Raw genomic sequence first — 105,024 nt, 5'->3', positions numbered from 1 at the left:
GCTGGCCGCGCCTCTCCATTTCCCCAACCTCAACGGGGACCACGTTCTGGGCGGAGCACTCGCCGGGCTCCCTCGCGAGTATTATCTCCTCCGGCCGTAGGGAGAGGGTAACCTCCCCCTTCGCTTCGTCCGAGGTGTAGAGGATTACGTCGCCGACCCTAACCGCGGTGAGACCATCGCGCTTCCTCCCGGCGGTTCCGCGGAGCAGGTTCGTTCCGACGAAACCGGCTATGAACTCATCTCCGGGCCTTGAAAAGACTTCCTCAGGTGTTCCGAACTGGACGATTCTGCCGTCCCTCATCACGGCGACGTGTTTTGCCAGGGCAAAGACGTCCTCGAAGTCGTGGGTGACGTGGATCACCGTCGTGCCGTACTCCTCTATGACCCCTTTCACCAGCGAGCGAAGCCTCTCCCTCGTCTTCGAATCCAGGGCGGAGAAGGGTTCATCCATAAGGAGGATCCTCGGTCTAATCACAAGGGCCCTCGCGAGCGCGACCCTCTGCTGCTCCCCACCGCTCAGTGTCCCGGGCTTCCTATGGAGAATATGCGCAATGTGGAGCTCCCCTGCTATGGTTTTGACCTCGCGCTCTATCTCTTCCATGGAGAGGCCCCTCTTCCTGAGGCCAAAGGCTATGTTGTCGAAAACGCTCAGGTGGGGGAAGAGCATGTAGTCCTGATAGACTATGCTTATTCCTCTCCGTTCCGGCGGTTCTTTCGTCACGTCCCGGCCGTCGAGGAGTACCCTGCCGGAAAGGAGGGGGTAAAAGCCCGCTATGGCCTCAAGGAGGACGGACTTTCCCGCCCCCGTTGGCCCGATGACCGTCAGGTAATCCCCCTCCTCAACCGAGAGCGAGACGTCTCTGAGATGGAAGTCCCCAAGGTCTATGCCCAGGTTTTCAACCTCTAACAGGGCCATGCTCACCACCCTCCAGCCTCTCGAAGATGAGTATCGCGAGGAACGAGACAACGACGAGGACTATTCCGCTCGTTATTGCCATGCCGATGTTGCCGTAGGAGATATTGAGGTAGAGCGTCACAGGCAGTATCTCAGTGTTCATGTAGCTCCCGCCGGCGAGTATCAGGACGGCACCGAAGGCGCCCATCGAGCGCGCGAACGAGATTATCGTCGAGGCGAAAAGGCCATCCTTGGCCATAGGCAGGGTCACCTTCCTAAAGGTCTCGAACTCGGAGTAGCCGAGGCTCCTCGCGACGAGCTCGTAGCGCGGACTTATCCCCTCGAAGGTCGTGTAGATCACCCTGACAGCATAGGGCAGAGCAGTGAAGAACTGGGCCACAACTATGCCGAGTTTCGTGAAGACCACATTTATCCCGAGGGCGCTCAGGGCATCCCCAAACGCGGTCCTTCCGAAGAGGAGGAGCAGAGCGAGACCGAGGACGAGCTCGGGGAAGGCCATCGGAAGGTCGAGGATTGATTTAACGGCGCTCTTCCCTCGGAAATCAAAGCGCGAGAGGGCGTAGCCTATGGGGATCCCGATGAGGATGACGAGGAGGGTTGAGATTGATGCCGTTATAAGCGAGAGCTTGAGGGAGTAAACCATCTCCTCAGATTTCAGCGCCTCAAGGATTTCGTGGGGCCTTGGGACGAAGAAGAGGGTGGCTATCGCCATGAAGAGGAAAAAGGTGAATAGAAATGCCACAAAAATCGTTAAAGTTCTGAATCTCAACCTTTCCATGGCCTGAACCCCCACTTCTCCCAGATTTCAGTGTGGTTCGCCACAAACTCGTTGAAGGCCCTCGCGACTTCAACGTGGCCGTCCTTCTCCGCACAGGTCGTTACCGCGGTTGGAATCGTCTTAATCGAGTTCTGCTCCCGTGGTATCTGGACAACCTCAATTTTGCCCTTCGCCTGAGCCCATGTTACCATGTCCTCCCAGATTATCGCAGCATCGGCCTGTCTGGTGGATATATAGATGAGGAGCTGATTGACGGTCGGCGTGAAAACCACGACGTTGGGCTTCACTTCATCCCAGAGGCCGTTCTTTTCGAGGATTTTCTTCGAGACCTTGCCGATTGCAGCAGCCTTCGGGTCGCCGAGGACGACTCTAACGCCCGGCTTCGCGAGGTCTTCGAGGGAGTGAATCCCCTTCGGGTTGCCCTTTGGAACCGCTATAACTGGGATGTGCTCCGTGACGTTTCTGACGGTGCCGTTGAGGATGTAGCCCTTCTTCATCGCCTGCTCCGTGTAGTACCAGGCCCCGGGGATGAAGACGTCGCAGCCGCAGGTCGTCTGCAGGACGCCGAAGATTTCACTGCTCCCGCCGTAGTGCACCTCGACCTTCACCCCCGTTTCGTTTTCAAACATTCCTATCAGCTCGTTTATAGGCTTCATGAGGCCTGCGCCGGAGCAGACGGTAATGGTCTGACCCTCAAAGGGCTTCCTATCTTCCGAGGCGTTTGTAGAGCCTATACAGCCGGCCGCAAGAACCGCCCCGGCGAGTACCAGGATGAAAAACAGCGCCTTGACACCCCTCATTAGACCACCCGAAAAGAAGTTTGAAGTTCGAATTTAAACGTTTGCGTAAACAAAAGAGCTTAAAGTAAAACAAGATAGCTTAACCAACGCCGCGTACTTCCGGGGAGAGAGTGGCTGATCAATAGTGCAAAAGGATTTAAGGTCGCCTTCAAATGGGAACTGGGGGATAGAATTGAGAGAGATCTCATACAGACCCATTGGAGTCATCCACAGCCCGTTCAATGAGCCAAAGGGCGTTCCAATACAGCCCTCGGCGGCGAAAGGGGTCAGAGGAACCGTTGAGGTCTTCCCCGAGTACGCACCCGGATTGGAAGACATCGAGGGGTTCTCACACATCATCTTAATCTACCACTTCCACCTCGCGAAGCCTGGAAAGCTCCTCGTTAGGCCATACATGGACGACGAGGAACACGGAGTCTTCGCCACCCGTGCCCCCAGCAGGCCGAATCCAATCGGCCTCTCGATAGTGAGGCTCATCGGCGTCGATGGGAACGTGCTCCACATCGAAGACGTTGACATCGTTGACGGGACGCCGCTGCTTGACATAAAACCGTACGTGCCCGAGTTTGACATCAGAACCGTAGAGAGAAAGGGCTGGCTGGAGCGAAACGTTCACAAGCTTCCCGAGGCCAGGGATGATGGCAGGTTCGTGAAGAGGTAGCAGATTAAAGAGCAACGTGAGGCAGCCCCCAGGCACTGCCCCTGCATCATGACTTTTCTTATGACCACCACAGCACCATACTCAACGGGAAAGGATCATCGGGGCTCGGTGGGATTAGGGTAACCGAAAACTTTAAATGCTGTGCATATGCACAAAATAATAGAATGAAAGTGAGGTGGTTGAGATGAGAATCGCGATACCCACCAATGGAGGGGGACTCGAGGACACCGTTGCCCCGGTCTTTGCCAGGGCGCCCGCGTTCCTCATAGCGGACGTTGACGAAAACGGCAACGTCACCAACAGCAGGGTCATCCAGAACGGTGCCGCCATGGCGGGAGGCGGAGCCGGACCAATGGCCGCCCAGACCCTCATCAACGAGGGTGTCGAAGCGGTGATAGCACCGCAGGTCGGCCCCAACGCCCTTGGAGCCATACAGGCCGCAGGAATAAGGCCTCTACCAGGTCGCTCCGGGAACCCCGGTTGAGGAGGCGGTAAAGGCCGTCGTCAGCGGAAGCGTTGGCCAGTTCACGGCCCCAGTGCCGCCTGCCCCGGCGACATCGACAACGCCGGCTCCCGCATATGGCCCGTACCCGGCGACGCCCACATACCCGGCCTACCCCGCTTACGGCTACGGCTTTGGCCCGGGCAGAGGCTGGGGCCGCGGTGGTGGCTGGGGAAGAGGCAGAGGCTTCGGCCGTGGATGGGGCAGAGGAGGAAGAGGCTGGGGAGCCAGACTCGGCTACTGCCCCTGGACCGGCCAACCCAGCAGGAGGACCCTTCGCTGGCTCTACGGCTGGTGGTGAACCCTCTCTTTTTACATTATGGGCATGAGCCTTGATAACGTATCGGAGGAACGGAGAATGCCAAGAGGGATGGGAAGGGGATACGGCAGGCCAGGGTACGGATTTTATCCATTCGGCGGCGCGTACGGTCTAATCGACCTGCTCTTCCTTGTGGGGATCCTGTATTTCATGTTCAAGCTATTCGTTGTGGCGTTTCCATACGCTCTGGGTCTCGCGGCCCTTCTAGTCCTCAGGTCATTCCTGAGATCCCATTTCTGGGGATGGGGGAGGCCATTTTGAGCGTATGCAAACTTTTTTAAGTTCGGTTTTCCTAATTCTCCAGGAGGTGATGTGAATGAGGATCATAGTCTCAACCGTAAACGGAGGACTCGATGACAGGGTGAACCCGGCATTCGGAAGAACCCCCACTTTCACGATAGTTGACGTCGAGAACGGGGGAATAACCAACGCCCAGGTCGTCCAGAACCCCGGCTACAGCCAGCCGAGGGGAGCCGGAGTTACCGCGGCGCAGTTCTGCATAGACCAGGGGGCCAACGTTGTCATTGCGGGAAGCTTTGGGCCCAACTCATCGGGAGTACTCCAGGCTGCAGGCATAAGGATGGTCTCGGCCCCGGCCACGATGACCGTCAGAGAAGCCGTCGAAGCCTTCCTGAGGGGTGAGCTCACCCAGGCCGTTTTTGGCCCCGAGGGAGGTGGAGCCGGCGGAGGAATGGGAAGAGGTATGGGACGCGGCATGGGAAGAGGCAGAGGTATGGGCCGTGGAATGGGCGGCGGCCGCGGTGGTGGTTGGTGAACTTGAGCACCTTCTTCCAACATTTTTCGTGAGTACACTCCCGTCAAAAGTTAAAGTTCTAACATAGAGCCCGCAAAATGTTAAAATATCTCCAGAGCGGAGAAAATAATGGTGAGTCCATGCGCGGTCCGTTCCCAGACCAAGTCACCATTAAGAGGTCCAACCCCCTTGCCCGCGAAAGGACTGAAAGGTTCCAACGCGAGAGGGGAGCACTCCGAGAGTATTCAACCCTTGAAACCGTGATAGTCATCATTCTTGGAATACTCACTCTGGGGTTCGCCGTGTTCATACTGAGAAACTACCTGTAAGATTGATAGTTGGTGAACCATGCGCCCGATAAACACCTACATGGGACACACAACGGGCGGGCTGGGGATGCAGGGGTACTTCTTCTGGTTTCTCCTCGCCTCGCTGTCAGTCTTCTTTGCCGAGGTGACGGTGGCTTCATACCTCTATCCGTATTTTACACCCTGGGGAATAATTTCCCTCCTTCCTCTCTACGGCCTCCACACCCTGGTTCTAGCGGGAATCGTCTACCACTTTGGGAAGCCCCGGTTCGAGACCCTCTACCTCGCGGGAATCCTCTTTGGCCTCTACGAGGCGTACATAACCAAAGTGGTGTGGAACCCTGAGTGGGACTCCGTCCTCAAGATCGGTGGCGTCGGAATCTTTGAGGTTCTCGTCGTGGTGCTCTTCTGGCACCCGTTCATGTCGTTCATCATCCCCCTTGGAGTCGCGGAGCTCCTGACTTCGGGGAGGAGGATCCTTCCCGGTATCGTGCTCAGACATCCGTACCTTACTGCTACACTCCTCGGCATCGTCGAATCCTCAAACGCCCCATCACCGCTCCATTCATTCCTCTCCACTTTCTCCTCCTCGGCGTTCCTGATCCTCCTCGTACACATCTGGCTGGGGCGTTTTAAAGGCGGACGCTATGACATGGAAGGGCTCCTTCCAACGTCAAAGGAGCTAAAACCCCTGTTTCTGGCTCTCCTCGCGTATTACATCATCTTCGGCTCCCTGCTGAGAAGGGAAGCCCTCCCTGGCCTCTCCGCCCAGGCCCCAATCTGGCTGCTCTACGCGGCCACGTTCTTCCTGCTGTACCGCGCCCTAAAGAAGTCCCGAGAGCACGGAGAGGTTGGGCTCACGGAATGTAGGCTCGAACTTAGAAGGCCCTGCAGACTGGCAGGGGTTTTCGTAATCTCCGCGACCATATTCACCTCAATCAAAACGCTCGCGCTGCCAGAGCTCGGAGTTGCCCTTATCATGGCCCTCTGGGCCTTTGCGAGCGTTGTTGCTGTCGTGAGTCTTGTAAAGAGCGCCAGGTGGGCGCTTACCCAGTAACCCCGGGAGGTTTTTTATATGATGCGGCCGAGAATAATGCTGGGTGATTTCAGTGGCCGTTATGAGGCTCTGGCACGGGAGGGTGCCGATCGAAAAGGCGGACGAATACGAAAAGTTCCTTATCGAAAGGGCGGTTCCGGACTACGGTTCCGTTGATGGCCTTTTAAAGCTCTACTTCATGAGGAAAGACGAAGAAGGCGTTGCCCACTTCCTTCTCGTCACGATATGGGACTCAATGGAGTCCATCAAGAAGTTTGCCGGCGAGAACCCGGAGATAGCGAAGTACTATCCTGAGGACGACGACTTCCTGCTGGAAAAGGAGAAGTACGTTCAGCACTACCGAATTTTCTACGAAGGGTGACCGAGAATGAAAAAGAGCCAGCTGTGGGCTGGCATTCTTTCTCCCCCAATCGCCCTCGGCGGGATAGGGGCGGCGATCCTCATAAACCGCTCCTGGTGGAGACTCACGAACAACGCGATAAGCGACCTGGGAAAGGTCGGCCTGCCCCACAGCTGGGTAATGAACGTTCCCCTGTTCATATCCGCGGTTCTCGCCATCTACTACGTGATGGGTCTTTTCAAGGAGGTTAAAAATCCCGTCTCCAAGCTTGGAATCGGCGTTTTCATTCTTGGACTGGCCTTTCTGGCGGGAATAGCGGTCTTTCCGGAAGGAACTGAACCGCACTACCACGTCAGCTGGGGCTTCTTTCTGGCCGGGAGCGTCGGATTCCTGATAGCCGGAGCCAGCCTCTGGCTCGAAGGTCGGGGAAGATTCGGAGCCTTCACCGTTCTGCTCTTTACCGCAGAAGTTCTCCTCGCGAGGTGGGCGTTTAAGACCTTCAGCGGCGTCGCCATTGCCGAGTTCACCGGAATCTTCGCCATGATAATCTGGCACTACGCGCTGCTGTGGGGGAAATTTCTCAAAAAATGAGACTCCAACTAAAGCTCGTCCTCATCGAAGATGAAGAGCTCCTCCACCGTCGTGTTCAGAGCCCTCGCTATCTTGTACGCCAGTTTGAGTGAGGGATTGTATTTCCCCTTCTCAAGGAAAACTATCGTCTCCCTTCGTACTCCCACCATCTTTGCCAGCTCAGCCTGCGTGAGGTTGTACCGTGCGCGAAATTCCTTAATTCGCGTCTTCATCACCCTCACCCGAGGTTCCCTGTCCTGCCGAATTTCCACTTAAGCCCGAGGAAGAGAAGCGCCATGAAGAGCGCGGACATTGTGATGGCCTCGGGGGCACTGGGTTCCGGCAGTGACAGTCCAAAGACGTGAATGCCCCACATGTACCAGAGCAACGCCAGCATGAACCAGAGACCGGCGTTCATGGCATAATAGGCGGCCCTACCCTCCACGTACAGCGTCACCTCATCCCTGGACGAAAAGCCCTCCCCCCTTTCCTTCTTGGCTTCCCAAGCCTTCCATCCGAGGAGGAAGAGGTTCGCAACGATCAGGGCAAATATCGCCGCAAGCAAAGCGCCACTTCCCTCCCATCCTGTTCTCCACCAGAGCACGAGAAACGCCGCCAAACATGCGACTGCCACGGACACCCATTTTTCGGTCAGTTCCATCGGGATCCCTCCGAATGTTAAATATTTCTAACACAATGTGAGGTATAGTTAACATGTATATAAACCTTTCCCAGAACTCGTGGAATCTTGCTCAAAGAAGGATAAAAATCAAAGTTCCATCGCATCCCACAGCGCCAATCCGTTCTCCTGCGGCTTTCTTTCAAGCAGCTCACCGAGGAGTTCCTGCATGAAAACCTCGGCCACGAAGACCTCGCCCTCAACAAGATGACCGCCGTAGAGCATGCCGTCGGAGTCGCCCAGGGCAACGTGGATGTGGGCGAACGGCTCACCGTCCTTAACACTTATGTTGCCCGCGAGGGAGACCAGCTCATAGGTGCCGGTCAGCTCAATGACCTTGTACTCACCCGCATCCTCATCGAAGTAACCTATTTTCGGATTCTTCAGACTCCCGATGGCGCTGACCGTCCCAATCAGGACGTTGTTCTTCTTTGCAAATTCGTTTATGAACTTCAGGAGCTCCTCCCCCTCGGGAACCCTGAACAGGAAGTTCCTGCCCCTCGAGAACCTCACGGTACTCACCTCAAAGCTAATAAGCCTCCCCCGATTTAACGGTTTTGGGTGGAAGGAATGGACACCAAAGGGGCGATAATGCGTATCTTTCCAGAGATTCCGGAATTCGGCGAGGTTGACTTCTCCCAGTACTCAACACCCTACGCGGCCATGCTGATGGCCTTTCTCGAGAGCGGGAAAGCCGGCTTAAGGGAATTCGAGGAGTTCATTGAGGAAAACGGCGGAACGAAAGCCGACGTTGGAAAGTTTCTCATCTCAGTCTTCCAGTATCTTCTCATCAGATACCGCCGCTACGGGGACGAAAACGTCGAGGTGCCGGCATTCAAAGTCTTCCTTACCCTCAAGGGTTGGCTCAACGAGCATGGCTTTGAGAACGACTACAGACGGCTCCTCCATTCGTTCGTCGGCTATCTCGTGGACATAGCGGGGAAGATTGCAGAAAGGTCCGACTGCGAGATAGGTCCGGCCTACATGAAAACCGCCTACCTGCTGACAATCGAGGCGGAGGAAACCTGCGGGAAGGCGTATTTCAGCGAGCTCAGAAAGAAGGCCGGAGAGATGCTTGCGAAGGTTTACAAGGACTGCGGAATCGAAGAGGTACTCCCCGAAAAAAGGGAGAATGGCTGCTAAGCCTTTCCCTCTTCAATCTGCTTCCTGACCTCCTCCCGGCCGTGAACGGCGGGGGTTCCAGCGAGTTAACCCTTTGCCAGTGGCGGGAAGGTTTTCGGGCACTCATCTCCTACTCCCGTCACCGGTTTCTAAAAGGGTTTCGACTAATTAAAGGCTGAACTGCCGATTACCCATCCGCCTCAAAGGACAAAGCTTGAAAAAGAAAAAAGTAAAACTCCTTCTCGAGGGTTTAGGGTTTCGTAGTAATCCTTGCATATCCTCCTGTACCGTTCTGGTTATCCGCTACTTTTGAAATTTTTGAAGTAATCGTAGCGGATGACCTTCCAGCCTCCCGTCTTCATTGGCTGGCTTTCGGGGGGAACGGTGACTCCCCACATCTTCAGAGCTTTCAACAGCCCCCATTCGGGCTTACAAACCCCACATATCAGGGACTGTTAAGCCAATCAAAAATCAAACTAAAACTATTTAAAAATTACGAAAAACAAAAGAACTCAAATGTTCCGTTTGTCTCACCTATAAAACAGCCCTCGCGAGTATATCGAGGGCAACCGCCAGAGGCTGGGGGTTCTTTCAGAACGGCCGGTCGGTTATGTTGTACTTCTCAACGAAAGCGTCAAAGGAGCATTTCCCATCGTGATGACCGAGCTCAACCCCCTTAAAATCAAAGGGTATTCCCTCGGTGATGGTCGCCGGGCCGGTATCGCGGGGCATGAAGATAAACTCCGCCTCCGGGTCGATAAAACGCTTATAAGCCAGGGGCACGCCACGCGGTCAACGTGGACGTCTTTCTATCTACAGGTTTCGAAAATAGAGACAAACACAAAAAGGGAGTTAAGAGTCATCTCTCCAGGGTTACCTCCGCGTAGCTCCTCGGGTCTTCCCATATCTTGACCCGGATTTTTCTCACGTTTTCCCCCGCCTTCTCCGTTATCCTCTCCGCGAACCACTCGGCTATGTACTCGGCGGTGACGTTGGGCTTATCCAAGATCACCGCCTCATCCGCAGGCAACTCCAGACGTTTTCCATTCTTTTCAATGACAATAAGACCTTCCTTCCTCTCCACAATCCAGCTCTCGCTCACGATGATCCTGTGGTCGAGGAGCTTGATAAGCCTGCTGAGGTGGTTGAAGTCAAATATCATGCCGTTCTCATTAACGTCACCCCATATCTCAACGTCCACGTTGTATGTGTGCCCATGTATCCGGAGGCACTTGCTCTCGTAGGGCAGGGCAAGGAAATGCGAGCTGTCAAAGTCCTTGTGCCATCCTATCTTCCTCTCAGTCACGTGAAACTCCATATCTCTCACCACCCAGGAGTTAGTGGGAAGAGTTATAACCCTTACTGGGCGGGGGAAAGCCTATAAACCCCAAAGCTCAAAGGTCTTTGATAGCCATGCCGATGGGAATGGGACCCGGCTGGGGCCGCGGAAGGGGAAGGAGAAGGAAACTGAGGATGATAGGATTCGTTCCGGAGGTTAGACATTTCTATCCCGCGTTACCCCCGATGGGTCAGCCTAAACCGCCGATTTTCATGACCTACGAGGAATTCGAAGCCCTTAGGCTGGTGGATCACGAAGGGCTGACGCAGGAAGAAGCTGGAAAGAGAATGGGAGTTTCCCGCGGCACCGTGTGGAGGGCGCTGAGCTCGGCCAGGAAAAAAGTTGCCCAGATGCTGGTCGAGGGGCGGGAACTCGTGATACTGCCCCAGGGGAATGAGGTTCCAAAGAACATCGTTGAAGAGGAATAACTGTCCTCTTTTCTAACCTCCGAATGATATTATGGTCCGTTTTTGCCAGACGGGGTTTCCCGGCCGTTTATTCTTTTTAGGGTTGCCTAATTTTTGTGCGGGGGTTTATCTCTCAAATTTTGGGTGAATTCTTACTTTTTAAGAAAGTCATTAAAAGTACTTGTTTTTATTCTTCAATAAATACTTTATGATTTATTATTGAAATTAAGATAATATCAAATAAGAATATCAAAATTTTCAAAAATCGTGATATTACAATTTTAAAAAATTGGTAAACTCAAAAAATCTACCATCTAAAAAAGTAAAATCCCAAAAGATGAACACATTCATACAGCCCAAACGGGTTCGACCCCGTTCATGCAACGTTTGCTAAAAATATGTGGGAGCAAGCTCCCGCACGGTACAGTCAGACTATGTGAGCCCCACTGACGATCACATCCGCCGATACGCGGATAGTATTGCCTCCGCTAGCTCGGGAGACGTAGCCTCAACCGCCCGCACATCGATAACGAAGGCCTTAGCTAGTCCCACATTCTCGTCTCCCCGTACAAGCCTCTCGGGATATCCCGCCTCCTTCAGGACATGCTTCTCCATACTGGTGAGGGCTTTAAACGGTATGACAAATTCAAGGTGCTTGGTTCTGTAGTTCTCTCGGAAGAACGGGCTGATTGAATTACGTGCGGTGGAGACCCTCTCAAGCTTCTTGAGGATTATCTCCTCGGCCAGCGGCCTCAGGTACCTGTACCCAGAGGCTCCATATTTGGGAGTACTGGTATTGTTCATCCGCCGAACACCTCCAGTGTGAATTGGGATACCTGAAAGCAACGTCGTATTCAATACACGAAGGTGTGTATTCACCGGCCCTTTATATGGATATCTCCCCACTCAGAAAAGCCCACAGGGGCCTACAAAGGACTTGGCGCACCTGCACTGGCGCCGACAGTAGATGCCCGCGACCCTCACTGTCGCCCCTTGTTGGTATTTACCACTTTATTTAATTTTCCTATAATGTGTCTTATATCCAAAATCCATGGACATACCTGAACATTAAAAAGAGCAGAAACAGAGTGGCCGAGGGGTGGAATCGCATGGGGCATCACTTACATGCTCAAAGCTCTATGTTCCAGCTAACTGCTACCCGTGCCATCGACAAATGCCACGGTGGATTGAAGTGATCCCCACGGAGGTAGTGCCGGAGACGTCAAGAACTCTTAATTTGCATCTGATTCGGGAGACAGAGCTACAGCTGCAGGAACTGCAAATAAATTATCATGATGTACTGAGCAGGATTGAACAACACAAGCTGAGCACATATAGACAACCCGCAACCAGATTATCCCCCTCAACTGGATATTGAGGGTACAACTATGGACACCCTTTCTGAATTGGGGGATTTTATCGACAAGGTCCGGCTTCTACAGACCAAAAATTGATTACAATTAAAGGTAGTATCGGTTCCAGTCGTGGATGCTACTGCCAGTGGACTCAAAGACAGCAGCAGGGACAAAGTCACTCGTCGGTATATGCCAGCCACACATCTTGCCCTACCTAAGACGATTGTGGAAATTACGCTAAGAAAAAGTTAAAAATCCAAATTTTTTAATATTTTAACGAGTAATTTTTAAGTCGAATAAACAGGAATCAAACACACAACATGAGTTAGGTATGAATAAGAATCAAATAAAAAACATAAAAATTACTACAATTAAATGTAATAATTCGCCCAAAAATTTGAGAGACAACTTCAACAATGATGGCGGAGCAACAAAGATGATGCATAAGATAAAAGGCAAGAAATCAAAGCCTCACCGCCCTTCTTTTCGCTCTTTTTCCTCTATCCACGCGATTACGTTGTCGACTATCTGCGGGGCCATCCCTATGTAGTTCCCTGGCTTCAGGCTCTCAAAATCATCCTGGCTTAAGAACTTTCTAACATCTTCGTTTTCCCTGGCAACCTCAATCAGGTCTCTATTCTCCCCAAATGCCTTCATCGCGAGCTGTCTGACGAGTTCATGTGCCTCCTGCCTCCCCATGCCCTTCTCAGTTAGCTTCAGCATCAACGGCTCGGCCATGATGAGGTTGTTGGTCATGTAGAGGTTCCTTTCAATGTTCTCGGAGAAAAACTCCAGGCCGGCAAGAACTTTCTTAATGCTCTTCAGCATTTCATCAAGGAGGACAAAGCTCTCGGGGAGGATAACGCGCTCAACGGAGGAATTTGTGAGGTCTCTCTCGTGCCAGAGGGGATTGTTGAGCAGGGCCGGGAAGACGTTCGAGTAGAGAACCCTCGCCAGGCCGCTCACCTTCTCGCTCCTGATGGGGTTCCTCTTGTGGGGCATAGTAGAAGAGCCCACCTGCTTCTTCCCAAAGGGCTCACTGATTTCGAGTATCTCCGTCCTCTGAAGGTTTCTTATCTCCAGGGCAATCTTGTCGAGGGTTGAGGCAATGAGAGCGAGAACCATCATGAGTTCCGCATAAACGTCGCGCTGGATTATCTGGTTGCTTATCTTGGCCGGCTTCAGGCCGAGGTCTTTCATGACGAGACGCTGTATCTCGAGGCCCTTCTCCCCGAAGCTGGCCATGGTTCCAACGGCGCCGCTCATCTGGCCAACCAAAATCCTCTCCTTCAGCTCTTCTATCCTGTCTATGTGCCTCTGTATCTCGTCGAGCCATATCGCAAACTTCATGCCGTAGGTGGTCGGCACCGCGTGCTGGCCGTGAGTCCTGCCTATGCAGACGGTGTATTTGTGCTCCCTGGCGAGGTTCTTGAGGATCGAGCGCAGCTCCTTGAGGTCGTTCTCCACTATGACGAGGCTTTCCTTTATGAGGAGCGCGTTGGCCGTGTCTATTATATCGTTGGAGGTCGCCCCTAGGTGGACGTACTTACCGTGTTCTCCGCAGACTTCGCTCAGGACCTTGACGACGGCCATTATATCGTGGTGTATCTCGGCCTCTATCTCCTTGACACGCTCCACTTTGACACACTTCGTGTTGGCCCTCTCGGAGATGACGTGGGCACTATCCTCGGGTATGTTTCCAACCTTTGCATGGGCCCTTGCCAGAGCCGCCTCCACATCGAGGAGTTTTTGAAGCTTGTTCTCCTCGTCCCAGATGCGCCTCATTTCCTCGCTTCCGTAGCGGTAATCTATCGGATGAACGGCCATCTTATCACCAACCATATGGCAATTTCTAGACCTTAAAACCTTTCGCTTAACATAAATTTGCAGGAACATGGTTGGTCATTTGATTCGCTCATCGGAGCCACAGGAGTGTTCAATAACGCTATTAAACGACCGAAAAGTATTTAACCGGAACCCAACGATAGCCTAACGACAAAACTTCCGGAGGTGCCAGAAATGGCTGAGGAGCACGTCGTCTACATTGGAAAGAAGCCGGTTATGAACTACGTCCTCGCTGTGATAACCCAGTTCAACGAGGGCGCCAAGGAGGTCAGCGTCAAGGCTCGCGGTAGGGCCATCAGCAGGGCCGTCGATGTCGCCGAGATCGTCAGGAACAGGTTCCTCCCAGAGGTCAGGGTCAAGGAGATCAGGATCGGCACCGAGGAGCTCCCGACCGCCGACGGCAGGACCGCCAACACCTCGACCATCGAGATCGTTATGGAGAAGCCGTGAATTCGACTCCCTTTCCTTTTCCTTCGGGGCTCTTCTGACGCTTCAAACTGGCTTGAAGCTGTGAAAAGATTTAATACGTCCTCACCGTATTCTCCCCAGGTGGCGCCGTTTGGACTATGAGACAATAGACATACACGACGAAAGGGCCAAGGAGCTCGCGCAGATTCTGATGAACGACAAAGCGATAGCCATCCTGCATCTCGTGGAAGATCAGGCGCTGTCAATAAGCGAGATATCCCGCGAGCTGAGCCTCCCCATCTCCACGGTCTCATACCACATAGACAAAATGCTCAAGGTCGGCCTCATCGAGGTGGCGGGGAAGAAGTACGGGAAGAGGCTCCAGGAGGTTAAGCTCTATCGCGCCTCCAACAGGCCCATACTTCTCGTACCTCGCCGGAACGTTGCAAAGGTGAGGAAGAAAGCTGTTATGAGCTTTGAGAAGCTGCACGTTATAAGCCTGGGCCTCGCCGGGCTGGTGGCGGCCGGTGTGTACGCCGCGGCGCGGAATGTACTGCCCCTCGTAAGTTCCGGCGGTGCACCCGAGTCAATCACGCAGTCGGCGGTGGACAACGTCTCGATGATGGTGGCATCTGAAAGGGCCACCGTTCCATCGGCAACGAACACGAGTACCGAATCCGTGCTCTATGCGCTTCACTCCACGGTGCCCCGTTCCGGCCTTGAAGCCCATGCAACGGCCGTTTCGGTGGGCTTGGCCATTGCTGCGTTCATCTTAACGTTTCTCCTGATTTCGTACATTCTGAAGCGCAGGGGTTGAAGAAAAGGTTTTTAAGTTTCTTCTCCAACCCCCGTTGGCGAGGTGATAAAATGGCACCTAGGATAGCCGTGGGACAAGTGGTTAAAAGGAAGGCAGTCATCGTCAAGCCGGACGACACCGTCCACAGGATCGCCAAGATTCTCTCAAAGAACAAGGTGGGAAGCGCGGTTGTTGTTAAAGGCGACGAAATCGTTGGAATAATCACCGACCGCGACATACTCGACAAGGTCGTCGCGAAGGGAAGGGACCCCAAGACCGTCAAGGTCGAGGAGGTCATGACAAAGAACCCGATAACCATCGAGGACGACTACGAGGTTCAGGACGCGATCGACAAGATGATGGACAAGGGCATCAGGAGGCTCCTCGTTACTAGGCTTGGAAGGCCGATAGGCTTCGTCACCGCCGCTGATCTCCTCGCTGCACTCAACGCGTACAACAGTGAGAGTGAGGAGGAAACCAGCGAGGAGACTGAGGTCTACGGAATCTGCGAGCTCTGCGGACAGTACGGCCCACTCTACAAGGTCTACATCGAGGGCGGCGAGAAGTGGATATGCGAGAGCTGCAAGGACAGCCTCAACCTCTGACTCCCTTCAGTTCTTTCATAACTTCGTCCATTACCTCAGCGAAGGCTCTGTTTCTGTTCTCGACGCTCAGCGTGTAGAGCTTTCCAAGGGGGCGGAACTTATCGGCCATCTTTCTGTGCACAACGGCCAGAAGGGACTTTTCCGACTTCAGAACCTCGCCAACAACACGGATGAACTCGTCGCTCTTGTACTCCATCGGGCCGATTTCGTCTATGACTATCAGGTCGGCCTCAACCAGGGCGCGTTTTATCGCCGAAACGCCGACACGGTTTATTTCGTCAACGTGGACGACGTACTTCCCGAAAGGAACGCCCGGGAGGTGCGAGGTCCTCCTAACGCTGGCCAGGGTTCCCTCCTCTCCGGTGTCGAGGGCCGTGATCCTGAAACCCACGCGCCTTCCGTTCCTCCGTACTTCCTTCGTTATCATCCCACCGACGAGGTAGCCCCAGCGGTCGGCTTCCCTCGCAACCCTCTCCACCAGCGTTGTCTTCCCGACTCCCGCCGGACCGGTAACGAATATCCTCAACGTCATTTCAACCACCGAAGGAGATTTAAGTTCCTTCCTTAAACCCTTTGGGGTGGTGGCTATGGAGGTAAGATACAGGCCAGAGGAGTTGACGAGGCTCCCAAGGAGCGTACGATATGAAAGTGGGAAGGTCATCATGATAGACCAAACACTTTTGCCGGGAGAGTTCAAGACGATAGAGCTGGGAACCGTTGATGAGGTCGCCGAAGCAATAATCACGATGAAGGTCCGCGGTGCGCCGGCAATAGGTGCGGCGGCAGCCTTCGGTCTGGCCCTCTACGCCGACACAAGCAAAGCTAAAACCCGGGACGAGTTCATGGACGGCTTTTACAGCGCATACGACAGGCTTAAGAACACCCGGCCAACCGCTGTGAACCTCTTCTGGGCGCTCAACAGGATTAAGAAACTGGTAGAGGAGAACCTTGAGAGTCCGCTCGACGAGATTAAGCACATGATCGTCGCCGAGGCACAGAGGATAGCGGACGAGGACGTCGAGGCCAACCTCAGGATGGGCCACTACGGTGCCGAGGCTCTCCCGGAGGGGAACATTCTAACGCACTGCAACGCTGGCAGCTTGGCAACCGTTCAGCTCGGGACAGTTGGGGCAGTTCTGAGGGTCATGCATCGCGATGGGAACCTCAAGCTCCTTTGGGTGGACGAGACGAGGCCCGTCCTTCAGGGCGCAAGGCTTTCCGTGTGGGAGTACCACTACGATGGAATACCTCTCAAACTCATAAGTGACAACATGGCCGGCTTTGTCATGCAGCAGGGGAAGGTTGATGCTATCATCGTCGGCGCGGATAGGATAGTGGCCAACGGCGACTTCGCCAACAAGATAGGAACCTATACTTTGGCCGTTCTCGCCAAGGAGCATGGGATACCGTTCTTCACGGTCGCACCGCTCTCGACAATAGACATGAGCCTCAAGAGCGGGAAGGAGATACCCATCGAGGAAAGGAAGCCCGAGGAAGTTCTCACCTGCGGTGGCTGCAGGATTGCCCCCGATGTGGACGTCTACAACCCGGCCTTTGATGTCACACCGCACAGGTACCTGACGGGCATAATAACCGACAGAGGCGTCGTTTACCCGCCCTTCGAGAGGAATTTGAAGAGGCTGTTCAGGGAAGAACCGTGAAGCCTTCTTTTTCTGCGGCATTTTTCAACTTTTCATCAAAGGTAACGAAGACTTTAGCCTCATCTTTTATCCTGAGTGCGGAGGCCAGCTGAAGGGAGTCGAGAGTTTTGAGACCGTGCTTTATCACAAGGGAAGTCGCAAGGCTTATCGTCTCGCTGGAGATTGGAACGACGACGTAATCTTCAAGGTCTGAGTAAAACCTCTCCAATGCCCATTCAAGGGTGCTCTTTTTGAGTTCACCGCTGAGATGCCGTCTCATCAACGCAGACGTCATTTCAACGATAGCGAGCTCCGAGATAGCCACGATGTACGTTTCCATCAGCTCATTAACAATAGAACTTCCCCGCTCAACGTGGTAATGCTTCACAAGGGCGCTTGTGTCGAAGAAGGCTACCTCCATTCTTCAGCCCTCTCCCTTAGGATGTCATCACTCAACTCGCCCTTAACGGATTTCAAAAGCTCCCTGACCTCCTCTAGAGGAGGAGCTTTCTTCAAGAACTTCTTTAGATGAGGATACGTTATCATCAGCTGAACGCGCCTCGCCGAGAGACTCATGCAACCACCGTATTAGCTTGGAAAAGAGAATACTAAAACGTTTTCCTCAACAATCCCCTAACCCTCTCAAAAACCGACCTCTTCTCCTCCACATCCTCGACGAAAACTCCCTTTATCTCCCCGATTTCCTCCTCTATGGCCGGCAGGAGGAGGCCGAGAAGCTCAAGGGGTTCGAGGCAGTGGCAGTCCGTCGAGTACTCAAAGGGCTCACCCGGGAGTTCGACCCTGAGGGAAATGCCGTCCCCGGTCTTTAGAATCTCAAAGGGTGCGGTAAATTTCTCGCCGACGATTTTGCCCCTCACCAGCATCGAATGTAGACTAAAAGGCGAGAATTAAAGAATTTCTCTACCGAAAGGTTTCGAACTTGAGGTTAACCCGGCCGAGAACGTTAAAAGCCCACCCGCCCAATCTTAACCGGTGATGGAGATGTTCTGGCTGAAGACAAAACTCATTGAGGGCGAGGGCTCCCTTGGGAAGCTCTCCAAGGAAGTAAGGGGGCACGAGCGCGTTCTTATCCTGGCCTCCCGTTCGATGAAGAGGCACGGCTTCCTGAGCGAGGCCGAGGACTACGTGAAGGAGGCCGGCGCGGAGGTCTTCTCGATAGCCGGCCTTCCGGCGGAGCCGAGCGTTGAGGTCATAGAGGAGTTCCTGCCCAAGGTGCGGGAGTTCGAGCCTGACCTTCTCGTGTCCATGGGAGGGGGCAGTGTCATCGACACGACTAAGGCTTTGAAGGTCTTCTACGATGCCCCGGAGCTGAACTTCGAGGAGATAGCCTTCATAGACAGGTTTTCGAGACCAAAGCCGGTTCCGAAGCTGAGGACGAGGTTAATAGCGATACCATCAACCAGCGGTGCCGGGAGCGAAGTTTCCGGGGCGAGCGTGCTGAAGAAGGGCGGAGTCAAATACAACATAGTCACTCCGGAGATAGCGCCCGATGTAGCCATCCTCGACCCCCGGCTGCCGAGGACGATGCCCGCTGAGGTGGCGCGGAACTCGGGCCTTGACGTCCTCGTTCATGGAATAGAGGCGCACACGACGAAAGTCGCTTCTCCCTTCAGCGACGCCATGGCGATTAAGGCGATAAAGACCGTTTACAGGTGGCTCCCGCTCTCGGTTAAGGGCGACGGGGACGCGAGGGCGAGGGTTCACTACGCGGCAACGATGGCGGGGATAGCGTTCCTCAACGCGCGCCTCGGCCTATGCCACGCGATGAGCCACAAAGCAGCGTGGATTGGTCCACATGGACTCCTCAACGCGATATTCCTTCCCTACGTGATGGAGTTCAACGCCGAGAGGAGCGACTACGCGAGGAAGCGCTACGCAGAGATAGCGAGGGAGCTGGGCTTCCAGACGGCGAAGGACCTCATCGAGGTTGCGGGGGAGCTCAACGAGATGCTCGGCGTTCCGAGGCTGAGCGAACTGGTCGATGAGGAGACCTTCGTCGAGAGGGTCGAAGAGATGGCCGAAAAAGCCTACCGCGACGGGCTTATAGCTTTTAACCCGGTCGAACCGAAGCCCGAGGAAATAAGGAAGCTGTATCTGAGGGCATACCGGGGAGAATGAGGAATAAAAGAGAAATCAGCCGACTGTTATTTCCCTTTCTCCCTCGTTCTCCACCTCGTGTATCTTTCCGCCCTTCATGACCTCGACGATGGCCAGGCTGAGCAGGGCGAGGAATAGGTAGACGAGGGCCGAAGTGCCAAAGAGCACCTCGTAGGCCTTCTCCGTCGGTATCTTGATGGGCACCGGCACCTGGGGGATGTGCACGAGTATGTAGTAGGTGCTCATGACGGTTCCCGCTATGGCAGGTCCCCAGGTCGAGCCGAAGTTTCTGAACAGGCTGTTCGCTCCGGTCGCCACTCCCATGACCCTCGGGGGAACTGAGAACACCAGCACGTTGATGAAGGAGACGTTCATCAGGGTTATTCCGGCCCCGACGACCGTTATGAGGGCCACGAACTGGGTGAGGGAGAGCTGGGTGGCGTACTGGGAGAGCAGAGCCAGGCCTGCACTTGCTGTCAGGGCACCGGTTATGGCCAAAGGCTTCGCACCTATCCTGGGCATCAGTTTGCCGGCCAGGGGAGCTACGACCAGCATCGCAAGGGCCATAGGGGTCATGAGCAGGCCGCTTTCGAGTATCGTCTTGCCGAAGCCGTAGGGCGGCTTCATCTGGAAGATGTAGGTGTTCGCCTGGCTCATCATGGATATTCCGAAGGCCGCGAACATTATGCCGAGGTTCACTATGGCGGGATTTCTGGAGGATATTATGTCGAGCGGAATCAGCGGGTTGTCGGCCCTCTTCTCCCAGAGGCAGAGCGCGATGACTCCAACGATGGACACTCCGAAGAGCACGAGCGTCTGCTCCGCCCTCCAGCCGACGTTGGGGGCCCTCGTTACGGCGACGAGAGCTGGCACGACCGCCCAGACCAGGAAGAGCGCCCCCGGCCAGTCGAGCTTTCCGGGGTTCACGTAGCGGCTCTCGCGGAGAACCCTCCAGGCGAGTATAAACATCAGAACCGCAAACGGTGCCGCCGAGTGGTACGTCCAGCGCCAGCCGAAGTTCTGGGTTACATACGCGCCAAGGGGGAGCGCGATAACCATACCGACGCCAAACATGGCACTTGTCATTCCCTGAACCTGAGGCACCATCTCGGGCGGGAACTCCTCACGGACGAGGCTGAAGGCGAGGGGGAATATGGCCATTCCGAGGCCCTGGATTCCGCGGGAAACGAGAAGCCAGTGAAAGCTCGGCGCGAAGCCGTTGAGGATGACGCCGAGCGTGTAGAAGCCTAAAGCCACCAGAAACATCCTCTTCTTGCCGTACATATCCCCGAGCTTGCCGAGTATGGCGGCACTCACCGTTCCGACGAGGAGGTAGATGGTCAGCACCCAGCTGACGTCGTTGGGGTTTATCCCAAACTCCTTCTGTATCGTCGGCAGTGCTGGAGTGAGCATCGCCTCGGTGTACATGACGAGGAGCGGCAGGATGACCACCACCAGCATCGCCCTCTTGGCGTAGGCCATGTCATAGGCTCCGTTCTTCCTCGCGGCTTCCATTGCTATCACCGATGTATCGGACGATATATCGCTTATAAATCTAACGGTGGTTGGGCTTATAAACCACCGCGCTCATTTTTCATCATGCACACTCTCCTGAGAAAGGCCATCAGGGAGCGCTTCGGAAGGCTCAACGAGGTCCAGATGGGGGCATTCCGCGAGGTTAGTTCGAGGAAGAGCGTTCTGGTCATCGCTCCAACCGGCTCGGGGAAAACTGAAGCGGCCGTTCTGCCCGTCTTCAATGAAATCCTTGAAGAGGGACTTAAACCGATTTCCGCCCTCTACATCGCACCGCTCAAGGCCCTCAACAGGGATCTGCTTGAGAGGCTGGAATGGTGGGGAAAGAAACTTGGAATAACCGTCGAGGTCAGACACGGCGACACCTCAGCCTACAGGAAGGCGAAGCAGACGAGGAATCCCCCTCAGATGCTCATCATAACCCCCGAAACCCTCGGCGTGATTCTGACGGTTAAATCCCTCAGAAAGCACCTCGAAAACGTGAGGTTCGTCATCGTCGATGAGATAGCCGAGCTGGTCGATAACAAGCGCGGTGCGCAACTGCTCCTCGGCCTTGAGCGTTTGGCCGAGATTGCGGACTTCAGAAGAATAGGCATGACCGCAACGGTCGGCAACGAGGAGGAAGTGAGGGAATGGTTAGGGGCAGACGTCATAGTGAAGCCGAGCTGGAGGAAGAACTACCGCTTCCATGTTCTCTATCCGAGGCCCGGCGAGAAGGACATGAAGCTCGCCAGGGAGCTGAGCCTTTCCCCCGAGATAGCGGCGAGGCTGAGGCTCCTCTGGAGGATAGTTGAGGAGCACGGAAGGGCGCTCATATTCACCAACACGCGCCAGTTCGCGGAGATCTTGGCCCACCGCCTCAAGGCCTGGGGGAAGCCGGTCGAGGTTCACCACGGCTCGCTTTCGAGGGAGGCACGCATTAAAGCGGAGAGGGCCCTTAAGGAGGGCAGGATCAAGACCCTAATCTGCACGTCCTCGATGGAGCTGGGCATAGACATAGGCGACGTTGATGTTGTTATTCAGTACATGAGCCCCCGCCAGGTGAACAGGCTCGTCCAGCGCGTCGGAAGGGCTAAGCACAGGATAGGCGAGGTGAGCGAGGGCTACGTCATAACTTCCAACGTCGAGGACTACCTCCAGAGCCTCGTCATAGCGAAGCACGCCCTCGAAGGCCGTTTTGAGGCGGTCGAGCCGATGGGCGGCCTTGATGTTCTGGCCCACTTCGTTGTCGGCCTGCTCGTCGAGTATAGGAGACTCCCGCGCGAGAGGCCCTACGAGATAGCGAAAAGAGCCTACGTTTACCGGGATTTGAGCTGGGAGGACTACCTCGATGTTCTGGCGGTTCTCGAAGATGCTCGGCTGATAGGCTACGACGAAGAAAGCGGCCTGCTCTACCTGAGGAGGGGAGCCTTCCAGTACTACTACGAGAACCTCTCGACGATTCCCGATGAGGTTTCGTGGAGGGCTTTCGACGCCGGAAGCGGGCACGTCATAGGCAGACTCGACGAGAGGTTCGTGATGGACCTGGAGGAGGGCATGGACTTCGTCATGAACGGGCGGAGCTGGATTGTGCTTAAAATCGATGACGAGGCGAGGCTTTTGAAGGTCCGTGAGAGCAAGAGCCTTGAGAGCGCCATACCGAGCTGGGAGGGTGAGATGATTCCGGTTCCATTCAGCGTTGCCCTTGACGTAGGCAGGCTGAAGAGGGAGTTGGCTTTTGACTTCGAGAAGGCGAAGGGGCTTTTGGAGGGGGTTGAGTTCAGCGAGGAGGAGCTGAGGAGGGCTTTCGACGAGATCAAAGATGAGTCCTTCTCAACCGACCGCGATATCATCGTCGAGAGCACACCCAAGGCACTTGTCATACACGCCGATTTTGGAAACCGGGCCAACGAGGCTCTCGGAAGGCTGGTTCACTCGTTCCTGATTCTGCGCTACGGAAGGGTTTTTTCGGTTCGCTCACAGGCCCACGCGATAGTCTTCAAAACGCCCTTCCAGCTGAACCCGGAGGAGGTGAAGGGCTACCTCTACGGGGAGCCGGAGAGTTTGGAGTTCGTCCTCGCGAGAGCGCTGAGGGATTCACACGCCTACCGGTGGAGGATGCTTAACGTGGCGAAGCGGTTCGGGGCTTTGAGGAGGGACGCCAAGATAAGGAGAATCGAGAGGCTCTTCGAGGGTACGGTGGTGGAGAGGGAAACCCTGAGCGAGCTGTACCACGACAAGGTGGACGTAAGAAAGGGAGAGCTCGTCCTTGAGATGCTCAAGAGGGGTACGATAAGGGTGAAGACCGAGCTTAGGAGGGAACCCTCGACTTTGGCCAAGCTCAACATGACCGTCGGCGGCGAGTTCCTGCTCTCCGGCGTTCTGGAGAGGGACGAGATACTGGAGCTGTTCAGGAAGAGACTGCTCGACCACAAGGTCGTTCTGGTCTGCACCAACTGCGGCTGGCACTCGAAGACGAGGGTGATTAGACTGCAGAACGTGGAGCTGAGGCAGTGCCCGCGCTGCGGCTCGAAGATGCTCGCCGTTGCTCACCCAATAGATGCGGAGGAGTTTCTCCCGGTCTTGGAGAAAGTTCGCCATGGAAAGCCGCTGGAGCGGAAGGAGGAGAGAACCTACAGGAAGCTGCTGAAGGCCGCCGACCTCGTGGATTCCTACGGGTTCGAGGCGGTCTTGGCTCTGGCCAGCTACGGAACGGGGCCGGACACGGCGGCAAGAATTTTAGCCCAGTACAAAGGAGATGGCCTGCTCGTCGCCCTAATGGAACGGGAGCGGCAGTTCATAAGGACGAGAAGGTTCTGGGTGGATAAGAAGGAGGAGAAGGGGAGCGAGAAATAGCCCCCAACCACTGACCTCCTCCCGGCCGTGAACGGCGGGGGTTCCAACGAGGAACCCCCTAACCCAAAGGCGGGGAAGTTTGAGGGGTAATCCGCATCGCCCCCTTTGAAGGGGTTCGGAGAACCCCTCTGGCCGGGTCTTCCCCCAATTACCCCTCCCTCCCGTTAAAGCCGAGAGGCTCGGGGTTATCGTTTTCACAGCCTTCTTCAAAATATTAAACGCTCCAACGATGTCTGAATTCATGACAACGCCCTCTTCACGGCACTTAAACAAACCCCTGAAAATCCTACCATTCGAATGGCGTTGGCCGCAAAGAGGGCAAAGCTGGGAAGTGAAAGCCTCACCAACAACCTCGACGGAGATACCGAACTCTTCCGCAACTTCCATCAAACGTTTAATGACGTAATTGAACCGCCAGACGTGGGAGAGAATGAAATTCTGCCTTTTACCCTTGTTAGAATTCCTACCGATGCCCTTGGGATAGCCAACAACAATCTCGCTAACACCCAATTCGTAGAGTTTTTCAACAGTCTGCCTAACTGCCGTGTTAATGTAGTGTTTGGCTTGTAGTTTAGCCTTTCGGCGGAGCATTTTAAGCTTCCTACTCGTTTTTGCTCCCGACTTGTTGAGTTTGGACTGATAGTCAGCAATGATTTTTCTAAAATAGAAGTCAATAGCTTTTAATGGCCTTCCATTAACGAGAAAGCTTTCACCGTTCTCGACGTAAACGGCCATTAAATTGTTCACTCCAAGGTCTATTCCAGCGGAAAGGTTTCCCTTTGGAGTTCTTGGAAGGTTCACCCAACCGTTTTTGGTGAGTTTTTGATTGACCCTAAAGCTTATTTTCGCATACCACTTCCGCTTTACCTCGTCATAGACTATTTCTAACCTCCCTTGCTTGCATTTGAAGTGTATTCCGCCCTTAAACTGGAGTTTTAGTTTCCCAAATTTTCCGAGGCGTCTGATTTCGATAACGTTGTCATAAATTCTATACTGGTCGTTTCTGATTGGGATAACAAACAGTTTCCTACCGTCCTTCTCTCTAATAAAACCGGGTGGTTTGGGTTTGAACCATTCCGGCAGTCCTCCAGTTTTCTCCTTTTTGTTGAGTACGAAGAATGAACGCCAGCTTTCAGCGTTCTTTCTCGCCAAAGTTTGGACTGTTGAGCCTCCAATCCAGTTTTTGAATTGATAATAGGCCTCTTGCTGTGTTCCCCGGAAGTCTATTTTTCCGAATTCTTTGAATTGTTTTAGTCTTTGGTAGTTCAGCTTGTTCCAGATTACTGCGGTAGCGTTAGCTGACTCAAAGAGGATTTTCTCTTGTTCCTTGCTTGGCTGGAGTTGGACTGTTACTGTTCTCTTCATTAGTGGTTAGTTTACCGTTTTTGGCTTAAAATGGTTTGCTTTTTCTCTTGGTTGCTTGTTGAGTAGTTGTTTGTCCCCGCCCTGAAGAGCGAGGTTTGGTTCAAGAGAAAAATCACTGGAGGTTCCGCATCGCCGGCTTTCTGAAGAGCTCATCCAGCTCCGCCCGTCTGGCCCGCACCCGCTCGTGGAGCCTCGCCACGCGCTCGTCACCAGGATATTTCATCATCAGGGTTGTGGTTATGCCCTCCAGGAAGCCGAGTATCGAGACTTTTATGAAGTCCTCGCCCTTCTTGCTCTCCAGCCCCTCGTTGAGGGCCACGAACGAATCGAGCCTCGCTATTAGCGCCCCCTCCCCAAGCTCTTCCAGCAGGCTTCTGACCTCCGCCACCTCGGGTATATCGATCGTCATACCATCACCTCACAGCTTCAAATTGAAGAACCTCACCGCGTTCCTCTCGGTGACCCTCTCGACTTCCTCGAACCCCAGCCCCTTAAGCTTTGCCACCTCTTCAATGGCAACGCGGACGTTGCACGGCCTGTTTCTCTCCCCCTTGATGGGACTCATGTAGGGAGCGTCCGTTTCCACCAGCATGTTTTCGACTTTAACTGCCTTCGCCGCCGCCATTACCTCTGGGATGAAAACTATCCCCGTGTTTATCCCGATTACGTGGCCGTTCTCTACTATCTCCCCCGCCAGCTCAACGCTCCCGGCGAAGGAGTGGAAGTACGCCCTAACGCCCGCGCGCTGAACCATCTCAAAGGCCTCCCTTTCGGCCTCGCGGGCGTGTATCACCACGGGAAGCCCCAGTTCGAGGGCCAGCTCAAGGAAGTGCTTGAATATCGCCCTCTGGTTCTCCCGTTGCCTTTCGTTTTCCGCGTAGTGGTAGTCGAGCCCTATCTCCCCTATCGCCACTATCTCGTCCCTGTGGTCCAGTATGAACTCCTCAACCCGCTTCACCTTCTCCCAATTGCCACGCCGCGCCTCGTTCGGATGGTACCCCAGGGTGGGAACGATGAAACCAAAGTACGGTTTCAGCATCTCCCAGCTCTTCCAGACGTGGGCTTTCCTGTACTCGGTGATTGAGTCCACCACAGCGGCGAGATCCTTCCGGCACTCCTCTATGATCCTCGGTGCGTCCTTTTTGTAAAACTCGAAGTGGGCGTGGGCATCAATCACTCTCTCCCCTCCTGTCCTTTCTGGTCTCCCATATTACCTTCCCATCTTTTCTAACGACCCTCAGGATGCGGTGGTACGGTATCTGGGCGTCCCCGACAAAGAAGTAGCCGTGACCGAGCTCTATCATCTCGACGGGGATTTTCTTGACATCGCCGTAGGCACCGCGGTGCTCTATGATGACGTAGTAATCACCCTCGTCCTCCCTGGGGTCGTACTTGAGCTTCGCCAGAACCTCCTTCACGGAGCCCTTCCGCATCAGAGCCACCCCAGGATTTCGTCGATGTTCTCTCCCCAGTCCTTTATGACCCAGCCGTGTCCTGGAAGGCCGAAGTCAACATCGTAATCCCTGAGCCTTTCGAGGCTCTCCCTCAGAGCCCATCCGTCTCCCGTGGGCAGGTCTGTCCTGCCAACCGTGCCGTTGAAGACTGTATCCCCGGTGAACATTATTCTCGTCTCTCCATCATCCAGGTAGAGGCACGAGCTTCCCGCCGTGTGGCCGGGCGTGTGGATCAGCTCAAGCTCCAGGGAGCCGACTTTGAGCGCATCACCCTCTATCCTGTGGAGGTCAACCTTCTGCGGTTCGAACCTCCTCCCGTATGAATAGGCCAGAATCACGTAGTCGTCTCCCTTCTCCAGCGTTTTCGCCGTGGTTTCGTGGGCGGCGAAGAGAACCGCTATGCCCTTTCCCTTCAGCCAGTCCGCCAGGGCCATATTTCCGCCCACGTGGTCGAAGTGCTCGTGGGTGTTGAATATCGTGACCCTATCAACGCCGTTGAGGAGGCCTTCCCTCTCCCAGATTTCGGCGTAGACGTGCCAGTTAACGCCGGTGCCGGTGTCCACTACGAGGGCCTCCCTTCCGGCCCTCACCAGGTAGACGTTCGAGTCCCAGCCTATGCCCCTCAGCATCGTGGTGTGGGGAGGAATCTCAACAGGCACCAGCTCCCTCGGGAACTCCTCGATGGAGCTTATCCTCACGCTTTCACCTCCAAAAGGGGCTCGAGGAGGACCGTCTCCTCATACGGAGGGCAAACCCCGTCGGGAGGGGTCAAACTCTTCATCGCCCTATCGACTTACGCGGGGGATGTTTATAAACTCAACCGCGGAGGTTGAATTAGGTGACCCAAATGAAAACCGAGCGCGCGAAGGAGATACTCCTTCAGCTTTTGAAGATACCCTCCCCCTCTGGAGAGGAAGACAGGATAATGCTCCACATAATGGAGTTCCTCCACAAACTGGACTACGACGTCCATATCGAGAGCGACGGGCAGATCATCGACCTCGTCGTCAACCCCGAGGCCGAGCTCTTCTACGAGGTTCACATCGACACGATACCGATTCGCGCGGAGCCCTTCGTGAGGGGCAACATCGTCTACGGAACCGGTGCGAGCGACATCAAGGGCGGAGCGGCAGCTATACTCCTCATGCTCGAGAACCTCCGCAGGGAAGGGAAGGAACTCAACGTCGGCATCGTCTTCGTCAGCGACGAGGAGCACGGCGGCCGCGGAAGTGCCCTCTTCATGGAGCGCTACAAGCCCAAGATGGCCGTCGTTCTGGAGCCGACTGATTTGGAAGTCCACATCGCGCACGCCGGCAACATCGAGGCCTACTTTGAAGTTGACGGCAAGGAGGCCCACGGAGCGTGCCCCGAGAGCGGAGTGAATGCGATAGAGGAGACCTACAAGATGCTCGAGGAGATGAAGAAGCTCGAGCCCTTCAATGCCAAGGGCAAGTACTTTGACCCCCACATCGGCATCCAGGAGCTCGTCTGCGAGAACCCGGTCTACCTCATCCCTGCCCTCTGCCGCGGCCGGCTTGAGGCGAGGCTCCTGCCGGACCAGGAAGTCGAGGACATACTCGACCTCCTCGACCCAATATTCGACGAGTACACGCTGAAGTACGAATATACGGAGATATGGGACGGCTACAAGCTTGAACCCGACGAGGAGATTGTCCAGCTAGCGAAGAAAGCGATGGACGTTACCGACATAGACGAGTTCGGAGGAATGAGAAGCTGGACGGATGCCATAAACTTCATGTACAACGGTACCAGAACCATAGTCTTCGGCCCGGGCAACCTCGACATATCGCACACCAAGAACGAGCACATCGATGTTAGGGACGTCGTTACCGCCAGCGAGTTTCTGAAGGCACTGAACGAGATTTACGGGAAGGGCGAGTGAGCTTTTCTTTTTCTCGCCAACCTTTTTAGGAGGACCCCCACCAGTCACTTTTTCTCCTGAAAGTCTCGCTTTTGGGGGTGGGGATGCAATAAACTGCCCAACAGCCCTTAAACGCCGAAACCCTTTTGAACTTTGGGGTGTAGTAAGGCCTCGGAGGGGCCACTCAAAGACAACCCGATGGGACGAGGGGTTTCAGCGTGTCCTCCCGCCATTGGGGGGAAGACGCCGTAAGGCGTCCTTTCAAAAACCGCTTTCGAGCGGTTTGAAACTCTGTGGGGTGGCCTTAGGTGATAACCCCAATCCGCTTTGGCGGTAGGGGTAACGGGCGCGAGACCGTGCCTTCGGGCCGAGCCGAAACCGGCGACGGGAGTAGGAGATGAGTGCCCGTAAACCTTCCCGCCACTGGCGAGGGGTTAGGCAAACCCTCGCACTTCACGGCGGAGAGGAGGTCAGCCTTTAGAAGGAACAATCTACAGTTGCGACGTCAGGGAGTCGTCGATAAACGTCAAGGGAGGGGAAGCAAAGGGAAGGCTAAGCGACCCACTCGAGCTCGTAGCCCCTCGCGCGAAGCTTTTCCATGTCTTCCCTCGCTATCCTTTCCGCCTTCTTTATGTCGTTGGTGACGACTATCCTCTCTTTGGGGAGGGTGTTGTTCATGTAGTAGACAATTCTCACGAGCATGCCATCACCCCAGTATATCACTGCGAGTGATAGAAAAATCGGGAGGATTTAAAAACATTGTTGCACCGATTTTAACATCAAAGTACACAACAGTCCAGACCAAAATATGCATCGATGTACAATATTGTCACGATAGTCACAAGTGTCGCTCCGCCGCGGAGAATGCCAAAAAGAATAATTTGGGGAAGAAGAATCACTCGATCTTCTCCAGCTCGAAGACCCTTGCGTCCTTCCGCTTCATTTCCTTTACCGCCATCCTCCTGGCTTCATCGGCGCTGTCGGCGTGAAGGATTATTGTTTCGCCGTGGTTTTCCCCACCGTGGAGGGTAAGGGCCCATTTCATCGTATCACCGGCAGAACTTCGTCACATCTCCAAGCTTTATAAGTCTAACGGGGGAGTTTTAATCATGAGGTTGGTAATTCGACAAGATGATTTAAAGGAGATCATCAAAATGACAGAAAGGAGTGCTGTTGAGGTATGTGGCTTCCTCTTCGGGAGGCGAGAAGGGAATGACTTCATCGTCGAAGAAATTCGCTTCATCCCCAACAGGTTGAACTCGCCCACCGCCTTCGAGATGGAGCCGCTCGAGATGGTGAAGGCCATAGACCGGGCCGAGGAACGGGGCCTTGAGGTTGCCGGCATCTTCCATTCCCACCCGAAGTGCCCGCCGAGACCGAGTGACAGGGACTTGAAGGGCATGAGGCTCTGGCCAGTCGTCTGGCTGATAGTTACGTCGAAGGGCGAGGTTAGAGCGTGGATTCTGGAGGAGGGGAAGGTTGAAGCGGTGGAGGTTGAGGACGAAGTTGATTCTGTTAGGGGGATATAGAGGAACTCGCCAAGAGCGTGAGGAGGGGATGTTCAACGGAGGAGGAACAGAGAAAGAACTTGAAGAATTGAGAAATCGAAGCCCACGCACAGAGGGAACTTGATTAGTCCTCCCTAATCACGATCTCTATCTTTCTCCCCTCGCGGTAGCCCTTCATCGCCGAGAGCATGCCCTTGATGGTCTTCTCCACCAGCTCCTGCACCCAGTCCTTCATCGGCAGGACCTGGCCGTCTATTCTAACGGTCACCTTCGGTTTCTGACTCAGAACCACACAATCCTTGGTCGTCTTCTCGCCCCTCACTATCATCCTCGCCATCTCGGCGCACTCAAAGCCGCAGAGGCCGCAGTCTATGTTGGGGAGCATGAAGGCTCCCGTCTCCACCAAATCCGCGAGCTTCTCCGGCTCTTTGGTAGCGTCTATGACAGGAAGGCCCTCAACTCCATCCGCACCCGCCGAGGCTATAACTCCGCTCACCGCTACGGCAAGGCCGTCGTTGAGCTCCCTCACGTCCTCCTCGTTCCTCGCGCATATTATCCTGGGAACGTGCTGAACCGATTTAAATCCCTCGAGAAGGAGGAAATCGGCGGAAACCATTGAGAACAGCGCGTTGATGTCCTTGGCGTTGAAGAGGAAGGCATCGGTATCGTTCGCCCTGACAAGGACGGCATCGGCGACCTTTGAGAAGCGCCACGTATCGCTCCCCTCCCTGTCGAAGTCGACGTGCATGCTCTTAGCTATGGCAACGCGGTAACCTCTCTCCTTGAGGACCCTCGCGACGGCCTCAATCGTCGTCGTTTTCCCGCTCTTCTTGAAGCCAACGAAGGCGATGCCCCTCATCCCAATCCCTCACAGGAGCATTATCCAGTTGAGGTCGTCTATCTTCACCACGAGGGCCTTGGCCTTGTTTCCGGCTATGTCCACCACGTCCCTCAGGAGTATGACCTCCTCATCGAAGTCATCCAGGATTCCGGTGAAGGAGTGCTCGTTGCTAACAGCCAGGGCAACCCTCTTTCCCTTCCAGGCCTCCAGGGTTCTGTCGAGCAGGTACTGCTTCTCGCCCATGCGCTCACCTCCAGAAACCAAAAACCTATAAGGCTTTTAACCGTTTCCGGTTCGGTGATAGAATGAGGTTCGTCACGAAGAGTGAATCCGTAAAGAAATCGTTTTTGGAAGACCTGAGAAGGGAAGGCATCAAGTTCGAACTTCATGAGAGACTCGGATACGAGGCGTTCGTTGGATACCTGCTCGAGGGAACTCTTGAGGAGATAAGTGCGCAGATAGACATCATAGAGGGGGCCGACAGGGAGGCCCTCAGGGAGGGATTCGTCTCCTTCAGGGAGAGCCTCAACCACATACTGGAGCACATCAAGGTCGGCGAGAGGTTCGAGACCCTCCTCCAGGAGGGCCCCTGGGTTGCCGAGCTCCTCGACCAGCTCACGAGGAACGGCGCCATAGACTACAGCGACGGCGTCATCAAGCTGAGGAAAGGCATTGACGTCACGAAGCTCCGCTTCGAGTTCAAGTTCCCCTTCAACCTCGTCCACAGCCCGGAGAGCGCCGAGAGGATAGCCAAGCAGTTCGCCTTCACCGACCTCACCATGGAGTACGAGTTCGAGATACTCGAGCTGAACATAGCCAAGATAAACACCCTCGGAAAGATCGCATCACACTACTTCCCGGAGGACTACCTCCTGAGGGTCTACTTCGCGCTGATAGGCCGCTCGATCCTCTCAGGGGAGATACTCAAGTCCCTCGGCAACGAGAAGGTTCCGGAGGAAGACCTGATCAAGGGATTCGTGAGGGCCTCGCCCATCTCGATACCCACTGAGAAGGGAACCCTCGTTATCAACTACTCCCCGAGGGCCGTCGAGGAGGTTCTCCGCTTCCTCAAGAGGGCTGGCTACGTCGAGATAAAGGCAGGGAAGGTCAAGAAGCTCAGGGACCTGGTCTAATCAACCTTTCTCATCTCCTATTTTAGATTCTCGATAATCACCCCACCTCACGGGAACAAACGTTTATAAGTTGGTTCAACATAATGACCAAATCGGTGGTGTTATGGTTCAACCAGATGACCTAATTGTGGAGCACCTAACGAGCACCCCCACCCTGCTCGCCCCTTACAACAAGCCCCACAAGAGACACCTCTACAGCTGGCTGTCCTCGAAGGCTGAGATGTACTTGGAAGGTGGAAACTCCGACACAATCCTTCTGCTCGGAATCAGGGGAGTTGGAAAAACGACCCTGCTCGCCCAGATATACTTTGAAGTCCTGAAAGAGGTTGGTCCCAACGGGGTTCTCTACCTCTCCCTCGACCGGCTGAGGGCCCTCGGCCTAGAGCTGCGGGAGGTGGTTGAGGCGTACAAGCGACTGGTAAGGCCCGAGAAGGCGGTAATCCTCCTCGACGAGGTTCAGTACGAGAAGGATTGGGACTTGAAGATCAAGCTCCTCCACGACGAACGGAGGTTCTTCATAATAGCAACAGGTTCTTCAGCGATAAAGCTCAGGGAAAGCCCGGATCTCGCGAGGAGGGCCCTTCACAGGGAGCTCTTCCCGATGACCTTCCGGGAGTACCACCACCTCAAAACGGGCCGGGAACTGCCGGAACTCATGGGGAGAATCATGAGAGGGGAAGAAATCTCGATGCCCCCTGTGATGGAGGACGTCGAGATGTACGTCAGGGCCGGCGCGATGCCGCTCGCCCTCGAAATGGAAGAATGGGAGGTTTACGAACGATTGACGGCGATGCTCGACCGCGTTGTCTACCGCGACCTGCGGGAGGTTCACGAGTTCGACGCCGAAACGCTCGACCGGGCCTTCGACCTGCTCCACCTTCTCGCGACCCCGAAGGGCGAGCGCTTCAGCTACGAGAGGCTGTCAAAAACCCTCGGGCTAGCCAAGGGGACCGTTATGAAGCTGGTCGATGCTTTGGAGAAGGCCGGCCTCGTGCAGAGGATTCCACCCTGCGGTTCTCCCGCGAAGGCCATCCGAAAAAGCCCCAAAATCAAGTTCCTCGCAGTTCCGATCAAGTCGGCCCTGCTCTTCAGCTCGGGCTTCAACCTCAACAGAAAGGAGGTCTTCGCTTCTCTGCTCGAAGACGTCGTGGCGTTCTACCTGTTCCTCCTCTCAAAATCGGGAAACGGCCGGCTGTGCTACGAGCCCGGCAGGGGCGGAGCGGACTTCGCCCTTGAGCTGAACGGGGAAAGGGTTGTCGTCGAGGTCGGTCTCGGCAAGGTTCGGAAGAGCCAGGTAGAGAGGAGCATGGAACGCTTAGGGGCAGAGAGGGGAATCGTGCTAGGTGAGAGATACGAGATAAGCGAGAGGGTGGCGTTTTACCCCTGGAAGGTCTTTGTGGCCGGGTTCTGACTGAGGACTACCTCATTTCAAAGGATGACCTCCTCCCCGTCCTGAAGGGCGAGGGTTCGGCTTAACCCCTCGCTAATGGCGGGGAGGTTCGAGGGGTAATCCGCATCACCCCTTTTGAAGGGGGTTCGGAGAACCCCTCCGGGAGGGCCTTCCCCCAATTACCCCTACCCCCCGCTAAAGCAGGACGGCTCGGGGTTATCGTTCTCACCACCCTCTTCAAAATATTAAACGCTCCAACGAGGTCGGCGTTCATGACAACACCCTTCCCACGGCACTTAAATAAACCCCTAACAAAGCGGGCATTAGAATGGCGTTGGCCGCAGAGAGGGCAAAGCTGGGAAGTGAAAGCCTCATCAACAACCACAACCAGAATACCATACTCCTCAGCCACTTCCTTCAAGCGTTTGATAACGTAATTAAACCTCCACACGTGGGAGAAGAGAAAATTCTGTCTCCCGCCTTTCTCAGAGTTTCTGGCTATCCCCTTCGGGTAACCAACGAGGATTCTCGAAACTCCGAGGTGATAAAGCCTCTCGACGGTTTGTCTCACGGCAGTGTTAATGTAATGCCTCGCCTGAAGTCTCGCCTTCTCATGCATTCTTTTGAGTTTTCTACTCGTTTTTGCTCCAGACTTGTTGAGTTTTGACTGGTATTCTGAAATCCTCTCCTGCCAGTAAAAGGCGATACTCTTTAAGGGCCTTCCATTCACGAGGAAGCTTTCGCCGTTCTCAACGTAAACGGCCATCAAATTGTTCACTCCTAAATCAATGCCGGCAGAGAGGTTTCTCAATGGTTCTCTTGGAACTTCAACCCACTCACCGTTGATTGTTTTTCTTCCACCGTGATGGTGATGTGAGCGTACCATTTTCTTTTAACGGCATCATACTGTATCTCAAGCCGTCCCTGTTTTCCCTTAAGGTAAATTTTCCCCTTGAATTGAATCCTCAGTCTTCCGAACTTCCCGAGGCGCCTCAACTCAATAACGTTCCCGGTAATCCTGTATTGGTCGTTTCTGATGGGGATTATGAAAATTTTCTTACCGTTTTCTTCTCTAACAAAGCCGGGAGGTTTTGGTCTGAACCACTCCGGCAATTCCCCGTTTTTCTTCTTCTTGTTGAGTTGGAAGAATGAGCGCCAGCTTTCGGCGTTCTTTCTGGCTAATTGTTGGACTGTCGAACCACCAATCCAGTTTTTGAACTCGTGGTAAGCTTCCTTTTCAGTTCCGTTAAAATCAATCCTGCCGAATTCTTTGAATTGTTTTAAACGCTGGTAGTTCAGCTTGTTCCAGATTACTGCCGAAGCGTGAGCTAACTCGAAGAGTGCTTTCTCCTGCTCCTTGCTCGGCTGGAGTTTGACCGTTACCGAGCGCTTCATTTCAGAGTAGGGTATTGTTATTAGGCCTTAAAAGAGTATCACTTTCCCGCTCAAGGGCCAGTTGGGCGGTTGTCAGATAATCAATCCTCGCCTTCCCATTCTTCTCCAGCCATTTCAGCAGTTCCTCTGCAAACTCGAACTTCTTCCTTTTGCTCTCCCATATCGGGGCGTGCTCCCTCAACCCGGGCTTGCTCCACCTCCCCACGGTCTCGCCGAAGTCGAAGCCGACCAGAACTATCTCCCTCGCGCCCAGCTCCTCGGCCAGAAAAGCGGCCCTGTCGCCGTCGGTAAAGCCACCGAAGTTGTAGACGATGTCCAGCGGTTCCGTCTGGGTCGTCCCCAGAACCCTTGAGAAGAGCGGCACGTAGGCGGTCAGTTTATCCACGTTGTCCCCGTGGGCATGAACGGCCATGAATGCTCCCCGGTCGTTCGCCAGCTTCAGGTCGGGAATCCTGCCGTCAAGGTCAGAGACGATGATGTCGGGCACCATATCGTGCTCTAGGAGTGCAGAAGTTGCCCCATCGGCGACTATCAACGTCCCATCGGAGAAATCAAACTCCTGGAGAGCATCCTCCAGGCTGGGCCCGCAGCCGAAGACGTAGGCCTTTCTCCCGACGACGGCCGCCAGCTCGTCCCACAGGATGTATTCATCTCCCTCGAGGAGGAGCGCCCTGAGGATTCGAGCGGCCCTTCTGTCCCCCTCAATCGAGTACCCCATCTCCCGAACGATGCGGAGGTAGAGGGGCTTCCAGTCTTCCCAGTCCATGGAAGGGGATGGGGGGGAGCATATATCAACTTTGCCCTTGGTTCATGTATGGACTTCGTCGGTCCGATAATGGGCACTGCGAAAGATTTAAATGCATGGATGTCCGTAAATATCCACCTGTGACACATTATGAGGCGACAGTACGCGACATTGGCTCTGGTGGTTTTGGTGGTTTTTTCTGCAGTGGCCAGCGGCTGTATAAGCGGCGGTGGCGGAGAGGAAGAGACAGCGACGATAGTGATGGGCGTTACGGACAAGGTGACTGACCTTGACCCCTCGAACGCCTACGACTTCTATACCTGGGAGGTTCTCAACAACGTCATGGAGGGCCTGCTGACCTCCTCCCCGCCGTGAGGGGCGGGGGTTCCAACGAGCTAACCCCTCGCCAAGTGCGGGAAGGTTTGAGGGGTCTCATTTAGGCCCACTAAAAAGCGGGTCTTCGACCCCTCCGGCCCGGTCTTAGGCCAATTACCCCTCCCTTGGGCATACAAACCGCCCAAGTTCAGGGTTATGGTTTTGATAGCCTTCTTCAAAATGTTAAAGGCTCCAACCAAGTCAGCGTTGAAGATAAGCCCCGTTGCGGGACACTTAAATAAACCCCGAACAAACCTCGCTCCCTCGTGGGGCTTCCCGCAGACGGGACAGGTTTTCGAAGTGAAAGCCTCATTCACGACCAAAACCCGAATACCATACTCTTCTGCAACCTCTTTCAAGCGTTTTATCACCGTGTTAAACCTCCAAACGTGAGAAAGCAGATAATTCTGCCTCCTGCCCTTTTCAGGCTTCCTCGCTATGCCCTTTGGATAGCCGACTACAATCCTCGAAACGCCAAGACGATAGAGCCTTTCAACGGTTCTCCTAACGGCAGTGTTAATGTAGTGTTTGGCTTGAAGTTTAGCCTTCTGATACATTCTGGAGAGTTTCCTACTCTTCTTGGCTCCAGACTTGTTGATTAAAGACTGATAATCGGCTATCCGTTTTTGCCAATAGAAAGCTATTGACTTCAATGACCTTCCATTCACTAAGAAGCTCTCTCCATTCTCCACATAAACGGCCATTAGGTTGTTCACTCCAAGGTCAATTCCAGCGGAGAGGTTGCCTAACGGTCGTCTTGGAACTTCAACCCATTCTCCACCCTGAAGTTTCTTCTCGACGCTTATGCTGACGTGAGCATACCATTTCCGCTTCACGGGGTCGTAAGTTATTTCCAGTCTCCCTTGCTTGCCCTTGAGATGGATTCTCCCCTTGAACTGGACTTCCAGCCTTTTGAACTTTCCGAGGCCCTTGAGGATTAATCTATTACCCTCAATCGTGTATTGGTCATCCCTAAGAACGATTAATCCCCCTTCTCTGAGGTAGTTCGGCGGTTTTGGTTTGAACCAGTTGGGGAGTTCTCCGTTCCGTTTATTCCTAATGAGTGAGAAGAATGAACGCCAAGCCTCGGCGTTCTTTCTCGCTATTTGCTGGACTGTTGCCGAGCCTATCTCCGCCTTAAACTCCTCATAGACAATTTTCTCGGTTTTGAGGAAGTCTACAGGCTTTCCCTCGAAGAATTCCTGCCTCCTAAGGTAGTTTACCCTGTTCCAGACTTTGGAACTAATTTGGACTAACTCGGAAAGGGTCTTCTCTTGGGCTTTTGAGGGCTGGAGTTTTATCGTTACGCTCCTCTTCATTGTTCTTCGCTCTCGACTTTTTTAATCCAGAGCTTCATTGCTTCAGTTACGGCTACTCCCAAGGCCCCTCGAATTCTCCCGTATTTCTTTGCCACGAGTTCTCTGAATTTCTTCTCAACTTCATCATCAACGGAGACATTAATAACCCCCATTAATCAACACCAATTTACATTAGTATGGTCTGATTTAAAAGCTTTTTGATGGTGTGCTTTCCTGCTCTCGGGCTGAATTTTCAATCCTTGCATCCCCGCCCTAAAGGGCGAGGCTTTCAAAAAGAAAAAAGTAATGACCATCCAGGGCGACCCGTCCTGGCTCGTTACTGACTTCGTGGACAAGGTGGAGGCTAAGGATGACTACACGGTTGTCTTCTACCTCAAGCAGCCAACCGCATACTTCCTGGCCCTCCTCACGACCCCACCGTACTTCCCGGTCCACCCCGACTACGCCCCCGACCAGATACAGAGCGACCAGACCGCCGGCGGTGCCGGTCCATACAAGATAACCAAGTGGGTGCGCGATGAGGAGCTCGTTCTCGAGGCCAACCCGAACTACTACGGCGAGAAGCCCAAGACCGAGAAGATAATCATCAAGTTCTACCGCGACGCCTCGACCATGCGCCTCGCCCTCCAGAACGGCGAGATAGACATCGCCTGGAGGACGCTCAGGCCTAGCGACATAGACAGCCTGAAGAAGGATGAGAACTTCAACGTCATAGAGGTTCCTGGCGGATTCATCCGCTACATCTGTCTCAACACCGAGAACGACCCGACGAGCAACGTCAAGGTCAGGCAGGCGCTCGCGGCGGCCGTTGACAGGCCCGAGATAGCCCAGAAGGTCTTCATGGGAACCGTTGAGCCCCTCTACAGCCTGGTTCCGAACGGAATGTGGAGCCACAAGGACGTCTTCAAGACCGCCTACGGCGACGGCAACATAGAGAAGGCCAAGGCTCCTCAGTGAGGCCGGCTACTCCGAGAGCAACCCGCTGGAGATACAGCTCTGGTACACGCCGACCCACTACGGCGACACCGAGGCCGACCTTGCCCAGATGCTCAAGGAACAGTGGGAGAAGACCGGAATGATAAAGGTCACCATCAAGAGCGCCGAATGGGGAACCTACACCGACTACGCCAGGAACGGCCAGATGCAGGTCTACCTGCTCGGCTGGTATCCCGACTACCTCGACCCCGATGACTACACCACGCCGTTCCTCAAGAGCGGCGCCAACAAGTGGGCCGGAACCGGCTACTCCAACCCGACGATGGACGACCTCCTGAGCCCGGCCCAGAGGCTCAGCGACCAGAACGAGAGGACGAAGCTCTACGAGCAGGTCCAGGACATACTGGCGGGGGACGTTCCATACATACCGCTGATACAGGGCAAACTCTTCGTGGTGACCCAGAAGAACGTCAAGGGAGTGACCATAGGCCCGGACATGATATTCCGCTACTCGACCCTTTACAAGGAGTGATTTCCTTCTTTCACTCCTTTTTGTCTCAATTAAGAAGGGGTGATAACGTGGCCAGGGGACTCGGTCAGTACATAATAATCAGGGCGCTCATGATAATTCCGACGATCCTCATTCTCTACACCCTCGTGTTCTTCTTCCTGAGAATCCTTCCCGGAAACCCGGTTATGGCAGTCGTCGGAACGAAGAACATTCCCCCGGAGCAGCTGGAGCACCTCATGCAGATGGCTGGGCTCGACAAGCCCCTCTACGTCCAGTACTTCGACTACCTCAAGGGCGTCCTCCACGGCGATTTCGGGGTTACGCTGGCGTTCCCGATGGGGAAACCCGTGTGGGACTACATAGCCCAGCGCTTCCCGGCGACGCTTGAGCTCCCCTCTGGGCCTTCACCGTCAGCGTGCTCCTGGGCATCCTTACCGGAGTGATAGGGGCCACCAGGAAGGGAACGAAGACCGACACGGCGATGCGGGTCTACAGCATAATCGCCTACACGCTCTTCATACCCTGGTTCGGTATGATGCTCCAGTACCTCTTCGGAATCCACCTGCACTGGCTGCCCACTTCGGGCAGGCTCGACCCAGGGGTTAACCTTCACACGGTAACCGGCCTCTACGTCCTGGACAGCATCATTACCGGAAACTGGGACGCGCTGGTGAGCTCGGTGAGGCACCTGATCCTGCCGGCGCTCACCCTCGGAATAGTCCTCAGCGGAGCGTACACGAGGCTGGTGAGGAACAACATGGTTGACGTCCTCAGCCAGGACTTCATAAGGGCCTACCACGCGAGGGGCGTCGCCGACAGAAAGGTCATGTGGTACGCGCTGAAGAACGCCTTCATACCCGTCGTTACCCTCATGGGACTCCAGTTCGCCATACTCCTCGGCGGTGCGGTTCTTACCGAGACGACCTTCAGCTGGCCGGGAATGGGAACGTTCCTCGTGGACAGAATAGACTACCGCGACTACAACGCCATCCAGGGTGCGGTGATATTCTTCGCCTTCTTCGTCGGCATCATCAGCCTCATAGTGGACATAGTCTACGCGCTGCTCGACCCGAGGGTGAAGTACTGAGGTGGTCAAGATGGAGATAGCAGGAAAACTTACCGAGTTCGTCTTCGGGAAGAAGCCCGGCAGGGGCATGCTCATCTTCGGCATAATCATCGTCCTCATAGTGGTCATAATGGCGGTCTTCGCCCCCTGGATAGCCCCCTATGACCCAACGCAGAGCAGTGACGACGTCTTCGCCCCACCCAGTCCGGACCACCTCATGGGAACCAACAGACTCGGCCAGGACATGTTCTCGAGGATAGTCTGGGGCTCGAGGGTCGTCCTATACGTCGTATTCATAGCGACGCTGCTCTCGATGGCGATAGGAATTCCCCTCGGACTGCTCTCCGGCTACCACGGTGGAAAAGTCGACAGAACGCTGAGCGTGATAATGGACAGCATCTACGCGTTCCCCGCTTTGATCCTCGCGATGGTCATCGCGGTGGTTCTGGGCCCGAGTCCGATAAACACGGCCATAGCGATAAGCTTCGTCTACGTGCCGACCTACTTCAGGATGGTTCGCGGGCAGACCCTCAGCTTCACCGGCCAGCTCTTCGTTGAAGCGGCCCACGCGATAGGCGCAAGGGACAAGGAGGTCATGTTCAAGTACATCCTGCCCAACCTCGCCCCGACGATACTGGTCGTCTTCACACTCAGCGTCGCCGATGCCATACTAACGGAGGCCGGTCTGAGCTTCCTGGGACTGTCGGTAACGCCGCCGACGCCCGACTGGGGATACGACCTGCGCGTCGGCCAGCCGTTCCTGCTCGACGGCTACTGGTGGCTGGTCTTCTTCCCGGGAATAATGATAATGCTCCTGGCCATGGCCTTCGCGCTGATAGGAGAGGCCCTCAGCGAGAGGCTCTCCCTTGGAACGAGGTGATGTGAATGCTGCTGGAAGTCAAAAACCTTAGCATCTACTACTACACCCTCGCTGGGGTCGTCAAAGGGGCCGAGAACGTGACGTTCAGCATAGGCAGGGGAGAGTGGGTCACCTTCGTTGGGGAGAGCGGAAGCGGAAAATCCACGGTCGCGCACGCGATAATGAACATCGTCCCGTCGCAGGGGAAGATAGTCTCGGGCGAAGTCATCTTCGAGGGAAAGGACCTGCTGAAGGTGGGCAAGGAGGAGCTTAGGAAGATCCGCGGAAAGGACATCAGCATGATATTCCAGGACCCCATGACCAGCCTCGACCCCCTCAGGAAAGTCGGCGACCAGATGGTCGAGGTCATGACCGTCCACGGCGTCTCGGAGGATGAGGCGAGGGAAAGGGCGAAGGAGCTCCTCGAGAAGGTCAACCTTCCGCCCGACAGGCTCGACTACTACCCCCACCAGCTCAGCGGCGGCCAGAGGCAGCGCGTTGTGATAGCGAGGGCGATGGTTCTGAAGCCGGAGTTCGTGGTGGCGGACGAAGCGGTCTCGATGATAGACGTCTCGATGCGTGCCTCAATCCTCGAACTTCTCGAGTCCTTCAGGGAGGAGTACAACCTCAGCCAGCTCTTCATAACCCACGACATAGCGGTCGGCAAGCTCATAGCGGACAGGATAGCGGTGATGTACCTCGGCAAGATAGTCGAAATCGGCCCGACCGATGAGGTTCTGAAGAACCCCGCCCACCCGTACACGATGGCCCTCATCCAGGCGGTTCCATCGATAGCGCGCAGGAAGAAGGAAAAGAAGCTCAAGATAACCGGAGAAGTCCCCAACGCAGCCAACCCTCCGAATGGATGCCGCTTCCATCCAAGGTGCCCGTTCTCGAGCGAGACCTGCATAGCCCACGAGCCGGAGCTGGTGGAGATAGGCCACAACCACTTCGTTGCCTGCCACCACCCGCTTCACTAGCTTTCTTTTCTTAATTTCCGGTCTATTTTCAGCATCCCCCTCCACTGCCTTCCCGGCCAGTAAATCTGACCGCAGTTCTCGCAGACGTAGAACTCATTGTACTTCTCGTAAACGCTCTCCGGGACTCTCTCCTTAACCTCTTCCTTCGAGGCGGGCCTTATCAGTCCGTTGCATTTGGGGCAGCGTGCGTTGGCCGGAAAAAGCTCCCTGAATTCCACACCAAAACGCCTGAGTTCCTCGACCTGCCCCTCAAGGGAGTTCGAGTTCAGCAGGATTGATTCAACCCCGAGCTTCTCAGCCCTCTTTGCGAGGCCCGAGTCCCTGGTCAGGAGAATCCGGCCCTCAACTAGGGCAACCCGGAGTATCTCGTCGTCATCCTCCACCCCGTAGAGCGTGTCGTAGCCGTACAGCCGGAGCCACCTCGCGAGCCGGCCGAGCATCATGTCCGCTATGAACCTCATGTTCCGGAGTTGGCGGCAATCCTTATAAGGGAACTATTTCACAGCCATGAAATAGGTGGTGGGTTTGATAATCTACTTCATCGGCACCGGCGGGAGCGAGGGAATTCCGGCGCACCTCTGCACCTGCTCGACATGCAGTGAGGCGAGAAAGTTCGGCTTCGCGCAGAGAAAGCCGTCAACGCTCGCTGTAATTACCGAGAACCGGAAGGCCGTTCTCTTCGACGTTGGAACCGACATAAGGGACTTCCTGAACGTTCCGCTGGAGGCGATTTTCCTCACCCACTGGCACCACGACCACATCTACGGTCTCTACAAGCTCCGCTGGATGGCACTTGAAACACCGCTCTACGCGCCGGAGGGACACGCCGATGCCCGGATCCTGCGCGAGCCCAAGAACCTCCAGCCGAGAACGATAAAACCCGGAGATACCGTTGAACTTGACACCCTTAAAATCACCGCGTTCCGGCTCAACCATCAGGTTGAGACCCTCGGGTACCTCATAGAGGAGGACGGCAAGAGGGTGGCTCTCATCTACGACACCAAGGGTCTGCCGGAATCAACGGAGGACTTCCTGAGGAAGAACTCCCCCCTCAGGCTGGCGATAGTTGACGCGACCTATCCCCCGGGAACCGACGACCCGTATCACAACAACGTTGACGAGGCGGCTAAGATAGGGCTTAAGCTTGCGGAGAGGACTGTCCTCAGCCACATCTCCCACAAGAACCTGCCCTTCCTCAAGCTAACGGAGTACGTGAGGAAGAGGTGGAGAAACAAAGTCCTGGTAGCCTACGATGGCATGGTGTTCTACGTCTAAACGTTTTTATCCGTTTCCGCCCAAAAGAAACCGGTGATGCCATGCGCGTTCTTGAGCTGGCGAAGAGGAGAAAGACCGTGAGGCAGTTTCTCCCGGAGAGGCCCCCGAAGGAGGACGTGATGAAGGCCATCAAGGCGGCAAAGGAAGCGCCAAGCGGTATGAACGCCCAGCCCTGGAAGTTCGTGGTTGTGGACGACGACTGGCTCAAGGGGAAGATAAGGGAACTCTGCGAGGAGGAAGAGGAGAAGTTCTACTCAAGGACGAAGGGTGACCTGATGGCCTGGCTGAACGCCAAGGGCTTCAAACCGGAGAAGCCATTCCTCAGCGAGGCGCCTTATTTGATACTCGTCTTTGGACACACCAAGGCCCCATACTGGCTCCAATCAACCTGGATAGCGGTCGGTTACCTTCTCCTTGCGCTCGAGGAGCTCGGCCTCGGCACCGTGACGTACACCCCTCCGAACCCGAAACCGGTCGAAGAGCTGTTGAACGCACCAAAAGACTACAAGCTCCAGACGATACTGCCGGTTGGCTATCCTGCAGACCCGAAGCCGAAGTACGAGAGGAGAAGGCTCGAAGAGGTGGTGAGCTTCAACGGCTTCTGAGGAGCCTTTCCAGCTCCTTCAGAACCCCCCTCTGCTCCTCCACCTCAACCGCGCCGGGCCGTATCCTGCGAACCATTTTCAGGGCTTCCCTCATGGGGAGCCCCTTGGAGTACATCACCCATGCAACGGCAACCGTTCCGCTCCTCCCGAGGCCGCCCATGCAGTGAATCAGAACCTTTTTGCCCTCCTCAACCCTCGCCTCAATCCAGTGCAGGATTTCAAGGAGCTGGCTCAAGCTCGGTGCCGTGAAGTCCTCTATCGGGCTGTGGAGCACCTCGACACCCTGTTTCCACCATTCATCCAGGCCGTAGGGAAGTTCAAACTCCTCAACGAGCACCACAACCGCATCGAAGGTTTTGGCAACTTCGTCCATTTCCCTCCGCGTTGGCATCCGCGAGAAGGCAACGTTACCGTCAACGAATCTGGCCGGGCGCCACATTCCCATCCCCCAAGGCCCTTAATATCAGGGGGCTTTAAAGTTGTTCCTCCCAGAGGAGAGTTTTCTCACCCTCGGTCGAGGCCAGGAGCGTTCCATCCGCATCAAAGACCCACGCGCCGCCGAAGCTGTCCCAGTGGCCAAAGCTGTTTACGATGAACGTTCTGACTCCAAGGAAGGCAACTCGCCTGCCCATGTCATCCACTTCCTCCGCGAGGTTGAACTCACCCCACGGTGAGCGATCCATCGGCATGAAGACGTAATCTGGCCTTTTCCGTCTGATCCACTTTGCTATCCTCTTGTTGTAGAGGTCGCCGCAGATGATTATCGCGACTTTGCCGAACTCCGTCTTTGCGGTCTTTACGGTGTTGCCGGTGCAGAACTTCATTGGCTCCTGGAACTTGCGGTGCTTCAGCAGGATTTCCCCGTTCCTGCCGATCAGCAAAGCCGAATTGTAGACGCAGTTTTTGTAGGGTTCGAGGAGTCCAAAGACTATGTAAACGCCCGCCTCCCTGGCAAGCCGGCTCACCCTCTCCACTATTTCGTCGTAAAGCTTTGCCCCGCTGAAGTCCCACTCATTAAAGCCAGTCAAACAGTACTCCGGGAAGACAACGAAGTCTGGGTCATGTTTCAGGGCCTCCTCAAAGCGCTTCTCAAACTCCCGCCAGTTGGCCTCGAAGTTTCCAACCTCAACGCGCATCGGGATTAGAGCTACCTTCATTTTTTGGCCTCCCCCGGTTTTTCAAGGACGAGCAGGAACGCATCGCACTCCCTGCCGTGACTCGTTGCCCGTCCGAGGATGAGTTCCTCACTCACGAGGAGCCCATAAAGCCCGGCGAGCTCCTTTATCTTTTCTCTCAGCCCATTAAGGTCGAAGTCGCCGACGAGGACTCTGCCACCGGGCGAGAGAACTTCAGCGGCCCGTTTTATGAACGACTCAGGTTCAAGGTCGTGGAGGATGTAGGAGAAGACCACGGTGTCAAAGTCCCGCCCAACGTCGTCGCTGAGGAAGTCCGCCCGGATGAAGACCAGCCGTCCGTTCTCAAGCTCCCGAAGGAAGGGAAAGAAGTCGGCCCTCTTTTCGACTCCGATGACGGTTCCCTTCTCAGAGAGCGCGAGGGCGAGCAGTCCGGAACCGGAGCCGACCTCAAGAATTCTCCCCCTGGCCCTCCTTAGGATCTCCTCCATGGTTCTGAGCCTCAGCCGGATCTCTTCCCTGTGGGCAGGAAACAAAGCCAGTGCCGAACCGGTGAGCCACGTGAGTTCCTCCTCCGTGCCGCCGGCCTTCCTGAAAGCTTCGAGGACTTTGAAGTGGAAGTTATCCAGGGTTTCTCTCACACAACCACCTCCGTCCTCAGGAAGGGTAGGGACAGCGAGAGCCCTTCGTCGAGCCAGATTCTCGCGAGCTCACTTCCAACTCCTGTGGTGTTTTTGAGCAGTTCCCAGACGTTCCCCTTGAGTTCAAAGCGGGAGAAGCCGACGGTTTCGCCGCGCTCGATTACGAGGGCAGGAGTAGCGACCACCGAGAAGTCCCCCGTCGTCGGATCGAGTGCGTTCGCGCCCCTGACGCCGAGGATCAAAAATCCCTTCTCGACTTCACCTATAAGCCCATCGAGGCCCTTCCTTCCGGGGGCGAGCGTCAGGTTGTGCGGGCCATCGAAAACCCTCTCGCCTATCCTTATTCCGTTGCCCGTGCTCTTCCTCCCGGCCCTCCAAGCCGTGTAGCTGTCCCAGAGGAGTCCTTTAGCAACGCCTTCCTCAATGAGGACGTTTTTCCCCGCTTTGACTCCTTCGTCGTCTGCCTTCACGTAGCGGAGCGAGCCCTTATCGATCGGGTCGTCGAGAACCGTCACGAGAGGCGAGGCCAGGATTTCTCCTTCTTTCGCCTCCATTCCCGGCGCTTTCACCGCCGTGCTCCCCCGGAACTTCCAGAGGATGGGTGAAATGAGAAGGGCGTAAAGCGGCGTCGGTGCTATGATGACCTCAGCCTCTCCCTTCGGGGGCTCCGTCTCCCCAAGGCCCTCCACAAGGCGGAGGTAGGGATTAAGGAGCTTTCCAACCTCAGTTCTCGCGGCGGAGCCGGTCGAGAGCGAGAACGGAACGTTGCTGGCTATTTCAAGCTCAACCTTCATAAGAGAGTAGGTCCCTTTGACGTCTGCCCCCGCGGTGCTCTCAACGGAGAGGCACCGGGTTATGAACTCAACGGTTCCAGAGAGCGAAAGCCCCCTTTTCCCCACATCATCCGCCAGCGAGGAGAGTTCCTCGGCCGAGTCCTCAACATCAGCCTCAAACGTCCTCTCCCAGCGCACCCTGGATCCAGGGGGAAGGGAGTAACTTTCATCCTTCGAAAAGCGCAGGAGCTCCCGGGCAAGTTTGATTGCCTTCTCCTCGTTCCTTCCTTCGGCGAGTGCACAGCCAACCCTGCCGTCCTCAACGAGCCTGACCGCGGTGAACTCCCGAACTCGCGCGAAGGGCTTAACGCTTCCCTCCAGCGAAAGGCCGAGGCTCTTCCCCCTGAACCGATAAACTTCGCGCTCCATTCACACCACCCTTATTCCTCTCTCGAAGAGAACGTGCGGCCCGCCCATGCTCACCATTACCACCTGGCCTTTCCCGCAGTAGGAGTTCTCGAAGTCGAGCTCCTTACCGAGGCCCCGGATTCCGGGGAGTGCATCCAGGGCCCTTCCGCTGGCGGTGGCACTGAATATTGGGCCTGCAACCTCACCGTTCTCGATGGTGTAGCCTTCAAGAATTCCGGCAGTGAAAGACGAGTCTAATCCGGTCTGTCCAGGCCCAGGACGGACGAGGTAGTAGCCCCGCCTCACCTCAGCCAGGAGCTCCTCGAACGTCCAGTCGCCGGGCTCGAAGTAGGTGTTCCTCATCCTCACCATGGGCTCGAAGGCGTAACTCTCGGCCCTCGCGCGACCGTTCGGCTCCACGCCGAGCTCAAAGGCCCTCTCCCTGTCCACGAGGGGCTTGCTGAAAACCCCGTCCTTCAGGATTTCGACCTTCCTAACTGGAACACCTTCGTCATCGTAGCGGTCGTTTCCGTGGCCGTCCTCGACGTTCCCGTCGCTCAGGCTCACGAGGTCCGGGGCAACCCTCTCTCCGAGCTTCCCCGCCAGGGGCGTGTTTGGCAACTCGTCGGCCTCCGCGAGGTGTCCTAAAGCCTCGTGGGCAATCATCCCCGCGAAGTAGGGCGAGAGAAGCACTGGGACATCATGGAGCTTCGGCCGCCTCCCCCTCAGGAAACAGTCGAGCTGTCCCTTTATTCCACCGAGTATCCTCCCGGTTATATCCTCAACGGCTTCAAATCCCCTCTCAACCGAGCCGGTGAGCTCGAAGAGCCATGCGCTCCGTCCGTTTGAAGAGACAGCCAAATCGACCTCAAACGAAATCCCCTCCAGCTCCCATTCAATTTCAGTCCCCTCGCTCGTGACAAGCCGCTTAAAGCCGGAGAAATCGGAGTATTTGACGACCTTTCTTGAGGCTTCTGGGAGGGCGTTTAGGAGTTCCTTGACGGCCTCCACCTTCTCGTCGAGCGATACCTCTGAGGGCTTGATTTTCATCTTGCTTTCCACCCGGTCGCGTACTGGCCCGACCTTCGCGAGCCTCACCCTGCCTTCCCCAATCCGTGCAAGTCTTACCGCTTTCTCGACGGCCCACTCAAGGTCTTCCCGGGAGTTCACGGAGGCGAAGCCCCAGGAACCGTTCACGAGGATTCTAACCCCGAATCCCCCAGTGGAGCGGGCAGAAACATCAACTCTCTCTGAGGCTGTGATTTCCGCCCTGAGAAGCTCCTCCCACCGCACTTCCGCGTACTCCGCGCCGAGTGAGAACGCGAGTTCAACGGCCTTCTCTACCTCCATTGCCAACACCTGAATTCCAAATCAAGAGTAATCCTTAAAAACCATTTGGAGTCGTAACACTGGGGATACAATGAAGGTCATTGGAGTTGCGTTCAGCGCCAGGAAGGGCGGCAACTGTGCCCGAATCCTCAGGTTCTGCCTTCAGAAGTTTGAGGAAAAAGGCCACGAGACAGAGCTGGTAGAGGCCTATGACCTGGAGATAAGGCCCTGCAGCCACTGTGAATACGAGTGCTTCACCGGTAACTGTCCCATAAACGACGACGTGCCGGCGCTCTACAGGAAGGCAATAAAGGCTGACGTTCTGATATTCGCCGTCCCAACCTACGGCGGCCACGCCTCCGGCCTCTACAGAGCCTTCTCCGAGAGGGGCCAGGCCGTTTTCAAGAGCTACGAGGAATGGAAGGCATTCAAAGAGAAGCTGAACTTCATACTCATCGGAAACACCAGCTCCGGCGGAGATATGGCGCTCCACGAGGTGCTGTACGGGCTGACCGGTGGCGAGAGCTGGCCGGAGGCAGTTCTGCTGTCCTCGAACGAGTATGGCGGAGGTTCCCTCCGGGGAAACCTCATAGAACATCCTGAGGTCCGGGCCAGGCTTGAGAGGTTCGTCGAGAGGATAATTCAAAGGGGGTAAGGCCATGAGAACCTACTTCTTCGGCGTTGAAACGGTTCCGGTTGCCATGGCTAAAGACCTCGTCGTCGGGAGCGTCCACGACGGGAGGAACTACAGAATCATGCTGGCAAGGATTAACGGAGAGGAAATCATTGAAACCCGCTTTTTGGCGGGAGAAAACGACTGGGAGGGACACAGCGCGCTCAATCTCAACGACGGCTATCTGATTGGCGGGGCGGTTGAAGGTGTTGCGACACCGGACGGCGGCGAGGGCTGGAAGGCCTACGTCGCGAGGCTCGACGAGAGCCTGAACGTCCTCTGGGAGAGGAAGCTCAACGTCAGAAACAATGGGGCGGTCTATTCAATCCTCCCCGCAGGGGATGGGTTCTTCATCGCAGGCGAAACCGGAAGACCGGGCGATAAGGGGTTCTTTCTTGGGAAGGTTGCCCCCGAGGGGGAGCTCCTCTGGCTGAAGGACTTTGGAAGCTGGAACGATGCCGTCTTCACGGCCCTGCTTCCGGAGGGAAACGGTCTGAGGCTCATCGGGAGCGTTAAGGATGGGCGCTGGGAGGTCAAATCCTTCGAGTTTAGCAGAGACGGCGAGCCCTCCCGTGAGGAGGTTCTTGCCGAGGGAATAGCGCTGACGGCATGCCGCTGGAACGGAAAGCTCGTCTTAGCCGGCTATCGCGGGGGGAACTTCTGGGTTCGCGTTGGTAATGCCGATACAACCCTTGGGGAGGGAAGCGCCACCTCACTGCTACCAATTGGCGATAAGCTCCTCGTTGGGGGCGAGCTTGAAGGAAAGGCCGTTGTGGTCGAGATTTCCGGGGAAGGGGAGCCAAAGGTAAGGGAGCTCTGGGAGAACGGCTGGGTGGAGGTTTTGGGCGAGGGCGTCGCACTCGGGGTTAAGGAGGAAGGGGAGAATACTGTAATTGTCGTCGAGAGGATTGAGGACAGATAGGGCGAAAAGCCGCCCACGTCTGGAGGTGGAAGCATGAGAAAACTCGTCCTCTTCGCCCTCGCCTGGTTCGTCTTCGTTATGTGGGGGCCTCCCTTGGCGGTTGGAGCAATTTCCAAGATTTTGCTTGGCTCATGGAAGTCCCAAAACACCTTTCAGTACATAATCAGAACGTGGGCAATAACCTTAGTGGGAGTGATAGCACTGGCATTTATCCTTAGGTGGCTGGACGTTGATGTAAAAACTCTCCTAATGGGGAAATTTGGAAGGAAAGAGTTCTTCTTGGCCACTGGCGTTGTTCTGCTGTTTCTAAGTGTTGAAATTGCATACTTCGGAGGCTCATATTCACCACAACTCCTGAGGGCGTTTCACTATCACCTATCAAGAGCCCAGGGAAACGTTCCTTTGGCGATGATAGCGACTCTCACGGAGTATTTCTACTACCTGTTCGAAATTGTCGCCGTCAACGCTCTCTATATAGGAACGATCAAGTTCGCTGGAGAAGCGAATGGAGTTCTGGCCCCAGTTGTGTTTTGGGGCTTTGCTCATGTTTTAAACGTCATAACCGGAATGCCACCAGTTCAGACACTGCTTTTAGGAGTGTATATGGCCATGCTTGCTCTGCTGACCTACTCTCTCGCAAGAAAAACCGAGAGCCTTAAGGTTCCGATTTTCACATGGTTGGTGAGTATGGTGCTATAAGGAGGGCTTCCCCGAGGGGAAAACAATTATAAGCCCCCACGAACCCGAGAATCTGGGCTCCAGCGCTATGAACGCCGCATCCCATAGCGCGTGAACTGCTATCAGGGGTTCTATCCTCCTGAAGGCGAGCCGATAGGAGGAGTGTATCAACGCCGCGATGAGCTGAGACGCGTTGAGTCCAACGGCGAAGTGGGCTAACCAGAATACCACTGAGTTTCCGACGAGGGCACTCCACCCATTGAACCTTTCTTCAAGGGAGGCGAAGAGCAGGCCCCTAAAAAGCAGTTCCTCGACGAGACCGGCTATGAGGAGATAGTTCAGGAAGTAGGGGGCAAACTTCCACAGCGGCGTGGGGTTGTGGGGAACAAACACCACAACTATAAGCGGAAGCATGAAGAAAACGAAGGGAAACAGGACGTGCTTGATGAAATGAAACTCACCGCCGAGGCCGAGCTTCTCTCTGGTGTAACCTAAGAGCCTTAAAACGGCAAAGACGAGGAAAATTATCTCCCCAAGATTCAAAAGCCTATGAACCTGCCCCAGGCTGATGAACTTGTTCGAGAGTACCATCGCAGTCAAAGCCAGGATCAGGAGAACTCCCTTGAGCCACCGCTCCACTTCGTATCACTGGAGCGGCTTTGTTGAAAAATCTTTTAAAATATTTTTCGCATTGTAACCCCGTGATGCCGATGAGGCCCATCATTCTCAAAGGTAAGAAAGTCTCGCTGGGCATAATCCTCCGAGAAGACATTCAGAAAATCTGGGAATGGAACAATGACAGAGAGATTACCAAAAGTCTCGCCGATCCTCAGATGTTTCGACGCTTGAAGAGTGGGTGAGGTGGTACGAGAATCTGACGGCTAAAAAGCTGACCAAAAGGGCCTTTGCAGTACTCAATGAGGAGGGCAAACTCGTTGGGACAGTCATCTTGAGCAGAATAGACTTCATGAACGGAACGGCGGAAATAGGGTATGTTATAGGGAAAGAGCACTGGAATCAGGGCTACGCAAGTGAGGCGGTAAAGCTAACCCTAAAGTTTTACTTTCGCTACATGAATCTGCGCAAGGTCTTTGCGAGAACCTATGAGAACAACGTTGCCTCAATAAGGGTTCTTGAGAAGAACGGCTTCAAGCTGATGGGAAAGTTAAGGAAACATGCGTGGACGCCGGACGGATACGTTGATGTGTTGTTCTATGACATAATGAAGGATGAGTGGCAGGCTTCAACTGAATCAGCTGGACGGCAAGGTGGATGAGATCCACTTCAGAGAGCACATCTGGAGCGATGGGCGATACCTTGACGAGCTGATCTACGAACGGTTCAGAAGGGACAGTGGGGTGATTGGGAACAACTTGAAAGGGAAAAGTACTTATAATTTGAAATCTAAAAATTCCCGGGACTACCCATGAGGCGCGTCGAAATTATTGTTTCATTCATCCTCATAATTCTGATCACAATGTCAGGCGGATGCATCAACGCCCCGCAGGGGGAGAAAACAGAAAGTCCGGTGATTGAGACGGCCCACGAAGGCGTGGACGAACATATCTCCGAAAACACGTCCCCACGGGAGGGAGCAAAGGCCACGTTCCCCGCGGGAACGTTCAAGCCGAAACGGCCGGACTGGTTCTCGTATTCCCCAAAAGACTCCGTCAGTGAGGTGGTCTCCAGAATTTCCGAGAAATACAACGTCACTGAAAGTCCCGTGGACATACCCCTGCCCCCGAGGAGCCTCTCAAGCTTCACCGGAGCGGCGGACGGCATCGAGTTCGGCCTCTTTGCATACCCAAATTCAACCGCGGTCGAAGAGGCCATGAATGGTGTGGTGGGATTCCTGATTGAGAATGGCTTCCAGCAGGGGGATGGAACCTTCTGGGAGAGGGGAAACGAGACTTACACGGCATTCTATACCTACGAGCGCTACTTCTATGTCCTGTTCGTGGCGAGGACCGCCGGAGGGGATTCGGAAGAGAGGGCGATGCGCCTCTCGGAATTCACGTGGAGCATCATCACGATTGGACCCAGCCCCGGCAAGGTTCTTGGCCTCTTCCTGCCGGTCAAAGTGGCCGAGGGCAACTGGAGCGAGGAGAGGGGTTTGAGGTTCTCCGGCTACTTGGACGCCCTGGAGGGAACCGTTGAGGGAACCAACGTGAGTGCAGTTTTCCTTGTTTACCGGCCCCGTGAGGGGAGGGAGGTTTACCTCCAGCTCAAGGAGGCTTTCCTTAGGAACAGCTGGGTCGAGGAGGAGTATATCAACACCAACACCCGGGATCCGGCGGGACATCTCGTGGTGAGCGACTACTTCGAGGCCAACGGCTCCGGAGTCTACATTGAACTGGCCGATGTGGCGGGAATGGAAAGGCTGACTCTGCTCTTCGGAGACGAGAGCGAGATTAAGGAAACCGTCCGGGAACTGTGGGAGTGGGACGACCCGACGGCAAGCCTCCTCGCGGAAGGGAACGGACTGCCGAGGGGAACCTTCCGGCCAGCCAGCGGGAGGAGCGTGGAGCCTGAAATGGTAATATCGATGGTCCTCGATGACCTCAGGAAGGACTTCAACATCACGACCGACTTCGTCGATATTCCCGAAGTCCCTGCGGCAGCCTGGTACAGCGGAAGAACGGACGACGTCGAGTTCATGCTCCTAGTTTATCCAAACGCCACAGCATACCTCACCGCGCTCGACGAGCTGACCGAAAAGCTCCTGGCTGAGGGCTGGGAGAGAACCGACGACGGAAGGGAACCCTACGCGAGAACCTTCGCCTGGGACGCGGATATGATAACCGTCTTCGCCCAGTACCGCTACAACCACTACCTCGCGATCGTCGTCAAGAAGCCCAGATACTCGACCAGCGATTTCTTCTGGCACGTGGTCGGCACGGGCGGAGCCAGTCCAGGTGAGCTGCTCTCCTTCGGCAAACTGAGGAACGACGTGAGGCCCTGGAACTGGACAGCTGGGGAGGGGTTGGAGTTCGACGGATACATCTACAAGCTGGAGGGGAACGTCTCTTCCGGAGGCGCAAGGGCCGCGGTGCTGTTCTACCCCTATGGCCTCGGCCGGGAGGTCTATCTTCAGCTAAAGAAAGCGTTCCTTGAAATGGGATGGGTAGAGAGGGACTACGTCGAGCTTCCATCCCACGATGAGAGGAGACGCCTGGCAGCTAACGACCTCTTCGAGAAAAGCGGGAAAGCGGTTTACATTGAGGTTTCCACCTACGGTGATATGGACGTCCTGATACTGCTCTACGGGGACAAGTCGAGTGTTAAAATCTCCGCCAGGGCAATGTGGGAGTGAGTGGGGGAGGCGGCTATTTCCTGGAAAACCTGAAAAGAGTCTCTCTGAGCGGCGCGGACGGGTCAAAGTCCCCCACCAGCTCATCGACGACCTCGGCCGGAAGACCTCCATCCAGAAGCGCCCGTTTAAAGCCGCGCTTCGCCCGGTTCGTTATCCTGACCATGCCCGCCATCCTGAACGCTATCACGGGCAGTCGAAGAAAAAAGTGAAGGAGGCCCAAAGTCACTCCTCCTTTTGCTCTTTCCCCTCGGGACCCTGCGGACCGCCGTGGATCGTTATGTTGCCGAAACCTCCTCTTCCAAAGTTGGCGAGCATCTCCATGAGCTTCTTTCCGGGGTTTATCGCGTCCATATACTCCTTCGTCAGCTCAAGGGCGGCATCCTTGTCCATTCCGGCCTCGGTCAGGTTCTTGTAGAACTCGGCCACGCTCCTGCCCATCGTCTGAACCCTTTCCGGGCTGTAGAGCTCGTTAAGGAGCTCCTTGAGCGGTTTGAGGATGTCCTCCATCATGTCACCGACCTTCTCCATGAGGGCCGGTATCTTGTCGAGATCCTTGTCGCCCTCGTAGGCCTCGATGAGGTCTTCCACAACCTCTGCCTTCTTCTTGAGAACCTCTACCTCCTCCACACTCTGGGCGTTCCTTATCCCCTCGACCAGCTCGTCGAGGAGCTCCTCCAGTTTCTTCGGGGTTCCTACCTTTTCATCCACCATATCAACCACCTCAATAATCATTAGTGTGGTCAAGCCTAATTGGCATTCCGATCATTTCGAGCCACTTTTTGACCACTTCGCGGGAAAGGGCGTAGACCTTCCCCCTCTCGCCGGGAGCCTCGACAACGATGCCCATCTCCCTCAGCTCGGCCAGCTTCGCCCTAACAGTGTTCCGCGAGGCCTTTCCGCGCCTCCCCTTCAGCTCCCGCGCTATCTGACTCACGTTGGCCCTCTTCAGGTCGAAGAGAATCCGGACGATTTCACGCGCTATCGGGTCGCTCCTGACCTCCGGAACGACTAGGTCTATGCTGAGCCCACCGTACTGGGCGTATATGTTGATGAGCCTCAGATAAGCCTGCGCCATCTGGGAAACGACGGCGAAGCTCTCCCTGAGCTCCTCAAGGGCTTTTTTGAGCTCCTGAACTTCCCTGGCAAGGTCTTCATCGGGCATGATTGTCCATAGGGTGGTCACTCCTTTAGCCTTTCCGGTCAGGGGTGAACAGTTCGGCAATCCAGACGTATCTATTTACCCTCTCGAACCGGCACTCCAGCCCGAGCTTTCCGCAGATTTTCCTCAGCTTATCAACGGTAACGAAGTACTCGTCCTCTATCTCCTCCTTTAGACCGTCCTCCTCGCCGATTCTCATCTTTTCCTCCTCTGATTCAAACATCACATCGGCGATGACGATTTTTCCGCTGGGTTTCAGAACGCGGAGCATCTCCTTTATCGCGTCCTCCTTTTCCTCATCCGGCACGTGGTGAAAGGCGTAGGTCGTTATTACGGTGTCAGCACTCTCCGTGGGAATGGGCACGCTTAGGAAATGGCCATCCAGCGGCTCAAAGCCGTGCTTCTCCTGAAACTTCTTTCTCATCCCCTCTGAGGCTCAACGCCGACGTAGTTTTCCGACCTGAGAAAGCGCAGTATATTACCTGTACCGCACCCGATGTCGACAACGGCTCCCTCAGCCTGCCCAGCAACAAGTTTGAGAACCTTCCAGTAGTCCCTGTGTATCCAGTCCTCCTTTGTTACGTCCTCATCGTAGCTCTCGGCCCAACCATCAAAGTCCCACTTTTCCATTTTGAACACCGCATGAATTTTGATTCATAATTTTTTAAACCCTCTCTTCAACCTCACTCCGTGAAGCGAACCCTCTACCGCCTGCATATGCTCACATCATCCTTTAGAATCATCGGGGATGCAATCGAGAGCGTCGCCCTACCCTGGAGTCTGCTGGATACAACCGGCTCGCTGGTGAGCATCGGGGGTTTTGCGCTCTTCACTCACCTACCATGGGTCATCCTTCTCCCACTCCTCGGGAAAACCCTCGACAGGACGACCAAAAAAGTCAGACTCGCTTTTCTCGCACTCATTCTCCAGGCAGTCCTTGCCGTTCTCATAATCCCGCTCTCCTCGAACGTCTGGGCTTTCTACCTCATCGTCTCGGGTATCTCCGCGCTGGATATACTCCACCGCTACTACGGATTCTCGTTGGTAGCCTCGATGACCCTTGACGAGTCTGAGCTTCAGGGGCTGAACGCGGCGCTGGCGACCCTGGGGAACGGGGTCTCCCTGGTGGCGTTTCCACTGGCCGGATTCTTAGCGTATCGCCTCGGAATAAGGACCATGCTCATCGATGCGGTTCTCCTTCTCCTCGGTGCGCTCACGCTCCTTCCCTACCTGAACGTCGAGGTGAAGCGCGAAGGGACGGCTGAGACCAGGGAAGAGCAGCGGTTGCAAATCAGCAGGGGGCTCGTGGTTGGAATCCTCGCCTTGGTGCTGCTCTTCAACTTCGCCCTCGGCTCCTTCAGGATATTCGTCTTCGCCTCCCTGAGGGAACTCGCAAAAGGTAAGGTTCTCTACGGCATCCTTCAGGGGCTCACGACGGCCGGAAGCCTCGTGGCGGTGGTAGGGCTGACCTACTTGGCCCATAGAAGGCGGGCTGGCCTAAAGCGGCCGCTGGTTGCGGGAATGCTCCTCCAGAGCATCACGCTCCTCATCGTCGGCGTTCCGGCGGTGATAGCGCTGTTCCCTGCGGTCTTTCTGCTGGGCTTTGGTAGGGAACTCCTCAACGTCTCCTTCGACAGCCTGATGCAGAAGTTCCTCCCTCTGGAGAGCCTCGGAACCGTGAAAGGGGTTTTCGACGCCCTCGCGACGCTGGTAATTCCACTGTCGCAATTAACTTTTGCGTGGCTGATAGAAAGAGGGGAGGACGTTCTAAGAACTTCAATCATCGCGGCATCTGCCGCGTTTCTGGCGTCGGTTCTGCTCGTGTTTACGCTGTTTAAGTCACGGGAGCTCGGACATAACACCACAGTCAAAGGTAAAGTTATAAACCTTGAAACGTTAGTAGTATGGGATGCGACATGGATGACGACCTCAAAGCAATCATTCCCTTCATCATAATTTTCATTCTAATCGTCCAGATGGTTCAGATGCGCCTCGAAATTGGAGAGCTGAGAAGAGACGTTGAGGGGTTCAAGAACCAGCACGAGCAGTACAGTCACGTCCTCTGGAGCGAGTACGGGCGGGACATCTACGCAGCGAGAGAATACCTCCAAAAAACGCGGCCGGACATAATGGAAAGGCTCGGAAACGCCTCCCTGACGGTGGACAGCATCTCCACGTGGAGCTTCGAGGCGAGCTACGACCCCGAGGAAGGCGTCTTCTGGGTGTGGTACCGCCCCTATGGGCAAACCGAGCGGAGCATCGTCTACGTCCAAATCACGGCGTACTACCCGAACGGCACTCCGGTGAGGGGCTTTCCATGGATGCGGTACAAGGTCAACCACACCACTGGAGAGGTCATTGGGGTCTCCGCTGACACCGCGGACATGGAGGTTATGCGGGCATACAACAGGCTGTACCGAAACGTGACGGCCTCCCTGGGAATACCCGACAATAGAATCCTGAAAACATGCAGACACCCCGTGGAACTGCTTTCTGATAACGAAACATGGTTCGACTTTGAGATGGAGTGCGTCTCGACTGAAAACATCTCCCTGTGCTGGTTCATCATCGGTGAAGTCGATGGGAAAACGGGGATATTAAGACGGCTTGAAATTACACGGCCGTTCGAAGGGGGTTGCGAAAACGAGGACGAGCTGAGAACGTTGGATACCATCGAGAAGCTCGCCCCGTACAATGCTACCGCTCAGGAAATAAAACGGAATATCCTGAACCTGACCGGTGGGCTGATGTTCAACCTGACGTTCCCAAACCCATAAATTGAGATGGAACTAATAAACTTTGGTGATATCATGGAACCGCTCATCCGAGATGCAAAGCCGGAGGACAGACCATCCATCGAGGAGATTGCAAGGCTGACCTGGGGCGGCGAGGACTACCTGGCGAGGGTCTTTGACGAGTGGCTTAGAGACGGCCACTTCTACGTGTTGGAGGTTGATGGAAAGGTAATCGGCACGGCGAAGCTGACGCTTCTCCCGGGAAAGGTCGGCTGGCTGGAGGGACTGAGGGTTCACCCGGATTATAGAGGTAGGGGCTACGGGAGGAAGCTCCACGGCTTCATGCTTGAACTGGGCGAGAGGCTCGCCCGCGAGGGGAAGATTGAAGTCCTTGAGTTCGCGACTTACTTCCTCAACCGCGAGAGCATAGCAATGGCAAAGAGGGACGGATTCTCGATAACCGCGAAGTTCTTCACCCTGGGGGCAAAGGTTTCTGCCTTCGAGCCGGAGGAGCCGGTGATGATAGAATCCAGCCTGGAAGACCTGACCCTCGGCGTAATCCCCGCCGGATGGAAGTTCCTCCGCAGGAGTCATGAAAGCCTCGAATGGTTGAAGGCGAAGGCAGAATTCTACGACATCAACGGCTTCCGCTTCCTCGTTCCGAAGGGGGAGGCAACGTTCACGCCCCTCGACGTGGGGCTGGCAACGCTCAAAGTCATGCTCCCCGCGATGGCCTGGGTCGCACGGGAGAGGGGATGGGAAGAGTTCGACCTAATGCTCCCGAGCGGTGTTAAGCCCCTCCTGCCTGGACTGAAGAGGCTCGGCCTCTCCCTCTGGGACGAGACCGAGGAGCCTAACGTGCTGGTATTCAGGAAAAAGCTGGTTTAGGTGTTTGGGATGGAAAACAACCTCAGGAGCGCCGCAGGGCGAATAATCAGGGACTCGGCGCTCGTTGGTGCCGGTGAATCGGTGCTGATAATCCACGGGGCACACAACAGGAACTTCGCCAGCCTGCTGGCTGAGGAGGCCATCCGCGTTGGCGCGCTCCCGTTCCTCTGGAGTTTCGACGACTCGCTGATATCTGATTTTCCAGAAAAGCCTTCAGAAAGCGTTGCCGGCATCCTCGGGAAAGTTGACGTCGTGATATGGCTCTCCCAGTACACGGCCGTCGATGATCTATCCGAGAACGTTCAGGAGAAGGTCTTCTCCTTTTGGGACTCTATATATGGCCTCCTGCAGGAGGAGAAGGTGCCGACGCTCCTCGTGAACCTTCCCCTGCCGGCGTGGCTTGAGGAGGACGGGATAAAGCCCAGTGAATACCTCCTAGAGTTCATCTCCGCAGTGGACGTGGACTACGTTCGGATGCGCGAGCTCGGGCTTATTGTGGCAGAGAGACTCAATGGGGCGAAGGATGTTCTTATAACAGACGAAAACGGCACACATCTGAGGTTCAGCGTTGAGGGGAGAAAGCCGGGCCTTGAAGACGGGACGCTCCGCGACTGTCGGTTGAAGCGTAGGGAGTGCGAGGTCGAGATTCCAGCGGGGGAGGTTTACATAGCCCCAATAGAGAGCTCCGCCTCAGGGCGGCTCGTCCTTCCCCACGAGGGTCTGGAGCTGGAGTTTCATAGAGGTAAGGTCATCTCCATAGGGGACGAAAAGGCCGATGAGCTCAGGGGGAGGATTGAAACGCCTGGAGGAAATGTTATAGCGGAGTTCGGAATAGGGCTGAACCCCGGGGTAAAGCCCCTCGGCCTCAGGATGTTCGATGAGAAGGCCCTTGGGACGGTCCACGTGGCGATTGGACACAACCTGCACCTCGGGGGAGCAAACGAGTCGAAAATCCACATCGACTTCGTTGTCATGAACCCTACTGTGCTCGTGGACGGGGAGCCCCTGATGGAAGAGGGGACGCTTAGACTGTAGGAGGGACAGGAAGATGGAGATAGTTCGCCTCGATGAGGAACACCTTCCGGATTTCCAGGAGCTCTACATCGAATTCTTCCGTGAGCTCAGAGGGAAGCAGGGCTGGAGGCCGGACGAGGAGGAAAGTTATAGGAAGGAAGCCGAGACCTACTTCAAAAGGGGCGACGTTATCTTTCTCGCCTACGAAAGAGAACCAGCGGGCTTCATACGGCTCTCCTCGCGCGAGGGCTGCTTCTGGATTGAAGAGCTCTTCGTCAGGCAGGAGTTTCTGGGCAGGAGCATCGGGAGGGCTCTCGTTGAGAGGGCTGAGGAAGAGGTGAAAAAGCACGACGACGCCCTCTACCTCTACGTTCTCCCCCAGGACAAGGACGCGGTAGCCTTCTGGAAGAGGCTTGGCTACGGCACGATAAACACCATCGAGCTCGTGAAGGACCTCAATCCCTCGGGGCGCACGGCCTTTCACGCCGTCGAGCTTCTTGGCGAGAGGTTCAGAATCTTCCGCTGGAAGGGCGAGAAGTTCACGGAGGAAGAGAGGCGTTTCATGGAGCTGTTAGATGAGTTCTACAGAAAGGGAGGGACTAAAGAAGAATTCTTAAGGATGGTGAACCGGGCATTAAAAGAGTGGCTTAAGTGAAAATCTTCTCCATCCACTCAACTTTACCGATTTTCTTAAACCCTTCTTCCTCTAAAATCTTCCAATCTTTCATCCAAACCTGAAGGAACATTCTTTTCCTGATTTTTCCAGCAAGGCACTCAGCAACTTTCACAATTCTTCTGTTGAGTCTCCTTCCGTAGACAACGGCATTTACACAGCTCCCCTCATCAACAAGAAGTATTGTAAAGTCCGCAAATCTGAATCGGGAAGCTTTTTTGTGGAGGTTCCAAAGGAAAAGACCTGAAGTGTAAACGGCTGAAATATTTGGAAACTTTGGTGGGCCATCATGATATGTCTCTACTTCTACGTCGCATCCTTTAACATCCGTTATAATCTTCACTTGCCAGTCTTTAACTTCAAATCCATTTTTCTCGTAGAACCTCATGGCGTTTTCGTCCTCTGGAATGACGCTTAGCCCTTTCAGGCCCCGTCTCTTTGCCCATTCCTCGGCGAACGCTAAGAGCTTTGAACCGATACCTTTGCCCCTATATCCCTCTTGAACCCAAAGAACATGGACGTGAGCCTTTCCATTGAAGGGTAAAAGCTCAATCTCCCCCTTATCTTTGTAGAGAAATACATCTCCACCAGAGTCCCTAATGGCTTTCAGGTAAATTTCAAAGTTTTCCCATGGAGGCTCTCCAGCATGTATTTCTCCTAAAATACTCCCATCATCAATTCCTGCTTTTCTTATCATCAAAAAAGCTTAAATTCAACGTCTTAAAAATATTGACGATGAGAGCCAAAATTAAAAAATGGATAAACAAACTGTCAAAAAGGCCGGAAGAGAGTTTAATATTTCTTCCAAAGAGCTTTGCACCTATCTAACTGCAGAGACTCATGAGGACGATAAAATACACCCCTAAGACATCTGAGATATGCCGGATGTTTCCTTATGGGCTCAGAGAAAGGATTCTGCAGCCAATCAGGAGGATTGAAAATGAGGATAGAAACATCCAGAGACAACGTGAAAAGTTGCCTTGAAATTGCCAAGGAACTGCCAGAGTGGTTCAACGAGGCCGGTCTGAGGGCTATGGGGTGGGATTTGAGAGTGGAGAAGACCTTCGTTGCCGTTGAAGGGGAGGAGGTTCTCGGCTTTGTAACGGTCAAACCGCTCAACGAAAAAGCCCTTGAAATCCTCTGGATGGCCGTTAGGCGGGAGCTGAGGGGTAAGGGGATAGGTACGAAACTGCTCGAGTTCGTTGATGGGTGGGCGAAGGAGAGCGGCTTCAAACTCCTCGTGGTGAAAACCTCAGGTGATTTGTCTTACAGGCCCTACGATAAGACGAGGCGCTTCTACGAGCGGAGGGGCTTCGTGAGGGTAGCTCTGATAGACCCCTACCCCGAGTGGGGCGAGCCGGCGCTGATTTACGTTAAATGCCCGAGAAACGTTTAAAAATCCCGGTCGTAATATGAACGGGGCTTCAGATGCGCTGGAGTGAGATTCCGAAGGAAGCTAAGGCATACATGCTCTACCACACGCTCATCGCTCCCGGCCTGATAGTCTGGATACTGTTCCCCCTCTACATGATGAAGGTCGGCTACTCCGTCCTTGAGGTCGGGGCGTTCTTCACGGCCGTCAACATCATCGCGATTCCCTTAACGTACCTCTTCGGCAGGCTGTTCAACCGCTGGGATATCAAGAAGGGCCTCATCGCGATAGACATCCTCGACGGTATCGCCTACGTCCTCTACGGCCTCGCCAAAGGTGCCATGGCTCCAGTTGCACTCTTCGCCGGAAGAACCGTGGAGAAGCTATCAACCGTGCTTTACCCCCTCTACCGCGCATACGAGCAGATAATCTATCCAGAGGACAAGTACGAGGAGATATTCGCCTGGCATCTCCGTTTGCCGGAGATAGCAAGACTGATAACCTTCCCGGTTCTCGGCTACATCTTCGGCTACCTCTACCCCGGCGCGGAGAACTACCGCTGGGCGTTCCTATTCTTCGGCCTCTTCTCCGCCGTTACGGTAGCCTACATCGGGTTCTTCCTTCCCTCAGTCGGCAGAGAGGAGAGGATAACGCCCGAGGGCTTCACGTTTAAGGTTGGGGAGTTCAAGGTTCTCCTGGCCTTCGAGGCCTTACTAACGCTCGCCTGGGCGCTCGCCCCGGAGCTGGTGCTCATCAACTATGTCGTCTTCGTGCTCCACAAAACGGTCTTCGAGGTAACGCTCATTGCCTGTGCGAGCAGCATAGCTTCCATAATCGGCACATACGCCAGTGAGAGGGTTCCCAAGAGAAGGGGCTTCCAGGTCATCGGCCTCGGAATGTTTATCAACGCGGTCTACGCGCTGGTCATGGCGCTCTCACCGCCGTTCTGGCTGGCGCTGGCGGTGTATGCCCTCGGCGACTTCGGAAACACCCTCTGGTTCCCCTTCTACCGCTCCTGGCAGTTCTCGCTGATTCCGAAGGAGCGGGCCAGTGAGTTCCACGCGGCGATATCGAGCTACAACAGGCTTATTGGTCTAGTTGCCCCCTTCATAGCTGGTGCTTTAGCGAGCATCCATGCAACGCTGCCGTACGCGGCGGGTCTGGTGCTGTTTTTGGTAACGGGAGCCCTGTTCATGTGGCTCTACAAATCCAGGGCGGCAGGGGCACCGGCGTCTAAACCTCAACCCTAGTCCTCAGCCGCCAGCCATCGATGTCAAAACCGCCCATTTCATCGAAGACGTGAGCTATAATGGCTTCAAGATTTTCAGTTTTAACCTCCTCCAAGGCTCGAAGGAAAGGTTCTACGAACCTCCCGTCCGGGAAATCCGGGAAGAGGTAGGCTCTTCTGAATGTCTCGTCGCTGAAGAGCCTGTAAACTTTGCTCGCAGGGGGAACCTCCAAACCCAAAAACTTGGAGTAGACCTCAAGGGCCCTGCGGAGTGCCAGGTGGTAAATGTGGGCATAGCTGGGGTCGCTCCTCTCCTCGGCGTCCTTCAGGCTGTCGAGGGCGTCCCAGAGGGAATACTTGGCCACCTCGACCCAGGTCTCGTCTGGTCTTTCAAACGGCGTCTCCATGTACTCCCGGGCTTCCATTTTGAGTGTTTCAGTTATCCCGGTTTTGTCGAAGAGAACCTTCCCAATGGTGACAATCCTCGCCGTGCTTCTGCTGTTTTGAGAAAGTTCCTTCTCAAAGTACCGCCTTATCTGCCTCGCGGGGTTTACGAAGTATTCGATTAAAATCCCATCCACAACAACGTTTCCCCTTTCCCTCCAGTCCACGTCGTCGGAGAGGATTATGTAGACGTCCACATCGGAGCGCTCGGTTTCCAGCCCAACCGCGTAGCTTCCCGTCAGCAGGGCGGCCTCGACGAAATCCCTTTTCCTCCACTCACCCATGAACTTCTCAAGCGCCTGCTTCCAGTCCCTCATAACATCACCTCAGAACTCCGGAATCCTAATCGGCGCCTGCAGCTCCTTCTCGTTCTTCTCAAGGTTGGTCGCGAGCATCTTTATCCTTTCGCAGCCCTTTATCTCCCTGATGAACTCGGCCACGCTCTTGGGCACGAGCTCCTCCCAGGGCTGCCCCTCGACCATGCGCTTCCGTATCTCGGTCGCCGAGAGGATGTCCTTCCTGAACATCGGCTGGACGATGACCTCGTAGCCCTTCTCTCTGAATAGCTGGGCAACGAGGGAGTTCCCGGTGAAGACGACGTCAAAGCGCGGAACCATGCTCACTACATAGGTCGCCCATATGGCGTTGAAGTTGATGTCAGGGAGGGGAATCAGGTAGTAGCGCTTGTCCGCCAAGTGCGTCTCGTTCAGCGCCCTGATGAGCATCTCCATCCTCTCGCTCGTCGTGAAGGGGTTCTTCAGCGTATGGCTCGCCTGGGCGCTTCCGATGCCCAGTATCACCTCATCAACCTGTGAAAAAACGAATTCGAGCGCCTTTATATGTCCGTTGTGAACCGGCTGGAACCGGCCGACGAAGAGGCCGCGCTTGACCATTCAATCACCTCCAATCAACTTCACCCTCACCTCATCCCCGACCTTCAGACCGAGCCTTTCCGCCGCGCTCCCCTGATTGACGGCTATCTCGAGGTAGTCGTGACTTCCGGGAAGTGCAAGCAGTTCGCCGGGCTTTACCTGGCCGTAGGTGTCGAGGTAGGAAACCCTGACCCCCAAGTCGGGAAGCTCTACCGCCCTCAGCGTCCCATAGTTCTCGAGGTTGAGGATCACGTTGCCAAAGTCGTCAATGTAGAGTACCGTGAGCAGCCAGTCGTCTCCTTCGCGCCGCGGCTCCACGTTGAGCCTGACGAGGCTTTCCAGGGGGATTTCAGTTCCTATCTGGCCGGGCTCAATGCCGGCCTCAAGGAGCGCCCCGGCGGGACCGAACACATCCCTGCCGTGGAAGGTAGAGCTTATCCTCCAGCCCGTGAAGCGCCTTATCCTCTCGAAATCTATCTCGTAGGCTCTCCGGGGTTTGATGTGTTTCATCGGAAGGGTTGCGAGTCCGTTGTCGGGAACAACGAGAAACTGCTCCCCCTCGATGATAACGGCCCTGCGGGAGGTGCCGACCCCGGGGTCAATAACGCCAACGTGAACGGTCCCTTCCGGGGAGTACTTCACCACCTGCTCCATGACGAAGGAGGCCTCAACTACGGAGTGCCTCCTTATCGAGTGGGTAACGTCAATGAGCCGCGCGTTGGGATTGACCCTGAGCATGGCAACCTTCATCTCGCCCACGTAGGGGCCGCCAAGCCCGAAGTCTGTTGTCAGGGTTATCATCGCCACCACCTAAAACTTATTAACGGTTGGGGGCTTTAAAGGGTTTGGAAGATGAAAATGAGAAAAGCCATCCTGGTTCCTCTCCTCATTCTCATAGTGGTGGTCTCGGGATGCCTCTTCAAGCCGCCGGCGGAGGTTAGGTTCTCGGTTGACAGAACGGTCGTCACGCCCGACGGAACGCTCCACGTCATCGTGTTCGTTAACAACACCGGGAAGGTGGGTCTGACAGGGGCGACGCTCGTCCTGGGCGACGACAGCTTCCAGATACTTCAGGAACCAAAGTTCCCCGACGTTCTGCCCGTGGGCCACTCCGCTCAGCTGGTCTGGATACTCAAGGCACCGGCGATACCTGGCTACTACAACCTCAAGCTCTCCCTTGAGCTGACCGATGAGCTTAAGCGAACCTGGACAGGCTTCTATGGTCAGTTCAGAGTGTTCGTTTCCAGGGGGGCAGCACCCTCGGACGAGATAGGGCTAGGGATAAGCGGACCCGAGACCCTCCATGGCGGTGAGACTTCCACGATAACGGTCACAATAAAGAACAAGCTGGAGGCTCCGATCGACCTGCTGGACATCCGGCTCGACCTCCTCGATGGAATGAAGGTGATGAGCGCAGACGCGCTTCCGGAGGGCATCAACGAGAACGGGAAGATAACCCTCAGGTACACCGTGAAGGCTCCGTATGCATACAGGAAAGGATACATCTCGGCGATGCTTCGGTACAGAATAGGCGGCTCCGAGAAGAGCGTCATCGAAAGCGTACCCCTGGAGGTGACTTGGACGCCCTGGAACGCGGACAGCGGGACGCTTAGGGACGCATATGAACTCAAATATCACTGGATAACCGATGGATACCTCGTTGACGGCTACTGGTCAGAGCGCTATAACTCAACGCCCTCCTTCAACAGGGCAGAGCTCAGGAATCTCGCCCTCAGAATAATCGGGAACGCCAGTTCCGAGCCAGCCGCTGCGAGGGCCATTTATGACTGGATGATGCGCACCTACTCCTTCGGGGACACGACCTCCACCCTTGAGCCGGAGAAGATACTCCTTCAGGACAGGCTGAGCTACGCGGAGGGCCAGATACTCATAACGGCAATGCTGCGCTCCATAGACATCCCAGCGAGGGTGATAACACTCTACAACGGAACGGACTGCACACAGAGACCCGTGACGGAGTTCTACACAGCGGACGGCTGGTACGTTGTGGACATCGAGCACGGCTTCATAGGTTCCCTCGAGGAGTACCTGGCCAGTCCGTACTTCCCAAGACTGTACCAGATAATAACCGAGAACGGCTACAGGATGGTGGCCCAGAGCCCGACGGAGCTCAGCGGTCATGAGCACGTTGACGTTACGGGGGACTTCATTGCGAACCTCGAGGACAGGCTCATAAGCGTTGTGAGCGGAAGGCTGAAGCCGGAGCTGCGCTCGAAGCTGATGATGCTGGTCAACAACCTCAACGAAAATGAGAGGCTTTACGCGCTCTTCATCCTCTCGTCTGCCCCCAGCGACGATGAATTGAACCGGGTAGTGGAGAAATACAGTGTTGGGAAGATGGAGCAAAGCATAAAAGCCATGTACGAGTTTTACAGGGACATGGAGTGGAGCGACGATTTCACGCGCTACTGGAAAATATTCGCGGGTGATGTGGGATGATAACCGTCCTTCGCCTTGGACACAGACCCGAGAGGGACAAGAGGATAACGACCCACGTGGCCCTGACGGCGAGGGCCTTCGGGGCGGATAGAATCATCATCGCGGCCGAAGTGGATGAGCATGTAAGGGACAGCGTCGAGGACGTCGTGAGGCGCTGGGGAGGACCCTTTGAGATATCCTTCGACCCCAGCTGGAAGAGAATCCTGAGGGACTGGAAGGAGAATGGAGGGGTGATAGTCCACCTCACGATGTACGGAATCCATATCGACGACGCGATGCCCCAAATCTTGGAAGAACTGAAGGAAGGCAGGGACGTGCTCGTCGTCGTCGGCGCCGAGAAGGTGCCCAGGGAGGTCTACGAGATGGCAGACTACAACGTCGGCGTGGGAAACCAGCCGCACAGCGAGGTCGCCGCTCTGGCAGTCTTCCTGGACAGGCTCCTGGAAGGAGAAGGGCTGAGGAAGGAGTTCCAGAACGCCAAGCTGAAGATAATCCCCCAGGAGAGGGGAAAGAGGATCATCGAGCTTGAGTGAGGGTTGCGGATGGTGCTCAATAATTACCGCGAAAACGTCAGGGGTTACCTCGAAGCCATCGTCCGGCCCCTCGCGAGGGCAGGCGTTACGCCGAACACGATAACCGTTCTCGGTCTGCTGATAAGCCTCGCCGGCGCGTACTTCTTCTATCGAGGAGAGCAGGTCATAGCGGCCCTTGTTCTGCTCTTCGGCTCGCTTATAGATGCCCTCGACGGAACGCTCGCGAGGCTCACAGGGAAGACGAGCCGCTTTGGAGCCTTCCTCGACTCCACCTTCGACAGGATAAGCGACGGAGCGGTTCTCTTCGGAATAGCCCTCGGAAACCTCGTGGACTGGCGCGTTGCGTTCATAGCTTTCATGGGGAGCTACCTGGTGAGCTACGAGCGGTGCAGAGCCGAGCTGGCAGGCTCCGGAAGGCTGGCCGTTGGAATAGCCGAGAGGGCGGAGCGGCTATTGATAATAATCATCACCGCACTCTTTGGCTACGTTGAGTACGGCCTCTACGCGGTCGCTGTCTTGGCGTGGATAACCGTTCTCCAGAGGCTTTACGCGGCCTATCAGAGGCTCAAGGAGTGAAGAAGAAGGGGGATGACGAGAATTTCGCTAGGCGAGCCGCAGAGGCAATGAAGAGCCCTGCCGTTGCTGACCCTTGCCGTTCTTTTTTATTATTCCAGTAAATTAACGCCCCACCAACCGATAACGAACGCTGATGCAGTATGGACGTCCAAACCCAGCCCCTGGGCCAGCTCTCGTCCCAATTTTGAAGAACCGGCGGGATTAACCAGATAGACCTCAAAACCTCTCTTCAACGCCATAACAACCCCGTGCTCAAGGAGCTCCTTCTTGGCGAAATTCGACGCCTTCCGATTCCCCCTCCTCGAACTCGTAGCCTTCCCATTCTTTCTCTTAGTCCTTCCCAAATCCTCGAAGAACACAGTCCCTACGCCGTGATAAAACGCATAATCCAGCAGGCGTGCGAGAGTCTTCAACCGCAAATCCCTCGCCTTCTTCCTCGGAAACCCCGGAGAATTAACCTCTGGAAAGTGCTTAACCCTAACGTCCCTAATAGCACCATTCTCGTCGAGAATTGCCATATTCACCCTATCAGAGTTCAGGTCGAAACCGGCGTACAGCCCGCCCCCTGTGGTCTTTCCGAGATGTTTTAGATAAATTCCAAAGGGCACCTGAACGTGCAGGTAAACTTTCCCATTCCGCAGAACAACCTGAGCACCGTATTTGAACTTTTGAGCATCGAAAATAACTGGAAGAAACTTCTCGGCGGTTTTCATCTTAAAGTTCAGCCACTCTCCGTTGGAGCGAATTCTAACGTTCATCCCCTCAATCTTCACGTTCCGGTTCCCTTTCTCGTTCTCCTTTGGTTTGCTGATGAGGAATTTTGATTTCAAGTGAATGTGCCTTGGATTCCCGCCGTTTTGCCCGCCCCTTTCAACAGCATTTTGGCGTAATCCCACGCACTGTCAGAATACCACCAGTTGTTAAGAACCAGTCGAGAGACTTCCTTCACGCCCTCACTCTTTTTAATGCCCCTGAGCTGGAGTCTTATAGCCAGTTCGACGGCCTTTTTGAATTTTTCCGTCAGGAGGGTGAGTTTTAGGTAGTCTTCCTGCCTTCCCGGTTCGAGTCTCGTTTTAATGGTTATGTAGTTCACTTCTGCTCGGCGGATTTTTCGTGTTTTTCGAGCCATAACTCAATAGCCTCCGTTATGGCCATTCCGAGGGCTCCTTTTTTGACGCCGTAAACATCGAGGATTTTCTTTCGGAATTTGACTTCTAACTCGTCTGGGATTTTCACGGTTATGACGCCCATTGTATTCACCAAAATACTTAAATACCTGATTACTTAAATGGTTTTTGGTCGTGATGCCCGCCCGGTGAAGTCTGTGAGCAAGGTGAGGTGGAGGACTGGCTGAACCCTGCGGGTGTTCGGGCGACCCGTTCCGCCGTAGTATGCTGAAAGAGAAGGAGAGTGGGCGAGGCGGTCTAAGTCCGGGCACTCACAGTAACTCGGGGGATGAACCTCCATGTGAGCACACAAAGACTCACGTAGAGGAGACTCCGAAAACTATAACTCCTCCTTTTTCCTAATTCCTCCGGTGAAACCCATGCGAATATACGTCCTTGTCGAGGACTATTCTGGCTACGAAAGCCCCTTTCTGGCCCAGCACGGCGTAAGCTTCCTGATAGAGAAGGCCGGGAAGGGAATCCTCTTCGACACCGGCCAGAGCGCCGAGCCGATACTCCACAACATGAAGCTCCTCGGTCTCGATCCGAGTTCCCACGTCGATTACATCTTCCTGAGCCACTGCCACTACGACCACACGGGCGGGCTTTTGGGCATCCTAAAGGCCATCGGAAGGCGGGTTCCGGTTATAGCGCACCCGAGCATCTTCAGAAGGCACTTCGTTATGAAACCCTACCTTAGGGACGTTGGAATCCCCTTCAGGCGGGAGGAGGTTGAGGAGCTCGCTGACCTCTACCTTGCCCCAAAGCCCCTCGAAATAGTCGAGGGCATCTATTCCACGGGTGAGGTCCGCAACCGCGAGAACTTCGAGCGGGGGCATATAGGGGTCTATACGCTGAGGGACGGCCAGATAATGGAAGACACCATTATGGACGACATGAGCCTCGTGGCTAAAACGTCGGAGGGTCTGGTTATCGTGAGCGGCTGCAGCCACGCGGGAATAGTGAGCATAGTTAAAGGCGCGATACGGCTGACCGGCGAGAGGGCGTCCGCGCGGTCATAGGCGGCTTCCATCTCATAGACGCGGGCGACGAACGCATCGAAAGGACCGTGAGGGAGTTCAAGGAGCTCGGAGTAGAGGAGGTCTACACCGGACACTGCACCGGGTTGAGGGCCGAGGCGGCTTTCCTGGAGGCCTACGGCGAGCGCTTCCACAAGCTGCACTCCGGGATGGTCATGGAGTTCTGAGGTGATAGTATGGTCGAGGAAGCCGGGGAAAAGCCCAGGATAACAGTCATCGCGTACTCACGGGACAAGTTCCTCAGCAGAAAGGCGGAAAGCATCGAGGAGGCCCTCCCCGTAAGCGGCTATGATGTTGTGTGGGTGAACGTGGATACAGTCTCCCTCGTGCCTGAACTGAGGAAGGCACTGGGAATCCACGAAACGCCGATGAAGACGTTGAGGCGGGCGAGCGGCAGGGCGAGGGTGATGGTGTTCCAGGACTACCTCTTTCTCCTTCTCCACCAGGCCTATGAGATAGACGACGGGCTGAAGAGGGAGAGGATGGGCATCCTCCTAAAGGGCAATCTCGTGATAACCATCCAGGAGACTCTTGGGGACGTTTTCGACCCGATACGGGAAGGCATCCGCAAGGGGGAGGGACTCTTCCGCGAACACGGTGTCGATTTTCTGCTCTTCGCAATTCTTGAGGCGATAGTTGAAAACTACGTGCCGATAATCGAGCGCATAAGTTCCCAGATGGAAGAGCTTGAGGCGAGGATACTTTCAAGGGCGGACGAAGGCGTCCTGCACAGGATACACGGAATAAGGCGGGAGATACTCTTCATGCGCCGCACGATATTCCCCCTCCTGGGGGCGTTCAGGAAGCTGAGGCTCGAGGGCGGAGATTTCTTCAGTGAGGATACCAAGCCCTTCATAGACGAACTCCACGACCACGTCCTCGAAGTTCTCGAAATCCTCGAGGGGCAGCGGGAACTCGCCAACAGCCTCGTCGAGCTCTACTACTCCACACTCTCCATGAAAACGAACGACATCATCAGAATCCTCACGGTAGTCTCGACTGTGTTCATCCCGCTGACCTTCATAACCGGCCTCTACGGCATGAACTTCCGCTACATGCCGGAGCTGGCCTGGCGCTACAGCTACCCGGCCGTTCTGATGGTCATGCTCGGAATCACCCTCGGCATGCTCGCCTACTTCAGAAGAAAAGGGTGGATTTAGAGCTCCTCAAGGCCGAGGGCAAGCCTCACGGCCCTCTCCGCTATCACGTCGAGCGGATCAATCAGGGGGACGCTCAGATCCTCCGGTCTCAGGGCAACGCTGACCTCTGTGCAGCCGGCTATTATCCCATCAACCCTGCGTTCGAGCCTCCTGGCTGCCTCCAAGAGAAGCTTCCTTCCCATCTCAATGTTCCCGGCCTTGACACCCTCGTAGACTCCCCTCATAACGAGTTCTTGGTCGTTCTTTCCGGGGACGGCTATCCCGACGCCCCTGCCGAGGAGGGCGCGGTGGTAAACGAGTCCCTTTATGGTGCCGTCGGTTGCGAGGAGGCCGACCCTGCGCAGGCCGAGATTTTCTATCTCCTCCGCCGTCGCCTCGATCATGCTGACGAGCGGAATCGTTACCGCCTTCTGGATGGTGTCGGCGAAGAAGTGTGCGGTGTTGCAGGGCATTATTATGAAGTCCGCTCCCCAGCTCTCGAGCTTTCTCGCTCCCTCTACCAGGGCAGGTCTCGGGTCTTCCCCGTTTCCCAGGATGAAAGAGGTCCTGTCGGGGATCTTTGGGTCGTTGTAGATGATTATCCTGGGATGATCCTGATCTCGCTTGGCTGGGGTCTTCTCCACTATCCGCCGGAAGAGGTCGGCAGTGGCAAGCGGTCCCATGCCCCCGAGGATGCCGATGGTTTTCTCTCTCACTCCTCCAGCCATACGGAGTCATCCCCGTGGTAGTTCAGCTTCACCACGAAGAGCCTGAACGGCTCATCCCGCTCGTTAACCACCCAGTGGACGGTTTTAGGCTTTACCAGGAAGATATCGCCGGGCCTCGCGAGGTATTCAGTCTCGCCGATGCCGAGCCTTGCCTCTCCGTCCATTATGTAGAACAGCTCGTACTGGTGGAGGTGGTAGTGCTTCCTGACGGTCTGCCCGGGCTTGACCTCCACTATCTGTGTGTATGAGCCCTCGGGCAGTTCGCCCTCGAAGAGGGGAAGCTTCCGGTAGGTGCCCCTGTCTATGAGGTTTTTGATTTCGGCCTTCATGGATGCGGATTTGGAGCGGGAGGATAAAAAGATTGCTAAGGGCGCTGCCTGAGCTGGAGGACGTCCAAGAAGGCCACGAAGAGACCGGGAAGGATTATTGTCCAGGGGCTGATGTTCCAGCCGAGGGCTATCAGGGCCAGTCCAAGGAGGATGTATACAGCAACTGCCATCAGACCAGCTCTGGGGGCGCTCATTCGTCTTCTGGAGTATAAATAGATGAGGAGAGGGATGCCGAGGACTACAAAGACCCCGATCCACGGGTTCACTGTGGCGGACATTTGTGACACCCGGTTTCATGTTTGGGCTTCCACAGCATTTTCATTCCGTTTTTCCTTCCCTTGTCGCACAAACGCAAGGAAGGCCGTTGTGAGGGCTCCGCCGACCCCCGCCAGCAGGAAGCTCTCCCACGCTGGAAATGCCAGTACTCTCGCAAGAGCTGCCAACATGAATTCCCAAATCGTGGCAGCAAATATTCCGCTGACGAGAGTGTACCCTTTGCCCTGGATAATTTTCACCAGCGCGACTGGAATCAGGTACACGAGGACCACTGCGACAGTGGCCATGAAAAGCGTCTCCGTAGTGGAATAAAACTCATTCAGATAAACAATGTAGCCGGCAAAAAAGAACATGAATAGGAATGCCAAAAATCTCCCATCGTTCATGTTTTCACCCCCGCCAGGGAATGAGCGTTGTCGGAGTCATTTATGACCACCATCCTCTTTTGATGCTGTCCCGCCCAGTACCCAGCTAATGAACAGGTCCAGCAGTAGCAGGATTATCAGAACCTTCAGTGCGGTCTCAGGGTGGCCGTAGAGGGTTATAACTAAGAACACTGCAAAATACCCCGCGAGGCGCTTTAAGAAGGCTCCCGGTTTTGGGGAGTAATTCCGCTGGTAGGTTTCGATCACGGCATGGGCATTATTGGTTCGCATTTGTGACACCTACCACTTCCTCGTGGGGGAGTGCGGAAAGTATCTTTACGTCTCCGGAGACTTTCTGATTAGCTGTCTGATTAGCTGCTGGTATTGATAACACTGCTTTTCTTTTTCCAGTATTCGGAGATAACAGCGATCGTTCCAATAACCAGACCCGCAAGGAGACCTTGCTTATCAACTCTGCCGAATACCACGACCCCATAGGAGATGCCAAACCCCATAAAAACCGCAATCCCCAGCAGGCAGGAAACACGGCGTTGGATGTGTGCTTCCATACCTTGTGTATCGCCTTCCATGTTGCCAGAGCTACCGGAATTGCGAGGATGATATAAAACGAAAGCTCCACATTTTCCCTGACTGAGCCGCTATTTCCTCCCCAAAGTAGCGACAGCATCAGACCTATAAAAGTCAAGATAAATGGAATAACGGCGGTTTCTTCAGCCTTCATGGTATCTCCCCCTACGGCCCGGGAACCATCCTCCTTGGCATTCGGAACCCTGTTCCAAGCAGTTATTCTGCACGCACCACGGACATTCGATTACGATGCAAGCACCGTAGGCTCCAATCAACAGCGAAACCACAAATATGGCCAGCAGTGTACGCCTTCGCATCGACCCTTCCAACGGGCTCTTGCACTAAATCCTTTTCACTTATTATATATAACACTTTCGTTCGGAAAAGAAATTAGCAATGAACATTGTCATACATTTGTTTTATAACCGGGTAATGCCTACCCTTTCGACTCTCATCGAAATGTTCAAAAGACTTTTATAGTTCCGAGACCCAGACACTGATGGACAACTACAGGCGGTGATGGCTAATGGAGAAACTGGAAAAAGCCCTCCGCTGGGCGGAGGAGAACCTGAGAGCAGACTACGTAGAGCTCCGCTATGAGGACCTCAGAAAGACGACACTTGCCCTCAAAGACGGCGTTTTTACCAGCTTTACAGGGAAGCTGAACAGGGGTGTTGCCATCAGGGTTCTGGCCGATGGAGCGTGGGGATTTGCCTCAACCAGCGACCTCTCGAACCTCGAGAGGAAAATCGAGGAAGCCTACAAGCTGGCGAAAGCTGCCGCCGAGACCAAGAGGGAAAAGATAGAGCTGGCCGAGATAAAGCCGGTCGAGGACTTCGTGAAGAGCAAAATGAAGGTCAAGCCAGGGGAAGTTGACATAGAGGAGAAGGTCGCACACCTCAGGGAGCTGGAGAAGCTCTTGAAGGAAGATGAAGCCGTCAAGAGCGTCCAGATACGGTACGAGGACGGCGGCGGGCAAAAAATCCTCCTCACCAGCGAGGGGACGCGCATAGAGTGGGACTACAACTACCTCTATCAGGGAACCTACGTCACCGGAAAGGCCGACGGAAAGCTGGCCATGGCCAGGGACAGCATAGGCGCCGTGGACTACGGCTGGGAGCTCATGACCGACGTTGAGCCAAACGAAAAGGTCACCGAGAGACTGCTGAGAAAGATGCACAGCCAGCTGAAGGGCATTGCCCCGAAGCGCGGCGAGTTCCCCATCGTTGCGGGCCCAATCGTCGTTGGAATCATCGCCCACGAGGCACTCGGTCACCTCGCGGAGGCCGACTTAACCATAAACTCACCCTTCAAGGATCTCATCGGAAAGCAGATTGCTCCTGAATACGTCACGATGAGCGAGCGCTACGTTGAGGGTGGCTTCGGAAACGACCGCTATGATGATGAGGGCGTCCCGGTGAGGGACATACGCATCATCGAGAACGGAATCCTGAAGGAGATAATGCTCAACCGCGAGTACGCTGCAAAGTGGGGCATGGAGCCGAACGGCCACGCGAGGGCCGAGAGCTACCGCTATCCGCCGATAATCAGGATGAGGAACACGATTTTCGAGCCCGGAGACCACAGCTTCGAGGAGCTTATTGAGGACATCAAGTTCGGCTACTATGTCGTCGACTTCAGAGGTGGGCAGGCCCAGCTTAACAGCGCCTTCCAGGTCGGAGTTCAGGAAGGATACGTCATCAGGAACGGTGAAATCGCCGAGCCAATAAGGGACACCTCAATCACTGGAGTCGCTATCGAGGCGCTCAAGAAGATTTCAGCGGTCGGCAAGGACTTCGGTCTTGAGGTCGGCTTCTGCGGCAAGGGACAGACTGCCTTCGTCAGCTCGGGCGGCCCGCACATGCGCTTTGACGGAGGAATCCTCATCGGGTGAGGTGGTTAAGATGGAGGAACTCATAAGGTACGGCGAGAAGTTTTTTGACGAGCTTGAGATAGCCGTTTACCGCTCCAAGGATGTGAGCGCCAACGTCGAGCTCAACGAGATTTCAATGGCCTCCACGAGGAGTGGGGCGGTTACGATACTCCGCGGAATAAAGGACAAGCGCCTCGGGCTGGCCATAATCGACAGCGACGAGCCGGCCAGGATAAGGGAGGCCATAGAGCAGGCGGCGAAGATGGCGAAGCTGAACAGCAGGGACGAGAAGTGGGTCTCCCTTCCCGAGCCGGGTAAATACCGGGAGAAGCCGAAGCCCAACTACGAGCTGAAGGATGCCTCCCCGGATCAGCTCGTTGAGATGCTCGTCCGCGGCATAAAGCTCGCCCGTGAGAAGGACGAGAACGTCATCGTGGCGGGCGGAGAGGGCGGCGTTTCGTGGGAGGAGCGCCACATCGTCAACTCCCACGGAATAGACGTCTTCCAGGAGGGTGGTGCGGCCTTCTTTTTCATCGAACTCGTCGGAAGGAAGGGCGACGTTGTAACTCCCGGAATCTTCGACTTCGACGCCAGGAGGGACCTCAACCTGGACGTTGACGGGGTCGTCGAGAGGGCGGTTCAGAAGGTCAAGTGGGCGTACAGCGTCAAGGCCAGCAGGAACGAGGAGGTTCCGATAATACTCGGCCCCTGGGCGATAGCGGGGCTCTTCAGCTTTGCGCTCTTCCCGGCCTTCAGCGGTGAGCGCCTGGTTAAGGAGACGACACCTCTGGCAGAAAAGGTCGGGGAGAAGATAGCCAGCGACGTGCTCACGATATACGACGACCCGTTCCACGAGCTGGCCATCGAGCCTGCTATAGCTGACGGAGAGGGAGTCCCGACGAGGAAGAACGTCCTCATCGAGAACGGAACCTTCAGGGGCTTCGTCTGGGATAACTACTGGGCGAAGGTCCACGGCACCGAGAGCACCGGAAACGGCAAGCGCGACCTGAACAGCGGGGGAATAAACATCGGGTTCCACAGCATGGTCATCGAGAACGGAAAGCGCTCGCTGGAGGATATGGTATCCGAAATCGAGCACGGCTACTTCGTCGACGGCTTCCAGGGCGCCCACTCAAGCAACCCGGACAACGGAAACTTCGCGGTAACGGCAAACCCGGCGTTCCTCATCGAGGACGGAGAGGTCAAGGGGGCGAGCGTCTTCCTCGTTGCGGGCAACATCTACGAGCTGCTGAAGCAGGCGAGTGAAGTTTCAAAGGAGCAGACCGTAATGCCCTTCATGACGACCATCATAACGCCCTTCGTGAAGTTTGAGAACGTGAAGATAGCGGGGAAGTGACGGAATCCTCTTTCTTTTTTCTCCCGAAAGCTTGCCCTTCAGGACTGGAGAGCAGACTAAAAGAAGGAAAAGCTAAACGGAGAATATTCTTATCGTGTTCGTCCCCACGGTCTTTCCTATCGGGGTTCCCTTCGTTAGCAGAATCGTGTCGTTCTCCTTGACGAGACCGAGACCGCTTATCAGGCGTAGTATCTCGTCCTCGCTGGTCTCCTCCACGACGAATGGATAGACGCCGTAGGAGAACATCAGCGTGTTGCCAACCCATTCGTCCTGCACGAAGGCGAGGACCCACTGCTTCGGCTTGAAGCGCGAGATGAGCCTCGCGGTCTCGCCCGTCCTCGTCGGGGTGAGGATGTGCTTGATGTCCATCGAGTTAAGAGCCTCAATGATGCTCCTCGCTATCGTGTCCTTTATTGTGCCTTTCCTGGGCATCCTGCCCTTCCACTCGCTCATCTTCCACTCCACTATGCGCGCGGACCAGAGGGAATCCCTGTACGCCTCGATAGTCTTGGCTATCCTGGCCATCATCCTCACGGCATCGACGGGGTATCTGCCGACCGCCGTTTCCTCCGAGAGCATCACCGCGTCCGTACCGTCAAGGATGGCGTTGGCGACGTCGGTGACTTCGGCCCTCGTGGGGAGCTTCTCCTCGGTCATGCTCTCGAGCATCTGCGTCGCGGTAATGGCCGGCTTGCCGGCGACGTTGGCTTTGTGGATGAGTTTCTTCTGGAGGATGGGAAGCTTCTCTATGGTCATCTCAACCCCGAGGTCGCCGCGCGCTATCATTATGCCATCGGCGGCGCGGAGGATCTCGTCGAAGTTCCTGACGGCATCTGGCCGCTCTATCTTTGCAATGATAAACATCCTGCCGCCCTTTTCCTTAACAAAGCGCCTCACCTTCAGGACGTCATACGCCGAGCCGACGAAGCTTATGCCTATCGCATCGACGCCGTGTTCAATGGCGAACTCTATGAACCGGAGGTCACTCTCGGTCACCGCGTCTATTGCGATCCTTGCCTTCGGAACGTTTATGCCCTTGTGGGAAAAGAGGGTTCCCCCAACCAGGACTTTACAGACCACGTCGGTATCGTGGACTTCCTCCACGCGGAGGGCGATAAAACCGTCGCTCAGGTAGATGACGTCTCCCCTGGAAACCATCTTCGGAAAGTCCTTGAACTGGACCGGAATAAGGCCTTCGTTGCCGACCACATCCCTGGTGGTGAGCGTTACCGTCTGCCACCGTCTGAGGGTCACTGAACCGCCAGCAATCTCGCCAACGCGGATTTTTACCCCCGGAAGATCGCCAAGAATCGCCACGGGGCGGTTCAGCCTTCGAGCCGCCTTCCTCACCAGCTCAATGGTGCGGGCGTGCTGCTCCAGGTCTCCGTGGGCAAAGTTTATACGCGCCACACCCATTCCTGCCTTTATCATGGCCTCGATCGTTTCGCTCTTGAGGGACGCGGGCCCGATGGTGGCCACAATCTTCGTCTTGTGAGCGGGAAGCCTCATGTTCTCTCACCCAACTATGTAGTTTTTCACGGCTCCTAATAACCTTTGCCAAAGTCAGTGATTAGGCCATCCTAATTGTATCCGCGGGGGTGTTAAAAGATCAGTGCCAGAACCAGCGTTTACCTGACATCCTCCCCGCCCTAAAGGGCGAGGCTTTTGGGAGAAAAATGTGATCTATCTGTTCTCAAGGGGGAAGTCGGACCACTCGACGGCCCGCTTAAGGCTGATAAAACAGGAGTCGCAGTAACCGATCGTGATGGAGTCCCACTCGTCCATACTGGACGGAGAGTTCATGACGCAGTTGTTGGGACAGTGCTCAAGGCCAAAGCTGTGGCCGATCTCGTGAAGGATACCCTTGAGAAGGCGGGTTTTAAAGATTTCAAGCCCCCTCCTCAGACGGGTTCTTTCTCCTTCGTCAGAGCCTCCAAGTAGCCGTGAGAGTTCAGGGGGTTCAAAGGGATTCATGGATAGGACCATTACCCTGAGCTCGCCGTGGGTTTTGTGGATTCCCATGAACTTCTCGAAGAAGTCCAGGTATGGGTTGCGAGAAACGAGGGGAAACGTGGTTAGGGCAAATATTTTGTTCATCCTGATGTCCGACCTGCCCTCTATTTCGTTGAGCAGCCGGGCGTGGAGAACCTCCGTAAGAACCTCGAGGGGATAGGCCCGGATTTTCCCTTCGGGGGTGTATATGTCTATCAGATAACCCGGCTCGAGCTTGAGCTTTCCAACGTAGAGAAACCTCAGGGGAAGACTGTTCTCCTCAAAGAATCTGTTAGCCCCGTCGAATACGTCAAAGACAACTTCTTTTATCAGGCCATCACTTATGAAGTTGCCGACGTATGTGAAGGCTATGAACTCCATTATTTCATCACAGAAAAAGGCTCTCCCCAGACTTATTAAGCTTTTAGGTGATTAGCTGATTGCACCACAAAGATTTTAACCGCCATCCTGAAGGGTCATGTGGGCGATGGCGTCCGCCCGGGCTTCGAGCCGAACCGCCCGCCGAGGGCTGATGACGCCTGTTCTCCGCTAAAAGATTGGGAGGCGGTAGAATGGGCTCGAAGCTTTATGGGATTGGACGATTCATTAACGCTGATTCGCTCATCAGGTACATAGAGGAGAGACGCCACGGGGACGGCGGTTACTGCTTCGTCAGCGTCCTCAACGATACCAACGTCAACGATACGTACTACGCGGTCAAGATTTACAACCTCCTCGGCCTCGAGATTCCGGAGAAGGAAACGACAATCGAGTTCCTGGAAAGGGCAATACAGCCCCAGACCGCAGTGGTGGCGATAGCTATGGCCCTCGAAGGCCTGGCCATACTGGGGGCAGAAGACGTTGCGATGGAGCACCTTGACATCGTTTTTACCAAGTACAGCCCGTCGGAGGGCAAATTCGCCGTCGGCCTCGGCGGGAGCGAGGAGTTCGGAACGGCCACGCCGCTGGAGGCAACCTACTGGGTCGTCAAGGCGTTTAAAGCCATAGGCTATGAGTTCAGCGCCGACGAAAAGGACGCGATAAGGGCCTTCGTTATGAAGTTCAGAAACGGGGACGGTTACGGCGTCAAGGGCCCCACGACGACGATGACCTACCAGGCGCTCCGCACGCTCCACACCCTCGGTTACCGCCCGCCTAGGAGCCAGCACTTCCGGAACTGCGAGATATGCGGTGAGTGGGGTGGGTTCACCGAGGTTCCCTACAGCCTGCCGCCCTACCTTGAGCCAACCTTCTACGCCGCGAGGGGCCTTGAGCTCCAGCGCGAGACTCCCACGTGTCCGAGGAGGCACGTCCTGTTTATCAGAGAACTTCAAAACCCCAACGGTGGATTCAGGAGGAGCATAGAACTCGGCATTTCAAACTTCCAGAACACCTACCGCGCGCTGGCAGTGGTCGATTTCATGGGGCGGTTCCTCTGAGTGGTGCGAATGGACCTGATAGGCATGTACCTCCGGGATGCAATGGGGGACGGCTGTCCCGTCTGCAGGATACTCCGTAAATACGAGGAGTCCGAGATAGAGACGATCCTCTACGAGCATGTGAACGACCCATATGTGCAGGAGAAGTTCAAGGAGAGCCTGGGCCTCTGCACCTATCATGCATGGAAGACCCTCCGGGAGGCCTACTCCGACCCCCTACTCGGGCCTCTGGGAGTGGCCATTATCTACGAGCGCATGCTCTCGTCCTATGTGTCCTCACTGGAAAGGGGTCGGATTCCCGAGGAGGGAGAATGCTTCCTCTGCAGGCTGATGGAAGAGAAGGAGACCAATACAGTGGAGGCGCTTGCGGAGAGAATCGGGGAGCTCCTTCCAGAGTACGAGAAATCGGGATCAGTGCTCTGCAGGAGACACTACGAGATGCTGCTGTCAATCCTTCGGCGGACGAATCCGGAGACAGCGGAGAGACTTAAGACTGTCCAGCTGGAAAAGCTGCGGGTTCTCAGGGAGCGGCTCGGCTCGTTCATCGACAAGTTCGACTACCGTGCCAAGGAGAAGCCAACGAGGGAGGAAATATCATCACTGCCCCTGGCGATAGAAGCCTGAAGGGTCTTGAAACGGGAGTAACGGTTAGAAAAACAGGGAACAAAAAAAGCAGGAGGGGCTTTCCGTGGAGATAGAGGTTACAAACGACGAGCTGGTCAGGATAAGGAAGAACAAACGCGAGATAGAGGAGAGGTTTCGGGATTTGAAGGGGCTTGAGAGAACTTTGAGAGTTCTAAAGCTGCGTTTTCTCGTCGAGCAGAGGGAGAAGGTCGAGAAGAGGCTCAACGAGATGAGGCAGAACTATCGCGAGCTGCTCGAGTTTGAGGAGAAGGCAAAACGCGACAAGGAGTTTTTGATGGCCTTTGGGAAGGAACTCAGCGAGGAGAACAAGAGACTTAGAAAAGAGCTGGAGGAGAAAAATAATGAAAATAACCGTTAAGCCGCGGAGAGGCTGGCGGAGGGTTACTTTCAGGGTTCCAGATGAGACCCTCGAAGGGATAGAGGAACTGTGCGAGCGCTACGGCTTCAGGCTGGAGGAGGCCATAAGGATAATACTCCTCCATGGCTACGTGGATGATGAAGTTGACGCCGACGAGGAGGCCTTTGAAAAGCTTGAGAAGGAGGTAGATGCTCTCGAAAAGGAGCTGTACGGGCTTGAAGGGAAGTGGTCGCCCCTGAAGTTCCGCTCCTATTATATAGCGCTCGACAACCAGAACCTCGGAATCCAGCTCTCCGGAATGATCGCGGAGAACAAGATGCTGAGAAAGGTACTCGGAAAGGAGGAAAGGGACTTTTCGAAAGTTGAGGAGCTGATTCACTACTACATGGCCTTCGGGGACAAGGATTAAAAGAGGCCCTGCACATGGTTTGGCGGTGATGGAATGAACGGCAGGATAGCGGTGGCGATAGCACTCGGCGGTGCACTCGGTGCGCTGGCGAGGTTCTACATCTCGGGAATCCTGCCAGTTTACAGGGAGTTTCCCGTTGGAACGCTCATGGTCAACAGCATAGCCAGCCTAATCCTCGGCTACCTCTACGGCCTGCTCTTCTGGGGCATAGACGTCCCCGCCGACTGGAGGGCGTTCTTCGGGACGGGCTTCTGCGGTGCTCTGAGTACGTTCTCCACGTTCTCGTATGAGACGTTCTCGCTCCTCCGTGAGAGGGAGTACCTTATAGCGGGCCTCAACATCGCGGCAAACGTTATAATAACCATCACTCTAGTATTCGCGGGCTTCCTGCTGGCCCGGAGGTGATTGAATGGTCGAAGTCGAGCACTGGAACACGCTCCGCCTTCGCATCTACATAGGCGAGAACGACCGCTTTGAGGGAAAACCCCTCTACAAGGCGATAGTGGAGAAGCTCCGCGAGATGGGCATCGCCGGAGCGACCGTTTACCGCGGCATCTACGGCTTTGGTAAGAAGAGCCGCGTCCACTCAGCAGACGTAATGAGGCTTTCAACGGACCTGCCCATCGTAATCGAGGTCGTTGACAGGGGATACAAGATCGAGAAGGCCATAAACGAGGTAAAGCCCATGATAAGGGATGGTATGATAACGGTTGAGCCGACCATAGTCGTGTGGGTGGGGACGTCTGAGGAAGTGAAGAGGTTCGAGGAGGATGCTGTCAGTCATTAATATGTCCCAGTATTGCATTCTTATTGGGTGCCTCAATTTTTTGGACTGTGAACTTCAAAACTCCGAGGTGGCGGAGTGGGTTCAGTATAACATTGCAGTCCTGCCCTGACCACCACTGCCCCGGGAAGGATATCCAATAACTTAATAAATGATTAAAGTACTAACTTCTGAACAGAACCCTACGTTAAAGTCAATGGGGGTTCGGGCATGCTCTCGCTCGAATTTGAGGTTCCAGTAGAACTCCTTAATACTATCATGGACACAATACTTGAAAGTGAGGTTTCGTTGAAGTGGGTGTATTATAGTGAGGAAAGACACAGTGTGGTGGTGCGACTATCCGTTCCGAGGGAGGAGTTATGTGAGTACCTCCTCAGGTTAACCGTCGCCCTCCCAACCTCCCTGGAAGTAAGCGTGGTTGAGGCAAAAGAGGGACACACGTACATCCACGAGGCGTTTCTGATTAACGTTGAAGTGATGTCCAGAACGTATCCTGTGGTGATACTCTTTGAGTATACCAGCGGCAAATTTTACCCGAGCGACATAACAATAGGAATTAAACCCAATGCCCCCCAGGAGCTCATAGACGCGGTGTCCCATCTAACAATCGGACGGGTGAGGATAGGAGACGCCAAAGTAGTCAAGAGGATCGTGACCAAAAACGCGGTTTTCATCATGCTGAGGAGGGATGTAAACAACGATACCGTTCGACGGTACTGGATGACTGCCGTTTAACCCGCTGGGCGGGACGCCTCCTTCCGGGGGAGGGGTGGTTCACTCCTGTGAATCTCGCTGAGTTTAGCGGATCCTCCAGTAATGTTTTAACCACCAAGCCCCTTAATTATTTGGAGGTGTTTCCATGCTTCACCACGTCAAACTGATCCATGCCACGAAAAGCAGAAAGCTCGTTGGCAAAAAAATCGTTCTCGCGATTCCCGGGAGCATAGCCGCCGTCGAGTGCGTCAAGCTCGCCAGGGAGCTGATACGGCACGGCGCTGAGGTTCACGCCGTCATGAGCGAGAACGCCCAAAAAATAATCCACCCCTACGCTATGGAGTTCGCCACAGGAAACCCGGTCGTGACGGAAATCACCGGCTTCATCGAGCACGTCGAGCTTGCAGGAGAGCACGAGAACAAGGCTGACCTGATCCTCGTCTGCCCAGCAACGGCCAACACGATAGGAAAAATCGCCTGCGGAATCGATGACACACCCGTCACAACCGTTGTGACAACGGCCTTCGCCCACACACCGATAATGATTGCCCCCGCGATGCACTCGACCATGTACGAACACCCGATAGTCGTTGAGAACATCGAGAAGCTCAAGAGGCTCGGCATTGAGTTCATAGGCCCGAGATTCGAGGAGGGCAAGGCGAAGGTGGCCACAACGGACGAGATAGTTTACCGCGTCATCAAAAAGCTCCATCCAAAGACACTCGAAGGAAAGCGCGTTCTCGTTACGGCTGGCGCAACGCGGGAGTACATAGACCCGATCCGCTACATAACAAACGCGAGCAGCGGGAAGATGGGCGTCGCAATAGCAGAGGAGGCGGAATTCAGGGGGGCAGAGGTGACTCTGATTAGGACAAAGGGGAGCGTTCCCAGCTTCGTGGAGAACCAGATCGAGGTTGAGATCGTTGAGGAGATGCTTGAGGCGATAGAGGACGAGCTAAATACCAAGGACTACGACATCGTTATCCTCGCCGCCGCGGTCAGCGACTTCCGCGTTAAGGAAAGGACCAGCGCCAAGATAAAGAGTGGGAGGGAGCTAACGCTCGAGCTCGAACCGACGCCGAAGATAATAGACCGCGTTAAGGAGCTTCAGCCGGGAACTTTCCTCGTCGGCTTCAAGGCAGAGACCGGCCTTAGTGAGGAGGAGCTTATCGAAGCAGCAAGAAGACAGATCGAGAGGGCCGGAAGCGACCTCGTCGTGGCCAACACTCTCAAAGCCTTCGGAAGCGAGGAGAACGAGGTCATCCTCGTGGGCAGGGGCTCGGTTAAAAAGCTCCCGCGGATGGGCAAACGCGAGCTGGCCGAGAAGCTATGGGATGAAATAATCTCGATTCTTGAGTGAAAAAGGAAAGCCTTTTTTACTTTAATACCCAATTTTCTCTAAAACTATTCGAGGTGATAGCATGGTGGCTCTGGATGAGCCCCTGCCCTACATAGGGGTGACGCCGTTCCAGCTGGTGTCGGCGCTGATAATCCTGATACTGGGTTACATTGTGGCGAAGATTCTGGTCTCGCTCTTCAAGAAGAGCATGAGGAAAACGAAGCTCTCGCCGCTCGTCATTGAGTTTCTGGGGAGGTTCTTGGCGATACTACTCTACATCATAGTCATCATAGTGGCGCTCGGTGCCGTCGGCATCTCCGTATCCCCGCTAATACTCGGCATCTCGGCGGTCATAGGCTTGATACTGGGCTTTGGTCTGCAAGACACGCTCACCAACCTCGCCGCGGGCGTGTGGATAGCCGCCCTTAGGCCGATAGACCTCGGAGAGGTCGTCGAGGTCTCCGGCCAAGTTGGAAAGGTCAGCGGCATTGGCTTGATGTCAACGGAGCTGATGACCCCGGACAACAGGCTGATAACCATATCCAACAAGCTCATCTGGGGAAGCATAATAGTGAACTACACCAGAATGCCGACGAGGAGGGTCGATGTGGACATCGGCGTTGCCTACGGCACGGACCTTGACCTGGCCATAAAGCTCGCAATGGATCTCATGAGGAATCATCCCAAGGTTCTCGACGATCCCGAGCCGAGCGTAGTAATAGCGGCCCTTGCGGATTCCTCCATCAATCTACAGCTCAGGGCATGGGCCAAGACGGAGGACTACTGGGACGTAAAGGGAGACCTCACCAAGGGCATCTACGAGCTCTACACGAAGGAGGGCATCGAAATTCCGTTCCCGCAGCTCGACGTCCACATGAAGAACGAATGATTTTCGAAATCGCCGGAGATTTTTGATTTTTTGTAAACTCCGGCCCTCTTTAACCTTTCGTTTTAAACCAAAAGGTTCATATTCTTCCCGGCGCTATGTTCTCCGGTGATTCTCATGAAGAAAATAGGAATAATAGGCGGAACCAGCCCGGAGGCGACGTGTTATTACTACAAGAAATACCTGGAGATAAGCAGGGAAAAGTTCGAGCCCTACGTCTTTCCCGAGCTCATAATCTACTCGATAAACTTCAAGGAGTTCATTCACAACCCGAACGGCTGGGAGGGGAGGAAGGAGATACTCATCAACGCGGCCAAAGCCCTTGAGAGGGTGGGGGCGGAGATAATATCGCTCTCGGCCAACACACCTCACATAGTCTTTCCCGACGTTCAGGCGGCCGTGAACGTCCCAATGGTGAGCATAATCGACGCCCTCATAGAGGAGATGAAGAGGAGGGGCGTTAAGAGGGTTCTCCTCCTCGGCACTAAGACAACCATGACTGCCGACTTCTACAAGAACGCCCTTCGCGAGGCCGGTTTCGAGGTCACCACGCCGAGCGAGGGGGAGATGGACGAGCTGAACAGAATCATCACTGAAGAACTGATGTTCGAGAACTTCGCCAGCAGGGACTGGGTGATTGAACTAATAAACCGCTACATAGAGCGGGAAAACATTGAAGGTGTCATTCTCGGCTGCACCGAGCTTCCGCTGATAGTGAAGTCCGGCGATGTGCCGGCAGAGGTCTTCGACACCGTTGAGATTCACATGAGGAAGCTCATCGAAGTGGCGAGCGAGTGATTTTTAAGCCATTTTCTTCCCCTTTTCTCAGGTGAGAACATGGAGATCCGCGAGTTTCAGGAGATGATTAAGGAAATTTACTTCCACAAGGACTCGAAGAGGGGAGTGGAGAGAACATTCCTCTGGTTTGTGGAGGAGATTGGGGAGCTGAGCGAGGCGATAAGGAAGAACGACCGGAAGGCCATGGAGGAAGAGTTTGCCGATGTTTTAGCGTGGCTCGCGAGCCTGGCAAACCTGCTCGACATTGACCTCGAGGAAGCGGCCAGGAAGAAGTACCCCGGGGTCTGCCCCTACTGCGGGAAGAACCCGTGTGAGTGCGAGGAGAAGTTTTGAGGGCCTCACAGTTCGTTCCCTCTTCGATTCTTCCCGGGGAATTCCGTCCTTTAATGTCTTCTCAGCAAGCCTATCCAGCTCCTTGGCTTCTTCCTCACTTATCTCCTTCCTCTTGAGTTCCTTTGCCTTTAGCTTAGGAAGTTCAGGCTCTATCTCCTGACCCCCTCCTCGCCCTAAAGGGGGAGGTTTGCAAAAGAAAAATCACATCAGCGTTATGCTCTCGCTCATGGACGACCCATATTTAAACGTCAGAGTTCTGTAAATCCTTTGCATTGCTTTATAAAAGCCAGAATCCCCAGTCCCAAAAATAATGCCGACGCGAGAAGGATTCCCCTCATTATCCCGACATAATCAAAGAGCCAGCCAATGATAACATTGAGAACCCCGTTGGCAACCGCGGCCATGAGGGAATAGAGGGAACCAATGGTAGCCCTCTTCTCATCAGGAATTGCACTCTGAAACCTTCCCTGCCACTCCTTAAACGCCTGTGAGAATATAAAGGTTCCGAGAACCAGCGTGGCAAAGCCCAGCCAGCCGTTCAGCCCGGCGAGAAACGACAGCAGAGGAATGACGATTCCCGCATAGGAGTAGATTCGTTTTCTTGTGCTATCACCCGCGTCAAAATACCACGAGGCACTGCTGATGGCCATGTAAAGTGCCATAACCCATGAAACCGCCAGAACCGACGCCAGAAACCCGTAGAAGTAGAGCTGCATGAAGGCGGTAAAAAGGGTCAGGGGTAGACCCATGATGTTCGCGTAGATAAAAAGCCACCGGACATCTCGGGAGTTCCAGACGAACCTCAGGCTCTCAAGCAGGTGATGACCGTACGAAAGGCCACTTCTCGCAGTATCCTTTGGGATAGTGGCGAGTACCAGGAGCGAGGCCAGTATAAAGGGCGCACTCAGGATTATGGGCAGCCTCATGCCGTATACGTCCGCTATAACACCCCCCGCAAGGGTCCCGGCAAAACCCCCGACTGTCTCAAATGCCCTTAATCTACCGTAAGCCTTTGGATACTCATCTGTCCTTCCGTCCTCTTTCAGCAGCTCATAGAGCCAGCCAGTCTCGGCGCCTGTGGCAAGGGCCGTTGAAAGCGCGCTTATAATGGTAGCGAGAAGAAGGTCAGCGAAAGAATCTGCCGAGTAGAGCAGGAAAAGAAACAGAAGGGAGAGAGTCCTCGCCATCAGGACGCTCGTCTTCTTTGAAACCTTGTCCGCCACAACTCCGGTTGGAACTTCGAGAAAAGCCACGAGAAAAAGCATGATTCCCATCAGCAGGCCAATCTGTCCTTTGGACAGACCCAAACTCTGGAGGTAGACCTGGTAAAAGCCAGTATAAAGGGCCAGGTAAAAGAACCCGGCGAGGTAGAAGCGCTTAACGTAATCCATCACAACCCTCCCTTGTTTTAGCTCCACAAGGCATTGGAAGCCCTGCGATTAAAGTCTTTTTTCGACCACCATCTTAACGGAAAGACTTTTATACTTCCGGACGCACTATTCTATGCAGTAAACTGAGGTGATGTGCATGCATGAACTCGTAGAGTTCGCGGTTGAGAAGGCCCTCGAACTCGGCGCTTCCTACGCGGAGGCGAGGTTCGAGGAGAAGAACGGCACTTCTCTGGCAATGAAGAACGGCAACCCCGAAGGGCTGGAGTTTCTGGCTGAGCGGGGAATGGGTATCAGGGTTCTCGTGGATGGAGGAATGGGCTTCGCAAGCACCAATGTCCTTACGAAGGAGAGTGTGAGTGAAGCCGTCAAGAAGGCCGTCAAGCTGGCCAAAGCGGCCTCCAAGGTGAGAAATGAGCCGATTCGTTTTTCCGAGGAGGACTTCCACGAGGTCTACTATGAGGTCAAGATGCGCAAGGACTTCAGGGACGTTTCCCCGGAGGAGAAGATGGAGCTCCTTAGGAAGGTCGAGGAGGAGGTAACGGCAACAGGAGTAAACGTGCCCATGCGCTACCTCGGCTATTCTGATCAGGTGTGGCACAAGATAATAGCCAACAGCGATGGTGCATTCATCGAGAGCGTCATTCCAAGGGTCTCGGTGATGTACAACCTCGTTGTCTTCGAGAACGGCCAGATGGAGCAGGCTCCCTTCGTCCAGAGGGCATTCTCTGGGGGATTGGAGCTCATCGAGAGGGACGAGCCGTGGAACTGGGCGGTGAAGGACGTTCAGGCCCTCAAGAAGCTGATTTATGAAGGTCAGAAGGCACCCGAAGGTAAGGTTGACCTGGTCATAAGCCCAGAGGTGGCCGGCATAGCCGTCCACGAGAGTGTGGGGCATCCCTACGAGTCGGACAGGATTTTTGGCAGGGAAGCTGCTCAGGCTGGAGAGAGCTTCGTCAAGCCGGACATGCTCGGCGAGAGGATTGGAAGCGAGATCGTTACAGTCATAGAGGACCCGACTCTGCCGAACAGCTGGGGCTTCTACCTCTACGACGACGAGGGCGTGAAGGCACGGCCGCGCTACCTTATTAAGGACGGAATAATCACGGAGTTCCTCACCAACAGGGAATATGCCTACAAGCTCGGTCAGCGTTCCAACGCCTCGGCGAGGGCGATAAACTACAACCGCGAGCCGATAGTAAGGATGGCCAACACATACTTGGCTCCAGGGGATTACTCATTCGAGGAGCTGATTGAGGACATCAAGCTCGGCGTTTACATGGTCTCGTTCAACGAGTGGAACATCGACGACAGGCGTTACCAGCAGAGGTACATCGGCAGGGAGGCCTACCTCATCGAAAACGGCGAGATCAAGCACCCGGTCAAGAGGCCGATCCTTGAGATAACCACCAGGGCCCTGTGGAGCAGCGTCGATGCCGTTGGAAAGGATGTCGAGATGTTCCCGGAACTTGCGGAAAGGGTGAACCGGGACAGGGTGTCCCCGTCTGGATGGGTGGAGCGCATGCGAGGCTCAGGGATATACCGCTGAGATACTGAGGTGGTGGAGATGTTCGACGTTAATGAGTTCATCCTTAAAAAGGCCAAAGAGCTGGGCTTCGGTGACGTCGTGGTTCTGGGTTATGAGACCAACCGCAGACAGGTTCGCTTCGCCAACAACGAGATAACGGTAGCGAAGAACTGGCACGAGAGAAAGGTGGAGCTGTTCGTTGAGCTTGAGAAGCGCGTTGCTGGAACGAGCATCACCGAGCTGAGCGAGGATAACATAGAGAGAACCTTGAAAACGCTCCTGAGCAACATGAAGGGCATGGCCCCCAAGGAGGACTACTACGGCATTGCCGAGGGGCCCTTCGAGTACAGAGATATTCCGGAGACCTTCGATAGGGCCATAGTCGAGCTGGACGAGCCGAACGAGTACGTTGAGAGGGCAATCAATGCGGCCCTTGAGGAAGGCGCCAAACGCGTCGCCGGTGTTCTCTACACCGACCACACCAGGCTTTACCTGACCACGAGCAACGGAGTTGAAGCCTTCGACGAGGGAACGGGGATAGAGATAAGCGTTAGGGCATTCATCGGAGACCTTGAGAGCGGTCACGGAACGAACTCGGTTCGCGTTCTCAAGAAGTTCGATCCCGAGAGCGCCGGAAGGAATGCCGGTGAGATTGCAAAGCTCGCCCAGAACCCGGAGCAGGGACCGGAGGGGAGGTTTGACGTCATCTTCGACCCCCTCGCCTTCGCCAACCTGTTGAGCTACATGAGCTTCATGACCTCGGCTTACGCCGCGGAGGCTGGCTTTTCCTTCCTGGTGAACAAGCTCGGCCAGAGGGTGGCGAGCGAAATAGTCACCATTAAAGACGTCGGAAACATGCCCAACGGCTACGGAAGCAGGAAGTTCGATGACGAAGGAGTGCCTACGAGGGAAACGACCATCATCGAGGGAGGAACCTTCAAGACATTCCTGCTCAACACGAGCATGGCGAAGAAGTACGGAACGGAAACTACCGCCAATGCGGGCCTTATAATGCCCCATACATGGAACATCGTCCTTGAGCCGGGCGACTACACCAGAGAGGAGCTGTTCAGCGAGGTTAAGAGGGGAATCTACATCACCAACGTCTGGTACACTCGCTTCCAGAACTACGTCGCCGGCGACTTCTCCACGATACCGCGCGACGGAATATTCCTCGTCGAGAACGGCGAGCTGAAGCCGATAAGGAACATCCGCGTGAGCGACAACTTCCAGAGGATCCTTGAAGGAATCAAGGCCCTCGGCAAGGAGAGCTACCACATCCACTGGTGGGAAGTTGACACGCCGGTCTCAACGCCCTACGTCCTCGTGGAGGACGTCGGCATAACGAGGGCGACGAAGTGATTTCTCCACTTTTCTTTTCACAACCTACATTTTAGTTCGTATCCCCTTTTGGGGTCCCAGTTTCATTCTGTCGGAATGATAGATCAGGGTTCTTCCGCCAGATGCCTCAGCTCCAGTGGCTCCCTCAGGGGGTCGACGCTGGCCAGCTTGAAAGCCGCGCCGATGCCGAAAAGGATTACAGCGAAGAGCAGTCTCGCTTCGCTCAGGCTGAGCCTATCCATAGCAAACCCGTAGACCGTGGTAGAAAACCGCCATGACCATCGCGGAGAACATCATGTCGAGGGACAGAACCGTCGCCCTTTTTTCAGTCGGTATCCTGTGCTGGAACTCGACGGAGACGTTGAAGCCAAAGGCCGTGTTAACGATAGTCGCGAGAACCCCGAGCAGGACAACAAAAAGCGGGTTCTGGAAGAGCACCGAGAGGGCTGTGAAAACTGGAATCGCGAGGGGCGCGGCTTCGTAGGCCCTCACGCCCACTTCTTCCCCAGTCTAATCCCGATGAGCCGGGGGAGGGTTTTAATCAGGACCTCAACGATGCCGAGCAGTCCGAGGGTGTTCATGAGGGTCGTCCCAAGGTCTCTCGCGAGTATTTCACCGAGGTAGGGCTCAAAGAACTTGTGGAACTGGTTGATTGACATGCTCACAGCGATTGATACGAGAATCAGCGGAAGAAGGTCATTTCTGAGGAGCTCCCTGGTGGAATGGAGAACGTGAATGTGGTAAGAAACCTCGGGCCTCTTGAACTCGTACTCGGGTATTGATAGCACCGTCACTAAGGCACCGAGTTCCATCAGTAGCGTCATGACGAGGGGCAGGGTAAAGGCGTAGAACTGGGCCAAGAAAGCGCCGATGGGAATCGAAAACGCGGAAGAAAGCAGCGTCAGGGTTTTAACGTCCTTCATGACCTCACGGTACCGCTCCTCCATGCCTGGATGCTTGAGGTTGTCGAAGAGTCATGCCTGAAGGCTTCCGCTCACGAAAGTGGCCCCGAGGGAAGAGACGACGGCGTAAGCTATGAGCATGGGGAAGTTCCTGAGAAAGATGAGGATGACCGTGCCAAGGGAGAAAAGCCCCATTCCAATCAGCACGCTGGTCTTTCTGCTCACCTTGTCGGCCACCACACCGGCCGGAACCTCAAAGAGAAAGAAGCCCAGCGCCGAGATTGCGCTCACGAGACCGATCTGGCCGTAGGTGATGCCCTTCGAGAGGTAGTAGATGACCGTGAGGTTCCCGATGAAGCCCGTGTTCATGAGGACGAAGAGAAGCCTGTACCTCCTGAGCAGGTTCATCTCACCACTCGGGATAGGAGGTTGGCCCTCCGAAGAATTTAAGGTTTTTGAGTGACGCAACGACCATAATCTCCTGCATTAAAGAACCGTGAGTCACATTATTCTCCGAAGCTTCCGGATAATTCCCCAAACCTGTGTAACAAGACGGAACAACCGAGAAAACGCTTAAAAACTTCTTCATGCAAATGAAATCGGGTGGTTGGGAAGATGGAGGCCATCGAAAACTCCCGGTTGAATAAGTTCCACTACACGCTTTTGGCTATCCTCGGAACGGTATGGGCGTTCATAGCCGTGAACACCATCTCGGCCGGATTCGTCATAGCCCTGCTCAAGAACGACCCGGCCTTTCAGGGAAGCCTGACGAAGCTCGGCTCCCTCGGCTCGGCCGCGCTCTTCGGAATGCTCTTCGGGGCCTGGCTCTTCGGCTACCTCGCGGACAGGATTGGACGCAAGAAGACGCTCACCCTCGCGGTTGTCACTTTCTCCATCGGCTCAATAGTGAGTTCCTTTGCGGGAAACCTCGACGCCCTCATAGCCCTGCGCTTTATCGTCGGCCTCGGGTTGGGCGGTTCCCTCCCGGTTGCGAGTTCGTACTTCGCCGAGTTCATGCCCCGCTCGATAAGGGGAGCGATGATTTCAATCCTTGAGAGCTTCTGGGCGATAGGAACGATAATCATCGGCGTCGTGGCCCTGCTGGTTAAAGCCGACTGGAGGAGCATACTGCTCTTCGGCGGCGCGATAATTCTGATCCTGCCGCTCCTCCTCACCCTCCCCGAATCGCCGCGCTTCCTTCTGACCAAAGGGCGCGTTAAGGAGGCCGAAGAGACCATCAGAAAGGTGCTCGGCGTGAGCGTCAAGCTTGAGGCCCCGAAAGGGGAAAGGAAAGCCTCGGTCGGAGACCTCTGGAGGAAGTACGGAAGAACAACCCTCATGCTCACGATAGCCTGGTTCAGCATAGCATTCGCCTACTACGGCTTCTTCATCTGGCTTCCAAAGTTTCTGGCCTCGACCCTTGGGATCACCGTCTTCAAGAGCTTCCAGTACTTCATCATCACGGCGATAGCTCAGCTGCCCGGATACTGGAGCGCCGCTTACCTCCTTGAGAGGATTGGGAGGAAGAAAACCCTTTCCTACTACCTCCTGCTTTCTGGAATAGCCGGGATTGGCTTCTACTTCGCGGCAAACTCAGGAAACGAAACTGCAATAATCGCGAGCGCGGTAGCCTTCAGCTTCTTCAACCTCGGTGCCTGGGGTGCGATATACGCCTACACTCCGGAGCTTTATCCAACGGCCGTCAGGGGCACCGGAACCGGCTGGGCGGGGGCGATGGCAAGGATAGGCGGGGGAATCGCGCCGATCCTGGCCGGCAGGATAATGGAGCTGAGCGGAAGCGCCCTGGCTGTCCTCGTGATTGCTGTGGTGGCGATAATCGGCGCGCTGGACGTCTTGGCGTTGGGAGAAGAGACTATGGGAAGAAGCCTTACCTGAGCTTCTCCTTTTTCTACCCAAACAGCCCCAGGGCCGGAAGCAACGTTATCACCATGCTCAAAAGTCCGCCGAGGATTAACGCCGGAACCGTCTGCTTTCTCCCTATGGCGAGGAGGTAGGCCGCTAAAGCTCCAGTCCAGACGCCAGTTCCGGGGAGCGGAATTGCAACAAAAATCGTCAGCCCTATGAAGCCCCATTTCTCCACGTAGGGGTGGGCCTTCTTCCTGACCCGTTCGACGTAGTAGAGGTAGAGGTGGGCTATCTTCCTGAGGAAGGTTCCCTCAAGCCAGAGCATCAGTCTGTCTATGTAAGGAAGAGCTGCCGGAAGAACTAGCGAGAGGAGCAGAACGCCGAGGGAAGCGGCTAAAAGCGTTTCCCAGAGGGGATAACCCCTGCCTATGCCGTAGACTATTGCATAGCGCCCCTCAAAAGTCGGAATCAGTGAGAGAAGAAAGACCTCAAGGAAACCGTTCATTCAAACTTCCCTCCGAGGAGTGATTTGAGCAGGAGGTAGAGCCAGGGGGCAAAGAGCAGGCTGAATAGCACGTCGCCCAACCAGTGAACGTGGAGGAAGAGCCTCGTGAGGGCTATTCCAACGGCGTACACCCAGAAGGCTGGAGCGTACTTCCTCCACCTGTCCGAGCCGTAGGCCGCTATCACCGCTGCCCTGAAGGCGTGGCCCGAGGGGAAGGCGTAGGTTCCGTAGTCTGGCCTCGGCCTCGGCTCAGCGAAGATGAGCTTGAGAGCGCCGACGGCGGCGAGACCGAAGGCCACCGCAAGGAGAAAGGCCGCGGTACCGGCCGAAATTCCGCCCCTTTCACGCCTCTCGACGAGAAAGGCGAAGATTGCAAACAGAACAAGGAATACGTCGCCTCCAAGCATCGTGAGGAAGTTCATAACGGGAGTGTCAACGAGGGGGAGATTTGAGTTAACCCATTCGTTTATTCCGTAGAGTAAACCGGCCGCCTGGAGAACCAGAATGACAAGGACTCCAACCGTGAGCGCGGTAAATTTGGCGTCGAACTTAACCCTCTTCATAGCGTTTAAAGAAAGATGAAGCCGTAAAAAAGCTTTTCTCTCACGGACTCAGATTACCCCCGCCGCGTAGAGTGCGTGGTAGGTCTTCAGGAGGGCCTGCTGGACCCTCTTCGGCCCGAAGGTCCTGACGGCCCTTCCAAGGCCCTCGTTGTAGATACGGCGCATTATGAAGTTCGTCTCCCGATTGAGATTCAGCTTCTCCTGGTTCTCGAGGTAAAGGCGCGCTATCTCCACCGGCTCGCGGTAGTTCAGGCCCCTGAGCCACTTGAGGGGAATTCCGTCCTCGAAGCGCTTGAGAACCTCGAAGCCTATTATCGTGACCTCGTCGTCGCCGTACAGCTCGCCGTAGATTTTGTTCAGCTCCCTGAGGAGCTCCCTGACGTCGGAGAAGCCGTCGAGTTTGGCGTCTTCGTTGGTGAGCTCCCTGACCTTCTTCTTCTCAACGCGGATTATCCGGACCTTCGCTATGGCGGTGTCGCTTGGGGTTATCACGAGGTAGACCTCGCTCCCCTGCTTCGCCTCGTAGTCGCCGTAGCGTATCGTGGTGACCTTGTCGCCCCTGAGGATCCTCGACTTGTAGGCGGAGTCAATCAGCATGAACTTCCTTATCTGAACGCTCTTCCCCCTCCTCAAGGTTCAGCCCCCTGACTATATCCAGAATCTCATCCAGAGAGTTCACGGTTGAATCCGCGTATTCAAGGTATTCGAGCTCCCTGTCGGCATATTTACCGTATCTGAACCACACCGTTTTCATACCCACCTGCTTCGCCCCGTAGATATCGGAGTACAGTCTGTCTCCGACCATCACAGCCTCCCGGGGCTCCACTTTCATCTTCCTCAGGGCCTTCTCGAATATCTTCCGGTGAGGCTTCTTGACGCCGAGGTAGTCCGATATGAAAACCTCATCAAAGTACGCATCGAGCTCAAGCCGGAGGATTTTTTCCCACTGCTTTATCGGGTCACCGTCGGTTATTATCCCGAGCCGGTAGCCGGCCCTCTGGAGATCGAGGAGAACCCTCCTCACGCCCTTAACGGTCCTGAGATACGCAAACTTGGTGTTGTGGTACGCTATGACGCCAGCGGCTACCCATTTCGGATTGCTGGGCAGGTCGAGACGCCGGAGCAGGTAATCGAAGTGCCTGCTGAAGTTGCTCCCGTACTCGGATATCAGCTCAAGGAGCTCCTGATAAGCGGTATCAAAGTCAACCGGCAGACCGTGACGCACCATGTTCTCTATCGCGTTTCGGCGCGCCATCTCGGCCAGCCTGCTCGTGTCCACGAGCGTGTCGTCCAGGTCAAAGAACACGACCTTTATCATCCCTTCACCCACCGCACTCTACTCGTTCGGGATATTTAACCTTTCGGGCGGGTGGTTCACCCCTTCCCAATGTCGAGGAAGGGCCCCTTCCGCTTCTTTGCCTCCTCGCGCGCCCAGCGCGCTGCTTTGAAGTACTCGTCCTCGGCCATCAGCTCGTTGAGAAGGTCTTCAAGCCTCCATGTGAGGGAGGTCTCGGTTGTCGTTGCGAAGATGACCCTGCCGATGTCGAGCGACTTAACGGTTCCTATGATGCCCTTCAGGGTCTCGTCCTCAACGTCGTGCATTATCACGAACTTCCTGAGGTGCCAGTAGCTCGAGCCGCTCAGCCCCTCCGCCTTATCAACCACCTCACTCACAACCCAGTCCCCGCAGTACTCCGGAACCTCAAAAACAGGGACCGGGAGAGCTTTCCGCAGTTTCTCCACCTCGTCCGGCATGAACCCAACAACCAGAATCCTGCCGCCCATCATATCAGCCCCTTGATTCTCGTCATGAGCTTCTCCATGGCCTCGCCGGCGGGACAGCGCAGGAAAACGTCGGCTATGGGCGTTATTCCGCTCTCCTCGGTGTTTATCTCGATAATCCGCCCGCCGGTTTCCTTCACTATCTGGGGGATGTATGCGGCGGGATAGACGACGCCGCTGGTGCCTATGACCAGAACAACGTCCGCCCTCTCGGCGAGCCTGAAGGCCTCGTTGAGGGCGCTCCTTGGGAGGGGTTCCCCGAACCACACGACGTCCGGCCGCAGGAGGGAGCCGCAGTCCGGGCATTGTGGGAGGTTACTCTGGGCTAGAAACTCCTCCAACCTTCCGCTCTCCTTGAGGTACTCACCGTAACCGCAGGAGGTGCACTTGACCTGGAAGATGTTGCCGTGAAGCTCGATGAGGTTCCCCGTTCCCGCCTCCCGGTGGAGGTCGTCAACGTTCTGGGTTATGACGGCCTTCAGAATGCCCATACTCTCAAGCTCGGCGAGGGCATAGTGGGCCCTGTTGGGCTTGGCCTTTCGTATCAGGTCCATGCGCCACCTGTAAAACTCCCAGACGAGGTATGGGTCCTTCCGAAAAGCCTCCGGGGTTGCGAGCTCCTCCGGTCTGTGCTTCTTCCACAGGCCGTTGAATCCTCTGAAGGTAGGAACACCGCTCTCAGCGCTTATTCCAGCACCAGTAAAAGCAATCGCAAACCTCGAACGGGCCAGGAGTTTTGCAGCCTCCTCTATCATGTTCCAACCTAGCTCGGATATCCTTAAAAATTCTCCCCACCGTTTAGGGCCCTCCAGCCCCCGCCCGAATAATCTTTGAAGCAGGATTCAAGTTTCCGTGCGAGGGTTTAAATTGTATTCATGAACACATCCGCGGGAACAGGGAGGTGAGAGTATGCCCATAACAGATGGAACCCCAAGGAAAAAGGTCACCACATCACACGGAAGGTACTACGCCGAGAGGCAGGCACTGGCGAGACGGAAGAAGCTAAGAAGGAAGGCCGCGCTGATACAGCTCATGAGGAAGCGGAAGGGAGTCGCGGCGATAAGGACGAGCACGATACGGGTTGAAAAGACCCACATCTCGAAGAACGAGGCGCTGGCAATACTCGTCGGTACACAGATAGGGGCGGGTGTTCTCGGCCTACCCTACGCGGCGAGCAAGGTCGGCCTCATCCCCGCACTGGGGGTTCTCACGGGTGTTATGCTCCTGATGCTTGCAACGGCGTTCATAGTTCTCAAGTTCTCGGCCGAGATGGGCGGAGCGCAGATGAGCACCATCGCCAACAGGACCCTCGGAAAGGCCGGCGGCTGGCTGATGTACCTGAGCATCTTTATAATGAGCTTCGGGGCCATACTGGCGTACATTGCAGGAATGGGAAGCGTCTTCGCGAGCCTCTTTGGCGTCACCGACACAGTCGGGGCGGCGATATTCTGGGTCCTCGCTTCCTTCGTCGTTTACCGCGGCCTCGAGGCGAGCGGAAAGACGGAGCTGATAATGAGTTACATCATGCTGGCGCTCTTCATAGGCGTCACGCTGATGCTCGTCCCCCATGCCGAACTCAGCAACGGCCTCTACACCGACCTCTCGGGACTGCTCAGCATAACCGGTGTGGCGATCTTCGCCCTCGGCTGCCACACGATAATCCCCGACGTTTACAAGGGACTCGGGAGCTACGAGGAAACCAAGAAGGTCATCGTGCTGGCCTTCCTCATCCCGACGGTCATCTACGCGGTCTTCATGGCGGCCTTCCTGCTGGTCTTCGGAAAGGAGACCCCGGAGATAGCCACGCAGGGACTCGAGCTGCTCTACGGGCACCTCGGCAGAGTAGTCGGCAACCTCATACCGCTCCTCGCGATAACCACGAGCTACATAGGCATCGCACTGGCACAGCAGAGCAACACCGAGGAGTTCGTGAAGCTGAGGAAGCCCGTGGCGTGGGCCCTGACCGTCGTTCCTCCTGCCGCAGTGTACTTCGCAGGTGTCAGAAACTTCGCCGACGTGCTTGCGTTCGCGGGCGACACCGGCGACATGCTGGCGTTTATAGTGCTCCCAATCCTGATGTGGGTGGCGGCGAGGCTTCGCCGCTGACCCCCCAACCTTTTTAAACCGGTTCATCCCTGCCTCATTAGCGGCAGCGGGCTGTCCTTTTCTGTACACGTGAACACATGCGGTAAGATTTATATTCCCAGCGCTCAAATCCCCATCGAGGTGTTCCACATGGCTGAAGGATACAAAGCATACCGCGACAGGGTTATGGACTTCCTTGAGGACCACGAGAAGTGGAGGAAGCACACGATAAACCTCATTGCCAGTGAAAACGTGACTTCTCCGAGCGTCACCCGCGCGGTGGCGAGCGGTTTCATGCACAAGTACGCCGAGGGCTGGCCCAGGGCCCGCTACTACCAGGGCTGCAAGTACGTTGATGAGGTCGAGCTCATCGGTGTCGAGCTCTTCACCAAGCTCTTCGGAAGCGATTTCGCCGACCTGAGACCGATTTCCGGAACCAACGCTAACCAGGCGGTCTTCTTCGGCCTCACCCAGCCGGGCGACAAGGCGATAGTTCTTCACACCAGCCACGGCGGGCACATAAGCCACATGCCCTTCGGTGCCGCCGGAATGCGCGGCCTTGAGGTCCACACCTGGCCCTTCGACAACGAGGAGTTCAACATCGACGTGGACAAGGCCGAGAAGCTCATACGCGAGCTCGAGCCCAAGATAGTCGTCTTCGGTGGCTCGCTCTTCCCGTTCCCGCACCCGGTCAAGGAGCTCGCCCCGGTCGCCAAGGAAGTTGGCGCTTACGTCATGTACGATGGTGCCCACGTTCTCGGTCTCATCGCCGGAAAGCAGTTCCAGGACCCGCTCCGCGAGGGCGTTGACATAATCACCGCCTCGACCCACAAGACCTTCCCGGGACCGCAGGGCGGTGTCATCATCTACAAGAGGTTTGGAGAAACCGAGGAGATTGCCAAGCTCCAGTGGGCCATCTTCCCGGGAGTTCTCAGCAACCACCACCTCCACCACATGGCCGGAAAGACTATCACCGCGGCGGAGATGCTTGAGTACGGCCAGAAGTACGCGGAGCAGGTCGTCAAGAACGCCAAGGCCCTCGCCGAGGCCCTCGCCGAGGAGGGCTTCAAGGTCATCGGTGAGGACAAGGGCTACACCGAGAGCCACCAGGTCATCGTCGACGTCAGTGACCTCCACGAGGCCGCTGGAGGCTGGGCGGCCCCGCTCCTCGAGGAGGCTGGCATAATCCTCAACAAGAACCTCCTGCCCTGGGACCCGCTCGAGAAGGTCGAGAAGCCGAGCGGCCTGCGCATAGGCGTCCAGGAGATGACCCGCGTTGGAATGATGGAGGACGACATGAAGGAGATAGCGCACTTCATCAAGCGCGTCCTTATAGACAAGGAGGACCCGAAGAAGGTCGAGCGCGACGTCTTCTACTTCAGGATGAACTTCCAGAGGGTTTACTACTCCTTCGACCACGGGCTCCCGATGAGGGAGTGATCTCTTTTCTTCCTTTTCACTGCAATCCCGTTTGAAGCGTTGGGAACCGTTAAAAGCTCCTGTGAGTATATTCTCCCGGTGATGCTTGTGAGGAAGGTAGTCCCCGTTCTGCTGATAGTCCTTCTGATTCCGGTTGGATACTACCTTGCCTCGTCGGGAAACGCCGCCAGTGACTCCCCTAATGGGGGAGGGACCTCCGATCTCCCCCTAAAGGACGAACCGGCAGTTACAACACCCCCCGAAAACCCCATGAAGCTCGACAGAACCGTCTACTCCCCTACCGACACGATGGTCATTACAATAACTAACGAGAACAACATCAACGCCACCACGAGCTACCACTTCAAGCTCTACAGGCTGGAGAACGGAACGTGGAAGGAGGTTCCGGTGAACCTAATGTTCATAGAGATAGCTGTCATAATAGAGCCCGGAAAAAGCTGGGAGCAGAGGGTGAACCTTGCGGACCTCAACCTCACGCCGGGTCACTACCGGATAGAGAAGATGGTCTCGTTCACTGAGCCAGGGAACAAGATGGCAATGGCGACCCGTGCGTGGGCGGAGTTTGATGTGAAAGGTTGAGGTTGGATGAACCTATGAAGTGGGGCCCGCTGACGGTCGTCGTGGTTACCATCATCGTTTTTGCCATTTTCCACCTTGAAACGGCGGATGAAAACCGTCTCCAGGAAAACACAGTTGTCCCTCCGGTGGGGGCAGTATCCATGATTCTCGACAGGGAGGTTTACCATGCCGGGGAAACCGTCACCCTCACGATAATCAACAAGGGGAACGAGACGCTCCTCGTGGGCTCTTTTTACAGACTTTACCGCCTGGAGGACGATGGATGGCAGGAAATCGAGCTGGGTCTCACGTTCACGATGATCGGTTACATGATACCGCCCGGTGGCAACTGGACTCAGAGGATACCTCTGGCTATTATTGTGAAGGGAAAGAGTGCCTTTGGAACCCTCGAGCCCCTCCCTCCGGGAAGATACCGCATAGAGAAAACCGTCACCATAGACAGCGGCCAGGGTTGGAGCAGGAGTGACGAGATAATTCTCTCGGCGGAGTTCGAGGTGGTCGGATGAGGTGGAAGATTGGCGCCGGAATAGTCATTCTGATACTCATCCTCTGGGGACTGACCGGGCCGCACTTCATGATGAGCCTCGATAAGTCCACGTATTTCCCCGGAGAAGAGCCGGAACTGGCGATAAGGAACGTTGGTCTAACGCCCATCTACCGGTGGGAGAACGGGAGCTGGGTTGAAATGAAAACTCCATTTTTCTTTATAGCGAGGCTCTATGACCTGCCCTCCTTCCACTCCTGGAGGCAGGGTGTTGCTCTGAAATACCTGCCGGAAAACGAATCCCCAGGGGAGCCCCGTCCCTACCCCGACCTTCCCCCCGGGCGGTACAGGCTCGTAAAGAGAATCTGCGGCCCTCTCGTCGGCTGCCGGGTCGCGAGCGTGGAGTTTGAAGTGTCCGGTTAGCTTTGGCAAAACTTTTTATTCTCCTCCCACATACCGAACCCTCGGCTGAAGGAGGTGAAAAAATGAAGTTCTGCCCAAAGTGCGGTAACCTCATGCTCCCGGACAGGAAGAGGAAGGTATGGGTATGCCGCTCATGCGGTTATGAGGAACCCTTTGACGAGCAGAAGGACCGGGAAAAGACTCGGATAACCCAGAAGGTCGAGCACAAGCCCGACGAGGGAATCATCGTCGTCGAGCAGGACGTCACGACCCTGCCGACCACCAAGGTCACCTGCCCGAAGTGCGGCAACGATACCGCCTACTGGTGGGAGATGCAGACGAGGGCCGGCGATGAGCCGAGCACCATATTCTACAGGTGCACCAAGTGCGGCCACGTGTGGAGGGCCTACGAGTGAGGGAGCTTTCCGAGCTTGAGCGCGAAACCCTCAGGAAGCTCGCGGAGAAGGCTCTGAAGGAGCTTGAAGAGGCCTACAGGAGGATACCCGACACCGACAACGGAAAAGCTTATTTATTCCGCGGAAAAGAGAGGGTTAGGCTGATGCTCGATATACTGAAGGAGGGGTAAAGATGCCGTTCGAAATAGTTTTCGATGGTGCCAAGGATTTTGCCGATCTTATAGCCACCGCAAGCAACCTCATCGACGAGGCGGCTTTCAAGATAACCGAGGAAGGAATTGGAATGCGCGCGATGGACCCGAGCAGGGTCGTTCTCATCGACCTCAACCTTCCGGAGAGCATATTCTCCAAGTATGAGGTCGAGGAAGAGGAGACGATTGGAATCAACATGGACCACTTCAAGAAGATACTCAAGCGCGGCAAGAACAAGGACACTCTCATCCTCAGGAAGGGTGACGAGAACTTCCTCGAGGTCACCTTCGAGGGAACGGCAAAGAGAACCTTCAAGCTCCCGCTCATCGAGGTTGAGGAGCTCGAGCTCGACCTTCCGGAGCTCCCGTTCACCGCCAAGGTCATCGTCCTCGGTGAGGTTCTCAAGGAGGCCGTCAAGGACGCTTCCCTCGTCAGCGACGCCATGAAGTTCATAGCCAGCGAGAACGAGTTCATAATGCGCGCCGAGGGAGAGACCAACGAGGTCGAAATAAAGCTCACCCTTGAGGATGAGGGACTTCTCGACCTTGAGGTTGAGGAAGAAACCAAGAGCGCCTACGGAATCAGCTACCTCGCGGACATGATAAAGGGCATCGGCAAGGCCGACGAGGTCATAATCCGGTTCGGCAACGAGATGCCCCTCCAGATGGAGTACCCGATAAGGGACGAGGGCAAGCTGATATTCCTCCTCGCCCCGCGCGTCGAGGACTGATTTCTTCCCCCTTTCATCCCATTTAGTCCGGCTGGTGGTAGCGTGGACATCGTCAAGCTCAGGGAACTGCTCGAAGCGGAGCTTTCATCGCCGGAACTGACGGAGCTAGATGGAGAGTTCTACGATGAGTTCGACAGCCTAATTAAAGCCCTAAAGCTCAGCGCGGAGAGCTCCCGCGAGAGGGGCGAGGACATCGAGGAGAAGCTCTACCTGGCCCAGCTGGGAATAGCTGAGAAGCTCATGCGTGAGATAATCAAAATCAGGCTCCATAAAATCGTCGATCTGGCGGTCGAAGGAATCCCTGGCGAGCTGACGGCCGAGGAGAAGAAGATATTCACAGTTCTGAGGGCCTTCATTGAGCGTGAGGAACTTGCCGTTCCCGAGGTCACGGAAGAGAAACTTCCTGAGATGGTCCCGGAGAGCCCGGCCGAGCCCTTGAAACGAACGGCCCCGAGCGAGGCGTACATAATCAAGGTTAATCTGCCGAAGATACTCGACCCTGAGCTGAGGGAATACGGACCCTTCAGGGCGGGCGACCTCGTCGTCATCCCCAGGAGCCTCGGGAAGGTTCTCATCGAGAGGGACGCGGCCGAGAGAATAAGAATTGCCCCGTGATGCCTATGTCCTTCTCCGTCTGCATGCGCGACTGCTACGACACATGCTCGATGGTGAGCGAGCTTAGAGATGGGAAACTAAGAGTTCGCGGTAATCCGGAGCACCCCGTTACGGCCGGATTCCTCTGCCCGAAGGGGGCACTTCTCCCCAGATGGTTCCACGCGGAGGACAGACTCAAAAGGCCGCTCATAAGGACGGGCGAAAAGGGGAGTGGGAACTTCAGGGAGACGAGCTGGGAGGAAGCTATTGAACTCGTTGCCAAAAAGCTGAGGGAGACGATCGAAGAACACGGAAGCGAGAGCGTCCTTGTCTATCAATACGCCGGCGACAGGGGAGTTGTAAACTACGCCTTCCCGCTGAGGCTCTTCCACTACCTGAACACATCGATGCTCGACTACGGCATCTGCGACAGGGCGGGACAAGAAGCCCTGAGAGACGTTTACGGAACCGCGATTGGCATGGATCCGGAGGGGCTCAAAAACCATCGATTGGTGGTCTACTGGGGCATCAACGCTTTCTGGACGAACCTGCACGGATTCATGTTGGCTAAGAGGTACGGACTTGAGACCTGGACGGTCGACGTGGTGAGAACGGAGACGGCGAAGCGCTCCGACAGGTTCTTCCAGATTAGGCCGGACACGGATGTTCTCTTTGCCCTGGGGGTTGCGAAGGTTATAATCGATGAGAACCTCTACGATGAAAACTTCGTCCGAGAGAACGTTTATGGTTTTGAAGAATTCAAGAATTATGTAAAAACACTATCGCTTGATTATGTAAGTGAGGAGACTGGGGTGGGGGTTGAGGAGATAGAGACCTTCGCGAGGGAGTTCGCCGAGAAGAGGGGCGTAATCCACATCGGCTACGGCTTCCAGCGGTCTTTGGCAGGCGGGGAAGCGGTCAGAGCGATAGCGATTCTCCCAGCACTGGTGGGCCACCGCTTCGGCTTCATCTACGACATGAAGACCATCGATAAGTCCTACGCGGAGGGAGCCTTTCTGAGAACTAAGCCTGCCAAGAGAATTCCCCAGATGAAGCTGGCCGAGTACATCGAGAGGGGCGAGATAAAGTTCCTCTACATATACAACTCCAACCCCCTCGCAAGCCTGCCGAACCAGAACCGGCTGAGGAGAGCGCTGATTGAGAACGACGTTTTCGTGGTCACCCACGACATCTTCCTCACCGACACGGCTCTGTACTCGGACGTTGTCCTTCCGGCGAACGCCTTTTTCGAGCGCCTGGACATAGCAGACAGTTACTACCACCGTTATGTGGCTCTAAACGAGCCGGTCGCGAGGCTTCACGGAAAGAGCAACAGCGAGGTTACGCGGCTTCTCGCGAGGGCACTCGGCATTGATAACCCCCGCCTCTACGAAAGCGACGAAGAGGTCATAAGGAAGATTCTTGAGCTCAACGGACTGAGCTGGGAAGAGTTAAAGACCAAAGGCTTCATCAAAGTCCCGGAGAAGCCGAGGACGTGGGAGACGAGGAGCGGGAAGATCGAGTTTTACTCTCAGCGGGCGATTGAAAGGGGCTTAAGCCCGTTTCCAGAGTACAGGAAGTTCGAGGGACAGTATCCACTCCGGCTCCTCACGCCGACCCACAGGATGACGATAACGAGCCAGTATCACAACACATATGGAATGATCGACCCGAACCTCTACATAAACCCGGCCGATGCTAAGGAGAGAGACATTGAAGACGGGGACACCGTCGAGGTATTCAACGACAACGGGAGCATCAGAACGGAGGCCAGGCTTACGGAAGACGTTCCGCAGGGGGTTGTGGTGCTCTACAAGGCCTTCTGGGTTAGGCTCCTCGGCTGGAACGCCAATTTCCTGACGGCCGATGAAACCGTAGAAAAGTATGGGAACGGCTCGGCGTGTCATTCAACATGGGTCGATGTCAGGAAGGTTTGAGGCAAAATCCGGAATCGTGGAATTTATTTCTGACAATCGTGCTCTGGCCCATTTTTCACAATGACAACCACTGAAGTACATTCTTTGCACGGCTAACCGACTGGCTCTTAAATCTCGTGGATATCCGACAAGATTAATGCCGTTAGGCGAACCGAAAAGTTTATATATTCGAACCTTCATGGTTTATAGTGAAGACGACACAGAAAAAGAAGAGGTGATGAAAGATGGTCGTCATAGGAGAAAAGTTCCCGGAAGTTGAGGTCAACACCACCCACGGCAGGATAAAGCTGCCCGACTACTTCACGGAGAAGGGCAAGTGGTTCGTCCTCTTCAGCCACCCGGCCGACTTCACGCCGGTCTGTACGACGGAGTTCTACGGCATGCAGAAGCGCGTCGAGGAGTTCAGAAAGCTCGGCGTCGAGCCCATTGGATTGAGCGTTGACCAGGTGTTCAGCCACCTCAAGTGGATGGAGTGGATAAAGGAGAACCTCGGCGAGGAGATAACCTTCCCGGTCATAGCGGACGACCGCGGCGACCTCGCAGAGGCGCTCGGCATGATCCCGAGCGGCGCCACCATAACCG

At 55.2% G+C, this 105,024-nt stretch carries 137 protein-coding genes, 3 pseudogenes and 1 riboswitch (1 of these 141 only partly in view); of the genes and pseudogenes, 74 read left to right on the top strand and 66 right to left on the bottom strand.

What is annotated here, in order from left to right:
- The 3 genes in view from APY94_RS00920 to modA are tightly spaced (each overlapping or abutting the next) and all read right to left on the bottom strand, a layout consistent with a single transcriptional unit that may run on beyond the window.
- On the bottom strand, positions 1–916 hold the 5' portion of the coding sequence (locus APY94_RS00920) for an ATP-binding cassette domain-containing protein (RefSeq protein WP_058937852.1). It extends 140 nt beyond the left edge of the window; 916 of the gene's 1,056 nt are visible here — the first part of the coding sequence; the start codon lies at positions 914–916; its stop codon lies off the left edge, out of view.
- Positions 897–1,694 (bottom strand): ABC transporter permease, encoded by a 798-nt coding sequence (locus APY94_RS00915; protein ID WP_058937851.1) that lies wholly within the window; start codon positions 1,692–1,694, stop codon positions 897–899. Before APY94_RS00915 ends, APY94_RS00920 begins: the two co-directional genes overlap by 20 nt.
- A complete protein-coding gene (modA, locus tag APY94_RS00910) occupies positions 1,682–2,494 on the bottom strand; it encodes a molybdate ABC transporter substrate-binding protein (protein ID WP_058937850.1) in 813 nt (270 codons plus the stop codon). Before modA ends, APY94_RS00915 begins: the two co-directional genes overlap by 13 nt.
- 172 nt (positions 2,495–2,666) lie before the next feature.
- Between modA and tsaA the strand changes: the two genes are divergently transcribed.
- The 8 genes and pseudogenes from tsaA to APY94_RS00870 all read left to right on the top strand — a co-directional run bounded on the left by tsaA (position 2,667) and on the right by APY94_RS00870 (position 7,026).
- Positions 2,667–3,155, top strand: a complete 489-nt coding sequence (gene tsaA / locus APY94_RS00905) for a tRNA (N6-threonylcarbamoyladenosine(37)-N6)-methyltransferase TrmO (protein WP_058937849.1) — start codon at positions 2,667–2,669, stop codon at positions 3,153–3,155.
- Between the two features lie 184 nt (positions 3,156–3,339).
- Positions 3,340–3,958: pseudogene (locus tag APY94_RS00900) on the top strand (NifB/NifX family molybdenum-iron cluster-binding protein).
- Between the two features lie 57 nt (positions 3,959–4,015).
- The gene (locus tag APY94_RS00895; protein WP_058937866.1) at positions 4,016–4,237 is read left to right on the top strand and encodes a hypothetical protein; all 222 of its coding nucleotides are present in this window, start codon (positions 4,016–4,018) and stop codon (positions 4,235–4,237) included.
- A 55-nt stretch (positions 4,238–4,292) separates the two neighbouring features.
- Positions 4,293–4,751 (top strand): NifB/NifX family molybdenum-iron cluster-binding protein, encoded by a 459-nt coding sequence (locus APY94_RS00890; RefSeq protein ID WP_058937848.1) that lies wholly within the window; start codon positions 4,293–4,295, stop codon positions 4,749–4,751.
- 119 nt (positions 4,752–4,870) lie between these two features.
- Positions 4,871–5,059: a hypothetical protein gene (locus APY94_RS00885; protein ID WP_058937847.1), complete on the top strand. Its 189-nt coding sequence runs from the start codon at positions 4,871–4,873 to the stop codon at positions 5,057–5,059.
- A 19-nt stretch (positions 5,060–5,078) separates the two neighbouring features.
- The gene (locus APY94_RS00880) at positions 5,079–6,095 is read left to right on the top strand and encodes a hypothetical protein (RefSeq protein WP_211259682.1); all 1,017 of its coding nucleotides are present in this window, start codon (positions 5,079–5,081) and stop codon (positions 6,093–6,095) included.
- Between the two features lie 61 nt (positions 6,096–6,156).
- On the top strand, positions 6,157–6,456 hold the full coding sequence (locus APY94_RS00875) for an antibiotic biosynthesis monooxygenase (RefSeq protein WP_245610365.1): 300 nt from the start codon (positions 6,157–6,159) through the stop codon (positions 6,454–6,456).
- 6 nt (positions 6,457–6,462) lie between these two features.
- Positions 6,463–7,026 (top strand): DUF998 domain-containing protein, encoded by a 564-nt coding sequence (locus APY94_RS00870; protein ID WP_058937845.1) that lies wholly within the window; start codon positions 6,463–6,465, stop codon positions 7,024–7,026.
- Positions 7,027–7,034: 8 nt separating this feature from the next.
- Here the strand turns inward: APY94_RS00870 and APY94_RS00865 are convergent, their stop codons facing one another.
- The 3 genes from APY94_RS00865 to APY94_RS00855 all read right to left on the bottom strand — a co-directional run bounded on the left by APY94_RS00865 (position 7,035) and on the right by APY94_RS00855 (position 8,197).
- A complete protein-coding gene (locus tag APY94_RS00865; protein ID WP_058937844.1) occupies positions 7,035–7,238 on the bottom strand; it encodes a helix-turn-helix transcriptional regulator in 204 nt (67 codons plus the stop codon).
- A 5-nt stretch (positions 7,239–7,243) separates the two neighbouring features.
- Positions 7,244–7,666: a hypothetical protein gene (locus APY94_RS00860; protein ID WP_058937843.1), complete on the bottom strand. Its 423-nt coding sequence runs from the start codon at positions 7,664–7,666 to the stop codon at positions 7,244–7,246.
- 108 nt (positions 7,667–7,774) lie between these two features.
- On the bottom strand, positions 7,775–8,197 hold the full coding sequence (locus APY94_RS00855; protein WP_058937842.1) for a PPC domain-containing DNA-binding protein: 423 nt from the start codon (positions 8,195–8,197) through the stop codon (positions 7,775–7,777).
- 57 nt (positions 8,198–8,254) lie between these two features.
- Between APY94_RS00855 and APY94_RS00850 the strand changes: the two genes are divergently transcribed.
- Complete coding sequence (locus APY94_RS00850) at positions 8,255–8,827, top strand: hypothetical protein (protein WP_058937841.1); 573 nt, start codon at positions 8,255–8,257, stop codon at positions 8,825–8,827.
- Positions 8,828–9,397: 570 nt separating this feature from the next.
- Here APY94_RS00850 and APY94_RS12815 read toward each other — a convergent pair.
- Positions 9,398–9,538, bottom strand: coding sequence for a chromate resistance protein ChrB domain-containing protein (locus APY94_RS12815; protein ID WP_211259681.1), 141 nt, complete (start codon positions 9,536–9,538; stop codon positions 9,398–9,400).
- A gap of 127 nt (positions 9,539–9,665) precedes the next feature.
- Positions 9,666–10,124, bottom strand: a complete 459-nt coding sequence (locus APY94_RS00845) for a 6-pyruvoyl trahydropterin synthase family protein (protein WP_058937840.1) — start codon at positions 10,122–10,124, stop codon at positions 9,666–9,668.
- A gap of 95 nt (positions 10,125–10,219) precedes the next feature.
- On the opposite strand from APY94_RS00845, the gene APY94_RS00840 reads away from it, so the two are divergent.
- Positions 10,220–10,573: a DUF134 domain-containing protein gene (locus APY94_RS00840; protein ID WP_058937864.1), complete on the top strand. Its 354-nt coding sequence runs from the start codon at positions 10,220–10,222 to the stop codon at positions 10,571–10,573.
- Between the two features lie 432 nt (positions 10,574–11,005).
- Here the strand turns inward: APY94_RS00840 and APY94_RS00835 are convergent, their stop codons facing one another.
- Both APY94_RS00835 and purB read right to left on the bottom strand, forming a co-directional pair.
- Entirely contained in the window at positions 11,006–11,356 is a 351-nt protein-coding gene (locus tag APY94_RS00835) for a hypothetical protein (RefSeq protein ID WP_058937839.1), read from the bottom strand.
- Positions 11,357–12,378: 1,022 nt separating this feature from the next.
- Positions 12,379–13,734 carry an adenylosuccinate lyase gene (purB, locus tag APY94_RS00830; protein ID WP_058937838.1) on the bottom strand — a complete coding sequence of 452 codons (1,356 nt, stop codon included), beginning with the start codon at positions 13,732–13,734 and terminating at the stop codon, positions 12,379–12,381.
- A 192-nt stretch (positions 13,735–13,926) separates the two neighbouring features.
- On the opposite strand from purB, the gene albA reads away from it, so the two are divergent.
- The 3 genes from albA (at position 13,927) to APY94_RS00815 (ending at position 15,561) form a co-directional block, all read left to right on the top strand.
- Entirely contained in the window at positions 13,927–14,202 is a 276-nt protein-coding gene (albA, locus tag APY94_RS00825; protein WP_014011661.1) for a DNA-binding protein Alba, read from the top strand.
- Positions 14,203–14,311: 109 nt separating this feature from the next.
- Positions 14,312–14,977: an ArsR/SmtB family transcription factor gene (locus APY94_RS00820; protein ID WP_058937837.1), complete on the top strand. Its 666-nt coding sequence runs from the start codon at positions 14,312–14,314 to the stop codon at positions 14,975–14,977.
- 50 nt (positions 14,978–15,027) lie between these two features.
- A complete protein-coding gene (locus APY94_RS00815) occupies positions 15,028–15,561 on the top strand; it encodes a CBS domain-containing protein (protein ID WP_014011659.1) in 534 nt (177 codons plus the stop codon).
- Here APY94_RS00815 and APY94_RS00810 read toward each other — a convergent pair.
- Positions 15,551–16,093 carry an NTPase gene (locus APY94_RS00810; RefSeq protein WP_058937836.1) on the bottom strand — a complete coding sequence of 181 codons (543 nt, stop codon included), beginning with the start codon at positions 16,091–16,093 and terminating at the stop codon, positions 15,551–15,553. The two genes, APY94_RS00815 and APY94_RS00810, sit on opposite strands and share 11 nt — an antisense overlap.
- A gap of 55 nt (positions 16,094–16,148) precedes the next feature.
- On the opposite strand from APY94_RS00810, the gene mtnA reads away from it, so the two are divergent.
- Positions 16,149–17,222 carry an S-methyl-5-thioribose-1-phosphate isomerase gene (mtnA, locus tag APY94_RS00805; RefSeq protein ID WP_058937835.1) on the top strand — a complete coding sequence of 358 codons (1,074 nt, stop codon included), beginning with the start codon at positions 16,149–16,151 and terminating at the stop codon, positions 17,220–17,222.
- Here mtnA and APY94_RS00800 read toward each other — a convergent pair.
- Genes APY94_RS00800 through APY94_RS00795 form a run of 3 tightly spaced genes read right to left on the bottom strand, consistent with a single transcriptional unit; the run spans position 17,206 to position 18,085 of the window.
- A complete protein-coding gene (locus tag APY94_RS00800; protein WP_058937834.1) occupies positions 17,206–17,622 on the bottom strand; it encodes a type II toxin-antitoxin system VapC family toxin in 417 nt (138 codons plus the stop codon). The two genes, mtnA and APY94_RS00800, sit on opposite strands and share 17 nt — an antisense overlap.
- Positions 17,613–17,777 carry a hypothetical protein gene (locus tag APY94_RS13075; RefSeq protein WP_157065425.1) on the bottom strand — a complete coding sequence of 55 codons (165 nt, stop codon included), beginning with the start codon at positions 17,775–17,777 and terminating at the stop codon, positions 17,613–17,615. Before APY94_RS13075 ends, APY94_RS00800 begins: the two co-directional genes overlap by 10 nt.
- 32 nt (positions 17,778–17,809) lie before the next feature.
- On the bottom strand, positions 17,810–18,085 hold the full coding sequence (locus APY94_RS00795) for a hypothetical protein (protein WP_058937833.1): 276 nt from the start codon (positions 18,083–18,085) through the stop codon (positions 17,810–17,812).
- A gap of 118 nt (positions 18,086–18,203) precedes the next feature.
- On the opposite strand from APY94_RS00795, the gene APY94_RS00790 reads away from it, so the two are divergent.
- A complete protein-coding gene (locus tag APY94_RS00790) occupies positions 18,204–19,340 on the top strand; it encodes an iron-containing alcohol dehydrogenase (protein ID WP_058937832.1) in 1,137 nt (378 codons plus the stop codon).
- 15 nt (positions 19,341–19,355) lie between these two features.
- Here the strand turns inward: APY94_RS00790 and APY94_RS00785 are convergent, their stop codons facing one another.
- Positions 19,356–20,834, bottom strand: coding sequence for an MFS transporter (locus tag APY94_RS00785; RefSeq protein ID WP_058937831.1), 1,479 nt, complete (start codon positions 20,832–20,834; stop codon positions 19,356–19,358).
- Positions 20,835–20,918: 84 nt separating this feature from the next.
- Between APY94_RS00785 and APY94_RS00780 the strand changes: the two genes are divergently transcribed.
- Positions 20,919–23,687 (top strand): DEAD/DEAH box helicase, encoded by a 2,769-nt coding sequence (locus APY94_RS00780; RefSeq protein ID WP_058937830.1) that lies wholly within the window; start codon positions 20,919–20,921, stop codon positions 23,685–23,687.
- On the opposite strand, the gene APY94_RS00775 is transcribed toward APY94_RS00780, so the two are convergent.
- From APY94_RS00775 to APY94_RS00755, 5 genes are all read right to left on the bottom strand, one after another.
- Complete coding sequence (locus APY94_RS00775) at positions 23,607–25,052, bottom strand: RNA-guided endonuclease InsQ/TnpB family protein (protein WP_342667050.1); 1,446 nt, start codon at positions 25,050–25,052, stop codon at positions 23,607–23,609. The genes APY94_RS00780 and APY94_RS00775 overlap by 81 nt on opposite strands.
- A gap of 112 nt (positions 25,053–25,164) precedes the next feature.
- Positions 25,165–25,461, bottom strand: a complete 297-nt coding sequence (locus tag APY94_RS00770) for a DUF3216 domain-containing protein (RefSeq protein ID WP_058937829.1) — start codon at positions 25,459–25,461, stop codon at positions 25,165–25,167.
- 9 nt (positions 25,462–25,470) lie between these two features.
- The gene (locus APY94_RS00765; protein ID WP_058937828.1) at positions 25,471–26,229 is read right to left on the bottom strand and encodes a YchF/TatD family DNA exonuclease; all 759 of its coding nucleotides are present in this window, start codon (positions 26,227–26,229) and stop codon (positions 25,471–25,473) included.
- Positions 26,222–26,485 (bottom strand): DUF504 domain-containing protein, encoded by a 264-nt coding sequence (locus APY94_RS00760; RefSeq protein ID WP_058937827.1) that lies wholly within the window; start codon positions 26,483–26,485, stop codon positions 26,222–26,224. Before APY94_RS00760 ends, APY94_RS00765 begins: the two co-directional genes overlap by 8 nt.
- Positions 26,485–27,204 (bottom strand): MBL fold metallo-hydrolase, encoded by a 720-nt coding sequence (locus APY94_RS00755; RefSeq protein WP_058937826.1) that lies wholly within the window; start codon positions 27,202–27,204, stop codon positions 26,485–26,487. Before APY94_RS00755 ends, APY94_RS00760 begins: the two co-directional genes overlap by 1 nt.
- 149 nt (positions 27,205–27,353) lie before the next feature.
- On the opposite strand from APY94_RS00755, the gene APY94_RS00750 reads away from it, so the two are divergent.
- Positions 27,354–28,409: a M20/M25/M40 family metallo-hydrolase gene (locus APY94_RS00750; protein ID WP_058937825.1), complete on the top strand. Its 1,056-nt coding sequence runs from the start codon at positions 27,354–27,356 to the stop codon at positions 28,407–28,409.
- A gap of 531 nt (positions 28,410–28,940) precedes the next feature.
- On the opposite strand, the gene APY94_RS13070 is transcribed toward APY94_RS00750, so the two are convergent.
- Positions 28,941–29,111: a hypothetical protein gene (locus tag APY94_RS13070; protein WP_157065424.1), complete on the bottom strand. Its 171-nt coding sequence runs from the start codon at positions 29,109–29,111 to the stop codon at positions 28,941–28,943.
- A gap of 172 nt (positions 29,112–29,283) precedes the next feature.
- Positions 29,284–29,433, bottom strand: coding sequence for a hypothetical protein (locus APY94_RS13305; protein WP_169791793.1), 150 nt, complete (start codon positions 29,431–29,433; stop codon positions 29,284–29,286).
- A gap of 64 nt (positions 29,434–29,497) precedes the next feature.
- On the opposite strand from APY94_RS13305, the gene APY94_RS00745 reads away from it, so the two are divergent.
- Positions 29,498–29,917: a M67 family metallopeptidase gene (locus APY94_RS00745; protein WP_058937824.1), complete on the top strand. Its 420-nt coding sequence runs from the start codon at positions 29,498–29,500 to the stop codon at positions 29,915–29,917.
- Between the two features lie 103 nt (positions 29,918–30,020).
- Here the strand turns inward: APY94_RS00745 and mobB are convergent, their stop codons facing one another.
- Positions 30,021–30,755 (bottom strand): molybdopterin-guanine dinucleotide biosynthesis protein B, encoded by a 735-nt coding sequence (mobB, locus tag APY94_RS00740; RefSeq protein WP_058937823.1) that lies wholly within the window; start codon positions 30,753–30,755, stop codon positions 30,021–30,023.
- A gap of 9 nt (positions 30,756–30,764) precedes the next feature.
- Positions 30,765–30,980, bottom strand: coding sequence for an LSm family protein (locus APY94_RS00735; protein WP_058937822.1), 216 nt, complete (start codon positions 30,978–30,980; stop codon positions 30,765–30,767).
- Positions 30,981–31,042: 62 nt separating this feature from the next.
- Here APY94_RS00735 and APY94_RS00730 point away from each other — a divergent pair, with 62 nt between their 5' ends.
- Together APY94_RS00730 and APY94_RS00725 are read left to right on the top strand one after the other, a co-directional pair.
- Positions 31,043–31,870, top strand: coding sequence for a hypothetical protein (locus APY94_RS00730; RefSeq protein WP_058937821.1), 828 nt, complete (start codon positions 31,043–31,045; stop codon positions 31,868–31,870).
- A gap of 103 nt (positions 31,871–31,973) precedes the next feature.
- Positions 31,974–33,281 carry an ATP-binding protein gene (locus tag APY94_RS00725; protein WP_058937820.1) on the top strand — a complete coding sequence of 436 codons (1,308 nt, stop codon included), beginning with the start codon at positions 31,974–31,976 and terminating at the stop codon, positions 33,279–33,281.
- Positions 33,282–33,342: 61 nt separating this feature from the next.
- Here the strand turns inward: APY94_RS00725 and APY94_RS00720 are convergent.
- Both APY94_RS00720 and APY94_RS00715 read right to left on the bottom strand, forming a co-directional pair.
- Positions 33,343–34,655, bottom strand: a pseudogene (locus APY94_RS00720) (RNA-guided endonuclease InsQ/TnpB family protein).
- 1 nt (position 34,656) lies between these two features.
- Positions 34,657–35,421 (bottom strand): 6-hydroxymethylpterin diphosphokinase MptE-like protein, encoded by a 765-nt coding sequence (locus tag APY94_RS00715; protein ID WP_245610359.1) that lies wholly within the window; start codon positions 35,419–35,421, stop codon positions 34,657–34,659.
- Positions 35,422–35,550: 129 nt separating this feature from the next.
- Between APY94_RS00715 and APY94_RS00710 the strand changes: the two genes are divergently transcribed.
- A complete protein-coding gene (locus APY94_RS00710) occupies positions 35,551–35,775 on the top strand; it encodes a hypothetical protein (RefSeq protein ID WP_245610358.1) in 225 nt (74 codons plus the stop codon).
- Positions 35,776–35,795: 20 nt separating this feature from the next.
- Here the strand turns inward: APY94_RS00710 and APY94_RS00705 are convergent, their stop codons facing one another.
- Both APY94_RS00705 and APY94_RS13300 read right to left on the bottom strand, forming a co-directional pair.
- The gene (locus APY94_RS00705) at positions 35,796–37,094 is read right to left on the bottom strand and encodes an RNA-guided endonuclease InsQ/TnpB family protein (RefSeq protein WP_058937818.1); all 1,299 of its coding nucleotides are present in this window, start codon (positions 37,092–37,094) and stop codon (positions 35,796–35,798) included.
- On the bottom strand, positions 37,091–37,246 hold the full coding sequence (locus tag APY94_RS13300; RefSeq protein WP_169791792.1) for a hypothetical protein: 156 nt from the start codon (positions 37,244–37,246) through the stop codon (positions 37,091–37,093). The genes APY94_RS00705 and APY94_RS13300 overlap by 4 nt, the downstream gene beginning before the upstream one ends.
- Positions 37,247–37,379: 133 nt before the next feature.
- Between APY94_RS13300 and APY94_RS13975 the strand changes: the two are divergent.
- The 5 genes and pseudogenes from APY94_RS13975 (at position 37,380) to APY94_RS00685 (ending at position 41,446) form a co-directional block, all read left to right on the top strand.
- Positions 37,380–38,562, top strand: a pseudogene (locus tag APY94_RS13975) (ABC transporter substrate-binding protein).
- A 47-nt stretch (positions 38,563–38,609) separates the two neighbouring features.
- Positions 38,610–38,984 carry an ABC transporter permease gene (locus APY94_RS13515; protein ID WP_245610356.1) on the top strand — a complete coding sequence of 125 codons (375 nt, stop codon included), beginning with the start codon at positions 38,610–38,612 and terminating at the stop codon, positions 38,982–38,984.
- A complete protein-coding gene (locus tag APY94_RS00695; protein WP_245610355.1) occupies positions 38,957–39,628 on the top strand; it encodes an ABC transporter permease in 672 nt (223 codons plus the stop codon). Before APY94_RS13515 ends, APY94_RS00695 begins: the two co-directional genes overlap by 28 nt.
- A 10-nt stretch (positions 39,629–39,638) precedes the next feature.
- Positions 39,639–40,487 (top strand): ABC transporter permease, encoded by an 849-nt coding sequence (locus APY94_RS00690; protein WP_058937817.1) that lies wholly within the window; start codon positions 39,639–39,641, stop codon positions 40,485–40,487.
- A gap of 5 nt (positions 40,488–40,492) precedes the next feature.
- Positions 40,493–41,446: an ABC transporter ATP-binding protein gene (locus APY94_RS00685; RefSeq protein WP_058937816.1), complete on the top strand. Its 954-nt coding sequence runs from the start codon at positions 40,493–40,495 to the stop codon at positions 41,444–41,446.
- On the opposite strand, the gene APY94_RS00680 is transcribed toward APY94_RS00685, so the two are convergent.
- The gene (locus APY94_RS00680) at positions 41,443–41,907 is read right to left on the bottom strand and encodes a Mut7-C RNAse domain-containing protein (RefSeq protein WP_058937815.1); all 465 of its coding nucleotides are present in this window, start codon (positions 41,905–41,907) and stop codon (positions 41,443–41,445) included. The genes APY94_RS00685 and APY94_RS00680 overlap by 4 nt on opposite strands.
- A gap of 64 nt (positions 41,908–41,971) precedes the next feature.
- On the opposite strand from APY94_RS00680, the gene APY94_RS00675 reads away from it, so the two are divergent.
- Both APY94_RS00675 and APY94_RS00670 read left to right on the top strand, forming a co-directional pair.
- Complete coding sequence (locus tag APY94_RS00675; protein WP_058937814.1) at positions 41,972–42,721, top strand: MBL fold metallo-hydrolase; 750 nt, start codon at positions 41,972–41,974, stop codon at positions 42,719–42,721.
- Between the two features lie 41 nt (positions 42,722–42,762).
- A complete protein-coding gene (locus APY94_RS00670) occupies positions 42,763–43,326 on the top strand; it encodes a nitroreductase family protein (protein WP_058937813.1) in 564 nt (187 codons plus the stop codon).
- Here APY94_RS00670 and APY94_RS00665 read toward each other — a convergent pair.
- From APY94_RS00665 to APY94_RS00645, 5 genes are read right to left on the bottom strand one after another with little or no spacing between them, the layout of a single operon-like run.
- A complete protein-coding gene (locus APY94_RS00665) occupies positions 43,313–43,765 on the bottom strand; it encodes a protein-tyrosine phosphatase family protein (RefSeq protein ID WP_058937812.1) in 453 nt (150 codons plus the stop codon). The genes APY94_RS00670 and APY94_RS00665 overlap by 14 nt on opposite strands.
- Before the next feature lie 34 nt (positions 43,766–43,799).
- Entirely contained in the window at positions 43,800–44,483 is a 684-nt protein-coding gene (locus APY94_RS00660) for a carbon-nitrogen hydrolase family protein (protein ID WP_058937811.1), read from the bottom strand.
- Entirely contained in the window at positions 44,480–45,100 is a 621-nt protein-coding gene (locus APY94_RS00655) for a class I SAM-dependent methyltransferase (RefSeq protein WP_058937810.1), read from the bottom strand. The genes APY94_RS00660 and APY94_RS00655 overlap by 4 nt, the downstream gene beginning before the upstream one ends.
- Positions 45,097–46,302: a TldD/PmbA family protein gene (locus tag APY94_RS00650; RefSeq protein ID WP_058937809.1), complete on the bottom strand. Its 1,206-nt coding sequence runs from the start codon at positions 46,300–46,302 to the stop codon at positions 45,097–45,099. The genes APY94_RS00655 and APY94_RS00650 overlap by 4 nt, the downstream gene beginning before the upstream one ends.
- A complete protein-coding gene (locus tag APY94_RS00645) occupies positions 46,303–47,631 on the bottom strand; it encodes a TldD/PmbA family protein (protein ID WP_058937808.1) in 1,329 nt (442 codons plus the stop codon).
- A 70-nt stretch (positions 47,632–47,701) separates the two neighbouring features.
- Here APY94_RS00645 and APY94_RS00640 point away from each other — a divergent pair, with 70 nt between their 5' ends.
- From APY94_RS00640 to APY94_RS00630, 3 genes are read left to right on the top strand one after another with little or no spacing between them, the layout of a single operon-like run.
- Positions 47,702–48,265 carry a flavodoxin family protein gene (locus tag APY94_RS00640; protein ID WP_058937807.1) on the top strand — a complete coding sequence of 188 codons (564 nt, stop codon included), beginning with the start codon at positions 47,702–47,704 and terminating at the stop codon, positions 48,263–48,265.
- Positions 48,266–48,269: 4 nt separating this feature from the next.
- Complete coding sequence (locus APY94_RS00635; RefSeq protein ID WP_058937806.1) at positions 48,270–49,205, top strand: hypothetical protein; 936 nt, start codon at positions 48,270–48,272, stop codon at positions 49,203–49,205.
- 33 nt (positions 49,206–49,238) lie between these two features.
- Entirely contained in the window at positions 49,239–49,904 is a 666-nt protein-coding gene (locus APY94_RS00630) for a hypothetical protein (RefSeq protein WP_058937805.1), read from the top strand.
- On the opposite strand, the gene APY94_RS00625 is transcribed toward APY94_RS00630, so the two are convergent.
- On the bottom strand, positions 49,899–50,522 hold the full coding sequence (locus tag APY94_RS00625) for a CPBP family intramembrane glutamic endopeptidase (protein WP_058937804.1): 624 nt from the start codon (positions 50,520–50,522) through the stop codon (positions 49,899–49,901). The two genes, APY94_RS00630 and APY94_RS00625, sit on opposite strands and share 6 nt — an antisense overlap.
- Positions 50,523–50,584: 62 nt before the next feature.
- Between APY94_RS00625 and APY94_RS13910 the strand changes: the two genes are divergently transcribed.
- The 3 genes from APY94_RS13910 to APY94_RS00615 all read left to right on the top strand — a co-directional run bounded on the left by APY94_RS13910 (position 50,585) and on the right by APY94_RS00615 (position 53,196).
- Positions 50,585–50,743 carry a hypothetical protein gene (locus tag APY94_RS13910; protein ID WP_342667048.1) on the top strand — a complete coding sequence of 53 codons (159 nt, stop codon included), beginning with the start codon at positions 50,585–50,587 and terminating at the stop codon, positions 50,741–50,743.
- Positions 50,740–51,159, top strand: a complete 420-nt coding sequence (locus APY94_RS00620) for a GNAT family N-acetyltransferase (RefSeq protein ID WP_342667047.1) — start codon at positions 50,740–50,742, stop codon at positions 51,157–51,159. The genes APY94_RS13910 and APY94_RS00620 overlap by 4 nt, the downstream gene beginning before the upstream one ends.
- A 150-nt stretch (positions 51,160–51,309) precedes the next feature.
- On the top strand, positions 51,310–53,196 hold the full coding sequence (locus APY94_RS00615) for a hypothetical protein (protein ID WP_058937803.1): 1,887 nt from the start codon (positions 51,310–51,312) through the stop codon (positions 53,194–53,196).
- A 13-nt stretch (positions 53,197–53,209) separates the two neighbouring features.
- Here APY94_RS00615 and APY94_RS00610 read toward each other — a convergent pair whose 3' ends face one another.
- Genes APY94_RS00610 through APY94_RS13510 form a run of 5 tightly spaced genes read right to left on the bottom strand, consistent with a single transcriptional unit; the run spans position 53,210 to position 54,994 of the window.
- Complete coding sequence (locus APY94_RS00610) at positions 53,210–53,422, bottom strand: hypothetical protein (protein ID WP_058937802.1); 213 nt, start codon at positions 53,420–53,422, stop codon at positions 53,210–53,212.
- A complete protein-coding gene (locus tag APY94_RS00605) occupies positions 53,419–53,907 on the bottom strand; it encodes a hypothetical protein (protein ID WP_058937801.1) in 489 nt (162 codons plus the stop codon). The genes APY94_RS00610 and APY94_RS00605 overlap by 4 nt, the downstream gene beginning before the upstream one ends.
- Before the next feature lie 10 nt (positions 53,908–53,917).
- Positions 53,918–54,358 (bottom strand): winged helix-turn-helix domain-containing protein, encoded by a 441-nt coding sequence (locus APY94_RS00600; protein ID WP_058937800.1) that lies wholly within the window; start codon positions 54,356–54,358, stop codon positions 53,918–53,920.
- A gap of 25 nt (positions 54,359–54,383) precedes the next feature.
- Positions 54,384–54,779, bottom strand: a complete 396-nt coding sequence (locus APY94_RS00595) for a class I SAM-dependent methyltransferase (RefSeq protein ID WP_245610354.1) — start codon at positions 54,777–54,779, stop codon at positions 54,384–54,386.
- Positions 54,776–54,994: a class I SAM-dependent methyltransferase gene (locus tag APY94_RS13510; protein ID WP_245610353.1), complete on the bottom strand. Its 219-nt coding sequence runs from the start codon at positions 54,992–54,994 to the stop codon at positions 54,776–54,778. The genes APY94_RS00595 and APY94_RS13510 overlap by 4 nt, the downstream gene beginning before the upstream one ends.
- A gap of 51 nt (positions 54,995–55,045) precedes the next feature.
- Between APY94_RS13510 and APY94_RS00590 the strand changes: the two genes are divergently transcribed.
- Genes APY94_RS00590 through APY94_RS00570 form a run of 5 tightly spaced genes read left to right on the top strand, consistent with a single transcriptional unit; the run spans position 55,046 to position 59,647 of the window.
- Positions 55,046–56,311, top strand: coding sequence for an MFS transporter (locus APY94_RS00590; RefSeq protein ID WP_169791791.1), 1,266 nt, complete (start codon positions 55,046–55,048; stop codon positions 56,309–56,311).
- Entirely contained in the window at positions 56,260–57,132 is an 873-nt protein-coding gene (locus APY94_RS00585) for a hypothetical protein (RefSeq protein WP_157065423.1), read from the top strand. The genes APY94_RS00590 and APY94_RS00585 overlap by 52 nt, the downstream gene beginning before the upstream one ends.
- Before the next feature lie 33 nt (positions 57,133–57,165).
- Positions 57,166–57,978, top strand: coding sequence for a GNAT family N-acetyltransferase (locus tag APY94_RS00580; RefSeq protein ID WP_058937798.1), 813 nt, complete (start codon positions 57,166–57,168; stop codon positions 57,976–57,978).
- A 9-nt stretch (positions 57,979–57,987) separates the two neighbouring features.
- Entirely contained in the window at positions 57,988–59,013 is a 1,026-nt protein-coding gene (locus tag APY94_RS00575; protein WP_058937797.1) for an aminopeptidase, read from the top strand.
- A gap of 13 nt (positions 59,014–59,026) precedes the next feature.
- On the top strand, positions 59,027–59,647 hold the full coding sequence (locus APY94_RS00570) for a GNAT family N-acetyltransferase (RefSeq protein WP_058937796.1): 621 nt from the start codon (positions 59,027–59,029) through the stop codon (positions 59,645–59,647).
- On the opposite strand, the gene APY94_RS00565 is transcribed toward APY94_RS00570, so the two are convergent.
- Positions 59,640–60,362, bottom strand: a complete 723-nt coding sequence (locus APY94_RS00565; protein WP_058937795.1) for a GNAT family N-acetyltransferase — start codon at positions 60,360–60,362, stop codon at positions 59,640–59,642. The genes APY94_RS00570 and APY94_RS00565 overlap by 8 nt on opposite strands.
- Before the next feature lie 243 nt (positions 60,363–60,605).
- Between APY94_RS00565 and APY94_RS00560 the strand changes: the two genes are divergently transcribed.
- Together APY94_RS00560 and APY94_RS00555 are read left to right on the top strand one after the other, a co-directional pair.
- Complete coding sequence (locus tag APY94_RS00560) at positions 60,606–61,061, top strand: GNAT family N-acetyltransferase (RefSeq protein ID WP_058937794.1); 456 nt, start codon at positions 60,606–60,608, stop codon at positions 61,059–61,061.
- Positions 61,062–61,093: 32 nt separating this feature from the next.
- Positions 61,094–62,287 (top strand): MFS transporter, encoded by a 1,194-nt coding sequence (locus APY94_RS00555; protein WP_058937793.1) that lies wholly within the window; start codon positions 61,094–61,096, stop codon positions 62,285–62,287.
- Here the strand turns inward: APY94_RS00555 and APY94_RS00550 are convergent.
- From APY94_RS00550 to APY94_RS00540, 3 genes are read right to left on the bottom strand one after another with little or no spacing between them, the layout of a single operon-like run.
- Entirely contained in the window at positions 62,271–63,026 is a 756-nt protein-coding gene (locus tag APY94_RS00550; protein WP_058937792.1) for a nucleotidyltransferase domain-containing protein, read from the bottom strand. The two genes, APY94_RS00555 and APY94_RS00550, sit on opposite strands and share 17 nt — an antisense overlap.
- A gap of 9 nt (positions 63,027–63,035) precedes the next feature.
- The gene (locus tag APY94_RS00545; protein ID WP_014013529.1) at positions 63,036–63,602 is read right to left on the bottom strand and encodes a nicotinamide-nucleotide adenylyltransferase; all 567 of its coding nucleotides are present in this window, start codon (positions 63,600–63,602) and stop codon (positions 63,036–63,038) included.
- Positions 63,603–64,382: an SAM hydrolase/SAM-dependent halogenase family protein gene (locus APY94_RS00540; RefSeq protein ID WP_058937791.1), complete on the bottom strand. Its 780-nt coding sequence runs from the start codon at positions 64,380–64,382 to the stop codon at positions 63,603–63,605.
- Positions 64,383–64,433: 51 nt separating this feature from the next.
- Here APY94_RS00540 and APY94_RS00535 point away from each other — a divergent pair, with 51 nt between their 5' ends.
- Genes APY94_RS00535 through pgsA form a run of 3 tightly spaced genes read left to right on the top strand, consistent with a single transcriptional unit; the run spans position 64,434 to position 67,150 of the window.
- Positions 64,434–66,041: a transglutaminase-like domain-containing protein gene (locus APY94_RS00535; protein WP_058937790.1), complete on the top strand. Its 1,608-nt coding sequence runs from the start codon at positions 64,434–64,436 to the stop codon at positions 66,039–66,041.
- Entirely contained in the window at positions 66,038–66,574 is a 537-nt protein-coding gene (locus APY94_RS00530) for a tRNA (cytidine(56)-2'-O)-methyltransferase (RefSeq protein WP_058937789.1), read from the top strand. Before APY94_RS00535 ends, APY94_RS00530 begins: the two co-directional genes overlap by 4 nt.
- Before the next feature lie 9 nt (positions 66,575–66,583).
- On the top strand, positions 66,584–67,150 hold the full coding sequence (gene pgsA / locus APY94_RS00525) for an archaetidylinositol phosphate synthase (protein WP_058937788.1): 567 nt from the start codon (positions 66,584–66,586) through the stop codon (positions 67,148–67,150).
- A gap of 89 nt (positions 67,151–67,239) precedes the next feature.
- Here the strand turns inward: pgsA and APY94_RS13505 are convergent, their stop codons facing one another.
- The 3 genes from APY94_RS13505 to APY94_RS13065 form a co-directional block, all read right to left on the bottom strand.
- The gene (locus tag APY94_RS13505; RefSeq protein WP_245610352.1) at positions 67,240–67,863 is read right to left on the bottom strand and encodes a hypothetical protein; all 624 of its coding nucleotides are present in this window, start codon (positions 67,861–67,863) and stop codon (positions 67,240–67,242) included.
- 113 nt (positions 67,864–67,976) lie between these two features.
- The gene (locus APY94_RS13500; RefSeq protein WP_245610351.1) at positions 67,977–68,243 is read right to left on the bottom strand and encodes a hypothetical protein; all 267 of its coding nucleotides are present in this window, start codon (positions 68,241–68,243) and stop codon (positions 67,977–67,979) included.
- On the bottom strand, positions 68,240–68,410 hold the full coding sequence (locus APY94_RS13065) for a hypothetical protein (protein ID WP_157065422.1): 171 nt from the start codon (positions 68,408–68,410) through the stop codon (positions 68,240–68,242). The genes APY94_RS13500 and APY94_RS13065 overlap by 4 nt, the downstream gene beginning before the upstream one ends.
- A 286-nt stretch (positions 68,411–68,696) precedes the next feature.
- On the opposite strand from APY94_RS13065, the gene APY94_RS00515 reads away from it, so the two are divergent.
- Genes APY94_RS00515 through corA form a run of 3 tightly spaced genes read left to right on the top strand, consistent with a single transcriptional unit; the run spans position 68,697 to position 70,516 of the window.
- Positions 68,697–69,338: an MBL fold metallo-hydrolase gene (locus APY94_RS00515; RefSeq protein WP_245610350.1), complete on the top strand. Its 642-nt coding sequence runs from the start codon at positions 68,697–68,699 to the stop codon at positions 69,336–69,338.
- A gap of 47 nt (positions 69,339–69,385) precedes the next feature.
- A complete protein-coding gene (locus APY94_RS13495) occupies positions 69,386–69,523 on the top strand; it encodes a hypothetical protein (protein WP_245610349.1) in 138 nt (45 codons plus the stop codon).
- Positions 69,524–69,532: 9 nt separating this feature from the next.
- Positions 69,533–70,516: a magnesium/cobalt transporter CorA gene (gene corA / locus APY94_RS00510; RefSeq protein ID WP_058937787.1), complete on the top strand. Its 984-nt coding sequence runs from the start codon at positions 69,533–69,535 to the stop codon at positions 70,514–70,516.
- On the opposite strand, the gene APY94_RS00505 is transcribed toward corA, so the two are convergent.
- From APY94_RS00505 to APY94_RS00480, 6 genes are read right to left on the bottom strand one after another with little or no spacing between them, the layout of a single operon-like run.
- Positions 70,513–71,223, bottom strand: coding sequence for a cysteate racemase (locus APY94_RS00505; protein WP_058937786.1), 711 nt, complete (start codon positions 71,221–71,223; stop codon positions 70,513–70,515). The genes corA and APY94_RS00505 overlap by 4 nt on opposite strands.
- Complete coding sequence (locus APY94_RS00500; RefSeq protein ID WP_058937785.1) at positions 71,208–71,552, bottom strand: cupin domain-containing protein; 345 nt, start codon at positions 71,550–71,552, stop codon at positions 71,208–71,210. The genes APY94_RS00505 and APY94_RS00500 overlap by 16 nt, the downstream gene beginning before the upstream one ends.
- 35 nt (positions 71,553–71,587) lie before the next feature.
- A complete protein-coding gene (locus tag APY94_RS00495; protein WP_058937784.1) occupies positions 71,588–71,830 on the bottom strand; it encodes a hypothetical protein in 243 nt (80 codons plus the stop codon).
- A 15-nt stretch (positions 71,831–71,845) separates the two neighbouring features.
- The gene (locus APY94_RS00490; protein WP_058937783.1) at positions 71,846–72,214 is read right to left on the bottom strand and encodes a hypothetical protein; all 369 of its coding nucleotides are present in this window, start codon (positions 72,212–72,214) and stop codon (positions 71,846–71,848) included.
- Positions 72,215–72,250: 36 nt separating this feature from the next.
- On the bottom strand, positions 72,251–72,484 hold the full coding sequence (locus APY94_RS00485) for a hypothetical protein (RefSeq protein WP_058937782.1): 234 nt from the start codon (positions 72,482–72,484) through the stop codon (positions 72,251–72,253).
- Positions 72,471–72,935 carry a hypothetical protein gene (locus APY94_RS00480; RefSeq protein WP_058937781.1) on the bottom strand — a complete coding sequence of 155 codons (465 nt, stop codon included), beginning with the start codon at positions 72,933–72,935 and terminating at the stop codon, positions 72,471–72,473. Before APY94_RS00480 ends, APY94_RS00485 begins: the two co-directional genes overlap by 14 nt.
- Before the next feature lie 372 nt (positions 72,936–73,307).
- Between APY94_RS00480 and APY94_RS00475 the strand changes: the two genes are divergently transcribed.
- Positions 73,308–74,675 carry a TldD/PmbA family protein gene (locus APY94_RS00475; protein ID WP_058937780.1) on the top strand — a complete coding sequence of 456 codons (1,368 nt, stop codon included), beginning with the start codon at positions 73,308–73,310 and terminating at the stop codon, positions 74,673–74,675.
- A gap of 10 nt (positions 74,676–74,685) precedes the next feature.
- A complete protein-coding gene (locus APY94_RS00470; RefSeq protein WP_058937779.1) occupies positions 74,686–76,011 on the top strand; it encodes a TldD/PmbA family protein in 1,326 nt (441 codons plus the stop codon).
- 72 nt (positions 76,012–76,083) lie between these two features.
- Here the strand turns inward: APY94_RS00470 and pyk are convergent, their stop codons facing one another.
- Both pyk and APY94_RS00460 read right to left on the bottom strand, forming a co-directional pair.
- Positions 76,084–77,520: a pyruvate kinase gene (gene pyk / locus APY94_RS00465; RefSeq protein ID WP_058937778.1), complete on the bottom strand. Its 1,437-nt coding sequence runs from the start codon at positions 77,518–77,520 to the stop codon at positions 76,084–76,086.
- 174 nt (positions 77,521–77,694) lie between these two features.
- Positions 77,695–78,384 (bottom strand): zinc metalloprotease, encoded by a 690-nt coding sequence (locus APY94_RS00460; protein WP_058937777.1) that lies wholly within the window; start codon positions 78,382–78,384, stop codon positions 77,695–77,697.
- Positions 78,385–78,477: 93 nt separating this feature from the next.
- Positions 78,478–78,552: riboswitch (Fluoride riboswitch) on the top strand.
- A 23-nt stretch (positions 78,553–78,575) separates the two neighbouring features.
- Between APY94_RS00460 and APY94_RS00455 the strand changes: the two genes are divergently transcribed.
- The 11 genes from APY94_RS00455 (at position 78,576) to APY94_RS00405 (ending at position 85,708) form a co-directional block, all read left to right on the top strand.
- Positions 78,576–79,442, top strand: coding sequence for a prenyltransferase/squalene oxidase repeat-containing protein (locus APY94_RS00455; RefSeq protein WP_058937776.1), 867 nt, complete (start codon positions 78,576–78,578; stop codon positions 79,440–79,442).
- 9 nt (positions 79,443–79,451) lie between these two features.
- A complete protein-coding gene (locus tag APY94_RS00450; protein WP_245610363.1) occupies positions 79,452–80,066 on the top strand; it encodes a DUF6062 family protein in 615 nt (204 codons plus the stop codon).
- A gap of 64 nt (positions 80,067–80,130) precedes the next feature.
- Complete coding sequence (locus tag APY94_RS00445) at positions 80,131–80,445, top strand: hypothetical protein (protein ID WP_058937775.1); 315 nt, start codon at positions 80,131–80,133, stop codon at positions 80,443–80,445.
- Positions 80,429–80,854, top strand: coding sequence for a hypothetical protein (locus APY94_RS00440; RefSeq protein WP_058937774.1), 426 nt, complete (start codon positions 80,429–80,431; stop codon positions 80,852–80,854). Before APY94_RS00445 ends, APY94_RS00440 begins: the two co-directional genes overlap by 17 nt.
- A gap of 33 nt (positions 80,855–80,887) precedes the next feature.
- On the top strand, positions 80,888–81,259 hold the full coding sequence (gene crcB / locus APY94_RS00435; protein ID WP_058937773.1) for a fluoride efflux transporter CrcB: 372 nt from the start codon (positions 80,888–80,890) through the stop codon (positions 81,257–81,259).
- Between the two features lie 4 nt (positions 81,260–81,263).
- Positions 81,264–81,641, top strand: a complete 378-nt coding sequence (locus APY94_RS00430; RefSeq protein WP_058937772.1) for a DUF190 domain-containing protein — start codon at positions 81,264–81,266, stop codon at positions 81,639–81,641.
- A 207-nt stretch (positions 81,642–81,848) separates the two neighbouring features.
- Positions 81,849–82,373, top strand: a complete 525-nt coding sequence (locus APY94_RS00425) for a hypothetical protein (protein ID WP_058937771.1) — start codon at positions 81,849–81,851, stop codon at positions 82,371–82,373.
- Positions 82,374–82,497: 124 nt separating this feature from the next.
- Positions 82,498–83,712 (top strand): bifunctional phosphopantothenoylcysteine decarboxylase/phosphopantothenate--cysteine ligase CoaBC, encoded by a 1,215-nt coding sequence (coaBC, locus tag APY94_RS00420; RefSeq protein ID WP_058937770.1) that lies wholly within the window; start codon positions 82,498–82,500, stop codon positions 83,710–83,712.
- Positions 83,713–83,773: 61 nt separating this feature from the next.
- The gene (locus APY94_RS00415) at positions 83,774–84,580 is read left to right on the top strand and encodes a mechanosensitive ion channel family protein (protein ID WP_058937769.1); all 807 of its coding nucleotides are present in this window, start codon (positions 83,774–83,776) and stop codon (positions 84,578–84,580) included.
- Between the two features lie 114 nt (positions 84,581–84,694).
- The gene (locus tag APY94_RS00410; RefSeq protein ID WP_058937768.1) at positions 84,695–85,375 is read left to right on the top strand and encodes an aspartate/glutamate racemase family protein; all 681 of its coding nucleotides are present in this window, start codon (positions 84,695–84,697) and stop codon (positions 85,373–85,375) included.
- 39 nt (positions 85,376–85,414) lie between these two features.
- Positions 85,415–85,708, top strand: a complete 294-nt coding sequence (locus tag APY94_RS00405) for a MazG nucleotide pyrophosphohydrolase domain-containing protein (protein WP_058937767.1) — start codon at positions 85,415–85,417, stop codon at positions 85,706–85,708.
- A gap of 248 nt (positions 85,709–85,956) precedes the next feature.
- Here the strand turns inward: APY94_RS00405 and APY94_RS00400 are convergent, their stop codons facing one another.
- Positions 85,957–87,099, bottom strand: a complete 1,143-nt coding sequence (locus APY94_RS00400; protein ID WP_058937766.1) for an MFS transporter — start codon at positions 87,097–87,099, stop codon at positions 85,957–85,959.
- Positions 87,100–87,235: 136 nt separating this feature from the next.
- On the opposite strand from APY94_RS00400, the gene APY94_RS00395 reads away from it, so the two are divergent.
- Both APY94_RS00395 and APY94_RS00390 read left to right on the top strand, forming a co-directional pair.
- Positions 87,236–88,645: a TldD/PmbA family protein gene (locus APY94_RS00395; protein ID WP_245610348.1), complete on the top strand. Its 1,410-nt coding sequence runs from the start codon at positions 87,236–87,238 to the stop codon at positions 88,643–88,645.
- An 18-nt stretch (positions 88,646–88,663) separates the two neighbouring features.
- Positions 88,664–89,986 carry a TldD/PmbA family protein gene (locus APY94_RS00390; protein ID WP_058937765.1) on the top strand — a complete coding sequence of 441 codons (1,323 nt, stop codon included), beginning with the start codon at positions 88,664–88,666 and terminating at the stop codon, positions 89,984–89,986.
- Between the two features lie 83 nt (positions 89,987–90,069).
- On the opposite strand, the gene APY94_RS13490 is transcribed toward APY94_RS00390, so the two are convergent.
- The 4 genes from APY94_RS13490 to APY94_RS13475 are packed head-to-tail and all read right to left on the bottom strand — an operon-like array spanning position 90,070 to position 91,275.
- The gene (locus APY94_RS13490) at positions 90,070–90,207 is read right to left on the bottom strand and encodes a hypothetical protein (RefSeq protein WP_245610347.1); all 138 of its coding nucleotides are present in this window, start codon (positions 90,205–90,207) and stop codon (positions 90,070–90,072) included.
- Positions 90,200–90,457 carry a hypothetical protein gene (locus APY94_RS13485; RefSeq protein ID WP_245610346.1) on the bottom strand — a complete coding sequence of 86 codons (258 nt, stop codon included), beginning with the start codon at positions 90,455–90,457 and terminating at the stop codon, positions 90,200–90,202. Before APY94_RS13485 ends, APY94_RS13490 begins: the two co-directional genes overlap by 8 nt.
- Positions 90,454–90,912, bottom strand: coding sequence for a hypothetical protein (locus APY94_RS13480; RefSeq protein WP_245610345.1), 459 nt, complete (start codon positions 90,910–90,912; stop codon positions 90,454–90,456). The genes APY94_RS13485 and APY94_RS13480 overlap by 4 nt, the downstream gene beginning before the upstream one ends.
- Before the next feature lie 27 nt (positions 90,913–90,939).
- Positions 90,940–91,275, bottom strand: a complete 336-nt coding sequence (locus tag APY94_RS13475; protein WP_245610344.1) for an MFS transporter — start codon at positions 91,273–91,275, stop codon at positions 90,940–90,942.
- A gap of 207 nt (positions 91,276–91,482) precedes the next feature.
- On the opposite strand from APY94_RS13475, the gene APY94_RS00380 reads away from it, so the two are divergent.
- A complete protein-coding gene (locus tag APY94_RS00380) occupies positions 91,483–92,763 on the top strand; it encodes an MFS transporter (RefSeq protein ID WP_058937764.1) in 1,281 nt (426 codons plus the stop codon).
- 13 nt (positions 92,764–92,776) lie between these two features.
- Here APY94_RS00380 and APY94_RS00375 read toward each other — a convergent pair whose 3' ends face one another.
- The 6 genes from APY94_RS00375 to cobB are packed head-to-tail and all read right to left on the bottom strand — an operon-like array spanning position 92,777 to position 96,338.
- Positions 92,777–93,238, bottom strand: coding sequence for a COG2426 family protein (locus tag APY94_RS00375; RefSeq protein ID WP_058937763.1), 462 nt, complete (start codon positions 93,236–93,238; stop codon positions 92,777–92,779).
- Positions 93,235–93,801 carry a phosphatase PAP2 family protein gene (locus tag APY94_RS00370; protein ID WP_058937762.1) on the bottom strand — a complete coding sequence of 189 codons (567 nt, stop codon included), beginning with the start codon at positions 93,799–93,801 and terminating at the stop codon, positions 93,235–93,237. Before APY94_RS00370 ends, APY94_RS00375 begins: the two co-directional genes overlap by 4 nt.
- Before the next feature lie 48 nt (positions 93,802–93,849).
- The gene (locus tag APY94_RS00365) at positions 93,850–94,398 is read right to left on the bottom strand and encodes an ASCH domain-containing protein (protein ID WP_058937863.1); all 549 of its coding nucleotides are present in this window, start codon (positions 94,396–94,398) and stop codon (positions 93,850–93,852) included.
- Positions 94,388–95,119 (bottom strand): TIGR02253 family HAD-type hydrolase, encoded by a 732-nt coding sequence (locus tag APY94_RS00360; protein WP_058937761.1) that lies wholly within the window; start codon positions 95,117–95,119, stop codon positions 94,388–94,390. Before APY94_RS00360 ends, APY94_RS00365 begins: the two co-directional genes overlap by 11 nt.
- Positions 95,120–95,175: 56 nt before the next feature.
- Complete coding sequence (locus APY94_RS00355; RefSeq protein ID WP_058937862.1) at positions 95,176–95,586, bottom strand: DUF3783 domain-containing protein; 411 nt, start codon at positions 95,584–95,586, stop codon at positions 95,176–95,178.
- The gene (gene cobB / locus APY94_RS00350) at positions 95,586–96,338 is read right to left on the bottom strand and encodes an NAD-dependent protein deacetylase (RefSeq protein ID WP_058937760.1); all 753 of its coding nucleotides are present in this window, start codon (positions 96,336–96,338) and stop codon (positions 95,586–95,588) included. The genes APY94_RS00355 and cobB overlap by 1 nt, the downstream gene beginning before the upstream one ends.
- A 154-nt stretch (positions 96,339–96,492) precedes the next feature.
- Between cobB and APY94_RS00345 the strand changes: the two genes are divergently transcribed.
- The 11 genes from APY94_RS00345 to APY94_RS00300 form a co-directional block, all read left to right on the top strand.
- Positions 96,493–97,689, top strand: coding sequence for an aromatic amino acid transport family protein (locus APY94_RS00345; RefSeq protein WP_058937759.1), 1,197 nt, complete (start codon positions 96,493–96,495; stop codon positions 97,687–97,689).
- 129 nt (positions 97,690–97,818) lie between these two features.
- Positions 97,819–99,108 (top strand): serine hydroxymethyltransferase, encoded by a 1,290-nt coding sequence (gene glyA / locus APY94_RS00340; protein WP_058937758.1) that lies wholly within the window; start codon positions 97,819–97,821, stop codon positions 99,106–99,108.
- 81 nt (positions 99,109–99,189) lie between these two features.
- Complete coding sequence (locus APY94_RS00335; protein WP_245610362.1) at positions 99,190–99,687, top strand: immunoglobulin-like domain-containing protein; 498 nt, start codon at positions 99,190–99,192, stop codon at positions 99,685–99,687.
- 14 nt (positions 99,688–99,701) lie between these two features.
- Complete coding sequence (locus APY94_RS00330; protein ID WP_058937756.1) at positions 99,702–100,193, top strand: immunoglobulin-like domain-containing protein; 492 nt, start codon at positions 99,702–99,704, stop codon at positions 100,191–100,193.
- Positions 100,190–100,594: a hypothetical protein gene (locus APY94_RS00325; RefSeq protein ID WP_058937755.1), complete on the top strand. Its 405-nt coding sequence runs from the start codon at positions 100,190–100,192 to the stop codon at positions 100,592–100,594. Before APY94_RS00330 ends, APY94_RS00325 begins: the two co-directional genes overlap by 4 nt.
- Before the next feature lie 62 nt (positions 100,595–100,656).
- On the top strand, positions 100,657–100,989 hold the full coding sequence (locus tag APY94_RS00320; RefSeq protein ID WP_058937754.1) for a transcription factor S: 333 nt from the start codon (positions 100,657–100,659) through the stop codon (positions 100,987–100,989).
- Positions 100,986–101,159: a hypothetical protein gene (locus APY94_RS13295; protein WP_014011748.1), complete on the top strand. Its 174-nt coding sequence runs from the start codon at positions 100,986–100,988 to the stop codon at positions 101,157–101,159. Before APY94_RS00320 ends, APY94_RS13295 begins: the two co-directional genes overlap by 4 nt.
- Positions 101,160–101,161: 2 nt before the next feature.
- Positions 101,162–101,911: a DNA polymerase sliding clamp gene (locus APY94_RS00315; RefSeq protein ID WP_058937753.1), complete on the top strand. Its 750-nt coding sequence runs from the start codon at positions 101,162–101,164 to the stop codon at positions 101,909–101,911.
- A gap of 42 nt (positions 101,912–101,953) precedes the next feature.
- Positions 101,954–102,526 (top strand): DNA replication complex subunit Gins51, encoded by a 573-nt coding sequence (locus APY94_RS00310; protein WP_058937752.1) that lies wholly within the window; start codon positions 101,954–101,956, stop codon positions 102,524–102,526.
- A gap of 5 nt (positions 102,527–102,531) precedes the next feature.
- Complete coding sequence (locus APY94_RS00305) at positions 102,532–104,442, top strand: molybdopterin-dependent oxidoreductase (RefSeq protein WP_058937751.1); 1,911 nt, start codon at positions 102,532–102,534, stop codon at positions 104,440–104,442.
- A 224-nt stretch (positions 104,443–104,666) separates the two neighbouring features.
- A partial coding sequence (locus APY94_RS00300; protein ID WP_157065421.1) for a redoxin domain-containing protein occupies positions 104,667–105,024 on the top strand: 358 nt, incomplete at its 3' end.

This window comes from Thermococcus celericrescens (genome assembly GCF_001484195.1).
Taxonomy (GTDB): Archaea; Methanobacteriota_B; Thermococci; order Thermococcales; family Thermococcaceae; genus Thermococcus; species Thermococcus celericrescens.
The sequence above is the reverse complement of the archived record's forward strand: the minus strand, read 5'-3'. Positions and strand labels throughout refer to the sequence as shown.

Bases quoted from the DNA above. Each gene is read 5' to 3' on its own strand.
- APY94_RS00915 (WP_058937851.1), bottom strand. From the start codon at position 1,694: ATGGAAAGGTTGAGATTCAGAACTTTAACGATTTTTGTGGCATTTCTA.
- modA (WP_058937850.1), bottom strand. From the start codon at position 2,494: ATGAGGGGTGTCAAGGCGCTGTTTTTCATCCTGGTACTCGCCGGGGCG.
- APY94_RS00895 (WP_058937866.1), top strand. From the start codon at position 4,016: ATGCCAAGAGGGATGGGAAGGGGATACGGCAGGCCAGGGTACGGATTT.
- APY94_RS00890 (WP_058937848.1), top strand. From the start codon at position 4,293: ATGAGGATCATAGTCTCAACCGTAAACGGAGGACTCGATGACAGGGTG.
- APY94_RS00885 (WP_058937847.1), top strand. From the start codon at position 4,871: ATGCGCGGTCCGTTCCCAGACCAAGTCACCATTAAGAGGTCCAACCCC.
- APY94_RS00880 (WP_211259682.1), top strand. From the start codon at position 5,079: ATGCGCCCGATAAACACCTACATGGGACACACAACGGGCGGGCTGGGG.
- APY94_RS00875 (WP_245610365.1), top strand. From the start codon at position 6,157: ATGAGGCTCTGGCACGGGAGGGTGCCGATCGAAAAGGCGGACGAATAC.
- APY94_RS00870 (WP_058937845.1), top strand. From the start codon at position 6,463: ATGAAAAAGAGCCAGCTGTGGGCTGGCATTCTTTCTCCCCCAATCGCC.
- APY94_RS00865 (WP_058937844.1), bottom strand. From the start codon at position 7,238: ATGAAGACGCGAATTAAGGAATTTCGCGCACGGTACAACCTCACGCAG.
- APY94_RS00860 (WP_058937843.1), bottom strand. From the start codon at position 7,666: ATGGAACTGACCGAAAAATGGGTGTCCGTGGCAGTCGCATGTTTGGCG.
- APY94_RS00850 (WP_058937841.1), top strand. From the start codon at position 8,255: ATGGACACCAAAGGGGCGATAATGCGTATCTTTCCAGAGATTCCGGAA.
- APY94_RS12815 (WP_211259681.1), bottom strand. From the start codon at position 9,538: ATGCCCCGCGATACCGGCCCGGCGACCATCACCGAGGGAATACCCTTT.
- APY94_RS00845 (WP_058937840.1), bottom strand. From the start codon at position 10,124: ATGGAGTTTCACGTGACTGAGAGGAAGATAGGATGGCACAAGGACTTT.
- APY94_RS00840 (WP_058937864.1), top strand. From the start codon at position 10,220: ATGCCGATGGGAATGGGACCCGGCTGGGGCCGCGGAAGGGGAAGGAGA.
- APY94_RS00835 (WP_058937839.1), bottom strand. From the start codon at position 11,356: ATGAACAATACCAGTACTCCCAAATATGGAGCCTCTGGGTACAGGTAC.
- purB (WP_058937838.1), bottom strand. From the start codon at position 13,734: ATGGCCGTTCATCCGATAGATTACCGCTACGGAAGCGAGGAAATGAGG.
- albA (WP_014011661.1), top strand. From the start codon at position 13,927: ATGGCTGAGGAGCACGTCGTCTACATTGGAAAGAAGCCGGTTATGAAC.
- APY94_RS00815 (WP_014011659.1), top strand. From the start codon at position 15,028: ATGGCACCTAGGATAGCCGTGGGACAAGTGGTTAAAAGGAAGGCAGTC.
- APY94_RS00810 (WP_058937836.1), bottom strand. From the start codon at position 16,093: ATGACGTTGAGGATATTCGTTACCGGTCCGGCGGGAGTCGGGAAGACA.
- mtnA (WP_058937835.1), top strand. From the start codon at position 16,149: ATGGAGGTAAGATACAGGCCAGAGGAGTTGACGAGGCTCCCAAGGAGC.
- APY94_RS00800 (WP_058937834.1), bottom strand. From the start codon at position 17,622: ATGGAGGTAGCCTTCTTCGACACAAGCGCCCTTGTGAAGCATTACCAC.
- APY94_RS13075 (WP_157065425.1), bottom strand. From the start codon at position 17,777: ATGAGTCTCTCGGCGAGGCGCGTTCAGCTGATGATAACGTATCCTCAT.
- APY94_RS00795 (WP_058937833.1), bottom strand. From the start codon at position 18,085: ATGCTGGTGAGGGGCAAAATCGTCGGCGAGAAATTTACCGCACCCTTT.
- APY94_RS00790 (WP_058937832.1), top strand. From the start codon at position 18,204: ATGTTCTGGCTGAAGACAAAACTCATTGAGGGCGAGGGCTCCCTTGGG.
- APY94_RS00785 (WP_058937831.1), bottom strand. From the start codon at position 20,834: ATGGAAGCCGCGAGGAAGAACGGAGCCTATGACATGGCCTACGCCAAG.
- APY94_RS00780 (WP_058937830.1), top strand. From the start codon at position 20,919: ATGCACACTCTCCTGAGAAAGGCCATCAGGGAGCGCTTCGGAAGGCTC.
- APY94_RS00775 (WP_342667050.1), bottom strand. From the start codon at position 25,052: ATGAAGAGAACAGTAACAGTCCAACTCCAGCCAAGCAAGGAACAAGAG.
- APY94_RS00770 (WP_058937829.1), bottom strand. From the start codon at position 25,461: ATGACGATCGATATACCCGAGGTGGCGGAGGTCAGAAGCCTGCTGGAA.
- APY94_RS00760 (WP_058937827.1), bottom strand. From the start codon at position 26,485: ATGCGGAAGGGCTCCGTGAAGGAGGTTCTGGCGAAGCTCAAGTACGAC.
- APY94_RS00750 (WP_058937825.1), top strand. From the start codon at position 27,354: ATGAAAACCGAGCGCGCGAAGGAGATACTCCTTCAGCTTTTGAAGATA.
- APY94_RS13305 (WP_169791793.1), bottom strand. From the start codon at position 29,433: ATGAAATGGGCCCTTACCCTCCACGGTGGGGAAAACCACGGCGAAACA.
- APY94_RS00745 (WP_058937824.1), top strand. From the start codon at position 29,498: ATGAGGTTGGTAATTCGACAAGATGATTTAAAGGAGATCATCAAAATG.
- mobB (WP_058937823.1), bottom strand. From the start codon at position 30,755: ATGAGGGGCATCGCCTTCGTTGGCTTCAAGAAGAGCGGGAAAACGACG.
- APY94_RS00735 (WP_058937822.1), bottom strand. From the start codon at position 30,980: ATGGGCGAGAAGCAGTACCTGCTCGACAGAACCCTGGAGGCCTGGAAG.
- APY94_RS00730 (WP_058937821.1), top strand. From the start codon at position 31,043: ATGAGGTTCGTCACGAAGAGTGAATCCGTAAAGAAATCGTTTTTGGAA.
- APY94_RS00725 (WP_058937820.1), top strand. From the start codon at position 31,974: ATGGTTCAACCAGATGACCTAATTGTGGAGCACCTAACGAGCACCCCC.
- APY94_RS00715 (WP_245610359.1), bottom strand. From the start codon at position 35,421: ATGGACTGGGAAGACTGGAAGCCCCTCTACCTCCGCATCGTTCGGGAG.
- APY94_RS00710 (WP_245610358.1), top strand. From the start codon at position 35,551: ATGAGGCGACAGTACGCGACATTGGCTCTGGTGGTTTTGGTGGTTTTT.
- APY94_RS00705 (WP_058937818.1), bottom strand. From the start codon at position 37,094: ATGAAGAGGAGCGTAACGATAAAACTCCAGCCCTCAAAAGCCCAAGAG.
- APY94_RS13300 (WP_169791792.1), bottom strand. From the start codon at position 37,246: ATGGGGGTTATTAATGTCTCCGTTGATGATGAAGTTGAGAAGAAATTC.
- APY94_RS00690 (WP_058937817.1), top strand. From the start codon at position 39,639: ATGGAGATAGCAGGAAAACTTACCGAGTTCGTCTTCGGGAAGAAGCCC.
- APY94_RS00685 (WP_058937816.1), top strand. From the start codon at position 40,493: ATGCTGCTGGAAGTCAAAAACCTTAGCATCTACTACTACACCCTCGCT.
- APY94_RS00680 (WP_058937815.1), bottom strand. From the start codon at position 41,907: ATGAGGTTCATAGCGGACATGATGCTCGGCCGGCTCGCGAGGTGGCTC.
- APY94_RS00670 (WP_058937813.1), top strand. From the start codon at position 42,763: ATGCGCGTTCTTGAGCTGGCGAAGAGGAGAAAGACCGTGAGGCAGTTT.
- APY94_RS00665 (WP_058937812.1), bottom strand. From the start codon at position 43,765: ATGTGGCGCCCGGCCAGATTCGTTGACGGTAACGTTGCCTTCTCGCGG.
- APY94_RS00660 (WP_058937811.1), bottom strand. From the start codon at position 44,483: ATGAAGGTAGCTCTAATCCCGATGCGCGTTGAGGTTGGAAACTTCGAG.
- APY94_RS00650 (WP_058937809.1), bottom strand. From the start codon at position 46,302: ATGGAGCGCGAAGTTTATCGGTTCAGGGGGAAGAGCCTCGGCCTTTCG.
- APY94_RS00645 (WP_058937808.1), bottom strand. From the start codon at position 47,631: ATGGAGGTAGAGAAGGCCGTTGAACTCGCGTTCTCACTCGGCGCGGAG.
- APY94_RS00640 (WP_058937807.1), top strand. From the start codon at position 47,702: ATGAAGGTCATTGGAGTTGCGTTCAGCGCCAGGAAGGGCGGCAACTGT.
- APY94_RS00635 (WP_058937806.1), top strand. From the start codon at position 48,270: ATGAGAACCTACTTCTTCGGCGTTGAAACGGTTCCGGTTGCCATGGCT.
- APY94_RS00630 (WP_058937805.1), top strand. From the start codon at position 49,239: ATGAGAAAACTCGTCCTCTTCGCCCTCGCCTGGTTCGTCTTCGTTATG.
- APY94_RS00615 (WP_058937803.1), top strand. From the start codon at position 51,310: ATGAGGCGCGTCGAAATTATTGTTTCATTCATCCTCATAATTCTGATC.
- APY94_RS00605 (WP_058937801.1), bottom strand. From the start codon at position 53,907: ATGGTGGATGAAAAGGTAGGAACCCCGAAGAAACTGGAGGAGCTCCTC.
- APY94_RS00600 (WP_058937800.1), bottom strand. From the start codon at position 54,358: ATGCCCGATGAAGACCTTGCCAGGGAAGTTCAGGAGCTCAAAAAAGCC.
- APY94_RS00595 (WP_245610354.1), bottom strand. From the start codon at position 54,779: ATGAGAAAGAAGTTTCAGGAGAAGCACGGCTTTGAGCCGCTGGATGGC.
- APY94_RS00585 (WP_157065423.1), top strand. From the start codon at position 56,260: ATGGGATGCGACATGGATGACGACCTCAAAGCAATCATTCCCTTCATC.
- APY94_RS00580 (WP_058937798.1), top strand. From the start codon at position 57,166: ATGGAACCGCTCATCCGAGATGCAAAGCCGGAGGACAGACCATCCATC.
- APY94_RS00575 (WP_058937797.1), top strand. From the start codon at position 57,988: ATGGAAAACAACCTCAGGAGCGCCGCAGGGCGAATAATCAGGGACTCG.
- APY94_RS00570 (WP_058937796.1), top strand. From the start codon at position 59,027: ATGGAGATAGTTCGCCTCGATGAGGAACACCTTCCGGATTTCCAGGAG.
- APY94_RS00565 (WP_058937795.1), bottom strand. From the start codon at position 60,362: ATGATAAGAAAAGCAGGAATTGATGATGGGAGTATTTTAGGAGAAATA.
- APY94_RS00560 (WP_058937794.1), top strand. From the start codon at position 60,606: ATGAGGATAGAAACATCCAGAGACAACGTGAAAAGTTGCCTTGAAATT.
- APY94_RS00555 (WP_058937793.1), top strand. From the start codon at position 61,094: ATGCGCTGGAGTGAGATTCCGAAGGAAGCTAAGGCATACATGCTCTAC.
- APY94_RS00550 (WP_058937792.1), bottom strand. From the start codon at position 63,026: ATGAGGGACTGGAAGCAGGCGCTTGAGAAGTTCATGGGTGAGTGGAGG.
- APY94_RS00545 (WP_014013529.1), bottom strand. From the start codon at position 63,602: ATGGTCAAGCGCGGCCTCTTCGTCGGCCGGTTCCAGCCGGTTCACAAC.
- APY94_RS00540 (WP_058937791.1), bottom strand. From the start codon at position 64,382: ATGATAACCCTGACAACAGACTTCGGGCTTGGCGGCCCCTACGTGGGC.
- APY94_RS00535 (WP_058937790.1), top strand. From the start codon at position 64,434: ATGAAAATGAGAAAAGCCATCCTGGTTCCTCTCCTCATTCTCATAGTG.
- APY94_RS00530 (WP_058937789.1), top strand. From the start codon at position 66,038: ATGATAACCGTCCTTCGCCTTGGACACAGACCCGAGAGGGACAAGAGG.
- pgsA (WP_058937788.1), top strand. From the start codon at position 66,584: ATGGTGCTCAATAATTACCGCGAAAACGTCAGGGGTTACCTCGAAGCC.
- APY94_RS13505 (WP_245610352.1), bottom strand. From the start codon at position 67,863: ATGAAAACCGCCGAGAAGTTTCTTCCAGTTATTTTCGATGCTCAAAAG.
- APY94_RS00515 (WP_245610350.1), top strand. From the start codon at position 68,697: ATGCGAATATACGTCCTTGTCGAGGACTATTCTGGCTACGAAAGCCCC.
- corA (WP_058937787.1), top strand. From the start codon at position 69,533: ATGGTCGAGGAAGCCGGGGAAAAGCCCAGGATAACAGTCATCGCGTAC.
- APY94_RS00505 (WP_058937786.1), bottom strand. From the start codon at position 71,223: ATGGCTGGAGGAGTGAGAGAGAAAACCATCGGCATCCTCGGGGGCATG.
- APY94_RS00500 (WP_058937785.1), bottom strand. From the start codon at position 71,552: ATGAAGGCCGAAATCAAAAACCTCATAGACAGGGGCACCTACCGGAAG.
- APY94_RS00495 (WP_058937784.1), bottom strand. From the start codon at position 71,830: ATGTCCGCCACAGTGAACCCGTGGATCGGGGTCTTTGTAGTCCTCGGC.
- APY94_RS00490 (WP_058937783.1), bottom strand. From the start codon at position 72,214: ATGAACGATGGGAGATTTTTGGCATTCCTATTCATGTTCTTTTTTGCC.
- APY94_RS00485 (WP_058937782.1), bottom strand. From the start codon at position 72,484: ATGCGAACCAATAATGCCCATGCCGTGATCGAAACCTACCAGCGGAAT.
- APY94_RS00480 (WP_058937781.1), bottom strand. From the start codon at position 72,935: ATGAAGGCTGAAGAAACCGCCGTTATTCCATTTATCTTGACTTTTATA.
- APY94_RS00475 (WP_058937780.1), top strand. From the start codon at position 73,308: ATGGAGAAACTGGAAAAAGCCCTCCGCTGGGCGGAGGAGAACCTGAGA.
- APY94_RS00470 (WP_058937779.1), top strand. From the start codon at position 74,686: ATGGAGGAACTCATAAGGTACGGCGAGAAGTTTTTTGACGAGCTTGAG.
- pyk (WP_058937778.1), bottom strand. From the start codon at position 77,520: ATGAGGCTTCCCGCTCACAAGACGAAGATTGTGGCCACCATCGGGCCC.
- APY94_RS00460 (WP_058937777.1), bottom strand. From the start codon at position 78,384: ATGGAGTTCATAGCCTTCACATACGTCGGCAACTTCATAAGTGATGGC.
- APY94_RS00455 (WP_058937776.1), top strand. From the start codon at position 78,576: ATGGGCTCGAAGCTTTATGGGATTGGACGATTCATTAACGCTGATTCG.
- APY94_RS00450 (WP_245610363.1), top strand. From the start codon at position 79,452: ATGGACCTGATAGGCATGTACCTCCGGGATGCAATGGGGGACGGCTGT.
- APY94_RS00440 (WP_058937774.1), top strand. From the start codon at position 80,429: ATGAAAATAACCGTTAAGCCGCGGAGAGGCTGGCGGAGGGTTACTTTC.
- crcB (WP_058937773.1), top strand. From the start codon at position 80,888: ATGAACGGCAGGATAGCGGTGGCGATAGCACTCGGCGGTGCACTCGGT.
- APY94_RS00430 (WP_058937772.1), top strand. From the start codon at position 81,264: ATGGTCGAAGTCGAGCACTGGAACACGCTCCGCCTTCGCATCTACATA.
- APY94_RS00425 (WP_058937771.1), top strand. From the start codon at position 81,849: ATGCTCTCGCTCGAATTTGAGGTTCCAGTAGAACTCCTTAATACTATC.
- coaBC (WP_058937770.1), top strand. From the start codon at position 82,498: ATGCTTCACCACGTCAAACTGATCCATGCCACGAAAAGCAGAAAGCTC.
- APY94_RS00415 (WP_058937769.1), top strand. From the start codon at position 83,774: ATGGTGGCTCTGGATGAGCCCCTGCCCTACATAGGGGTGACGCCGTTC.
- APY94_RS00410 (WP_058937768.1), top strand. From the start codon at position 84,695: ATGAAGAAAATAGGAATAATAGGCGGAACCAGCCCGGAGGCGACGTGT.
- APY94_RS00405 (WP_058937767.1), top strand. From the start codon at position 85,415: ATGGAGATCCGCGAGTTTCAGGAGATGATTAAGGAAATTTACTTCCAC.
- APY94_RS00400 (WP_058937766.1), bottom strand. From the start codon at position 87,099: ATGGATTACGTTAAGCGCTTCTACCTCGCCGGGTTCTTTTACCTGGCC.
- APY94_RS00395 (WP_245610348.1), top strand. From the start codon at position 87,236: ATGCATGAACTCGTAGAGTTCGCGGTTGAGAAGGCCCTCGAACTCGGC.
- APY94_RS00390 (WP_058937765.1), top strand. From the start codon at position 88,664: ATGTTCGACGTTAATGAGTTCATCCTTAAAAAGGCCAAAGAGCTGGGC.
- APY94_RS13490 (WP_245610347.1), bottom strand. From the start codon at position 90,207: ATGGATAGGCTCAGCCTGAGCGAAGCGAGACTGCTCTTCGCTGTAATC.
- APY94_RS13480 (WP_245610345.1), bottom strand. From the start codon at position 90,912: ATGGAGGAGCGGTACCGTGAGGTCATGAAGGACGTTAAAACCCTGACG.
- APY94_RS13475 (WP_245610344.1), bottom strand. From the start codon at position 91,275: ATGAACCTGCTCAGGAGGTACAGGCTTCTCTTCGTCCTCATGAACACG.
- APY94_RS00380 (WP_058937764.1), top strand. From the start codon at position 91,483: ATGGAGGCCATCGAAAACTCCCGGTTGAATAAGTTCCACTACACGCTT.
- APY94_RS00375 (WP_058937763.1), bottom strand. From the start codon at position 93,238: ATGAACGGTTTCCTTGAGGTCTTTCTTCTCTCACTGATTCCGACTTTT.
- APY94_RS00370 (WP_058937762.1), bottom strand. From the start codon at position 93,801: ATGAAGAGGGTTAAGTTCGACGCCAAATTTACCGCGCTCACGGTTGGA.
- APY94_RS00365 (WP_058937863.1), bottom strand. From the start codon at position 94,398: ATGCTGATTGACTCCGCCTACAAGTCGAGGATCCTCAGGGGCGACAAG.
- APY94_RS00360 (WP_058937761.1), bottom strand. From the start codon at position 95,119: ATGATAAAGGTCGTGTTCTTTGACCTGGACGACACGCTCGTGGACACG.
- APY94_RS00355 (WP_058937862.1), bottom strand. From the start codon at position 95,586: ATGGGCGGCAGGATTCTGGTTGTTGGGTTCATGCCGGACGAGGTGGAG.
- cobB (WP_058937760.1), bottom strand. From the start codon at position 96,338: ATGATAGAGGAGGCTGCAAAACTCCTGGCCCGTTCGAGGTTTGCGATT.
- APY94_RS00345 (WP_058937759.1), top strand. From the start codon at position 96,493: ATGCCCATAACAGATGGAACCCCAAGGAAAAAGGTCACCACATCACAC.
- glyA (WP_058937758.1), top strand. From the start codon at position 97,819: ATGGCTGAAGGATACAAAGCATACCGCGACAGGGTTATGGACTTCCTT.
- APY94_RS00335 (WP_245610362.1), top strand. From the start codon at position 99,190: ATGCTTGTGAGGAAGGTAGTCCCCGTTCTGCTGATAGTCCTTCTGATT.
- APY94_RS00330 (WP_058937756.1), top strand. From the start codon at position 99,702: ATGAAGTGGGGCCCGCTGACGGTCGTCGTGGTTACCATCATCGTTTTT.
- APY94_RS00325 (WP_058937755.1), top strand. From the start codon at position 100,190: ATGAGGTGGAAGATTGGCGCCGGAATAGTCATTCTGATACTCATCCTC.
- APY94_RS00320 (WP_058937754.1), top strand. From the start codon at position 100,657: ATGAAGTTCTGCCCAAAGTGCGGTAACCTCATGCTCCCGGACAGGAAG.
- APY94_RS00315 (WP_058937753.1), top strand. From the start codon at position 101,162: ATGCCGTTCGAAATAGTTTTCGATGGTGCCAAGGATTTTGCCGATCTT.
- APY94_RS00305 (WP_058937751.1), top strand. From the start codon at position 102,532: ATGTCCTTCTCCGTCTGCATGCGCGACTGCTACGACACATGCTCGATG.